The sequence below is a fragment of the Lentzea sp. NPDC036955 genome (assembly GCF_055608005.1).
Genome location: NZ_JBVJRC010000016.1, coordinates 57,488 through 170,185 on the forward strand (window position 1 = coordinate 57,488; position 112,698 = coordinate 170,185).

110 protein-coding genes (2 of these 110 only partly in view) are annotated in these 112,698 nt (G+C 69.9%); 62 read left to right on the forward strand and 48 right to left on the reverse strand.

Annotated elements, in window-relative coordinates:
- Both ACZ7CF_RS39185 and ACZ7CF_RS39190 read right to left on the reverse strand, forming a co-directional pair.
- A protein-coding gene (locus tag ACZ7CF_RS39185) for a DUF4142 domain-containing protein (RefSeq protein WP_470372213.1) crosses the window boundary here: on the reverse strand, positions 1-460 show its 5' portion. The gene continues 251 nt to the left of window position 1, outside the view; 460 of the gene's 711 nt are visible here — the first part of the coding sequence; its start codon is at positions 458-460; the stop codon falls past the left edge of the window.
- Between the two features lie 59 nt (positions 461-519).
- Positions 520-969, reverse strand: a complete 450-nt coding sequence (locus tag ACZ7CF_RS39190; RefSeq protein ID WP_470372214.1) for a DUF4142 domain-containing protein — start codon at positions 967-969, stop codon at positions 520-522.
- 257 nt (positions 970-1,226) lie between these two features.
- Here ACZ7CF_RS39190 and ACZ7CF_RS39195 point away from each other — a divergent pair, with 257 nt between their 5' ends.
- Both ACZ7CF_RS39195 and ACZ7CF_RS39200 read left to right on the forward strand, forming a co-directional pair.
- Positions 1,227-2,009 carry a hypothetical protein gene (locus ACZ7CF_RS39195; protein ID WP_470372215.1) on the forward strand — a complete coding sequence of 261 codons (783 nt, stop codon included), beginning with the start codon at positions 1,227-1,229 and terminating at the stop codon, positions 2,007-2,009.
- A complete protein-coding gene (locus ACZ7CF_RS39200; RefSeq protein ID WP_470372216.1) occupies positions 1,979-2,179 on the forward strand; it encodes a helix-turn-helix domain-containing protein in 201 nt (66 codons plus the stop codon). The genes ACZ7CF_RS39195 and ACZ7CF_RS39200 overlap by 31 nt, the downstream gene beginning before the upstream one ends.
- A 48-nt stretch (positions 2,180-2,227) precedes the next feature.
- Here the strand turns inward: ACZ7CF_RS39200 and eda are convergent, their stop codons facing one another.
- Together eda and edd are read right to left on the reverse strand one after the other, a co-directional pair.
- Positions 2,228-2,875, reverse strand: coding sequence for a bifunctional 4-hydroxy-2-oxoglutarate aldolase/2-dehydro-3-deoxy-phosphogluconate aldolase (gene eda / locus ACZ7CF_RS39205; protein ID WP_470372217.1), 648 nt, complete (start codon positions 2,873-2,875; stop codon positions 2,228-2,230).
- Positions 2,876-3,208: 333 nt separating this feature from the next.
- The gene (gene edd, locus ACZ7CF_RS39210; protein ID WP_360398496.1) at positions 3,209-5,065 is read right to left on the reverse strand and encodes a phosphogluconate dehydratase; all 1,857 of its coding nucleotides are present in this window, start codon (positions 5,063-5,065) and stop codon (positions 3,209-3,211) included.
- 228 nt (positions 5,066-5,293) lie between these two features.
- Here edd and ACZ7CF_RS39215 point away from each other — a divergent pair, with 228 nt between their 5' ends.
- From ACZ7CF_RS39215 to ACZ7CF_RS39230, 4 genes are all read left to right on the forward strand, one after another.
- The gene (locus ACZ7CF_RS39215) at positions 5,294-5,584 is read left to right on the forward strand and encodes a hypothetical protein (protein WP_360398494.1); all 291 of its coding nucleotides are present in this window, start codon (positions 5,294-5,296) and stop codon (positions 5,582-5,584) included.
- 84 nt (positions 5,585-5,668) lie between these two features.
- The gene (locus ACZ7CF_RS39220) at positions 5,669-6,433 is read left to right on the forward strand and encodes a hypothetical protein (RefSeq protein ID WP_360398492.1); all 765 of its coding nucleotides are present in this window, start codon (positions 5,669-5,671) and stop codon (positions 6,431-6,433) included.
- 9 nt (positions 6,434-6,442) lie between these two features.
- On the forward strand, positions 6,443-8,311 hold the full coding sequence (locus ACZ7CF_RS39225) for a fumarate reductase/succinate dehydrogenase flavoprotein subunit (RefSeq protein WP_458433735.1): 1,869 nt from the start codon (positions 6,443-6,445) through the stop codon (positions 8,309-8,311).
- Entirely contained in the window at positions 8,308-9,057 is a 750-nt protein-coding gene (locus tag ACZ7CF_RS39230; RefSeq protein ID WP_470372218.1) for a succinate dehydrogenase/fumarate reductase iron-sulfur subunit, read from the forward strand. Before ACZ7CF_RS39225 ends, ACZ7CF_RS39230 begins: the two co-directional genes overlap by 4 nt.
- 90 nt (positions 9,058-9,147) lie before the next feature.
- Here ACZ7CF_RS39230 and ACZ7CF_RS39235 read toward each other — a convergent pair whose 3' ends face one another.
- The 4 genes from ACZ7CF_RS39235 to ACZ7CF_RS39250 all read right to left on the reverse strand — a co-directional run bounded on the left by ACZ7CF_RS39235 (position 9,148) and on the right by ACZ7CF_RS39250 (position 12,408).
- On the reverse strand, positions 9,148-10,017 hold the full coding sequence (locus ACZ7CF_RS39235) for an amino acid ABC transporter permease (RefSeq protein WP_360398486.1): 870 nt from the start codon (positions 10,015-10,017) through the stop codon (positions 9,148-9,150).
- A complete protein-coding gene (locus ACZ7CF_RS39240) occupies positions 10,014-10,661 on the reverse strand; it encodes an amino acid ABC transporter permease (protein WP_360398484.1) in 648 nt (215 codons plus the stop codon). The genes ACZ7CF_RS39235 and ACZ7CF_RS39240 overlap by 4 nt, the downstream gene beginning before the upstream one ends.
- Before the next feature lie 78 nt (positions 10,662-10,739).
- The gene (locus tag ACZ7CF_RS39245) at positions 10,740-11,639 is read right to left on the reverse strand and encodes a glutamate ABC transporter substrate-binding protein (protein ID WP_360398482.1); all 900 of its coding nucleotides are present in this window, start codon (positions 11,637-11,639) and stop codon (positions 10,740-10,742) included.
- 40 nt (positions 11,640-11,679) lie between these two features.
- Complete coding sequence (locus ACZ7CF_RS39250) at positions 11,680-12,408, reverse strand: amino acid ABC transporter ATP-binding protein (RefSeq protein WP_360398608.1); 729 nt, start codon at positions 12,406-12,408, stop codon at positions 11,680-11,682.
- Between the two features lie 159 nt (positions 12,409-12,567).
- Between ACZ7CF_RS39250 and ACZ7CF_RS39255 the strand changes: the two genes are divergently transcribed.
- Positions 12,568-13,245: a response regulator transcription factor gene (locus ACZ7CF_RS39255; RefSeq protein WP_065913426.1), complete on the forward strand. Its 678-nt coding sequence runs from the start codon at positions 12,568-12,570 to the stop codon at positions 13,243-13,245.
- A gap of 72 nt (positions 13,246-13,317) precedes the next feature.
- Positions 13,318-14,703, forward strand: a complete 1,386-nt coding sequence (locus tag ACZ7CF_RS39260; RefSeq protein ID WP_360398480.1) for a sensor histidine kinase — start codon at positions 13,318-13,320, stop codon at positions 14,701-14,703.
- Between the two features lie 84 nt (positions 14,704-14,787).
- On the opposite strand, the gene ACZ7CF_RS39265 is transcribed toward ACZ7CF_RS39260, so the two are convergent.
- Positions 14,788-15,705: a TAXI family TRAP transporter solute-binding subunit gene (locus tag ACZ7CF_RS39265; RefSeq protein WP_360398478.1), complete on the reverse strand. Its 918-nt coding sequence runs from the start codon at positions 15,703-15,705 to the stop codon at positions 14,788-14,790.
- Between the two features lie 169 nt (positions 15,706-15,874).
- Between ACZ7CF_RS39265 and miaB the strand changes: the two genes are divergently transcribed.
- Together miaB and ACZ7CF_RS39275 are read left to right on the forward strand one after the other, a co-directional pair.
- Positions 15,875-17,359 (forward strand): tRNA (N6-isopentenyl adenosine(37)-C2)-methylthiotransferase MiaB, encoded by a 1,485-nt coding sequence (gene miaB, locus ACZ7CF_RS39270; protein ID WP_470372219.1) that lies wholly within the window; start codon positions 15,875-15,877, stop codon positions 17,357-17,359.
- Entirely contained in the window at positions 17,356-17,823 is a 468-nt protein-coding gene (locus ACZ7CF_RS39275; protein ID WP_360398476.1) for an Rv2732c family membrane protein, read from the forward strand. The genes miaB and ACZ7CF_RS39275 overlap by 4 nt, the downstream gene beginning before the upstream one ends.
- Before the next feature lie 155 nt (positions 17,824-17,978).
- On the opposite strand, the gene ACZ7CF_RS39280 is transcribed toward ACZ7CF_RS39275, so the two are convergent.
- The gene (locus tag ACZ7CF_RS39280; protein WP_458433731.1) at positions 17,979-19,331 is read right to left on the reverse strand and encodes a DUF349 domain-containing protein; all 1,353 of its coding nucleotides are present in this window, start codon (positions 19,329-19,331) and stop codon (positions 17,979-17,981) included.
- A gap of 170 nt (positions 19,332-19,501) precedes the next feature.
- On the opposite strand from ACZ7CF_RS39280, the gene ACZ7CF_RS39285 reads away from it, so the two are divergent.
- From ACZ7CF_RS39285 to dapF, 3 genes are read left to right on the forward strand one after another with little or no spacing between them, the layout of a single operon-like run.
- Positions 19,502-20,182, forward strand: a complete 681-nt coding sequence (locus ACZ7CF_RS39285) for a class III extradiol dioxygenase subunit B-like domain-containing protein (protein ID WP_470372220.1) — start codon at positions 19,502-19,504, stop codon at positions 20,180-20,182.
- Entirely contained in the window at positions 20,179-21,087 is a 909-nt protein-coding gene (gene miaA, locus ACZ7CF_RS39290; RefSeq protein ID WP_470372221.1) for a tRNA (adenosine(37)-N6)-dimethylallyltransferase MiaA, read from the forward strand. Before ACZ7CF_RS39285 ends, miaA begins: the two co-directional genes overlap by 4 nt.
- A complete protein-coding gene (dapF, locus tag ACZ7CF_RS39295; RefSeq protein ID WP_458433728.1) occupies positions 21,075-21,890 on the forward strand; it encodes a diaminopimelate epimerase in 816 nt (271 codons plus the stop codon). The genes miaA and dapF overlap by 13 nt, the downstream gene beginning before the upstream one ends.
- 27 nt (positions 21,891-21,917) lie before the next feature.
- On the opposite strand, the gene ACZ7CF_RS39300 is transcribed toward dapF, so the two are convergent.
- Positions 21,918-22,799 (reverse strand): SMP-30/gluconolactonase/LRE family protein, encoded by an 882-nt coding sequence (locus tag ACZ7CF_RS39300; protein WP_360398466.1) that lies wholly within the window; start codon positions 22,797-22,799, stop codon positions 21,918-21,920.
- Positions 22,792-24,033: an MFS transporter gene (locus tag ACZ7CF_RS39305; protein WP_470372222.1), complete on the reverse strand. Its 1,242-nt coding sequence runs from the start codon at positions 24,031-24,033 to the stop codon at positions 22,792-22,794. Before ACZ7CF_RS39305 ends, ACZ7CF_RS39300 begins: the two co-directional genes overlap by 8 nt.
- Positions 24,034-24,087: 54 nt before the next feature.
- Here ACZ7CF_RS39305 and ACZ7CF_RS39310 point away from each other — a divergent pair, with 54 nt between their 5' ends.
- Genes ACZ7CF_RS39310 through ACZ7CF_RS39320 form a run of 3 tightly spaced genes read left to right on the forward strand, consistent with a single transcriptional unit; the run spans position 24,088 to position 27,033 of the window.
- Positions 24,088-24,588 (forward strand): ArsR/SmtB family transcription factor, encoded by a 501-nt coding sequence (locus ACZ7CF_RS39310; protein WP_360398462.1) that lies wholly within the window; start codon positions 24,088-24,090, stop codon positions 24,586-24,588.
- 25 nt (positions 24,589-24,613) lie between these two features.
- Positions 24,614-26,074: a GTPase HflX gene (gene hflX, locus ACZ7CF_RS39315; protein WP_360398460.1), complete on the forward strand. Its 1,461-nt coding sequence runs from the start codon at positions 24,614-24,616 to the stop codon at positions 26,072-26,074.
- Between the two features lie 38 nt (positions 26,075-26,112).
- Complete coding sequence (locus tag ACZ7CF_RS39320) at positions 26,113-27,033, forward strand: SdiA-regulated/phytase-like domain-containing protein (protein ID WP_360398458.1); 921 nt, start codon at positions 26,113-26,115, stop codon at positions 27,031-27,033.
- A gap of 19 nt (positions 27,034-27,052) precedes the next feature.
- Here the strand turns inward: ACZ7CF_RS39320 and ACZ7CF_RS39325 are convergent, their stop codons facing one another.
- A complete protein-coding gene (locus ACZ7CF_RS39325; RefSeq protein ID WP_470372223.1) occupies positions 27,053-28,180 on the reverse strand; it encodes a cytochrome P450 in 1,128 nt (375 codons plus the stop codon).
- A gap of 109 nt (positions 28,181-28,289) precedes the next feature.
- Between ACZ7CF_RS39325 and ACZ7CF_RS39330 the strand changes: the two genes are divergently transcribed.
- Complete coding sequence (locus tag ACZ7CF_RS39330) at positions 28,290-29,027, forward strand: GbsR/MarR family transcriptional regulator (RefSeq protein WP_470372224.1); 738 nt, start codon at positions 28,290-28,292, stop codon at positions 29,025-29,027.
- Here ACZ7CF_RS39330 and lexA read toward each other — a convergent pair.
- Positions 29,024-29,701, reverse strand: coding sequence for a transcriptional repressor LexA (lexA, locus tag ACZ7CF_RS39335; RefSeq protein ID WP_360398604.1), 678 nt, complete (start codon positions 29,699-29,701; stop codon positions 29,024-29,026). The genes ACZ7CF_RS39330 and lexA overlap by 4 nt on opposite strands.
- A gap of 234 nt (positions 29,702-29,935) precedes the next feature.
- Here lexA and ACZ7CF_RS39340 point away from each other — a divergent pair, with 234 nt between their 5' ends.
- The 3 genes from ACZ7CF_RS39340 to ACZ7CF_RS39350 all read left to right on the forward strand — a co-directional run bounded on the left by ACZ7CF_RS39340 (position 29,936) and on the right by ACZ7CF_RS39350 (position 33,849).
- Positions 29,936-30,208: a hypothetical protein gene (locus ACZ7CF_RS39340; RefSeq protein WP_458433722.1), complete on the forward strand. Its 273-nt coding sequence runs from the start codon at positions 29,936-29,938 to the stop codon at positions 30,206-30,208.
- A 272-nt stretch (positions 30,209-30,480) separates the two neighbouring features.
- Entirely contained in the window at positions 30,481-30,948 is a 468-nt protein-coding gene (nrdR, locus tag ACZ7CF_RS39345; RefSeq protein WP_065913411.1) for a transcriptional regulator NrdR, read from the forward strand.
- Between the two features lie 66 nt (positions 30,949-31,014).
- Positions 31,015-33,849 (forward strand): vitamin B12-dependent ribonucleotide reductase, encoded by a 2,835-nt coding sequence (locus ACZ7CF_RS39350; protein WP_470372225.1) that lies wholly within the window; start codon positions 31,015-31,017, stop codon positions 33,847-33,849.
- 16 nt (positions 33,850-33,865) lie between these two features.
- Here ACZ7CF_RS39350 and ACZ7CF_RS39355 read toward each other — a convergent pair whose 3' ends face one another.
- Complete coding sequence (locus tag ACZ7CF_RS39355; protein ID WP_360398448.1) at positions 33,866-34,378, reverse strand: HNH endonuclease; 513 nt, start codon at positions 34,376-34,378, stop codon at positions 33,866-33,868.
- 135 nt (positions 34,379-34,513) lie between these two features.
- On the opposite strand from ACZ7CF_RS39355, the gene ACZ7CF_RS39360 reads away from it, so the two are divergent.
- Entirely contained in the window at positions 34,514-35,065 is a 552-nt protein-coding gene (locus ACZ7CF_RS39360) for a hypothetical protein (protein ID WP_470372226.1), read from the forward strand.
- Positions 35,066-35,090: 25 nt separating this feature from the next.
- On the opposite strand, the gene ACZ7CF_RS39365 is transcribed toward ACZ7CF_RS39360, so the two are convergent.
- Positions 35,091-35,423, reverse strand: a complete 333-nt coding sequence (locus ACZ7CF_RS39365) for a CGNR zinc finger domain-containing protein (RefSeq protein WP_470372227.1) — start codon at positions 35,421-35,423, stop codon at positions 35,091-35,093.
- Here ACZ7CF_RS39365 and ACZ7CF_RS39370 point away from each other — a divergent pair.
- From ACZ7CF_RS39370 to ACZ7CF_RS39380, 3 genes are all read left to right on the forward strand, one after another.
- Positions 35,401-36,294: an alpha/beta fold hydrolase gene (locus ACZ7CF_RS39370; protein ID WP_470372228.1), complete on the forward strand. Its 894-nt coding sequence runs from the start codon at positions 35,401-35,403 to the stop codon at positions 36,292-36,294. The genes ACZ7CF_RS39365 and ACZ7CF_RS39370 overlap by 23 nt on opposite strands.
- 76 nt (positions 36,295-36,370) lie before the next feature.
- A complete protein-coding gene (locus ACZ7CF_RS39375; RefSeq protein ID WP_470372229.1) occupies positions 36,371-38,848 on the forward strand; it encodes a PEP/pyruvate-binding domain-containing protein in 2,478 nt (825 codons plus the stop codon).
- A gap of 70 nt (positions 38,849-38,918) precedes the next feature.
- The gene (locus ACZ7CF_RS39380; protein ID WP_360398438.1) at positions 38,919-39,584 is read left to right on the forward strand and encodes an EcsC family protein; all 666 of its coding nucleotides are present in this window, start codon (positions 38,919-38,921) and stop codon (positions 39,582-39,584) included.
- Between the two features lie 3 nt (positions 39,585-39,587).
- Here the strand turns inward: ACZ7CF_RS39380 and ACZ7CF_RS39385 are convergent, their stop codons facing one another.
- Positions 39,588-40,346 carry a bestrophin-like domain gene (locus ACZ7CF_RS39385; RefSeq protein ID WP_360398436.1) on the reverse strand — a complete coding sequence of 253 codons (759 nt, stop codon included), beginning with the start codon at positions 40,344-40,346 and terminating at the stop codon, positions 39,588-39,590.
- An 86-nt stretch (positions 40,347-40,432) separates the two neighbouring features.
- Between ACZ7CF_RS39385 and ACZ7CF_RS39390 the strand changes: the two genes are divergently transcribed.
- The 7 genes from ACZ7CF_RS39390 (at position 40,433) to ACZ7CF_RS39420 (ending at position 45,794) form a co-directional block, all read left to right on the forward strand.
- Positions 40,433-41,635, forward strand: coding sequence for a DUF6923 family protein (locus ACZ7CF_RS39390; RefSeq protein WP_470372230.1), 1,203 nt, complete (start codon positions 40,433-40,435; stop codon positions 41,633-41,635).
- 178 nt (positions 41,636-41,813) lie between these two features.
- Positions 41,814-41,972 (forward strand): hypothetical protein, encoded by a 159-nt coding sequence (locus tag ACZ7CF_RS39395; RefSeq protein WP_360398432.1) that lies wholly within the window; start codon positions 41,814-41,816, stop codon positions 41,970-41,972.
- Positions 41,973-42,114: 142 nt separating this feature from the next.
- Positions 42,115-42,543, forward strand: coding sequence for a CBS domain-containing protein (locus ACZ7CF_RS39400; RefSeq protein WP_470372231.1), 429 nt, complete (start codon positions 42,115-42,117; stop codon positions 42,541-42,543).
- A 35-nt stretch (positions 42,544-42,578) separates the two neighbouring features.
- The gene (locus ACZ7CF_RS39405; protein ID WP_470372232.1) at positions 42,579-43,508 is read left to right on the forward strand and encodes an MBL fold metallo-hydrolase; all 930 of its coding nucleotides are present in this window, start codon (positions 42,579-42,581) and stop codon (positions 43,506-43,508) included.
- Positions 43,509-43,873: 365 nt separating this feature from the next.
- The gene (locus tag ACZ7CF_RS39410) at positions 43,874-44,110 is read left to right on the forward strand and encodes a hypothetical protein (RefSeq protein WP_470372233.1); all 237 of its coding nucleotides are present in this window, start codon (positions 43,874-43,876) and stop codon (positions 44,108-44,110) included.
- A gap of 57 nt (positions 44,111-44,167) precedes the next feature.
- On the forward strand, positions 44,168-45,133 hold the full coding sequence (locus ACZ7CF_RS39415) for a DUF3500 domain-containing protein (RefSeq protein WP_470372234.1): 966 nt from the start codon (positions 44,168-44,170) through the stop codon (positions 45,131-45,133).
- The gene (locus ACZ7CF_RS39420; RefSeq protein ID WP_360398420.1) at positions 45,111-45,794 is read left to right on the forward strand and encodes an endonuclease V; all 684 of its coding nucleotides are present in this window, start codon (positions 45,111-45,113) and stop codon (positions 45,792-45,794) included. The genes ACZ7CF_RS39415 and ACZ7CF_RS39420 overlap by 23 nt, the downstream gene beginning before the upstream one ends.
- Here ACZ7CF_RS39420 and lspA read toward each other — a convergent pair.
- Positions 45,760-46,245 (reverse strand): signal peptidase II, encoded by a 486-nt coding sequence (gene lspA / locus ACZ7CF_RS39425; RefSeq protein ID WP_458433710.1) that lies wholly within the window; start codon positions 46,243-46,245, stop codon positions 45,760-45,762. The two genes, ACZ7CF_RS39420 and lspA, sit on opposite strands and share 35 nt — an antisense overlap.
- A gap of 55 nt (positions 46,246-46,300) precedes the next feature.
- Positions 46,301-47,602 (reverse strand): 6-phospho-beta-glucosidase, encoded by a 1,302-nt coding sequence (locus tag ACZ7CF_RS39430; protein WP_470372235.1) that lies wholly within the window; start codon positions 47,600-47,602, stop codon positions 46,301-46,303.
- A 255-nt stretch (positions 47,603-47,857) separates the two neighbouring features.
- Here ACZ7CF_RS39430 and ACZ7CF_RS39435 point away from each other — a divergent pair, with 255 nt between their 5' ends.
- Positions 47,858-49,882 (forward strand): ATP-binding domain-containing protein, encoded by a 2,025-nt coding sequence (locus tag ACZ7CF_RS39435; protein WP_470372236.1) that lies wholly within the window; start codon positions 47,858-47,860, stop codon positions 49,880-49,882.
- Here ACZ7CF_RS39435 and cutA read toward each other — a convergent pair.
- On the reverse strand, positions 49,865-50,176 hold the full coding sequence (gene cutA, locus ACZ7CF_RS39440; RefSeq protein ID WP_470372237.1) for a divalent-cation tolerance protein CutA: 312 nt from the start codon (positions 50,174-50,176) through the stop codon (positions 49,865-49,867). The genes ACZ7CF_RS39435 and cutA overlap by 18 nt on opposite strands.
- Positions 50,173-51,174, reverse strand: a complete 1,002-nt coding sequence (gene add, locus ACZ7CF_RS39445; protein WP_470372238.1) for an adenosine deaminase — start codon at positions 51,172-51,174, stop codon at positions 50,173-50,175. Before add ends, cutA begins: the two co-directional genes overlap by 4 nt.
- Before the next feature lie 107 nt (positions 51,175-51,281).
- On the opposite strand from add, the gene ACZ7CF_RS39450 reads away from it, so the two are divergent.
- Together ACZ7CF_RS39450 and ACZ7CF_RS39455 are read left to right on the forward strand one after the other, a co-directional pair.
- Positions 51,282-53,081: a Xaa-Pro dipeptidyl-peptidase gene (locus ACZ7CF_RS39450; protein ID WP_470372239.1), complete on the forward strand. Its 1,800-nt coding sequence runs from the start codon at positions 51,282-51,284 to the stop codon at positions 53,079-53,081.
- A 165-nt stretch (positions 53,082-53,246) separates the two neighbouring features.
- Positions 53,247-54,290 (forward strand): DUF4192 domain-containing protein, encoded by a 1,044-nt coding sequence (locus tag ACZ7CF_RS39455; RefSeq protein WP_470372240.1) that lies wholly within the window; start codon positions 53,247-53,249, stop codon positions 54,288-54,290.
- Here ACZ7CF_RS39455 and ACZ7CF_RS39460 read toward each other — a convergent pair.
- Genes ACZ7CF_RS39460 through ACZ7CF_RS39475 form a run of 4 tightly spaced genes read right to left on the reverse strand, consistent with a single transcriptional unit; the run spans position 54,260 to position 59,139 of the window.
- Entirely contained in the window at positions 54,260-56,263 is a 2,004-nt protein-coding gene (locus ACZ7CF_RS39460) for a S9 family peptidase (RefSeq protein WP_470372241.1), read from the reverse strand. The genes ACZ7CF_RS39455 and ACZ7CF_RS39460 overlap by 31 nt on opposite strands.
- A gap of 6 nt (positions 56,264-56,269) precedes the next feature.
- Complete coding sequence (gene galE / locus ACZ7CF_RS39465; protein ID WP_360398402.1) at positions 56,270-57,232, reverse strand: UDP-glucose 4-epimerase GalE; 963 nt, start codon at positions 57,230-57,232, stop codon at positions 56,270-56,272.
- A 36-nt stretch (positions 57,233-57,268) separates the two neighbouring features.
- Positions 57,269-58,447, reverse strand: coding sequence for a galactokinase (gene galK / locus ACZ7CF_RS39470; protein WP_470372242.1), 1,179 nt, complete (start codon positions 58,445-58,447; stop codon positions 57,269-57,271).
- Positions 58,444-59,139 (reverse strand): metal-dependent transcriptional regulator, encoded by a 696-nt coding sequence (locus ACZ7CF_RS39475; protein ID WP_360398398.1) that lies wholly within the window; start codon positions 59,137-59,139, stop codon positions 58,444-58,446. The genes galK and ACZ7CF_RS39475 overlap by 4 nt, the downstream gene beginning before the upstream one ends.
- A 77-nt stretch (positions 59,140-59,216) precedes the next feature.
- Between ACZ7CF_RS39475 and ACZ7CF_RS39480 the strand changes: the two genes are divergently transcribed.
- A complete protein-coding gene (locus ACZ7CF_RS39480) occupies positions 59,217-60,065 on the forward strand; it encodes a sulfurtransferase (RefSeq protein ID WP_470372243.1) in 849 nt (282 codons plus the stop codon).
- A gap of 31 nt (positions 60,066-60,096) precedes the next feature.
- Here ACZ7CF_RS39480 and ACZ7CF_RS39485 read toward each other — a convergent pair whose 3' ends face one another.
- The gene (locus ACZ7CF_RS39485; RefSeq protein ID WP_360398394.1) at positions 60,097-60,705 is read right to left on the reverse strand and encodes a DUF3558 domain-containing protein; all 609 of its coding nucleotides are present in this window, start codon (positions 60,703-60,705) and stop codon (positions 60,097-60,099) included.
- A 152-nt stretch (positions 60,706-60,857) separates the two neighbouring features.
- Here ACZ7CF_RS39485 and ACZ7CF_RS39490 point away from each other — a divergent pair, with 152 nt between their 5' ends.
- The 6 genes from ACZ7CF_RS39490 (at position 60,858) to ACZ7CF_RS39515 (ending at position 70,597) form a co-directional block, all read left to right on the forward strand.
- Positions 60,858-62,030, forward strand: a complete 1,173-nt coding sequence (locus tag ACZ7CF_RS39490) for an acetoin utilization protein AcuC (RefSeq protein ID WP_360398392.1) — start codon at positions 60,858-60,860, stop codon at positions 62,028-62,030.
- A 5-nt stretch (positions 62,031-62,035) separates the two neighbouring features.
- The gene (locus ACZ7CF_RS39495) at positions 62,036-64,678 is read left to right on the forward strand and encodes a bifunctional acetate--CoA ligase family protein/GNAT family N-acetyltransferase (RefSeq protein WP_458433697.1); all 2,643 of its coding nucleotides are present in this window, start codon (positions 62,036-62,038) and stop codon (positions 64,676-64,678) included.
- 195 nt (positions 64,679-64,873) lie between these two features.
- Entirely contained in the window at positions 64,874-65,659 is a 786-nt protein-coding gene (locus ACZ7CF_RS39500; RefSeq protein WP_360398388.1) for a glutamate ABC transporter substrate-binding protein, read from the forward strand.
- 31 nt (positions 65,660-65,690) lie between these two features.
- Positions 65,691-66,458, forward strand: coding sequence for a GntR family transcriptional regulator (locus tag ACZ7CF_RS39505; RefSeq protein ID WP_360398386.1), 768 nt, complete (start codon positions 65,691-65,693; stop codon positions 66,456-66,458).
- Between the two features lie 38 nt (positions 66,459-66,496).
- The gene (locus ACZ7CF_RS39510; protein ID WP_360398384.1) at positions 66,497-70,102 is read left to right on the forward strand and encodes an AAA family ATPase; all 3,606 of its coding nucleotides are present in this window, start codon (positions 66,497-66,499) and stop codon (positions 70,100-70,102) included.
- Between the two features lie 153 nt (positions 70,103-70,255).
- Positions 70,256-70,597 carry a hypothetical protein gene (locus ACZ7CF_RS39515; protein WP_360398382.1) on the forward strand — a complete coding sequence of 114 codons (342 nt, stop codon included), beginning with the start codon at positions 70,256-70,258 and terminating at the stop codon, positions 70,595-70,597.
- Between the two features lie 72 nt (positions 70,598-70,669).
- Here the strand turns inward: ACZ7CF_RS39515 and ACZ7CF_RS39520 are convergent, their stop codons facing one another.
- The 4 genes from ACZ7CF_RS39520 to ACZ7CF_RS39535 form a co-directional block, all read right to left on the reverse strand.
- On the reverse strand, positions 70,670-71,320 hold the full coding sequence (locus ACZ7CF_RS39520) for a hypothetical protein (RefSeq protein ID WP_470372244.1): 651 nt from the start codon (positions 71,318-71,320) through the stop codon (positions 70,670-70,672).
- Positions 71,313-71,891 carry a hypothetical protein gene (locus tag ACZ7CF_RS39525; RefSeq protein WP_360398378.1) on the reverse strand — a complete coding sequence of 193 codons (579 nt, stop codon included), beginning with the start codon at positions 71,889-71,891 and terminating at the stop codon, positions 71,313-71,315. Before ACZ7CF_RS39525 ends, ACZ7CF_RS39520 begins: the two co-directional genes overlap by 8 nt.
- 70 nt (positions 71,892-71,961) lie before the next feature.
- The gene (locus ACZ7CF_RS39530) at positions 71,962-73,140 is read right to left on the reverse strand and encodes an RtcB family protein (RefSeq protein WP_360398376.1); all 1,179 of its coding nucleotides are present in this window, start codon (positions 73,138-73,140) and stop codon (positions 71,962-71,964) included.
- A 10-nt stretch (positions 73,141-73,150) separates the two neighbouring features.
- Positions 73,151-73,825 carry a hypothetical protein gene (locus ACZ7CF_RS39535; RefSeq protein ID WP_470372245.1) on the reverse strand — a complete coding sequence of 225 codons (675 nt, stop codon included), beginning with the start codon at positions 73,823-73,825 and terminating at the stop codon, positions 73,151-73,153.
- 101 nt (positions 73,826-73,926) lie between these two features.
- On the opposite strand from ACZ7CF_RS39535, the gene ACZ7CF_RS39540 reads away from it, so the two are divergent.
- The gene (locus tag ACZ7CF_RS39540; protein ID WP_458433692.1) at positions 73,927-75,243 is read left to right on the forward strand and encodes an NAD(P)-binding domain-containing protein; all 1,317 of its coding nucleotides are present in this window, start codon (positions 73,927-73,929) and stop codon (positions 75,241-75,243) included.
- Positions 75,244-75,448: 205 nt separating this feature from the next.
- Positions 75,449-75,991, forward strand: coding sequence for a chloramphenicol phosphotransferase CPT (gene cpt, locus ACZ7CF_RS39545; protein WP_458433691.1), 543 nt, complete (start codon positions 75,449-75,451; stop codon positions 75,989-75,991).
- A gap of 94 nt (positions 75,992-76,085) precedes the next feature.
- Here cpt and ACZ7CF_RS39550 read toward each other — a convergent pair whose 3' ends face one another.
- From ACZ7CF_RS39550 to ACZ7CF_RS39565, 4 genes are all read right to left on the reverse strand, one after another.
- Complete coding sequence (locus ACZ7CF_RS39550) at positions 76,086-76,457, reverse strand: heavy metal-responsive transcriptional regulator (RefSeq protein ID WP_360398368.1); 372 nt, start codon at positions 76,455-76,457, stop codon at positions 76,086-76,088.
- Positions 76,458-76,551: 94 nt separating this feature from the next.
- On the reverse strand, positions 76,552-78,054 hold the full coding sequence (locus ACZ7CF_RS39555) for an aldehyde dehydrogenase (NADP(+)) (protein ID WP_470372246.1): 1,503 nt from the start codon (positions 78,052-78,054) through the stop codon (positions 76,552-76,554).
- Positions 78,051-78,878: an NAD-dependent epimerase/dehydratase family protein gene (locus tag ACZ7CF_RS39560; RefSeq protein WP_470372247.1), complete on the reverse strand. Its 828-nt coding sequence runs from the start codon at positions 78,876-78,878 to the stop codon at positions 78,051-78,053. Before ACZ7CF_RS39560 ends, ACZ7CF_RS39555 begins: the two co-directional genes overlap by 4 nt.
- A 46-nt stretch (positions 78,879-78,924) precedes the next feature.
- Complete coding sequence (locus ACZ7CF_RS39565; protein WP_360398362.1) at positions 78,925-79,713, reverse strand: IclR family transcriptional regulator; 789 nt, start codon at positions 79,711-79,713, stop codon at positions 78,925-78,927.
- A gap of 123 nt (positions 79,714-79,836) precedes the next feature.
- On the opposite strand from ACZ7CF_RS39565, the gene ACZ7CF_RS39570 reads away from it, so the two are divergent.
- The 9 genes from ACZ7CF_RS39570 (at position 79,837) to ACZ7CF_RS39610 (ending at position 87,846) form a co-directional block, all read left to right on the forward strand.
- Positions 79,837-81,153 carry an ABC transporter substrate-binding protein gene (locus ACZ7CF_RS39570; RefSeq protein WP_470372248.1) on the forward strand — a complete coding sequence of 439 codons (1,317 nt, stop codon included), beginning with the start codon at positions 79,837-79,839 and terminating at the stop codon, positions 81,151-81,153.
- A gap of 128 nt (positions 81,154-81,281) precedes the next feature.
- Positions 81,282-82,121: a carbohydrate ABC transporter permease gene (locus ACZ7CF_RS39575; protein ID WP_470372249.1), complete on the forward strand. Its 840-nt coding sequence runs from the start codon at positions 81,282-81,284 to the stop codon at positions 82,119-82,121.
- Positions 82,118-82,999 carry a carbohydrate ABC transporter permease gene (locus tag ACZ7CF_RS39580; protein WP_360398356.1) on the forward strand — a complete coding sequence of 294 codons (882 nt, stop codon included), beginning with the start codon at positions 82,118-82,120 and terminating at the stop codon, positions 82,997-82,999. Before ACZ7CF_RS39575 ends, ACZ7CF_RS39580 begins: the two co-directional genes overlap by 4 nt.
- A gap of 8 nt (positions 83,000-83,007) precedes the next feature.
- On the forward strand, positions 83,008-83,910 hold the full coding sequence (locus ACZ7CF_RS39585; RefSeq protein ID WP_470372250.1) for a 5-dehydro-4-deoxyglucarate dehydratase: 903 nt from the start codon (positions 83,008-83,010) through the stop codon (positions 83,908-83,910).
- Positions 83,911-83,923: 13 nt separating this feature from the next.
- The gene (locus ACZ7CF_RS39590; RefSeq protein ID WP_470372251.1) at positions 83,924-85,183 is read left to right on the forward strand and encodes a glucarate dehydratase family protein; all 1,260 of its coding nucleotides are present in this window, start codon (positions 83,924-83,926) and stop codon (positions 85,181-85,183) included.
- The gene (locus tag ACZ7CF_RS39595; protein WP_470372252.1) at positions 85,180-86,307 is read left to right on the forward strand and encodes a hypothetical protein; all 1,128 of its coding nucleotides are present in this window, start codon (positions 85,180-85,182) and stop codon (positions 86,305-86,307) included. Before ACZ7CF_RS39590 ends, ACZ7CF_RS39595 begins: the two co-directional genes overlap by 4 nt.
- Before the next feature lie 158 nt (positions 86,308-86,465).
- The gene (locus ACZ7CF_RS39600; RefSeq protein ID WP_360398349.1) at positions 86,466-86,834 is read left to right on the forward strand and encodes a hypothetical protein; all 369 of its coding nucleotides are present in this window, start codon (positions 86,466-86,468) and stop codon (positions 86,832-86,834) included.
- Positions 86,835-86,919: 85 nt separating this feature from the next.
- Positions 86,920-87,444: a hypothetical protein gene (locus ACZ7CF_RS39605; RefSeq protein WP_470372253.1), complete on the forward strand. Its 525-nt coding sequence runs from the start codon at positions 86,920-86,922 to the stop codon at positions 87,442-87,444.
- An 18-nt stretch (positions 87,445-87,462) separates the two neighbouring features.
- A complete protein-coding gene (locus ACZ7CF_RS39610; RefSeq protein ID WP_470372254.1) occupies positions 87,463-87,846 on the forward strand; it encodes an alpha/beta fold hydrolase in 384 nt (127 codons plus the stop codon).
- A gap of 551 nt (positions 87,847-88,397) precedes the next feature.
- Here the strand turns inward: ACZ7CF_RS39610 and ACZ7CF_RS39615 are convergent.
- The 5 genes from ACZ7CF_RS39615 to ACZ7CF_RS39635 form a co-directional block, all read right to left on the reverse strand.
- Complete coding sequence (locus ACZ7CF_RS39615) at positions 88,398-90,062, reverse strand: fumarate hydratase (RefSeq protein WP_458433682.1); 1,665 nt, start codon at positions 90,060-90,062, stop codon at positions 88,398-88,400.
- 271 nt (positions 90,063-90,333) lie between these two features.
- The gene (locus ACZ7CF_RS39620) at positions 90,334-91,320 is read right to left on the reverse strand and encodes a sigma-70 family RNA polymerase sigma factor (protein WP_360398341.1); all 987 of its coding nucleotides are present in this window, start codon (positions 91,318-91,320) and stop codon (positions 90,334-90,336) included.
- Between the two features lie 238 nt (positions 91,321-91,558).
- Positions 91,559-91,984, reverse strand: coding sequence for a D-aminoacyl-tRNA deacylase (gene dtd / locus ACZ7CF_RS39625; RefSeq protein ID WP_470372255.1), 426 nt, complete (start codon positions 91,982-91,984; stop codon positions 91,559-91,561).
- Positions 91,981-93,435, reverse strand: coding sequence for a DUF7782 domain-containing protein (locus ACZ7CF_RS39630; protein ID WP_470372256.1), 1,455 nt, complete (start codon positions 93,433-93,435; stop codon positions 91,981-91,983). The genes dtd and ACZ7CF_RS39630 overlap by 4 nt, the downstream gene beginning before the upstream one ends.
- A 28-nt stretch (positions 93,436-93,463) precedes the next feature.
- Positions 93,464-94,963, reverse strand: a complete 1,500-nt coding sequence (locus tag ACZ7CF_RS39635) for a PucR family transcriptional regulator (protein WP_470372257.1) — start codon at positions 94,961-94,963, stop codon at positions 93,464-93,466.
- 54 nt (positions 94,964-95,017) lie between these two features.
- Here ACZ7CF_RS39635 and ACZ7CF_RS39640 point away from each other — a divergent pair, with 54 nt between their 5' ends.
- Entirely contained in the window at positions 95,018-95,353 is a 336-nt protein-coding gene (locus ACZ7CF_RS39640; RefSeq protein ID WP_360398333.1) for a DUF3099 domain-containing protein, read from the forward strand.
- Here ACZ7CF_RS39640 and ACZ7CF_RS39645 read toward each other — a convergent pair.
- Both ACZ7CF_RS39645 and ACZ7CF_RS39650 read right to left on the reverse strand, forming a co-directional pair.
- Entirely contained in the window at positions 95,350-96,228 is an 879-nt protein-coding gene (locus ACZ7CF_RS39645) for a carbohydrate kinase family protein (protein WP_360398331.1), read from the reverse strand. The two genes, ACZ7CF_RS39640 and ACZ7CF_RS39645, sit on opposite strands and share 4 nt — an antisense overlap.
- Complete coding sequence (locus ACZ7CF_RS39650; protein WP_360398329.1) at positions 96,225-97,112, reverse strand: pseudouridine-5'-phosphate glycosidase; 888 nt, start codon at positions 97,110-97,112, stop codon at positions 96,225-96,227. The genes ACZ7CF_RS39645 and ACZ7CF_RS39650 overlap by 4 nt, the downstream gene beginning before the upstream one ends.
- A gap of 31 nt (positions 97,113-97,143) precedes the next feature.
- Between ACZ7CF_RS39650 and ACZ7CF_RS39655 the strand changes: the two genes are divergently transcribed.
- On the forward strand, positions 97,144-97,395 hold the full coding sequence (locus ACZ7CF_RS39655) for a DUF3039 domain-containing protein (RefSeq protein ID WP_360398327.1): 252 nt from the start codon (positions 97,144-97,146) through the stop codon (positions 97,393-97,395).
- A gap of 72 nt (positions 97,396-97,467) precedes the next feature.
- On the opposite strand, the gene ACZ7CF_RS39660 is transcribed toward ACZ7CF_RS39655, so the two are convergent.
- On the reverse strand, positions 97,468-98,556 hold the full coding sequence (locus tag ACZ7CF_RS39660; RefSeq protein ID WP_458433676.1) for a YihY/virulence factor BrkB family protein: 1,089 nt from the start codon (positions 98,554-98,556) through the stop codon (positions 97,468-97,470).
- Positions 98,557-98,735: 179 nt separating this feature from the next.
- Between ACZ7CF_RS39660 and ACZ7CF_RS39665 the strand changes: the two genes are divergently transcribed.
- Positions 98,736-100,421 (forward strand): DEAD/DEAH box helicase, encoded by a 1,686-nt coding sequence (locus ACZ7CF_RS39665; RefSeq protein ID WP_470372258.1) that lies wholly within the window; start codon positions 98,736-98,738, stop codon positions 100,419-100,421.
- A gap of 90 nt (positions 100,422-100,511) precedes the next feature.
- On the opposite strand, the gene ACZ7CF_RS39670 is transcribed toward ACZ7CF_RS39665, so the two are convergent.
- Positions 100,512-101,309 (reverse strand): class I SAM-dependent methyltransferase, encoded by a 798-nt coding sequence (locus tag ACZ7CF_RS39670; protein WP_470372259.1) that lies wholly within the window; start codon positions 101,307-101,309, stop codon positions 100,512-100,514.
- Positions 101,310-101,672: 363 nt separating this feature from the next.
- On the opposite strand from ACZ7CF_RS39670, the gene ACZ7CF_RS39675 reads away from it, so the two are divergent.
- The 5 genes from ACZ7CF_RS39675 (at position 101,673) to ACZ7CF_RS39695 (ending at position 107,043) form a co-directional block, all read left to right on the forward strand.
- Complete coding sequence (locus ACZ7CF_RS39675) at positions 101,673-102,266, forward strand: TetR/AcrR family transcriptional regulator (RefSeq protein ID WP_470372268.1); 594 nt, start codon at positions 101,673-101,675, stop codon at positions 102,264-102,266.
- A 192-nt stretch (positions 102,267-102,458) separates the two neighbouring features.
- Positions 102,459-103,583, forward strand: a complete 1,125-nt coding sequence (locus tag ACZ7CF_RS39680) for a sugar ABC transporter substrate-binding protein (protein WP_360398319.1) — start codon at positions 102,459-102,461, stop codon at positions 103,581-103,583.
- Positions 103,584-103,659: 76 nt separating this feature from the next.
- Positions 103,660-104,433 carry an ATP-binding cassette domain-containing protein gene (locus ACZ7CF_RS39685; RefSeq protein WP_053738513.1) on the forward strand — a complete coding sequence of 258 codons (774 nt, stop codon included), beginning with the start codon at positions 103,660-103,662 and terminating at the stop codon, positions 104,431-104,433.
- A gap of 20 nt (positions 104,434-104,453) precedes the next feature.
- Positions 104,454-105,884, forward strand: coding sequence for a sugar ABC transporter permease (locus ACZ7CF_RS39690; protein WP_360398318.1), 1,431 nt, complete (start codon positions 104,454-104,456; stop codon positions 105,882-105,884).
- A 4-nt stretch (positions 105,885-105,888) separates the two neighbouring features.
- Positions 105,889-107,043, forward strand: coding sequence for an ROK family protein (locus ACZ7CF_RS39695; RefSeq protein WP_360398316.1), 1,155 nt, complete (start codon positions 105,889-105,891; stop codon positions 107,041-107,043).
- A gap of 82 nt (positions 107,044-107,125) precedes the next feature.
- Here the strand turns inward: ACZ7CF_RS39695 and ACZ7CF_RS39700 are convergent, their stop codons facing one another.
- The 3 genes from ACZ7CF_RS39700 to ppgK form a co-directional block, all read right to left on the reverse strand.
- Positions 107,126-107,305, reverse strand: a complete 180-nt coding sequence (locus tag ACZ7CF_RS39700; protein ID WP_231642793.1) for a DUF7455 domain-containing protein — start codon at positions 107,303-107,305, stop codon at positions 107,126-107,128.
- A 474-nt stretch (positions 107,306-107,779) separates the two neighbouring features.
- On the reverse strand, positions 107,780-109,117 hold the full coding sequence (locus ACZ7CF_RS39705) for an RNA polymerase sigma factor (RefSeq protein ID WP_360398314.1): 1,338 nt from the start codon (positions 109,115-109,117) through the stop codon (positions 107,780-107,782).
- A gap of 227 nt (positions 109,118-109,344) precedes the next feature.
- A complete protein-coding gene (gene ppgK, locus ACZ7CF_RS39710; protein WP_360398312.1) occupies positions 109,345-110,106 on the reverse strand; it encodes a polyphosphate--glucose phosphotransferase in 762 nt (253 codons plus the stop codon).
- A gap of 100 nt (positions 110,107-110,206) precedes the next feature.
- On the opposite strand from ppgK, the gene ACZ7CF_RS39715 reads away from it, so the two are divergent.
- On the forward strand, positions 110,207-111,001 hold the full coding sequence (locus tag ACZ7CF_RS39715) for an inositol monophosphatase family protein (protein WP_470372260.1): 795 nt from the start codon (positions 110,207-110,209) through the stop codon (positions 110,999-111,001).
- A 133-nt stretch (positions 111,002-111,134) separates the two neighbouring features.
- Here the strand turns inward: ACZ7CF_RS39715 and cei are convergent, their stop codons facing one another.
- A complete protein-coding gene (gene cei / locus ACZ7CF_RS39720) occupies positions 111,135-111,830 on the reverse strand; it encodes an envelope integrity protein Cei (RefSeq protein ID WP_360398308.1) in 696 nt (231 codons plus the stop codon).
- 441 nt (positions 111,831-112,271) lie between these two features.
- Here cei and ACZ7CF_RS39725 point away from each other — a divergent pair, with 441 nt between their 5' ends.
- A complete protein-coding gene (locus ACZ7CF_RS39725) occupies positions 112,272-112,571 on the forward strand; it encodes a DUF4193 domain-containing protein (protein ID WP_086667480.1) in 300 nt (99 codons plus the stop codon).
- Positions 112,572-112,675: 104 nt separating this feature from the next.
- Here the strand turns inward: ACZ7CF_RS39725 and ACZ7CF_RS39730 are convergent, their stop codons facing one another.
- Positions 112,676-112,698, reverse strand: the end of a protein-coding gene (locus tag ACZ7CF_RS39730) for a DUF3093 domain-containing protein (protein WP_470372261.1). It continues 439 nt past the right edge of the window; only the last 23 of its 462 coding nucleotides appear in the window; its start codon lies beyond the right edge, outside the window — the gene reads right to left on this strand; the stop codon is at positions 112,676-112,678.

Below are 112,698 nucleotides of genomic sequence, written 5' to 3' on the forward strand. Positions count from 1 at the left end.
CGGTGCGGGCGGGGGCACTCCTGGTCGTTGCGCGAGCTTGGGCGACCTCGACGATGAGCGAGCCGTCCGCGGCGCGCGCCAGGTTCGCGAACATGCGGTCGAGCTCATCGCCCGAGCTGGACGAGACGGCGTTCGCCCACGACTTCTGCTCGGCCGTCGGCTCCGCCGGCAGAGCCACGCCGAGCTGCGCGGCGGCGTCGGTCACCGCCCGGGACAGCTGGGTGTGCTCGGCGGCGAGCTGACCCGCCACCTTGCGGACCTGGGCGTCCCTGCCCCGGTCGGAGACCTCCCGGCTGGTCGGCTTCTGCCACAGCGAATGCCGGGCGAGCAGCACCAGTACCTCGCGGTCCGGCGGTTCCACGTTCTGGCCGATCGCCCGCACCGAGTTCACCTGCGCCTTGGCGGTCACCAACTCGAAGGCGGACGGGTCGGCCAAGCCGGTGTTCTCCAATGTCGTCATGGTGCGGACGAGGGTTTGCACGGTCTGGTGGGTGAGCGTGCGAATTTCGGTGTTCTGCGTCAGTGCTCGCGTTTTCTGGCTGTCACCAAAAGGCCGCCTTGGACCTGTCGCACGATCGTCGCATAAGCGCGGTCGTGGTTGTCCCCGGTGCGTTCGGCCATCTCCCGGATGAGTGACAGGTGTTCACTTCTCACATCGTTCGGCAGGACGGTGCCAAGTTCCGAAGCGGCTTTCAGCAGGTCGACGTCGAGTCGTGAGTGTCCCTCGAAAACTTCCCTCGCGGCGTTGCTCAGTCCGGTGTTCGTAGTGCGCGCCGGAGCGTCTTTGCTCACCGGAACTAACCACGAGTCGGCTTGGCGGAGCGACACCATGAACTGGCGGTCTGAATCCTGCAGATCCGCCGACTGGCCGTGTGCTGGAACCGTTCCGAGAAATCCCCAGGAAAGTGCTGCAGACAGCAAGGTGAAAAGCGCTGCCTTCTTGCTCGGCGTACCCGGCCGGTGACCCATAGTGCCCGTTCCTCGCCGTGATCGAGCTGCCTTCGAAGGTGATACGGGCTGGTGGGGTGGTAGTTCACGGCAGGTGCGCACTCTCTATGTGACATGTATCACAGAAGCTTTCGCGAACCATTCGACACTGATTTACGTATCCAAGGGATTTTCGTGTTCACGGGGTAGTATCGATGCGATTCCGCTCGGCCACCGAGTCGCTAGGCCAGCCGCCCCCAGCGAACACGTCGCCGATATTCGGGGAGGACGCAACCTTCATGGTTGACCAGGGCAAGGTCGCACAAGCCCATCAGGACGAAGAATTGCTCACGCTGCTCTACGGGCAGTTCCAGCGGATGCTGTACTCGCAGGTCTTGTGCCTGACCGACTACGACCGCCAGTGGACAGAGGACGTTGTTCAGGAGACGTTGATCAGGGCCTGGCAGAACTCGGCGCACCTCGTCGGTACGTTTCGTAAACAGCCGAGCGGTGCTCATCACTCAATTGGCGCACGACATCGGGTCACTGCGAACGGGGAACTGTTGCAGCACATCAACGTCCTCTACGCGCGGGGCCGGCTCAAGCTCGCGTCGTGCCACGCGGAGGGCGCGCTAGAGGACCTGCTGGAAGCCGGTCGCCGCCTGGCCGCGCGGGAGATGCCGAACCCGGCGCTGATGGCGTGGCGGCACCACGCCGTGCGCGCGCACCTGGTGGTGGGCAACCGGGATGACGCCGCGCGGCTCGCGCACGAGGAGTTCGACCTGGCCAAGCGGTGGGGGTCGCCGCGGGTGGTCGGGACGGCGTTGATGAGCGTCGGCATCAGCACCGACGACGCCGACGTCCTCGCCGAGGCCGAACAGGTGCTCGCCGGGACACCGCACCGGCTGCTGCACGCGCAGTCGCTGTACTGGCTGGGCACCACCTGCGCCGCAAGGGCCGCACCGACGCCGCGGCCCCGCACCTGCGCCGTGCGTTCGACCTGGCCCGCCGGCTCAGCGCGCACCCGCTGGCCAAGCTCGCGGGTGACGAGGTGCGCGACGGCGACCAAGTGCAGTGCCTGACCAGGCAGGAGAACCGGGTCGCGCGGATGGCGGCGCAGGGGCAGACGAACCGGCAGATCGCCGAGGCCCTGCACCTCACCCGCCGCACGGTCGAGCTGCACCTATCGAGCGCCTACCGCAAGCTCGGCATCACGGGACGGGCCGAGCTCGTCGCAGCTCTGTGGTCCTGAACCGATGAGCACGGCGCCTTTCGACGCCGTGCTCGTGGCGGTGTCGGGCTAGCCGAGCTGGCTCGCCTCGCGGGCGAGGGTTTCGACGCGGTCCCAGTCGCCTGCCTGCAGGGCGTCCTTGGGAGCGAGCCAGGAGCCGCCGACGCAGCCCACGTTGGGCAGCTTCAGGTAGTTCGGCGCCGTCTGCGGGGTGATGCCGCCGGTGGGGCAGAACCGGACGTGCGGGATCGGGCCGCCGATCGACTTCAGGTAGTCGACGCCGCCCGCGGCCTCGGCCGGGAAGAACTTGAGCGCGTCGAGCCCGCGTTCCACCAACCGCATCACCTCGGACACGGTCGCGGCACCGGGCAGGTACGGCAGCCCGGTCGCGTCGGCGGCGTCGAGGACCCGGTCGGTCGTGCCGGGCGTGACGAGGAACGCCGCCCCCGCCTTCGCCGCCTGCTCGGCGTGCTCGGGCGCGGTGACGGTGCCCGCGCCGATCACGATCTCCGGCACCTCGCGGGCGACGTTCTCGATCGCGGCAAGCGCGGCCGGCGTGCGCAGCGTGAGCTCGATGACGCGGACGCCCCCGCGCAGCAGTGCCTGCGCGAGCGGCACGGCGTGGTCGGCGTCGTCGACCACGACGACGGGGATGACGGGCGACAACGCGAGCAGGTCCGCCCCGGTGGTCGCCCTCGAAATGTCACCGCTGGTCACTGGTGCTCTCCTTGATCGAAAACCGATATATCGCGTGCTGCGTGCTGTGCCGCCCACCCTGCTGCAGCGGTCTCGCGGATGCAAAGCCGAACTCGTTGTCGTGCCGAGTTCACCGACCCCGGATGCAAAAAACGTTTGCGGACGTCCGCAAAAGACTGGTTGCAAAGCTCGTTGAGCTGGGCGGCCGGTGAGCGGGCGGAGCTAGTGAGCGGGTAGCTCGACGCCGCCGTCCCGAGCTTCGACGCGCCTTAGCAATGACTCGTTTGCGGTCGACCGCAAACGAGTCATTGCTAAGGCGCAGGTCAGCGAGCAGGGGAGGCGGCAATATATGGGCTAGTGGTGGGTGACCGGGGCGAAGTGGTCGGCGGTGATGGGGCCGAACACGGTGGCTCCGCGATCGGCCGGGCCGACGCTCCGGCGCAGTGCCGCGAAGAGCTCGCGGCCCGTGCCGACCCATTCGCGGCCGGTCGGCGGGAAGTCGACGAGCGGGCGTTCGGCGAGCTCGTCGGCGGAGACCTGGACCTCGAGGGTTCCGGCGGTGGCGTCGAGGCGGACGACGTCACCGTCGCGGACCCGGCCGAGCGGGCCACCGATGGCGGCTTCCGGGGTGAGCTGGATGGCGGCCGGGATCTTGCCAGAAGCGCCGGACATGCGGCCGTCGGTCACGAGCGCGACCCGGTAGCCGCGGTCCATCAGCACGCCCAGCGGCGGGGTCAGCTTGTGCAGCTCGGGCATGCCGTTGGCCTGCGGGCCCTGCTGGCGGACGACGACGACCACGTCCCGGTCGAGCTCGCCGGCCTTGAACGCCTCCTGGAACGCCTCCTGCGTGGTGAACACGCGGGCGGGGGCCTCGACGACGTGGTTCTCCTCCGCCACCGCCGACACCTTGATGACGGAACGGCCGAGGTTGCCCGACAGCATCCGCAGGCCACCGTCGGCGGCGAACGGGGCCGAGGCGGGGCGCAGGACGTTCTCGTCGAGGCTGTGACCGGGGCCGTCGAGCCACACCAGCTCGCCGTCCACCAGCGCCGGCTCCTGGCGGTAGCGGTCCAGGCCGAAGCCCGCCACGGTGTTCACGTCACCGTGCAGCAGGCCCGCGTCGAGCAGCGTGCCCACCACGAACTGCACGCCGCCCGCGGCCTGGAAGTGGTTGATGTCGGCGCTGCCGTTCGGGTAGACCCGCGCGATCAGCGGCACGACCGACGACAGGTCGGAGAAGTCGTCCCAGCTCAGCTCGATGCCAGCCGCCGCGGCCACCGCCACGAGGTGCATCGTGTGGTTCGTCGAGCCGCCGGTCGCCAGCAGCGCCACCACGCCGTTGACGACGGCCTTCTCGTCGACGATGTGCGCGATCGGCGTGTACGACTCGCCCTTGGCCATCTCGACGGCACGGCGGCCCGCGTGCTCGGTCAGCGCGCGGCGCAACGGCGTGCCCGGCGGCACGAACGACGCGCCCGGCAGGTGCAGGCCCATGACCTCGACGACCATCTGGTTCGAGTTCGCGGTGCCGTAGAACGTGCAGGTGCCGGGGGAGTGGTACGACGCGGCCTCGGCGTCGAGCAGCTCCTCGCGGGTCGCCTTGCCCTCCGCGTACAGCTGCCGGACGCGGGCCTTCTCCTTGTTCGACAGACCCGACTCCATCGGTCCTGCGGGCACTAGGATCGACGGCAGGTGGCCGAACGACAGGGCGCCGATCAGCAGGCCCGGCACGATCTTGTCGCACACGCCGAGCAGCACGGCGGCGTCGAACATCTCGTGCGACAGCGCGACACCGGTGGACATGGCGATGACGTCGCGGCTGAACAGCGACAGCTCCATGCCCTCACGGCCCTGCGTGATGCCGTCGCACATCGCGGGCACACCGCCCGCGAACTGGGACACCCCGCCGGCGGCGCGGACCGAGTCCTTGATCCAGGAGGGGTACTCCTGGAACGGCTGGTGGGCCGACAGCATGTCGTTGTAGGAGGACACGATCGCGATGTTCGACTTGCGCAGCGCGCGCAGCGCGGCCTTGTCGCCACCGGTGATCCCGGCGAAGCCGTGCGCGAGGTTGCTGCACGCGAAGCCGGACCGGGACGTGCCGTCCTGCGCGGCCGCGGTCACTCGTTCGAGGTAGACGCGGCGGGAGTCCGCGCTGCGGGCGGCAATCCTGCGTGTCACCTCGGTCAGTACGGGATGCACAGCGCTCATGGGGATCTCCGGGTCATCACGGGCCGTGGTGGGGCCCTTACGAGACGACAACGGTGGCGTCCCACAGACGGGCGTGACGCCACACACAGTAAGTCATGGCTGGTCGCCGACACAAAAACGATTCAGTAAGTGGGAGGCGGCCAGTGTCGAATGTTGGCGTGTGGTGCTTGTCACATGGCTTGAGATTGGGCAGAGTGCGGGGCACGACCTTGGAACGGAGGTGTCCCCATGACGTCCACGGAGATCGTCGAACTGCGCCGGGTCATCGGTCAGATGCGGCACTGCGTCAGCTCGCTGCGAGCCAGGTACGGCGATGTGGCGGCCGTGCAGCGGCTCGCCAACGACGTTGAACGCATGGACATCGACGCCACCGAGCTCGTCGACCTGAGCACCCCGAGGCAGCGTGAAGCGCCTCTGGTGGAACGCGAGGTCGTGGTCGTGCCAGACACGCCCTACGACGAGTCGTTGTGGAAGGACGCGGACGACGAAGGACTCGGTGGCTACCGGCACCGGACCTGATCCGAGCTGATCACACGGCCCCCGCCTGACGCGGGGGCCGCTGTCGTTCCTCCACAACGGCGTGGACCCCCAGAAAGGTGAGCAATGGCGAGGGCAGAGATCGCCGCCAGGACTCTGCGCACGGACCGATGGTGGTTGCCGCCGCTGACGACATTCGTCGGGCTGCTGCTCATCTCGATCTACGCGGCGTTCCGCACGTTCCAGGGGGACTACTACTGGGTCGACCAGTACCACTACCTCACACCGATGTACTCCCCGTGCCTCACCGAGGAGTGCATCCCGGCAGCCTCGCACTTCGGCCAGTGGTTCCCCGCACTGCCCGGCTTCCTGACCCCGCCGCTGCTGATCATCCCGTTCCTGCTGGGCTTCCGGATCACCTGCTACTACTACCGCAAGGCCTACTACCGCGCGGCCTGGGCGTCACCGCCCGCCTGCGCCGTGGCCGAGCCGCACTCGAAGTACACCGGCGAGACCCGGTTCCCGCTGATCGCGCAGAACCTGCACCGCTACTTCTTCTACGCGGCCTCGCTCCTGCTGCTGATCAACATCTACGACGCGGTGCTCGCGTTCGGCACCGGCCTGGGCCTCGGCAACATCATCCTGCTCGTCAACGTCAGCCTCCTTGCCGCGTACACGCTGTCGTGCCACTCGTGCCGCCACATCGCCGGCGGCCGGCTCAAGCACTTCTCCAAGCACCCGGTCCGGTACTGGATGTGGACGCAGATCTCGAAGCTCAACAACCGGCACATGCAGCTCGCGTGGGCCTCGCTGATCTTCGTCTGCCTCACCGACCTCTACGTCGCGCTGGTCGCCTCGGGAACGATCTCCGACCTCCGCTTCATCAACTAAGGAGTGGTTTTGCCCGAGCTGGAAAGGCATTCGTTCGACGTCCTCGTGATCGGCGCGGGTGGTGCCGGTCTGCGCGCCGCGATCGAGGCCCGTGAGCACGGCATGCGCACCGCTGTCCTCTGCAAGTCGTTGTTCGGCAAGGCCCACACGGTCATGGCCGAGGGCGGCATCGCCGCCGCCATGGGCAACGCGAACGAGAACGACAACTGGCAGGTGCACTTCCGCGACACCATGCGCGGCGGCAAGTTCCTCAACAACTGGCGCATGGCCGAGCTGCACGCGCAGGAGGCACCGCAACGGGTCTGGGAGCTGGAGACCTACGGCGCGCTGTTCGACCGCACCAAGGACGGCCGCATCTCGCAGCGCAACTTCGGCGGCCACGAGTACCCGCGGCTCGCGCACGTCGGTGACCGCACCGGCCTGGAGCTGATCCGCACGCTGCAGCAGAAGATCGTGTCGTTGCAGCAGGACGACTTCAAGGAGTCCGGCGACTACGAGGAACGCCTGCGGGTCTTCCAGGAGTTCACCGTCACCGACCTGGTGAAGGACGGCGACCGGATCGCCGGCGTGTTCGGCTACTGGCGCGAGTCCGGCCGGTTCGTGCTGTTCGAGGCACCGGCGGTGATCCTCGCGACCGGCGGCATCGGCAAGTCGTTCAAGGTCACCTCGAACTCCTGGGAGTACACCGGCGACGGCCACGCGCTGGCCCTGCGCGCGGGCGCCTCGCTGATCAACATGGAGTTCATCCAGTTCCACCCCACCGGGATGGTCTGGCCGCCGTCGGTCAAGGGCATCCTCGTCACCGAGTCCGTCCGCGGTGACGGCGGCGTGCTGCGCAACTCCGACGGCAAGCGGTTCATGTTCGACTACATCCCCGACGTCTTCAAGGACAAATACGCCGACAACGAGGAGGAAGCCGACCGCTGGTACACCGACCAGGCGAACAACCGGCGCCCACCGGAGCTGCTGCCGCGCGACGAGGTGGCGCGCGCGATCAACTCCGAGGTCAAGGCCGGGCGCGGGTCACCCCACGGCGGTGTCTTCCTCGACGTGTCGACCCGGTTGCCCGCCGAGGAGATCCGCCGCCGGCTGCCGTCGATGCACCACCAGTTCAAGGAGCTGGCCGACGTCGACATCACCGCGCAACCCATGGAGGTCGGCCCGACCTGCCACTACGTGATGGGCGGCGTCGAGGTCGACCCGGACACCGGGTCGTCCGCCGTGCCGGGGCTCTTCGCCGCCGGTGAGGTCTCCGGCGGCATGCACGGCTCGAACCGCCTGGGCGGCAACTCGTTGTCGGACCTGCTGGTCTTCGGACGGCGGGCAGGTGCGGGTGCCTCCGAGTACGTGCGCTCGATGGGCGAACGGCCTGCCGTCGCCGAGGAGGCGGTCACCGAAGCGCGTGCGACCGCGTTGAAGCCCTTCCAGCAGGAGGGCGGGGAGAACCCGTACACGCTGCACATGGAGCTGCAGCAGTCGATGAACGACCTCGTCGGCATCATCCGGCGCGCGGGCGAGATGGAAGAAGCCCTGCAACGGCTGGAGAAGCTCAAGGAACGGGCCCGCTCGCTCAGCGTCGAGGGCCACCAGCAGTTCAACCCGGGCTGGCACCTCGCGCTCGACCTGAGGAACATGTTGCTGGTGTCGGAGTGCGTCGCGAAGGCCGCGCTGCTGCGGACCGAGTCCCGCGGCGGGCACACCCGCGACGACCACCCGTCGATGGACGCGCAGTGGCGGCGCAAGCTGCTGGTGTGCACCGCGTCCGGTGACGGGGCGGAGGTCGCGGAGAAACCGCAGATCCCGATCCGGTCCGACCTGCTCGACCTGTTCGACCGCACCGAGCTGGAGAAGTACCTCACCGCCGAGGAGCTGTCATGAGCTACCAGGGGAAGTTCCGGGTGTGGCGCGGCGACGACACCGGCGGCGGGCTGGAGGACTTCACCGTCGAGGTCAACGAGGGCGAGGTCGTCCTCGACATCATCCACCGCCTGCAGGCCACCCAGGCACCGGACCTCGCGGTGCGGTGGAACTGCAAGGCCGGCAAGTGCGGGTCGTGCTCCGCGGAGATCAACGGCAGGCCGCGGCTGCTGTGCATGACGCGCATGTCGGTGTTCTCCGAGACCGAGACGATCACGGTCACGCCGATGCGGACGTTCCCGATCATCCGCGACCTCGTGACCGACGTGTCCTTCAACTACACCAAGGCCCGCGAGGTCCCGTCGTTCCAGCCGCCGAAGGACCTCGCACCGGGCGCGTACCGGATGCAGCAGGTGGACGTCGAGCGCTCGCAGGAGTTCCGCAAGTGCATCGAGTGCTTCCTGTGCCAGAACACCTGCCACGTGGTGCGTGACCACGAGGAGAACAAGGAGGCGTTCTCCGGGCCGAGGTTCCTGATGCGCGTGGCCGAGCTGGAGATGCACCCGCTCGACACCGCGGACCGCGTGGACCAGGCGCAGGACGAGCACGGCCTCGGGTACTGCAACATCACCAAGTGCTGCAGCGAGGTGTGCCCCGAGCACATCCACATCACCGACAACGCGCTCATCCCGATGAAGGAACGCGTCGCCGACCGCAAGTACGACCCGGTCGTGTGGCTCGGCAACAAGCTGTTCCGGCGGTCCTAGCGACGAGCCGCGGCCTGACCAGCCCCGGCTCGCGGAGACGCGAACGGGGCGCGTCCGAAGTGGACACGCCCCGTTCCGGTCAGCCCGGCGTCAAGCCTGGTGGTCGTTCCCGATGACCACCAGCTCCGCCTTGTCGTTCTCCAGCGCGATGACCTTCTTGTTGCGGCGGTTGCGCTTCTCCAGGTAGTTCGCGAACCACGTCAGCAACAGGCACAGTCCGATGTAGGTGGCCGCGACCACGATCATCGTCGGGATCAGCGGACGGCCGAACTGCAGCTGACCACCGATCTGGCGGCCCCAGTACAGCAGCTCCTCGAATGTGATGAGGAAGCCGAGCGCGGTGTCCTTCAGCAGCACGACGAGCTGGCTGATGATGGTCGGCATCATCGCCCGCAACGCCTGCGGCAGCAGCACGAACACCATCACCTGCGTCTTGCGCATGCCCAGCGCGTACGCGGCCTCCGCCTGCCCCTTGGGCAGCGAGTTGATGCCCGCGCGGAACACCTCGGCGAGCACCGAGCCGTTGTACAGCATGAGGCTCAGCACCACGGACGTGAAGGCGGTGAGCTTCACGCCCGTCGCCGGCAGGCCGTAGTAGAAGAAGAACATCATGATGACGAGCGGGATCGCCCGGAACAGCTCGACGACCACGGCGGCGGGAGCGCTGACCCACCGGTGGTCCGACAGCCGGGCCGCGGCGAAGACCGCACCGAACACGAGCGCGAGCGCCGCGCCGACCGCGAACGCGCTGAGCGTGCGGCCGAGTGCCTCGACCAGCGAGATCTGGATCTGCTTGTACTCGATCCAGCTCCACTTGCGGCCCTCGAACTGGCCGGTGTCGATGAAGCGCCAGATCACGTAGCCGAGGAACGCGACGATCGCGGCGATGCCGACGACCGCGAGCAGCCGGTGCCGGACCCTGGCCCGCGGGCCGGGGACGTCGAAGAGGACGGTGGTCATCGGGCCACGCTCCAGCGCTTTTCGAGAACCCGCTGCAGGAACGTCAGCGGCAGGACCAGCAGGACGAAGATGCCGGCGACCCACAGCATGCCGACCAGCGTGCTCTCACCGGCCTCCGACAGCGCGTCGCGGATGGCACCCGCCTCCCGGACCGAGAAGCCCGCCGCGACGGTGGTGTTCTTCAACAGGGCGATGAACGTGCTCACCATCGGCGGGACGACCGACCGCATGGCCTGCGGCAGCACGATGCTGCCGAGCATCTGGGTGAACGTGAGCCCCAGCGCCCTGGACGCCTCAGCCTGGCCGACCGGCACCGTGTTGATGCCCGACCGGACCACCTCGCAGACGAACGCCGAGGTGTAGATCGACAGCGCCACGACAGCGGCGGTGAAGAACTCGAACTTGATGATCTCCAGGTACGGGTACGCGAACACGAAGAACACGAACACCAGGGTCAGCGGGGTGTTGCGCACCACCGTGACGTACAGCGTGCCGACCCCGCGGAACACCGGGACGGGGCTGACGCGCAGCATGGCCAGGAAGACACCGGCCAGCAGTGAGATCACCGCGGAGAACGCGAACAGCCGCAGCGTTTCCCCGAAGTGAGCCACGAAGAGGTCGAGATTGCGGGTGAGGACGCCCATCGATTTCCTTGCCGTCGTCCGTCGTCAATGGAACGGCCGGTGAACCCGCCGTGCGAGTCCACCGGCCACAGAGGAACGTCAGTACTTCTCGAGGGTCGGGTGCTTGCCCTCAGAGCCCGACTTGCCCAGCGTGTTCTTGTAGATGTCGTCCCACTTGCCGTCGGACAGCGACTTCTCGAGGATCTCGTTGACCTTGTCGCGCAGCGCCTTGTCGTCCTTCGGCAGGCCGATGCCGTACTTCTCCGTGGAGAACGTCTTGCCGACGACCTTCAGCTTGTCCGGCTCGGCGGCCGCGTAGCCCTTGAGGATCGCGTCGTCGGTGCTGACCGCGTCGATCTCACCGTCGAGCAGCTTCGTGACGCACAGCGAGTAGCTCTGCAGCTCGACCACGTTGGTGTCGGGCTGGACCAGCTTGTCCTCGCGCAGCTTCTTGGCCGGCGTCGCGCCCGTGACCGAGCAGACCTTCTTGTCCTTGATGGTGTCCGGACCGGTGATGGCGGAGTTGTCCTTCTTCACCAGCAGGTCCTGGCCCGCGATGTAGTACGGGCCGGCGAAGGACACCTTCTCCTTGCGGGCGGCGGTGATCGAGTACGTGCCGACGTAGTAGTCGATGTCCCCGTTGATGATCGCCTGCTCGCGGGCGGCCGACTGGATCGTCTTGAACTCGACCTTCGACGCGGGGTCGAAGCCCAGCTGCGCTGCGATCAGCTTCGCCATGTCGATGTCGAAGCCGGTGTACTTGTTGGTCGTCGGGTCCTTGAAGCCCAGACCCGGCTGGTCCTCCTTGACGCCGACCACCAGCGAACCACGCGACTTGATCTTGTCGAACGTCGGCGAGCCCTCGACCTTGACGTCCTTGGCCACCTCGAAGACGCCGGCGGGTGCCGCCGCCGTGTCGGTGCCGGTGCCTTCCTTGCCACACGCGGTCAGGGCGAGGCCACCCGCCAGCAGTACCGCCGTAAGGGCGCGAACCCTCATCGTCCTTCTCCTGCCATTCGTTCGAAAAGTGAGCTGACTACTAGTGAGTCAGGATCTTGCCAAGGAAGTCCTTCGCGCGGTTGGACTTCGGGGCCGAGAAGAACTCTTCCGGGGTGGAATCCTCGACGACTTCACCGTCGGACATGAAGATCACCCGGTCTGCGGCCTTGCGGGCGAAGCCCATCTCGTGGGTGACCACGAGCATCGTCATGCCGTCCTTCGCGAGGCCGGTCATGACGTCGAGCACCTCCTGGACCATCTCGGGGTCCAAAGCGGAGGTCGGCTCGTCGAACAGCATCACCTTCGGCTTCATCGCGAGCGCACGGGCGATCGCCGCGCGCTGCTGCTGACCACCGGAGAGCTGAGCCGGGAACTTGTCGGCCTGGTTCGCGATGCCGACGCGCTCGAGCAGTTCCATCGCGGTCCTGCGGGCCTCCGCGGCCGGGGTCTTGCGCACCTTGACCGGCGCGAGCATCACGTTCTCGACGATGGTCTTGTGCGCGAAGAGGTTGAAGGACTGGAACACCATGCCCACGTCGGCACGCAGGCGAGCCAGTTCCTTGCCCTCCGCGGGAAGCGGCTGGCCGTCCACCTCGATGACACCGGAGTCGATCGGTTCGAGGCGGTTGATGGTCCTGCACAGGGTCGACTTGCCGGAACCCGACGGCCCGAGCACGACCACGACCTGCCCCTTCGGCACCTCCAGCTGCACGTTCTTGAGCACGTGCAGCGGGCCGAAGAACTTGTCCACACCCGCCACACGGATCATCGGCGGGGTAGAGGCGGCAGTCATCCAGTCCTCCATGAGGGGTCGTCGGCGTTGGCGGAAACCTAGGTGTCCGCCACCACAGCAGTCCAGGGCATTGAGCAAGACTTAGGGTCTCAACTCTGTCACAGGCAGACATCGGTTGCCCGGGAGGTAGCGAAAGTGCGCGTGCTGCTGGTCGAAGACGACGACCGGGTCGCGGAGGCGCTGGTACCGGCCCTGACCAGACGGGGTTTCCACGTGGACCGGCAGGCCACCGGCCGCGGCACCCTCGACCGTCTCGCGGGCGTCGACGTGGTGCTGCTCGACCTGGGCCTGCCCGACATGGACGGCGTGACGCTGTGCCGTGCCATCAGAGCGGCCTCGGACGTGGCGATCATCGTGGTGTCCGCCCGCGGGGAGATCGACGACCGCATCCTCGGCCTGCACGCGGGGGCCGACGACTACCTGGTCAAGCCCTACGACGTGGGGGAGCTGGTCGCGCGGGTGCACGCGGTGCGGCGCCGCCGCGGTGCCGACCCGGTCGCGCCCGGCTCGTCGTCGACGGAGGTGTTCGAGACCGGCGACGTCCGCGTCGACCTGGGCCGCCACGAGGTCACCGTGGCGGGTGAATCCGTGGCTCTTTCGCGCAAGGAGTTCCAGGTGCTCGCGCTCGTCATGGCGGCCGGCGGGGCGGTGTGCACGCGGGAGCGGATCCTCGCCGAGGTGTGGGGGCGGACGTGGTCGGGTGCGAACAGGACACTGGACGTGCACGTCGCGACGTTGCGCACCAAGCTGGGCCGGCCCGCGCTGCTCGAGACCGTGCGCGGGGTCGGGTACCGGCTGGGTCAGGTGTCGTGAGCGCGTGAGTTGGTGTGATCTGGGTCGCCGCGTCTTTCGCGGGTGCGTCCCGTCGCGGTTGGGTGACCCACCGTGAGGTCTCGACTGCTGGGCGTGGTGCTCGCCCTGATCGTGCTGGTGCTCGTCGGTCTCGGCGTGCCGCTGGGCCGTGGCGTGGCGACCGCGGAGCAGCAGGAGATGTTCCTCGACCGGCTGACCGACACCAGCCGGTTCGCCTCGCTCGCGCAGGGACCGCTGATCGACGACCGGCCGCACCTGATGCTGCCCGAGCTCCAGCGCTACGACGACATCTACGGCATCGGCGTCGCGGTCGTCGCCCGTGACGCGCCGACGGTGCCGTTGGTGGCCTCGCGCAACGACCTCGCGCTGGGCGACCCGGCGGTGCAGGAGCTGATCGGCAAGGCGCTGGCGGGCCGGTTGCCGGTGGCGCCGCCGTTCTTCATGCCGTGGAGCGACACCCAGGTGGTGCTCGCCGAGCCGGTGCTGGTCGACGGCGAGGTGCGCGGGGCGGTGATCACGTTCTCGCCGACGTCGAAGACCCGCTTCGAGATCCTGGCCTGGTGGGCGTTGCTGCTCGCGGCGAGCCTGCTGGTGCTGGCGCTCGCGGTGCTGCTGGCGCTGCCCGTGGTCCGCTGGACGCTGCGCCCGGTGCAGGCCCTCGACGACGCCACCGGCAAGCTCCTCGCCGCCGTCGTGGCCGGCCGCCCGGTGCCGCCGGTGGGGGCCGAGAGCGGTCCGCCGGAGCTGCGCCAGCTCAGCCGGTCGTTCGACCAGATGGCCGCGAACGTCAGCGATGTGCTCGCCGCGCAACGCGCCTTCGTCGCCGACGCCTCGCACCAGCTGCGCAACCCGTTGACCGCGCTGAAGCTGCGACTGTCCAACCTGGAGGGACACGTCGACGCCGAGGCCGAGGTGCACCAGGTCGAGGCGCTGAGCGAGACCGACCGGCTCAACCGCATCCTCGACGAGCTGCTCGCCATGGCCCGCACCGAGTCGAGCTCGGTGGACCCGGTGCCGGTCGACGTCGACAGGTCCGTGGCCGCCCGGCTGTCCGCGTGGCAGGCCGCCGCGGCCGCGAAGGAGGTCCACCTCGTGCTCGACGGCCAGCCCGTCGGCATGGCCCTCGCCCCGCCGCGCGGCGTCGAGACGGTGCTCGACGCGCTGCTCGACAACGCCCTCAAGTTCACCCCGGAGGGCACGCTCGTCATCGTCGACGTCCGCAAGGAAGGCGACGTCGTCCGCCTGTCGGTGGCCGACCACGGCCCCGGGTTGCAGCCCGACGAGCTGGACCGGGCGACCGACCGGTTCTGGCGCAGCCCCGCCCACCAGAACGTCCCCGGCTCCGGTCTGGGGCTGTCGATCGTCCGGCTGGTGGTCGAACGCGTGAACGGCACCGTCCGCCTGGAGTCGCCAGAGGACGGCGGCTTGAAGGTCGTGATCGAGCTACCGGCCATCTGATATCCAATATACGGGCAGCTGATATCCGATATCCAATATTTAGAACATCGGATATTGGATATCGCGGAGCTGCGTTGCTGCTGCTCAGACCTTGAAGTCGCGGTAGTACCGGACCGCACCGGGGTGCAGCTGCACCGGCGACGTCTCGATCGCCGACCGCTGCTCTATCGTGCGCGCCGCCGAATGCGCCTTCACCAGGTCCGGCTGCGCCTCGAACAACTGCCGGACCAGCGCCTCGGCCACGTCGTCGGGCATGGACTCGGTGACGAGCAGGAAGTTGCGCACCACGAGCGTGATGACCGGGCCGGACGGCAGGTTGTAGATGGACGCGGGCAGCGTCGCCGAGCCGTAGGCGGGGTACTGCTCGCGGAACGACGACAGCACGTCCTTCAGGTCGAGCATCCGCACCTGGAGGTCCCTGGTGAGCCGCGTGATGCTCCCGGTCGGCAGGCCGCCGGACCAGAAGAACGCGTCGAGCCTGCCCTCCCGCATCGCGTCCGCCGAGGCGTCCAGGCCGAGGTTCAGCTGCTGCTGCGGCTTCACGTTCGTCGCCTTCAGCAGGCTGTTCGCGATGATCTCGACGCCCGACTCCCTGGCGCCGATCGACACCCGCAGCCCGGCCAGGTCGGCGAACCGCGTCACCGGCAGGTCGGCCCGCACGATCACCTGCAGGTAGTCGTCGTGCATCCGGGCCAGCGCCCGCAGCTTCGACCCGCCCGGCACGTCCTCGATGGCGTCTGCCTGTGAGAACCCGACCTGCGCCTGGTTGTTGACCAGGCGCAGCACGTTGTCCTTCGAGCCGTTCGTCACCACGACCTGCGGCCGCGCGATGCCCAGCCGCCCGCTCCAGGCGTCGGCCAGGCCGTTGCCCAGCGAGTAGTAGACGCCGCCCTGCGGGCCGGTCGCCATCGTGATCTTGACGTCCTCGAGCGTGCTGCTGCAGCCCGTCAGGACCGTTGCGGCGGCCAGCAGGCTCACGGCGGCATGCACTCGTCCCAGCACCAGCGCATCGTGCCACGCGGACGTTCGCCGCCTGCACCCGACGAAAGGTTGGTAGCCGTCTCACCAGCTCACCGGTGGTCAACGGGTAACCCCTGGTCAGGGCGGACGTGGGCGCCCGCGCGCCCGGTCCGCCGGAGAGGGGCTGCTGACCAGGCGTTATCGTGTCGGTGTGAGCACGGTGCAGGTTCAGAAGACCTTCCAGATCCGCACGTTCGGGTGTCAGATGAACGTGCACGACTCCGAGCGGCTCGCCGGTCTGCTGGAGGACGCCGGGTACGAGCGGGCCGCTGAGGACCAGCAGGCCGACGTCGTCGTCTTCAACACCTGCGCGGTGCGCGAGAACGCCGACAACAAGCTCTACGGCACCCTCGGGCACCTGGCCCCGCAGAAGGCGGCCAAGCCCGGCATGCAGATCGCCGTCGGCGGCTGCCTGGCGCAGAAGGACCGCAGCGAGATCGTGCGGCGCGCCCCGTGGGTGGACGTCGTGTTCGGCACGCACAACATCGGCTCGCTGCCGGTGCTGCTCGAACGCGCCCGCCACAACTCGGAGGCGCAGGTCGAGATCCTCGACGCGCTGGAGACGTTCCCGTCGGCGCTGCCGGCCGCCCGCGACTCCGCCTACTCGGGCTGGGTGTCGATCTCGGTGGGCTGCAACAACACCTGCACGTTCTGCATCGTGCCGTCGTTGCGCGGCAAGGAGAAGGACCGCCGTCCCGGCGACGTGCTCGCCGAAGTGCAGACGCTGGTCGACGAAGGCGTGCTGGAGGTGACGCTGCTGGGGCAGAACGTCAACTCCTACGGCGTCGAGTTCGGCGACCGGTTCGCGTTCGGCAAGCTGCTGCGCGCCTGCGGCGAGATCGACGGCCTCGAACGGGTGCGCTTCACCTCGCCGCACCCCAAGGACTTCACCGACGACGTCATCGCCGCCATGGCCGAGACGCCGAACGTGTGCCACCAGCTGCACATGCCGCTGCAGTCCGGTTCGGACCGGGTGCTGAAGGCGATGCGCCGCTCGTACCGCACCGAGAAGTACCTCGGCATCATCGAGAAGGTCCGCGCCGCCATGCCGGACGCCGCGATCACCACGGACATCATCGTGGGCTTCCCCGGCGAGACCGAGGAGGACTTCCAGGGCACCCTCGACGTGGTGCGCCGGGCCAGGTTCTCCTCCGCGTTCACGTTCCAGTACTCGAAGCGCCCCGGCACCCCGGCCGCCGACCTGCCCGACCAGCTGCCGAAGGCCGTCGTGCAGGAACGCTTCGACCGCCTCGTCGCGGTGCAGAACGAGATGACCCACTCGCTCAACACCGAGCAGCTCGGCCGCACCGTCGAGGTCCTGGTCGCCACCGGTGAGGGCAAGCGCGACGCCGAGACCCACCGCATGAGCGGGCGCGCCCGCGACGGCCGGCTCGTGCACTTCACGCCCGGCACCACCGCCCCGCGCCCCGGTGACGTCGTCGAGACCGTCGTCACCTATGCCGCCCCGCACTACCTGGTCGCCGACGGCGAACCGCTGTCGTGGCGCCGCACCAGGGCGGGTGACCGGTCGGAGGCGGGCCTCAAGCCCAAGACCCAGGGCGTCGGCCTGGGCCTGCCGTCGTTCGGCAAGCCGGCCCCGCTGCCCGTCGCCGTGTCGGGATGTGCTGCCCAGTGAGCGACGAGGAGTACCTGCGCAGGGAGATCGACGAGGTGGAACGCACCGCCGCCCGCCGCATCGACCCCGGCACCGGAGCGCTGACGATCTCCATCGCGGTGCTCGCCCTGCTCGTCTCGCTGATCCTGCCGTGGGTCGGCGAGCACACCGGCCTGCAGGTCGTGCTGGGCGAGTCCGAGACGTTCCTGCCGCGCCTGTTCGCGTTCCTCGCCCTCGGCGTCGGCGTGGTCGGCTCCGGCCTCACGCTCGCCGTGCGCCGCTGGACGCTCGCGTGGGTGTGCTCGCTGGGCCTGTTCGCGGCGTCGGTCACCGGTGTGCTGTCGATCTGGACCCAGCAGACCACCACCAGCAACAAGACGATCGGCCCCGGTCCGGGCCTCGGCCTGACCATCGCCGTCGTCGCCGTGCTGGTGCTGCTGGTGAAGTGGCTGCGGATGGCCGCGTCCCGCCCGCCGCAGCTCTGAGCGGGTGCACAGTCCCGGCTTCCTCTTGCCTCGAAGGTGAACGCGGAGGCCGGGAGAGTGCCTCGACGACGTGAGCCAACGCTGGCGAATTGCCCGCTGAACGCACCGAGGGGCCCCTCCCGCATGGGAGGGGCCCCTCGGTGCGTCAAACCTGACTAGCGGGTCGCCAGCGCCTGCTCAGCGGCGGCCAGCCACTCACGCCACTGCGCGGCCTGCGCCTCTGCCTGCTCGGTGCGGCGCTTGTCGCCCGCGGCACGGGCCTTGGCGGCCTGCGCCTCGAACTGCTCCACGCGCTCGCGGAACTGCGCCACGCGGGCCTCGGCCTCGGGGTCGGAGCGACGCCACTGGGCGTCGACCGCGCCGCGCACCCTCTCCTCGATCGAGCGCAGCTTGCCCTCGAGCTCGCGGATCCGCTCGCGCGGCACCTTGCCGATGGCGTCCCAGCGCTCCTGGATCTTGTACAGGTGTGCCCTGGCCGCCTCGAGGTCGCCCGACGGGTCGATCGTCTCGGCCTCGGCGAGCAGCTCCTCCTTCAGCTTCGCGTTGGCCGTGAACTCGGCGTCCCGCTCGCTGAAGGCCTCGGAGCGCTTCTGGAAGAACGCGTCCTGCGCGGCGCGGAAGCGCTGCCACAGCGCGTCGTCGGCCTCCTTGGGCGCACGCCCGGCGGCCTTCCACTCGACCATGAGCTCCTTGTAGCGACCGGCCGTGGCACCCCAGTCGTCGGAGTCGACGAGCTTCTCCGCCTCCTCGACGAGGGACTGCTTGGAGGACTTCGCCACCGAACGCTGCCGGTCGAGGTCCGCGAAGTGCGAGCCGCGACGGCGGTTGAACGCGTCACGGGCCTTCGAGAACCGGCGCCACAGCTGCTCGTCGGTCTTGCGGTCGACGCCGCGGATGGTCTTCCACTCGTCGAGGATCTGGCGCAGCCGGTCGCCGGCGACCTTCCACTGGGTCGACTCGTTCGCGATCGACTCGGCCTCGTCGACCAGCGCCTGCTTGCGCGCGACGGACTGGGCGCGGGCGGCCTCCTTGGCCTCCTTCGCCTTCTCCATGCCCGCCTCGGCCCGCTCCAGCACGTGCTCGACGCGGGCGGCCAGCGCCTTCAGGTCGCCGACCACCGCGGCTTCGGCGAGCTGCTCCTTGACGTGCTTCGCGCTGGTCAGGGCGTGCTTCGGGTCGCCGGCACCGGACGCGAGCCGCGTCACCAGCAGCTCGACCTCGGTGCGCAGGTCGTCGAACCGGCGCGCGAAGTGCGCGAGGCCCTCGACCGGCTCGCCCGCCTGCCACGACCCGACGACGCGCTCGCCGTCCTCGGTCTTCACGTAAACGGTGCCGTCGGCGTCCACGCGCCCCCAGCGGTCAGGGTGGTCCGACGCCACGGGGACGGCCGGAGGCGTTGCCGCCGCGGTCTCCTTCGGCGTTTCCTCGACTCCACCCTCGACCTCGGTGACGGTCTCGACCTCGGTCGCGACCGCGACGGTCTCCGGTGTGCTGTCCTGCTCCGACATCGCCGGTTCCTCCCATCTGACGCCCGTGCCAGCCACGAGCGCCCCGCCAGCGGCGGGGCCGATGCAATACGGGCGCTGGAGGGTCTCCCGTCCCCAGTTCCCCGCGCGCATTCAAACAGGTCAGGGCTCGACTCGGTACTGGGAGTCCACGATAGGTAGCCTGGTTCGTCGTGATCACCCGTGCCGCGGTGGTGCCGCACCCGCCGCTTCTGGTGCCAGAACTGGTCGCCGGAGCCGCCGCAGAAACCGCCCCCGTGCGAGCCGCAACCGTTGCCGCGGCAGGGAAGTTGCTTGGCCCGTGGATCGCCGTGGCGGTCGACGCCGGTGGCCGGGCGACGTACCGGCCGCCGTTGTCGGGAACTTTTCTCGGCTACGGGGTCGACGTGCCGGTGACCCTCGGGGGTGATGCTCCCGCCGACCCCCGGCTGCCGCTGCCGGTGCTGGTCACCGGGTGGCTGAGGGAACGCTGCGCGGTCGAGGTGTCACGCGTCGAGCTCGTCCCGCCCGGCTGGTCCGCGGCCGACTGCGTCTCGTTCGGACGGCAGCTCGCGGACGAGGAGTGCGGTCTGCTCGTCCTCGGCGACGGCTCCACCCGTCACGGCCCGCGCTCACCCGGTTCGGACGACGGGCGTTCGGGACCGTTCGACGAGCACGTCCACCGCCTGCTGGCCGCCGCGGACACCGCCGGCCTGCTCGCACTCGATCCCGGCCTCGCCCGCGAGCTGGGCGCGCAGGGCCGCGCGGCGTGGCAGGTCCTCGCCGGCGTGCCCGGTCCGTGGCGCTGCGCGAGCGCCGAGTTCTTCGCACCGTTCGGCGTGGGCTACCACGTCGCAGTCTGGGAGCGCCCGTGATCAGTCCGATCGCCGTCGTCGGCCCCACCGCTACCGGCAAGTCCGACCTGGCCGTCGCCCTCGCCGAGCGGTTCGGGGGAGAGGTCGTCAACGCCGACGCCCTGCAGCTCTACCGCGGCATGGACATCGGCACGGCCAAGATGCCCCTCGCCGACCGCCGCGGCGTCCCGCACCACCTGCTCGACGTGCTCGACGTGACCGAGACCGCCTCCGTCGCCGCCTACCAGCGCGAGACCCGCGCCGTGGTCGAACGCCTCCTGGCCGCCGGACGCCCGCCGGTCCTCGTCGGCGGCTCGGGGCTGTACGTGCAGGCCGTGCTCGACGACCTGAAGTTCCCCGGCACCGACGACGCCGTGCGCGAGCGGTTCGAGGCCGAGCTCGCCTCGGCCGGCCCCGAGGTGCTGCACCGGCGCCTGCGGGAGCTCGACCCGGTCGCCGCGATCGCGATCCTGCCGTCGAACGGCCGCCGCATCGTGCGCGCGCTGGAGGTCATCGAGCTGACCGGCCAGCCGTTCTCGGCGAACCTGCCCAAGCCCGGTCCCGCCCGCTACGGCACCGTCCAGATCGGCATTGACCGCGAGGTGTCCGAACTGGACGCGCGTGTGGACCGGCGGGTGGACCTGATGTTCGAGGCGGGCCTGGAGGACGAGGTCCGCGCGCTGGTGAAGCTCGGCCTGCGCGACGGCAGGACCGCCTCGCGGGCGCTGGGCTACCAGCAGGTGCTGTCCGCGATGGACGGAGCATGCACGATCGACTTCGCCGCCGAGGAGACCAAGCGCGCCACCCGCCGGTTCGTGCGCAGGCAGCGGTCCTGGTTCCGGCGCGACCAGCGCATCACCTGGTTGGACGGTGCGCGCCCCGACCTGGTGGCGGCCGCCGGTAACCTGGTGCCGTGGAGTTCCTGAAGGGGCACGGTACGGAGAACGACTTCGTCGTCCTGCCCGACCTCGACGACCGGCTGGACCTGACGGTGGCGCGCGTGCAGGCGCTGTGCGACCGGCAGCGCGGCCTCGGCGCGGACGGCGTGCTGCGCGTCGTTCGGACCGACGGCCAGTGGTTCATGGACTACCGCAACGCCGACGGCTCCATCGCCGAGATGTGCGGCAACGGCCTGCGCGTCTTCGCCCGCTACCTGGTCGACGCGGGCCACCAGCCGCAGGGCACGTTCGTCGTCGCCACGCGGGCGGGGGACCGGACCGTGACCACGCACCCGGACGGCTCGGTCACCAACGACATGGGCCCGGCGCGCGTCACCGGCACCTCCATCGCCGCGGTCGACGGCCACGGCATCGGCGGCTTCGCGGTCGACGTCGGCAACCCGCACCTCGCCTGCGTCACCGACGTCCCGGTCGACGGCTTCGACCTCACCGTCCCGCCCGGCCACGACCCGGTGATGTTCCCGCACGGCGTCAACGTCGAGCTGGTCAACGTCCTCGACGCCGGCTCCGGCGGCACCACCCGCGGTGCGCTGAAGATGCGCGTCCACGAACGCGGCGTCGGCGAGACCCGCTCCTGCGGCACCGGCACCGTCGCGGCCGTCGCGTCGTGGCTCGCCGGTCAGGGCAGGACGACCGGCTCGGCCACCGTCGACGTCCTCGGCGGCCAGGTCACCGTCACGATCGAGCCGACGACGTCGACGCTCACCGGTCCCGCGGTGTTCGTGGCACGCGGTGAGCTCGACAAGTCGTGGTGGGACGCCCTCGCCTAGGGCGATATCCGATATATCAGTTCCGGTTCACCTCAGGTCGCAGACCTCGACCCGGCCGAGCCGTTCCGCCCTGACCACGTTCGGGTGCGAGTCGGGTGCGGTGAGGCAGACGAGCTTGTCGCCGACGACGGCGACGGCGAAGCAGTTCTGCGTCGTCTCCACCCGGTGCGTGACCGTGCCGCCCTCGGTCACCCGGAACACCGCCGGTTGCACCGACGGCGCCACCCACACGCCGTCCCCGTCGCCGGCGATGCCGTCGGGCGCGATGCCGAGCTCCGCCACCTCCGCCCACGTCCCGCGGTTGTGCAACGATCCGTTGCGGTCGACCGCGAACGAAGTGAGCTTGAACGCAACGGTCTCCGCGACGACGAGGATGTTGCCGCTCTCCGACTCACCGGTCGGGTCGGGCAGCAGCGCCATGCCGTTCGGGAACTTGAGGTCCTCGGCGGCGGCGGAGACCGACCCGTCGGGCCGCACCAGCGCGAGCGCCGCGCCCTGCGGGACGAAGTCCGGTTCGAGCAACCGCGGCAGGCCGACCTCGTCGATCAGCCCGTGCAGGTCGAAGCCGAAGTTGCCCACGTAGGCGCGGCCCTCGTCGTCGACGAGCATGTCGTTGGCGTGGTAGCTCGCGATATCCGATATATCGGCGTGCAGGACGAGGTCGTCGCCTTCCAGCCGCCGCACGGTGCGGTCGAGCATCGACACGACGAGCAGCCGGCCGTCGGGCAGCCAGCCGAGCCCGGACGGCTGGCCGTCGAAGGCGACGACGACCTCGTCCGCACCGGACGCGAGGTCGAGCGCGTGCACCTCGCCCGCGTAGAAGTCCGAGTAGTACAGGCGACCGTCGGGGCCGCGCCGCGGTCCCTCGCCGAAGTGCAGACCGTCCCGCAGCACCGTCGTGTCAGCCATGGGCGTCGACGCTAGTAGCGGCCGGCAGGTCCCGCATAGACCGCAGCGGCGACACCAGCAGCCACACCATCCCGAGCACCGCGCCGACCAAGGAGACCCACAGCGTCGGCACCACGCCGATCCACGACCCGAGCGCACCACCGGTGAGTGCGCCCAGCGGCGTCGCACCCCACACCACCCAGCGGATCGAGGCGTTCATCCGGCCCAGCAGGTGGTCGGGGCAGATCGCCTGCCGGTAGCTCACCTGGCCCACGTTGTAGACGACGACGCCGAACACCGAGATCGCGAGCCCCACCATCGGCAGCACGAGCCCCCAGCCGCCGGAGACGAACGGCAGCGCCAAGGTGAACGGCCAGGTCAGCACGGGCACGAGCCAGATCATCCTGGCCTGCCCGAACACCGTGCCCAGCCGGAACGCCACCGCCGCGCCGGCCACGCCGCCGACGCCGCCCGCGCTCAGCACCAGCCCCGCGGTGCCCTCGCTGAGCCCGGCGACGTTCAGCAGGAAGAGGACCAGCACGGCGTTCTGGACGCCGTGGAAGAAGTTCGACGTGCCGGTGCAGGCCACGATCGCGCGCAGGTTCACGTTGCCGAAGACGAACCGCAACCCCTCCATGACCTCGCGGCGCAGGTCCGGCGTGGCGTGCCGGTGCGGCACCGGCTCCACCGCGGAGATCCGGAACAGGAAGAACGCCGAGCTCAGGTAGCCCACGCCGGTCGCGAGCACGCCGTTGGCGGCGCCGAGGAACTGCGCGACGTACCCGCCGATCGCGGGCCCCGAGACCTCCGCGACCGACATGCTGGCCTGCAGCTTCGAGTTGCCCTCGACGAGCTGGTCGCGCCCCACCAGCGACGGCAGGTACGACTGGTAGGCCACGTCGAAGAACACCGTGCACACGCCCACCGCCAGGCTCACGACGACCAGCTGCGGCAGGTCGAGCACGCCCAGCCACCACGCCACCGGCACGCTGAGCATGAGCACGGCGCGGGCGATGTCCATCGCGATCATCAACGGCTTGCGGCGCACCCGGTCGACCCACACGCCCGCGGGCAGCCCGATCAGCAGGAACGCCATCGTGCCCGCCGCCGCCAGCAGGCCCATCTCGAACGGAGTCGCGTTCAGCACCCCCGCCGCGAGCAGCGGGATCACCGTCAGGCCGATCGTCGACCCGAACTGGCTGATCGTGTCGCCGGCCCACAGCCTGCGGAAGTCCCGATGCCCCCAAAGCGTCATGGCGGCGAGTCTGCGCCCAGTGATTGGAAACTGTCAATCACTTAGACTGCGCCTGTGCCCCTCTACAAGGACCGGCGTCCCGCGACGAGCGAGGAGGCCGCCGCGCTCAGCTCCGACCTGCGGCTGCGGATGATCCGCATGACGTTCGAACGCCCCCTCACCAACAAGGAGCTGGCGCAACGCCTCGGCAAGGACCCCGCCACGACGCTGCACCACGTGCGCAAGCTCGTCGCCGCCGGGTTCATGGAGGCGATGCCCCCGCGCGCGGGCAACCGGGGCGCGAAGGAGATCCCCTACCGGTCGACCGGATTGTCACGGGAGCTCGACAACAGCGAAAACATGGTGGCCGTCGGCGAGGCGATGTTGCACGCTTTCCTCGGCGAGGTTGCCGACATCGGGCTCAGTGACGTGGATCAGAGCCGTCTGGTCGTCACCGTCGACCCCGAGGAACTAAAGCAGCGGCTCGCAGCGTTGATGGATGAGCTGGCCGCGCAACCGGTCAGACCGGACGTTCCCCGTGTGGCGATCTACCTCGCGGTGTATCCGGGGGACTGACGGTCCATGGGACGATGAAGGGCAAATGACGGAAAACATCCAGAGCACAGAGTTCGACCCGGAGTTCGACTCGACGTGGGAAGAGGAGAACCTCTCCACGGGCGACTTCGAACGCGCCGAACGCGCCGCGCTGCGCCGTGTCGCGGGGTTGTCCACCGAACTCGAGGACATCACCGAGGTCGAGTACCGGCAGCTCCGCCTGGAGCGGGTCGTGCTCGTCGGGGTGTGGACCGAGGGCACGGCCGCCGACTCCGACGCCTCGATGGCCGAGCTCGCGCGCCTCGCCGAGACCGCGGGTTCCGAGGTCCTCGAAGGCGTCGTGCAACGGCGTGACAAACCGGACGCGGCGACGTACATCGGCTCCGGCAAGGTCTCCGAGCTGCGCGACGTGGTGCAGGCGACCGGCGCGGACACGGTGATCTGCGACGGTGAGCTCTCGCCCGGCCAGCTGCGGCAGCTGGAGGAGAAGCTCAAGGTCAAGGTCATCGACCGCACCGCGCTCATCCTGGACATCTTCGCGCAGCACGCGCAGTCCAAGGAGGGCAAGGCGCAGGTCGAGCTGGCCCAGCTGCAGTACCTGATGCCGCGGCTGCGCGGCTGGGGTGAGTCGCTGTCCCGGCAGGCCGGTGGTCGTGCCGGCGGCGGCAACGGCGGCGTGGGTCTGCGCGGTCCCGGTGAGACCAAGATCGAGACCGACCGCCGCCGGATCCGCGCGCGCATCTCGAAGCTGCGCCGCGAGATCGCCGCGATCGGCGTCATCCGCGAGACCAAGCGGGGCCGCCGCACCGCGAACGAGATCCCGAGCGTCGCCATCGCCGGGTACACGAACGCGGGCAAGTCGTCGCTGCTCAACGCGCTGACGGGCGCCGGTGTCCTGGTGGAGGACGCGCTGTTCGCCACCCTCGACCCGACGACGCGCCGCGCGCTGACGCCCGAGGGCCTGCCGTACACGCTGACCGACACGGTCGGCTTCGTCCGGCACCTGCCGCACCAGCTGGTCGAGGCGTTCCGCTCCACGCTGGAGGAGGTCGGCCAGGCCGACCTGCTCGTGCACGTGGTCGACGGCTCCGACGCCATGCCGGAGAGCCAGGTCAAGGCGGTGCGCGAGGTGCTCGCCGAGATCAACGAGCGCAACGACGTGCCCATGCCGCGCGAGCTGCTGGTCGTCAACAAGATCGACGCGGTGGGCGACCTGGGCCTGGCCCGGCTGCGGCACCTGTTCCCGGACGCGTCGTTCGTGTCGGCGCACTCGGGCGTGGGCATCGAGGAGCTGAAGGTCCGCGTCGCCGAGCTGATGCCGCGGCCCGAGGTCGTGGTCGAGGCGCACGTGCCGTACGCGCGCGGCGAGGTCGTCGCCCGCGTGCACCGTGACGGCGAGGTGCTGTCCGAGAAGCACACCGAGTCGGGCACGTTGCTCAGCGCTCGCGTGCGCCCGGACCTCGCGGGTGTGCTTGAGGAGTTCGCGACGAACGGGTCACCTGCTTGATCCTCCCGCCTCCACCGGTGGACGTGTGCCCGGTAGCCATGCAGGAGCTCTCCGGGCTCACGTCCGACGGCAAGCAGTTCTACGCCGTCAGCGACAGCGACAACGGGACGCTGCGCATCCAGGTCATGGGCCGCGACTGCGTCGTGAAGCGCACGATCACCGCGGCCGTCGACCCCTACGACGTCGAGGACCTGGCGATGGCGCCGGACGGCACCCTGTGGGCGTCCGACACCGGCGACAACGGCAAGACCCGCTCCACGGTCGCCCTGCACAAGGTCTCACCGACAGGTGCCGTGGAGCGGTTCCGCCTCACGTACCCGGACGGCAAGCACGACGCCGAGGCGTTGCTCCTCGACAGGTCCGGCACGCCGTACATCATCACCAAGGAACCGCTCGGCTCCGCGCTCGTCTACCGCCCGGCAGCAGCACTGCGCACTGATATATCGGTGCCGTTGGAGCAGGTGGCGCGCGTGTCGCTGTCGACCACCGACACGCCGGGCGGCCCGCTGGAGGGCACCCTCGACTCGCGCCTGGTGACGGGTGCCGCGTCGACGGCCGACGGTTCCGTCATCGCCCTGCGCACCTACACCGACGCCTACCTCTACCCGGTCCCCGACGGAGACCTGGTGAAGGCGCTGTCCGGCGACCCGGTCCGCGTGCCGCTGCCGAACGAGCCGCAGGGCGAGGCCATCGCCTTCGACCCCGACGGCACCCTGCTCTCCGCCTCGGAAGGCGCCGGCACGCCGATCCGCGCGGTCGCGGGTGCCGCCGCTCTGGCGAAATCAGCTCCGCCGCCGACGACGACGGCCCCGGCACCCGCCGCGGACCAGCCGCAGGCGTCGCCGGCGGAGACCGCGACGAGCTCGTCGTGGCAGAACTGGCCGCTCGCGCTGGGCCTCGGCGGCATCGTGCTCGTCGTCGCCCTCGTCGTCGGCCTGCGCCTGCGCCGCCGAGCCTGAGAACCGGTGTATCAGCTGCTCAGTCCCAGGCGACGGGCAGGCGCTCCAAGCCGCCGATCACCAAGCTCGCGCGGTGCGGCAGCTCCTCCTCCGCGACGGCGAGCCGCAGCTTCGGGAACCGCGTGAACAACGCGGGGAACGCGATCCTCAGCTCGACCCGCGCCAGGTGCTGCCCGATGCACTGGTGGATGCCGTGCCCGAACGCGACATGTCCCGCCGAGCCGCGAGCCAGGTCGAGGACGTCGGGATCGGCGTAGCGCGCCGGGTCGCGGTTCGCGGAGCCCAGCTCGACCTTGACGGTGTCGCCCTTGCGCACGAGCACGCCGTCGAGCTCGACGTCCTCCAACGCCGTGCGCACGGTCACCGGCGTCAGACTGATATATCGCAGCAGCTCCTCTACTGCGGCGTCGGGACCGGCGAGCATCGCGTCGACCCGTGCCCGGTCGCGCAGCAGCTCCAGCGTGCCGAGCGACAGCATGTTCGTCGTCGTGTCGAGTCCACCTCCGAGCAACGCCATGCCCATCGTGGCCATCTCGTCGTCGGAGAGCGGGTCGGCAGCTCCGCCGTCGGCCTCGGAGTTGACCAGGTCGCTGAGCACGTCGTCGGTCGGCGCGGCCCGCTTCGCCGCGACCATCTTCAGCATGAACCGCTGCAACCGCTCGAACGCCGCGAACATCGCCTCGGCCTCACCGGCCTCCGCGCCGCTGGCACCGGTCAGCAGCACCGCGTCCTGCTGGAACTCGGCGCGCCGCTCGTAGGGCACGCCCAGCAGCTCGCAGATCATCAGCCCCGGCACCGGCGACGCAACGTGCTCGACGAGGTCCGCCGGCGACCCCGCACCCGCGAGCTCGTCGAGCTGCGCCGCGGTGATCTCCTCCAGCCGCTGCGCGAGCAACCGCATCCGCCGCACGGTGAACTGCCCGGTCAGCCGGCCGCGGTAGCGGGTGTGCTCTGGCGGGTCGTGGTCGGTGAACGCACCGGGCGGCGACGGCGGCGCGTCACCGGGACTGCCCGGCCCGAGCGGGTTGTGCATCAGGTCCGGCCGGATGCTGAACCGGTGGTCCGCGAGCACGGCACGCACGCTCGCGTGGTCGTGCGCGCGCCAGCCGACGTGCCCGTCCGGGTACGTCATCGGACTGAGCGGCATTGCTCCCCCTTGCACCGAGTCCGTTTCCCTCCCCTTCAAGCTAAAAACGTTTGCGGACGTCGTCAAAAGACTCGTTGCAATGGCTTGAAGGGCAAGGCACGATGAGGTCGTGCCTGGTAAACGGCTGGATGAAGAGGAACGGCAGCTCATCGCCCAATGGCTGTGGGACGGGCTGGGGTACTCCGAGATCGGCAGGCGGTTGCAAAGGCCGGCCTCGACGATCCAGCGCGAGGTGCTGCGCAACGGCGGCCACAACAACTACCTGCCGGGCGCCGCGCACCGCGCCGCGAGCGAACGGGCCATGCGCCGGATGCCGGCGGTGGACGACCTGGACGTCGACGACGAGGCCTACTCGTTCGACCGCAGCCCCGGCGAGGTGCAGGAGTTCCACCTGCGGCTGGTCGCGGTGTTCCGGCAGACCGGGCTGACGCGCACGGCGGCGCGGATCCTCGCCGAGGTCTTCATGTGCGACAGGGGCAGCCTGACCGCGACGGAGCTGGTGCTGCGGCTGTCGGTCAGCCCGGGCACGATCTCACGCTCCACCGCTCACCTGCAGGAGCTCGACCTGCTGCGCGCCGAGCGCGACGGCAAGCGCATGCGCTACTACCTCGACGACGACATCTGGTACCGGGCGTGGCTGTCGAGCGCCCAGCGCAACTCCACCTGGGCGCACACCGCACTGGACGGTGCCGAGATCTTCGGTCTCGGCACGCCAGTGGGTGCACGCCTCAAGGACATGGGGCAGTTCTTCAGCTTCGTCGTCGTGGACATGGAGGCCACGCGGCAGAAATGGCTCGACTTCTTCGAGAAGAAGAAGCGCGCCCGCGGAGACAGCCCGAGCAGCTAGGGAAGCCGCCGCAGCACGGTGACGACCTTGCCGAGGATGGTGGCCTCGTCGCCGTTGATCGGCTGGTAGGCCGGGTTGTGCGGCATCAGCCACACGTGGCCGTCCTTGCGCTTGAACGTCTTCACCGTGGCCTCGCCGTCGATCATGGCGGCCACGATCTCGCCCTGGTCGGCCGTCGGCTGCTTGCGGATCACGACCCAGTCGCCGTCGGTGATCGCGGCGTCGATCATCGAGTCGCCGACGACGCGCAGCAGGAACAGCTCGCCCTCACCGACGATCTCGCGCGGCAGCGGGAACACGTCCTCGATCGACTCCTCGGCCAGGATCGGGCCACCTGCCGCGATCCGGCCGACCATCGGCACGTACGCGGGCGTCGGCTTGGACATCGGGTCGAGACCGGCGTCGATCTCGGTGGGCAGCATCCCCACCGCGCGCGGGCGGTTCGGGTCGCGGCGCAGGAAGCCCTTCCGCTCCAGCGCGCGCAGCTGGTAGGCCACCGACGAGGTCGAGGTCAGGCCGACGGCCTCACCGATCTCCCGCACGCTCGGCGGGTAGCCGAAGCGGTCGACCCAGTCGCGGATCACGTCGAGCACCTTGCGCTGCCGCAGGGTCAGACCGGCGTTGCCCGCGATCTCACTCACCGCCGGCTCGACAAGAGCGGGGTCTGGGTCGATCGTCTTGCCTGCCACGGTCGCTGTCCTCCTCGCCGCCCCCAGTTCGAATGGGATTCCGGCCTCCGTCGATCTTCCTGCCCGACGGTAGTCGTGTTTGCTGCGCAGATCAAACACCTGTTCGAGGTATTTGACGGCGTGTTGTGGCGTCCCGAGAGGCGGTCTGGTAGAAATTCGCACGGACGTTCGATAGAACGCATGTTCGATCAAGGTGCTTGACCTGCGATGGAGGGCGTCATGGCGGTTCTGGTCGAGAAGCGGTTGCGCGTTGTCGAAGACGCGGACGTCGCAGCGGGCCGCCCACTCCGTTCGGGTCCCCGCGTCATGCCCAGGCGCCCCGCCACCAAGCCACACCCGGTCGTCGTCCCGGCCGCGCGCGAGTCGAGCTCGTGCGACGTCCGGTCGAAGCGCGAGTCCACCCTGGAGCTCATCGCCGTCGGCGTGCTGAGCGCGCTGACCGTCGTCGCCCTTGGGGTGCTCTACCTCCAGCAGATGGGTGTCACGCCGTAAGGCGCCCCCACATCTTGTGTCCGACACGCCCGCAGTGACGCCAACGCAGCGTCATGTGCGGGCGTCTTTGCGTAATCGTCGCTGATCATTCGCGGTTCCGCCAACCGGGTGATGGCCGACGCGTCGTGTCGACTTGCATCCCCGCAGGCGTCGATCTAGGTTCTACCCCTACATCTAGTGGTTGCACCGTTGTAAGTAGTCCACAGGTTGTGGGTAACCCGACCAGTGTGGTTACTGCGACGAATGCTGCGCGGGGGAAGGGGTGAGGTGGCGTGCGGTGTCCGTTCTGCCGCCATTCGGACTCGCGGGTGGTCGACTCCCGTGAGGTGGACGAGGGTCAGGTGATCCGTCGTCGCCGCTCCTGCAACAGCTGCAGCCGCAGGTTCACCACGGTCGAGGAAGCGGTTCTCGCCGTGGTCAAGCGCTCCGGGGTGACGGAGCCCTTCAGCCGCGACAAGGTGGTCGTCGGCGTGCGCAGGGCGTGCCAGGGCCGCCCGGTCGACGAGGACGCGTTCCAGGTGCTCGCACAGCGGGTGGAAGAGTCGATCCGGTCGACGGGATGTGCGGAAATCCCGAGCCACGAGGTGGGGCTGGCCATTCTGGGGCCCCTGCGCGAGCTCGACGAGGTCGCTTATCTGCGCTTCGCGAGCGTCTACAGGTCCTTCTCGTCCGTCGAGGACTTCGAGAAGGAAATCCTCGATCTTCGCACTGCCCGGGCCGAAGCGGCCCAGGAGCAGTGATTCGCGCGCATTGAGAGCGCGCGACAACACCATCTTTCTGAAGCACCAGCACGAGGGAGATCCACCGTGACCGAGACCGTCGGCGGCTCAGCCAAGAAGACAGCCGCACGGGCGGCTGCCAAGCCTGCTGCCGCGCTGAAGGTCCAGCGCGTCTACACCACCGAGGGCCGCCACCCCTATGACGAGGTCACGTGGGAGCGCCGCGACGTCGTCATGACGAACTGGCGTGACGGCTCGGTGAACTTCGAGCAGCGCGGTGTCGAGTTCCCCGAGTTCTGGTCGGTGAACGCCACGAACATCGTCACCAGCAAGTACTTCCGCGGTGCCGTCGGCAGCGAGAAGCGCGAGCAGTCGCTGCGCCAGCTCATCGACCGCGTGGTGAAGACCTACGTGGGCGCCGGCAAGGAGCACGGGTACTTCGCGGGCGAGCAGGACGCGGAGATCTTCGAGCACGAGCTGACGTACATGCTGCTGCACCAGGTGTTCAGCTTCAACTCGCCGGTGTGGTTCAACGTCGGCACGTCGTCGCCGCAGCAGGTCAGCGCCTGCTTCATCCTCGCGGTCGACGACACCATGGAGTCGATCCTGAACTGGTACCGCGAGGAGGGCCTGATCTTCAAGGGCGGCTCCGGTGCCGGCCTGAACCTCTCGCGCATCCGCTCCTCCAAGGAGCTGCTGTCCTCCGGCGGCACCGCGTCCGGCCCGGTGTCGTTCATGCGCGGCGCCGACGCGTCCGCGGGCACCATCAAGTCCGGTGGCGCCACCCGCCGTGCCGCGAAGATGGTCGTCCTCGACGTCGACCACCCCGACGTGGTCGAGTTCATCGAGACCAAGTCGCGCGAGGAGGACAAGATCCGCGCGCTGCGCGACGCCGGGTTCGACATGGACCTCGGTGGCGCGGACATCGTGTCGGTGCAGTACCAGAACGCGAACAACTCGATCCGCGTGTCGGACGAGTTCATGCACGCCTACGAGAGCGGAGGCGACTTCGGCCTGCGCGCCCGCCAGACCGGCGAGGTCATCGAGCGCATCGACGCCAAGGAGCTGTTCGGCAAGCTCGCCAAGGCCGCGTGGGAGTGCGCCGACCCCGGCATCCAGTACGACGACACGATCAACGACTGGCACACCTGCCCCGAGTCGGGCCGCATCACCGCGTCCAACCCGTGCTCGGAGTACATGCACCTGGACAACTCCAGCTGCAACCTCGCCTCGCTGAACCTGATGAAGTTCCTCGGCGCCGACGGCAAGTTCGACGCCGTCACGTTCGCCAAGGCCGTCGAGCTGATCATCACCGCGATGGACATCTCGATCTGCTTCGCGGACTTCCCGACCGAGCCGATCGCGGACACCACCCGCAGGTTCCGCCAGCTCGGCATCGGCTACGCCAACCTCGGCGCGCTGCTGATGGCCACCGGCCACGCGTACGACTCCGAGGGCGGCCGCGCGCTCGCCGCGACCATCACCTCGCTGATGACCGGTGTGTCCTACCGCCGTTCCGCGGAGCTCGCGGGCATCGTCGGCGCGTACGACGGCTACAAGCGCAACGCCACCGCGCACCAGCGCGTCATGCGCAAGCACGCCGCGGCGAACGACCTGATCCGCACCTACCACGCGAACGACTCGGCGGTGCACAAGGTCGCGACCGAGGCGTGGCAGCAGGCCCTGGAGGTCGGCGCGAAGAACGGCTGGCGCAACGCCCAGGCGTCCGTGCTGGCCCCCACCGGCACCATCGGCCTGATGATGGACTGCGACACCACCGGCATCGAGCCCGACCTGGCGCTGGTCAAGTTCAAGAAGCTCGTCGGCGGCGGCTCGATGCAGATCGTCAACCAGACGGTCCCGCGCGCGCTGAAGGCACTGGGCTACCAGGACGAGCAGATCGAGGCGATCGTCGAGTTCATCGGCGAGCACGGCCACGTCGTGGACGCGCCGGGCCTGCGCCGCGAGCACTACGAGGTCTTCGACTGCGCCATGGGCGAGCGTTCCATCGCGCCCATGGGCCACGTGCGGATGATGGCGGCCACGCAGCCGTTCCTGTCCGGCGCGATCTCCAAGACGGTCAACATGCCGGAGACGGCGACCGTCGAGGACGTCGAGGGGATCTACTACCAGGGCTGGAAGCTCGGTCTGAAGGCGCTCGCGATCTACCGCGACAACTGCAAGGTCGGCCAGCCGCTGTCGGCGGGCAAGGGCGCGAAGGCGACCGAGGAGAAGAAGGCCGCGACGGAGACGGTCGTCGAGTACCGCCCGGTCCGCAAGCGCCTGCCGAAGAAGCGCCCGTCGCAGACCGTGTCGTTCACCGTCGGTGGCGCCGAGGGCTACCTGACCGCCGGCTCCTACCCGGACAACGGTCTCGGCGAGGTGTTCGTCAAGCTCGGCAAGCAGGGCTCCACGCTGGCCGGTGTGATGGACGCGTTCTCGATGTCGATCTCGGTGGGCCTGCAGTACGGCATCCCGCTGGAGTTCTACGTCTCGAAGTTCCAGAACCTGCGCTTCGAGCCGGCGGGCATGACCGACGACCCGGACGTGCGCATCGCGACCTCGGTGCTGGACTACCTGTTCCGCCGCCTGGCGCTCGACTACCTGCCGTACGACAAGCGCGCGCAGCTCGGCATCTTCACCGCCGACGAGCGTTCGGCGCAGGTCGCCGGCGAGTACGGCGCCCCGGTGACGTCCGATGTGGACCTCGAGGGCCTGCGTGGTTCCGTCGAGGCGGCGCCGACCCAGGTCGACGCGCCCGCGGAGGCGCCGAAGCAGGTCGGCAGCTCGACCGAGCTGCTGGAGCTGCACCTGGGCAAGGCGGCGGACGCGCCGTTGTGCATGACCTGTGGCACGAAGATGCGTCCGGCCGGCTCGTGCTACCTGTGCGAGGGCTGCGGCAGCACCTCCGGCTGCAGCTGATGCGGTGAGCGGACCGTCACGGCAGCTCGATGCCGTGGCGGTCCGCCAGCTTCCTCTCGATCTCCGCGATCACGCACGCGATCGTCGACGGGTTGAGCCTGCCCTCCCCGAACTGCACGACGGTCTTCGCGAACTCGTCAGCCGCCAGCTCGCGGCACTCCGCGTTCAACGTCCCGTGGTCGACCGCGGCTTCTTTGAAGCACTCCAACGGTTTGCGGCCGAAGATGACCTCGAACTCCGCCCACCCGCGGATGGTCCAGTAAGTGTCGTGCGAGGACACTGACGTCGCACGCAGCCATCGCCACAGGTAGCGCGGATCGGTGTGCGTCGGGGCCTCGCGGTGGCAGCGGCCGCACAGCAGCACGAGGTTCGACACCACATCGGTGCCACCCAGCGACGTCGGCACGATGTGGCACTGTTCCAGCGAGGCCCGGTATCCGCAGCGCCAGCACCGTTCGCAGGCTTCGCTCCAGTCGACGGCAACCCGCTCCAGCGGCGCCCAGTGCCCGACGATCTGCTCGGCGTCCATCTGCCCTCCCCGGTTGTTGACCATCCTGTCGTCGGTGGAGCCATTTGCGTTTCGCATGTGGGCCGTCTGATAGAACAACGGCAAAGGGGCGGCCATCTCCCGGCCGTCCCTTTCCGTGTTGTCGCAGGGGGATGGATGCGTTCGTTCGACGACTTGCGCGATTACCTGTCCGAGCAGCTCAACGCCGCGATCAGGCGGCCGGGTATGCACGGCGGCGAGCCGGTGATCCTGACGTTGTTCGACGCCTTGGCGTTCGCCGACAGCCGCACGGACCGGTGGCAGGCCGAGCTGGAGGCACTGGTGACGCGCGGTGCGGCGAACGCGGCGATGGTGACCGGTGCCGTGCACGAGGTGCTCGGGTACCGCAGCGAGGACGTGATGGCGTCGGTGTACGCCGACCTCGCGCACCGGCAGGGCTGGCTGACGCTCGACACCGACAGCCGGATCCCCGGTGTGCTCGGGGAGGGCGACTGCGTGCTGACCGAGGTGGTAGAGGAGTTCGGGGCGCCACCGCTGTGGTTCGGCGGCACGAACCCGGCGTTCCCGAAAACGCTCGGCTACCCGGACCGGTCGGGTGCCCTGGTGTTCTTCCACTTCATGCCGGAGCTGCGGCTGATGGCGACGAGGCGGGGTGACGGCGACTTCCGCGACAGCTTCCTGTTCACCCCCGCCGGGCGGTCCCGGTGAACCGCTTCACGCCCAGGGCGGCGCGCTAGTCCTTGTGCCGCTGGTAGTACCGCGCCACCCGCACCCGGTTCCCGCACGTCGCGGGGTCGCACCACCGGCGTCGCGGGTGCGCGGGCACGAACAGCAGCCGGCAGCCCGGCCCCTCGCACGTCTTCACCTTCCGCACGACCGGTGACGCCAGCAGCTCCGCCGCCGCGCCCGCGAGCAGGCCGAGCGCCCGCGCGACCTCGTTCCCGGCGCGTTCGCGGGACACCACGACGCCGTCGGACCACGACAGCACCTCGAACGCCGGAGCGCCGCGCAACGCCGCGTTCAACGGCGCCAGGTCCGGTTCGGTGCCGTCACGGGCGGCGAGCACCGCCGCCTCCACCTGCCCCCGCAGCTCCACCACGGCCTCCGACCAGGGCAGACCCTGCTCGGCCAGCCCCTGCGGCAGCCGGATCACCGTCTTCTACCGGGAGGCGGGCGATCCCGCGGCGTCCAAACTCCTGCTGCTGCACGGCTTCCCGTCCGCGTCGCACCAGTACGCGCGGCTCATCGAGGAGCTGAAGGACGACTTCCACGTCGTGGCGCCCGACCACCCCGGCTCCGGCCACATCGTGGTGCCGGGGGAGCGGCACCACACGTTCGACCTCCTCGCCGACACCGTCGAGAAGTTCTTGCAGGCGCTGAACTCCACCGGTTTCACCATGTACGTCTTCGACTTCGGCGCACCGGTCGGCTTCCGCGTCGCGACCCGCCACCCGGAGTGGGTGAAGGGGCTCGTCGTCCAGAACGGCAACGCCTACGAGGACGGCCTTTCCGACCTCGCCAAGGGCTTCATCGGCAATAGTGACCCGCAGGCCGCGCGCGCCCTGCTCGCGCCGGAGCACACGAGGTTCGGCTACCTGGAGGGTGCCCGCGACCCCGAGTCGATCTCGCCGGACACCTGGACGCTGGACCAGCACCACCTCGACCTGCGCCCGCAGCCCCAGGTGGACCTGTTCCTCGACTACCACACCAACGTCGCCCGGTACCCGCAGTGGCAGGCGTACTTCCGCGAGCACCAGCCGCCCACGCTGATCGTGTGGGGCCAGGGCGACCCGTTCTTCCTCGAACCCGGCGCCAGGGCCTACCTGCGCGACCTGCCCGACGCGCAGCGGCGCCTGTTCGACACCGGCCACTTCGCGCTGGAGGAGGAGCTGACCGAGATCGCCGCGCTGATCAGGGAGTTCGCCGCGAAGAGGTGATTTATTCATCAGGTGTTGAGTTTTTGGTCGCGTGCTCGTAGCGTCATCCCCTGGGCCAGACCGCGGAGGGGTTGCGATGGCGTTCGTCAGGGACTTCGAGGAGATCGACGGCACGATGGCGGCCGTCGTGGGCGGCAAGGCGGCGAACCTCGGCGAGCTCACCCGAGCGGGCCTGCCGGTGCCGCAGGGCTTTTGCGTCACCACGGACGCGTACCGCGCGGTCGCGGGAGCCGGCGCGCCGGCGGGCACCACACCGGAGAACGCGCGCCGCACCGTGCTGGAAACCCCGGTGCCGCAGGAGATCAGGGACGCGGTCGTCGCCGCGTACCGGGGCCTCGGCGACGACGTCCCGGTCGCGGTGCGTTCCAGTGCCACGGCCGAGGACCTGCCGTTCGCGAGCTTCGCGGGCCAGCAGGACACGTTCCTCAACGTCGTCGGTGAGGACGCCGTGGTCGACGCGGTGCGCCGGTGCTGGGCCTCGCTGTGGACCGGCCGCGCCGTCAGCTACCGCGAGACGAACGGCATCGACCACCGCACGACCTACCTCGCCGTCGTGGTGCAGCGGATGGTGCAGTCCGCGGTGTCCGGCGTGCTGTTCACCGCGAACCCGGTCACCGGCACGCGCGACCAGGTCGTCATCGACGCGAGCCCCGGCCTGGGCGAGGCGGTCGTGTCCGGGGCGGTGAACCCGGACCACTTCGTCGTCGACGGCACCGAGATCGTGCAGAGGCGCCCGGGGGACAAGCGGTTCCTCATCAGGTCGCTGCCCGGCGGCGGCACCGAGCACGTCGAGGTCGACGCCGACGCCGGGCCGTGCCTGACCGACGACCAGGTCCACGCGCTCGCCGAGCTGGGCCGCAGGACGCAGGCGCACTACGGCAGCCCGCAGGACGTCGAGTGGGCGATCGACGCCGCCGGTGCGCTCCACCTCACCCAGGCGCGGCCGATCACGACGCTGTTCCCGTTGCCGGAGAACAACAAAGCCGATCACGCCTACTTCTGCTTCAGCCTCGCCCAAGGGCTGGAACGGCCGGTCACGCCGATGGGCCGCGCGGTGTTCCGGGAGATCGCCGGGTCGGCGTTCGAGATCGTCATCGGTGACCCGGCCAGTCAGTCCTATGTGGAGGCCGGTGAGCGCATCTTCTTCGACGTTACCAAGGTGCTGCGCAGCCGGGTGGGCCGCGAGTTCGTCACCCGGCTGCTCGGGGTCATGGAGGCGCGGTCGGCGGAGGTGCTGCGCGGGCTGTTCGACAACCCGCGGTTCGCCGTCACGAGCTCCTCGCCGATGCCGGCGCTCCGGCGCGTTCTCCGGCTCGCCCGCCGCTTCCACGCGCCGCAGACCGTGCTGAGGGCGCTCGCCGACCCGGAGAAGGCCGCACGCGGCGCTCGTGCGCTGGAACGCGAGGTCCTGGAGAAGGCCGCCGGTCTGACGGTCGAGCAGGCGTTGCGGCAGTGCGTCGTCCCGGTGCTGCCGCGGCTCGCACCGACCGCTCTCGCCGGGTTCGCGCTGCTCGGGCTCGTCGGCAAGGTCGCCGACGTCAGGCCAGGGGAGCTGCAGGCGGTGCTGCGCGGCCTGCCGAACAACGTCACCACCGAGATGGACCTGGCGATGTGGGACCTCGCGCGGGAGATCCGCCGAGACCCGGCCGCCCTGCGGCAGTTCCGCAACGGTGAACGCCCGGCGGCGCTGGACGCGTTCCTGGCGAAGTGGGGTCACCGGGCGGTCGCCGAGATCGACCTGGGACTGCCGCGCTGGTCGGACGACCCGGCGCACGTCATCGGCGTGGTGCGCAACCTCCTGCTGCTGGAGGACGCGGACGCCGCTCCCGACGCGGTGTTCGCCCGCGGTGCCGCCGAGGCCGAGGCGATGATCGAGACGCTGGCGCGGCGCTCGTGGGGCCGCGGCTGGTTCGTGCGCTTCGCGTTGCGCCGCACGAGGGTGCTCGCCGGTCTGCGGGAGCACCCGAAGTACCTGGTGATCACCCTGTTCGGTGTGCTGCGCGAGCGGATCACCCGAGCCGGGGAGGACCTGGTGGCGCAGGGCCGGCTCCGGGCCGCCGACGACGTGTTCTTCCTGAACTTCGAGGAACTGCGTTCCACGCAGGGTGATCTGCGCGAGGTCGTGGCACGCCGGCGCGAGGTGTACGACCGTGAGATGCGGCGCCGGCACATCCCGCGCGTGCTGCTCTCCGACGGCACCGACGCCGAAGCCGTGCACCACGGCACCGCGGTGGAAGGTGACCTCGTCGGCACACCGGCGTCGGCGGGCACCGTCACCGGAGTCGCGCGCGTCGTGATGGACCCCGTCGGCGCACACCTCGAACCCGGCGAGATCCTCGTGGCGCCGTCGACGGACCCCGGCTGGACACCGTTGTTCCTCACCGCAGGCGGGCTCGTGATGGAGATGGGCGGCGCGAACTCGCACGGCGCCGTCGTGGCCCGCGAGTACGGCATCCCCGCCGTGGTCGGTGTGCGCGAGGCCGTGACGCGGATCAGGACCGGTGACCGCATCACGGTCGACGGCAGCACCGGCGCGGTGACCACGCCAGGCTGAGGGCGACGAACAACGCTGCTACCGGCCGTTGACACGTCGCCGCGGCGCCCGGACGCGTAATCTCGGGGTCGTGGCCGACTCCAAGGGTGAGCTGAGCAAGGCTCAGCAGGGCATCGCCGACTACCTGCTGCGCGCCGGTGTGGACGGGTTCGGCCCGTTCAAGAGCGCTCGCGAAGCCGCGACCGACGCCCTGGCGAAGAAGGGCGACGAGACCGCCGCGGTCCGGCACCTGATCCGCACGCACGTGGCGCTGGCCGGTGCGCAGGGGTTCATCACGAACCTCGGCGGTCTGATCACGTTGCCGATCTCGCTGCCGTCCAACGTCGCGGCCGCGTACGTGATCCAGACGCACCTCATCGCGTCGATCGCGTCTTTGCGCGGCCACGACGTGGACAGCGAGGAAGTGCAGACGGCCATCCTGCTGTGCCTGCTCGGCAATGCCGGAACCGAACTGTTCAAAAAGGTCGGCATCAAGCAGTTCACGAAGAAGGCCGCCTCGGCGCTCATCACGAAATACGGTACAAAAAAGCTCGGTTCGGTCGTCGTGAAGGGCGTTCCGGTCCTGGGCGGCGTCATCGGCGGTGGCGTCGACGCCGCTTCCACCAGGGCGGTCGGCGCGTTCGCGAACCGCTATTTCACCCAGACGGACCGCGAGCACCCGTTGCCGAGCGTCATCGACGGTGAGGTGCTGTCCGTGGAGATCGAGGAAGCGGGCGGAACGGCCGAGTCGCGGTAGTCGTCAGCTGAGCCGGTCGAGTGTCGAGGTGAACGCGTCCGGTGAGATCTGCACACCGCCGCTGAACGGGTTCTGCAACTGATGTATCGCGAACAGCAGCAGCACCAGCGTCGAGCTCAGCGTGACCGTGATGAGCAGCTGTGACACCAGGTTCGGGCCACCGAACAGGTACGGGAACAGCAGCGACAGGCCGGTGCCGATGAGCAGCGCGAGCCAGACGACGGGGTTGACGCCGCCGTCGGCCGCGTCGACGCGCTCCTGGCGGGCCTGGTAGACCTCCCACAGCTGGTTCGCGGCCTCGGTCTTGCGGTCCTCCTGCCAGCCGCCGTCCGGCGCGGTCGCCGCGATGGTGTCCCGCAGCTGGTTGAGGGTGTTCCAGCCCTTGCCGTCGACGTTCTCGCCCTCGCGCATCTTCGGCCACTCCTCGTCGACGACGGTCTGCACGTAGCTGCGGACCAGCTGGTCGACGCGGGACTTCGCCGGCTCGGGCAGCGAGCCGGTCGACCAGGTGACGGCGACCAGCGCGTTGGCCTCCTTCTGCACCTGCTCCTCGGCGGCGTTGGCCGCGTCGAACAGGGAGATGAGGATGAACGCGGTCAGCACCGCGTGCAGGCCGGCGACGATGCTGAACACCGAGCCGCCGACAGCGAGGTTCTTCTCGCCGACCTCCTCCGAGTTGAACCGGCGCGTGAAGACGACGATGACGGACGAGACCACGGCCGCGCCGAGAACCCAGAGCAGACCGGACACGTAAATACTCAATTCGGCCCCTTTCTGGTGTGGGATTAGACCACGGTCTACTGTGGCCGGTACAGCGCGGTCCGGTCACGAGCAATGGTCAGGTGGGAATGCGCGGCAACAGCAGAATTACCCGGTTGTCGTATCAAGCTGCTCCATTCCGGTGGAGCAGGAATGCGTTCGCCCTGGGTGGCGTCACCGCTCTTCTCGCGCTTTCCACCCCGCTCACCAGCGCTGTTGCCCAAGCCGCACCGGTGGCGTGCGACGCGTTCCAGGTCCGCGCGGTTCACCGTGGTGGGTGGTCGACGCTCACGCGGCTCGACGTGTCATCCGGTGGGGTGACCCCGGTAGCGCGAATCGACTACTCGGTGAATGCGTTGGGTTATTCCTCCGTGCTGGGCCGCTTGGTCGGTCTCACCTCGAAGGGCCACCACACCTGGATGCATCCCACGCACGTCGTGCTCATCGACACCAAAGGCGTGGTCAACGATCTCGGACCGGTCGTGGCGCCGTGGTTCCGCACCGACGACGTGTCCGCGGGCGCGGTCGTGGGGACGACGTTCTACGTGCGCGACAACGCCCGGTTGCACGCGATCGACATCGACCCGGCGAGCGCGTCCTACCTGCGGATCGTGCGGTCGGTGGCGCTGGACTGGCCGGCGCTCGCGCTGGACGACTTCACCCCCGAACCCGGCGGCGGGCTGACCGGGGTCTCGGCGGCGGGCCACGGACCGGGCGAGGTCGTGACGTTCGACCCGGTGTCGGGGCGGTCGGTGCGGCGGGCCGAGGTGGCGGGGCTGCCCGGCAAGTCGACCTACGGTGCCGTCGCGATCGACTCGGCGGGCACGATCTACGCGGTGAACAACGGCTACAAAGGTCGCAGCCGCGTCTACCGGATCGCGGACGGCGCCGCCGTGGAGCTGTCCACCGACCAGCCGTTCGGCCTGATCGACGGCGCCGGGTGCCTGCCCGCGCCGATGCCACCGCGGGTGGTGCCGCCCACGCCGAAGCCGGACGTCCCACCGGCGCCCGCACCTGTTCCCGTTGTGCCGCCCCGGGTGTCGACGCCCGCCCCGGTTCCGGCCGCACCGGTCGCCCCCGCCGTCCCGCCCACCGCGGTGGTGCCATCCGCACCTGCACCCTCGCCGCAGCCGGTCCCGGTACGCGCGGCGCGGCGGGAACCGCAATCCCGTGCGGAGCTCCCGCTCGACCCGAAGACCACGCCGATGACCAAGTCCCGCAAGTGGGCGATCGTCACGGTTGTCCTGGTGATGTTGGGGGCCGGAGCGGCCGCCGCACGCGCCCGCGGATAAATCGGTTGGCGGCGCCGGTCGGCGCCGCTACCGTTGCCGTCATGCTCATCATCTGAGAAGCCCCGCAGCGCTTCCGCCGCTGCCGCGTGTGCTCTTGGTGACCCTTCTCGCGGGTCCTTTCCACGGCTGTCGTTTCCGCCGTGCCCTTGCACGCCCTCGTCACAGAGGAGGCTTTCGCATGCCTGCTGCCACCCCGCCCTCGAACCGAGCCGCTCGCCGCGCCCAGAAGCGCGGCCAGCAGCCGGCCGAGCAGAACACCCGGTTCGCGTTGCCCCAGCAACGGGTTCCGGTGGTCCCGCCGCGCCAGTTCGCCGCCCGTCGCCGCGGATCCGCGTAGCCGACGCCCGAACCGGTGCGGCCACGGCAGGGGGACGCGCGTTGCTCGTGTCCCCCTGCTCCCTTCGTGGGACGATCTCCCGTTCTGTCCGGATCCGCTCTAGCCTGAGGTGCTACCGGACCGACAGGATCGGAGGCGCCTCATGAGGATCGCTGACGTGTTGCGGACCAAGGGCTCGGCGGTCGCGACCATCGCCCCGGACGCATCGGTGTCCGATCTCCTCAGAACACTCGCGGAGCACAACGTCGGCGCCATCGTGGTCGTCGGCCCGTCCGGTGTCGTGGGCATCGTGTCGGAACGCGACGTCGTGCGCCGGCTGCACGAAACCGGTGCCGGGCTGCTGACCTCACCGGTGTCGTCGATCATGACCGCCGAGGTCTTCACGTGCACGCCTTCGGACACAGTGGACAGTCTGACCGTCGTGATGACCGAACGGCGGTTCCGCCACGTTCCCGTTGTGGCAGAAGGGGAACTGGTCGGCATCGTGTCCATCGGCGACGTCGTGAAGAGCCGCATCGGACAGCTGGAACAGAGCCAGGACCAGCTCCAGGCCTACATCGCCCAGGGCTGACCTCACCGGGCTCGGCCCTCACTAGGCTCAGCCGGGTGAAGCCTTCTCCCGGCAAGCCCGAACTGGTCGAGGTCGCGCCGTCCGTCCACGCCTACGTCCAGCCCGACGGGTCCTGGATGATCAACAACACCGGTGTCGTCGTCGGCTCCGACGGCACGCTGCTGCTCGTCGACACCACGTCCACCGAGGCCCGCAACCGCGCGTTGCTCGCCTCGGTGGCTACGGTGTCCGACGCCGCACCCAGCTACGTCGTGAACACCCACCACCACGGCGACCACACGTTCGGCAACTGGCTGGTCCCTTCGTCGACGGTGATCGTCGCCCACGACGCCTGCCGCGAAGAGGTGCTCTCCGCTGGCCTGCTCGCAGCGCAGGTGCTGACCGGCCCGGACTACGGCCACCTCGAAGTGCGCCCGCCGTCGCTCACCTACACCGCGTCCCTGACGCTGCACCTCGGCGACCGCGTCGTCGAGCTGCACCACCCCGGTCCCGCCCACACCCGCGGCGACACCGTCGTGTGGCTGCCCGCCGAGCGCGTGCTGTTCACCGGTGACCTGGTGTTCGCGGGCGGCCAGCCGTTCCTCGCGGAGGGCAGCATCAGCGGCTACCTGTCGGCCCTGGAGTTTCTGCGCGCGTTCGACGCCGAGGTCATCGTGCCCGGCCACGGCCCGCTGCTGCGCGGCGCCGACATCACCCGCGTCCTCGACGACCTCGTCGCCTACACGACGTACCTGTCCGAGCTCGCCGCCACCGGTCACGCCGCCGGCCGCGCCCCTCTGCAGGTCGTCCAAGACGCGGGCCCGTCCCGCTTCTCGTCGTGGCAGGAATCCGAACGACTCGTCGGCAACCTCCACCGCGCCTACCACGAGCTCGACGGCAAACCGCTCTCCGAACGCCTCGAACTGCTCCGCGTCTGGCAGGACATGACCATCCTCCACGGCGGCCCCATCACCTGCCACGCTTAGCTCGCGACCGATATATCACCTTCACCACCCCGCCCTCACCTGCTGCTTAGCAATGAGTCTTTGGACGACGACGTCCAAAGACTCATTGCAAAAGCGGTTTTCACGTTTGCGCGGTCTCAACGAGCTGCTTGAGCACGCGAGGATGCTGTTCCAAGTCGCGTCGACCTTGTCGAGCCGCTCGGCGCTCTCCGGCCAGCCGGAGCTGCGCAACGTGACGCGCGGTACCGCCGGCGCCCTCAGGTGATTGCCCCGCTGCCGGCCCCCGGCTCCACGAGCACGCCGAGGATCGCTTCCAGCACCCAACCGCGCCGTTCAACGAACACCTGCTGCGCGACTTCGGCTCACTGAACCTCGCGTTGTGCGTGATGCTGGTGTTCGCGGCGGTGACACCCGAACGCGCGCTGACCCAGGCCGTCCTGGTCGGTTACCTGGTGTTCGCGGTGCCGCACATGACCTTCCACCTGCTTCACCTCGGGCACATGCCGTTGGCTGACCAGATCGGCAACGTCGTCTCGCTGGCCGCCGCCGTCCTGGTCCCGCTGGTGCTGCTACCGCTGACCCGCCGGATCGAACGAAAGCAGGCCCCGGTGCTCACCCGGTGACACGAACTCCGACGTCATCGGAAGCGCAACGAGCTGCGCGGCCTATAAGTTCGAGTGATGCTGCACGACGTCGCTGACGCCACGCGCCAATACATTGGTTTGCTCGCCGACGACCAGCGCGACCGAGCTGTCCGCGCGATCACCGACGACGACCTCAGGCACCGCTGGGCCTACACCCCCGGCGACCGCCCCGGCCTCGTGTTCGGCGGGCTACGACGTGATCAGCGCAAAGCCGTTCACGGCATGCTCGCGACCGTGCTGAGCCCACACGCCTACGCACAAGTCGCGGCGGTGATGGCTTTGGAAGACGTGCTCGACCACCGCGAGGGCGGCCACCGCGACCGGCACAGCGGCGACTACTGGACGGTGCTCTTCGGCACGCCCGGCGGCGACGAACCGTGGGGGTGGCGAGTCGAGGGGCACCACCTGTCCGTGAACGTCATCGTCGCCGACGGCCGCGTCTCGGCGACCCCGTTCTTCCTCGGCGCGAACCCGTCCCGCGTCACCTACCGAGGCCGCGTCGTCAGCCAGCCGCTGCGGCTGGAGGAGGAACTGGCCCGCGAGCTGCTCGACCGGATGGGCCCGACCGCCCGCGGCCTGGCCGTCGTCTCGGACACCGCCCCGCACGACATCCGCACCGGCAACGCCCCGCGCATCACGCCGTCCGACCCCGTCGGCGTGACACCCGCACAGCTCGGCAAACAGGCGGGCGAGCTGCTCGTCGACATCGTCCGCCTCTACCTGGACCGGCTCGCGTTCGAGCTCGCCGACGACGAGTTCGCCGCCCTCGACCCCGACCGCCTGCACTTCTCGTGGGAAGGCTCGCTACGCCGCGGCGAAGGCCACTACTACCGCGTCCAAGGTCCCGAGCTGCTCATCGAATACGACAACACGGCCAACGAGGCCAACCACATCCACACCGTGTGGCGCCGCCACTCCGGTGACTTCGGCGCCGACCTCCTCGCCGCCCACTACGACACGTCACGGCACACTGTCGCCCGTGGAATGGCCCAGAACGGTTGACGACGCCATCGCGCTGCAAGAACACCTGCGCAACCAGGTGATCACCACCAGCGCCCCCGACCTGCACATCGACACCGTCGCCGGCCTCGACGTCGGCTACCGCGACACCGGCCTTTGCAACGACTCGGTTGTCGGCGTCTGCGTGGTGTTCGATGCAAAGACGCTGGCCGTCCTCGATGAGGTCGTCGTCGAGGACACCACAGACTTCCCGTACATCCCCGGGCTCTTCGCGTTCCGCGAGATGCCGGTGCTGCTACGCGCCCTCGACCAGCTCACCGTCACCCCCGACCTGCTGGTCGCGGACGGCCAGGGCGTCGCCCACCCGCGCCGGTTCGGTCTCGCCTGCCACCTCGGCGTGCACACCGGCATCCCGAGCATCGGCGTGGCCAAGAACCCGATGGGCAGGTTCGACCCACCCGGCGACAAGCGCGGCTCGACGAGCGACCTCGTCATGGACGGCGCCGACGGCGACGAGGTCGTCGGCCGCGCACTGCGCACGCAGGACGGTGTGAAGCCGGTGTTCGTGTCGGTCGGTCACAAGATCGACCTGGACCGCGCGTGCGCCGAGGTGCTCCGCCTGGCCCCGCGCTACCGGCTGCCTGAGACGACCCGCCGCGCCGACGCACTCACTCGGCAGGCTGCTTCTGCGGCTGGAAGCTGAGCAGCACGAGCAGGATCGCACCGCAGACAAGCGCGATGTCCGCGACGTTGCCGACGAACCAGCCGTTGTAGTCGATGAAGTCGACGACGTGCCCGCGCGCGAAACCCGGCGGCCGGAACAACCGGTCGAGCAGGTGCGTCGTCGCGCCGCCCAGCATCAACGCCAGTGCGACCGCCCGCAGCCGGGTCTGCGGCTGCAGCCCGTACCGCGTCAGGAACACGACGGCCACGGCGGCGACGATGGTGAAGACCCACGTCGACCCCGCGCCGATCGAGAACGCGGCACCGGGGTTGTAGAGAAGCCTGAGCTGCAGGAACTCCCCGAGCACCGGGATGGGCGCGCGCCCGGTCAGCGCGTTCTCGGCCCAGAACTTCGTGGCCTGGTCCAGCAGCAGCACGAGCACGGCGATGCCCATCACGAGCGGCACGCGGCGAGAAGTGGTGGTGTCCATTTGCCGACGAGCGTAGTTAAGCCGCCGGCACCGTGCGGCAACGGCCACCGGTACATCAGTCGCCGCGTACTCCGAACGCCCCGGACAGCAACGGGTGGGCGTCCACAATCCGCCGAGCAACGTTGACGGAATCAACCAGCGGATGCAGCGCCAGCGCCTTCACGGCATGCGCGCGCTCCCCGGTAATAGCCGCCTTGATCGTCGCGCGCTCGACGACCTTGAGCGCGGTGACGAGCCCGACGCCCTCGTCCGGCAGCTGGCTGACCGCCACAGGCCGCGCGCCGTTGGCGTCGACCAAGCTCGGAACCTCGACGATCGCATCGGCGTCCAGGCACGACAGCGTCGTCCTGTTCGGCACGTTGAGGATCAACGTCGTCCGCTTGTCCGCCGCGATGGCGTGCATCAACGCGAGCGCGACCTGCTCGTACCCGCCACCGTCGAGGTCCTTGCTGTCCCGCTCCTCGTCACGAGTCTCCGCCATGTACGTCTGCTCACGCTCCAGACGCGTCCGGTCCCAGCTCGCCAACGACGGCGCCGCATAGAACTGCTTCTGCTGCTCCAGCAGGAACGCCCCACGCGACGCACCGGACTCCACCGCCTCGCGGGTGAAGTAGTAGTAGTGCAGGTATTCGTTCGGAATCGCGCCCAGCGTCCGCAGCCACTCCGCCCCGAAGAGCTTGCCTTCCTCGAACGACTCCAGCTGCTCAGTGTCGGCCAGCAGATCCGGCAGCACGTCCCGCCCGCGCACGTGCACACCCCGCAGCCAGCCGAGGTGGTTGAGCCCGGCGTAGTCGAGCCACGCGTCGTCGAGGTCCGCGCCGACCGCGCGGGCGACCCGCCGGCCGAGCCCGACGGGGGAGTCGCAGATGCCGATGACCCGGTGGCCGAGATGGGTGGCCATCGCTTCGGTGACCATGCCGGCGGGGTTGGTGAAGTTGATGACCCACGCGTCCGGCGCGTGCACCGAGATACGACGTGCGATGTCGAGCGCGACCGGCACAGTGCGCAACCCGTACGCCACACCGCCGGCCCCGACCGTCTCCTGCCCGAGCACCCCGCGCCCGGCCGCGACGCTCTCGTCGGCCGCGCGTCCGTCGAGCCCGCCCACGCGGATCGCCGAGAACACGAAGTCCGCCCCACGCACCGCCTCGTCGAGATCCGTCGACGTCGTCACCACGGGAGCATCCGGCACATCGGCGGCGAGCTCGGCGAGAACGCCGCTGATCGCCACGAGCCTGGAGGCGTCGACGTCGTGCAGCACGACCTCGGTGACGCGGCCGGGGGACCGGTCGGCGAGCAAAGCGCGATATACGAGCGGCACGCGGAACCCACCGCCACCGAGAACAACCAGCTTCATGCCCACCACTCCGCACCGGCGACATTTCTCCCGCAGTACGCACCGTACAACCAACGCTGCACAGGCATCAGCAAGATCCTTGGGCCGCTTACGACGACGGCGGCAGTTACCGCAGCTTGGACCGCCCACGCATGGCGTTGAAAGTAAGTCCCGAAGGGGTTCCCGCGCACGCCAAATCTGTGCTACAAAGAATGGCTTTGGGGTTTCGGAATGAATATTCCGGAAAGATAGATTTATTGTATCACAGGGGGCAAGGTGTTGGCGAGCGAACAGGCACGGATCACCTCTCTGTATGAAAAGCTCGACCAGGAACGGAACAAAGCGGCCGCCGATCTCGCGGCCGCCCTGCGGGACACCCACACCGGACGGCTGGACCGTGAAGCCAGCGTCCAGGTGCTGACCAGGCAGATTGGCAAGTACCGCGCAGCGGAGGACGGTCTGTGCTTCGGCCGGATCGACTCAGAGAACGGCGAAAGCACCTACATCGGGCGCGTCGGCCTGTTCGACGACGAGTTCCAGCCGCTATTGCTGGACTGGCGCGCGCCGGCGGCACGGCCATTCTACACCGCGACCGCCGCGAATCCGGAAGGCCTCGTGTTGCGCCGCCACTTCCGCGTCCGCGACCGGGAGCTGCGCGATTTCCACGACGACGAGCTGCTGGCCGACGCGACCGCATTGCTCGACGCCCTCAACGCGCCGCGGACCGCGACGATGCGCGACATCGTCTCGACCATCCAGGCCGAGCAGGACGAGATCATCCGTTACTCCGGCCCCGGCGTGCTGGTGATCGAAGGCGGCCCCGGCACGGGCAAGACCGCGGTCGCGCTGCACCGCGTCGCGTACCTGCTGTACACGCGCCGCGAGCGCCTTTCCCGTCACGGCGTCCTGATAGTCGGACCGAACACCGGTTTCCTGCACTACGTCAGCGACGTGCTGCCATCGCTGGGGGAGACCGACGTCGTGTTCGCAACACCCGGCGAGCTCTACCCCGGAGTGGTCACCGACGTCGAGGACACCCCGTTGTTGCAACGCCTCAAAGGCCACATATCAGTGCTGGACCTGCTGGCCGTCGCCGTGGCCGACCGGCAGGAGCTTCCCGACGAGCCCATCGAAATCGAGCTCGAAGACGTCGTCGTCCCCCTCGACGCGCACGTCGCCGCCGTCGCACGCGAGAAGACGCGGTACTACGAGCTACCGCACAACGCGGCGCGCAAGTACTTCTTCCTCGCTCTCGCCGAAGAGCTCGTCGCCCCGGCGATGAAGCTGATCGGCGTCGACTGGCCCGAGATCGAGGAGGACGTGCGGCACGAGCTGCGCCACAGCACGGCATTGCGCGACGCCGTCGACCGGTTGTGGCCGGAGCTCACACCCGAGCAGCTGCTCGCCGACCTGTACGCGGGCCGGTGCTACCGGATCGGCGCACCTGAGCTGTACCGCGAAGCCGCCGACGCGTGGACGGTGTCCGATGTGCCGCTGCTCGACGAGCTCGCCGATCTGCTCGGCTCGGACGGCTCAGCCGAACGCCAGGCGCGGCGGGAGGAAGAGGAAGGACTTGCCTACGCCCGCGGTGTCATGGACGTGCTGTCGATCGATGAACGCGCCGACGACGACGAGTACATCGTCACCGACTTCGTCAACGCCGAGACGCTCGCGTACCGGCACGAGGCACGCGACCACCGCACTCTCGCCGAACGAGCTGCCGACGACCGCACCTGGACCTACGGCCACGTCGTCGTCGACGAGGCACAGGAGCTGTCCGCAATGGACTGGCGCGTCCTGCTCCGCCGTTGCCCCAACAGGTCGATGACCGTCGTCGGCGACCTGGCGCAACGCCAAGCCGCAGGCGGCGCCCGCAGCTGGGGCTCGGTGTTCGACCGCTTCACCTACCGCAGGCTGGAGGTCAACTACCGCACTCCCGGCGAGATCATGGCCGTCGCCACCCCGGTGCTGAAGCTCGTCGACCCCGACGCCGCCGCACCGACGTCAGTGCGCAGCACCGGCGTCCGCCCCTGGGCCCGCCGCGTCACCGACATCTCGGCGGCGGTCCGCGACGAGCTCGACGCACACGCCGAAGCTCTGCCCGGCCGCACGATCGCCGTCATCGGCGACGGCTGGATGTCGCCGAGATCGTCCAAGGGGCTGGAGTTCGACGTCGTCATCGTCGTCGAACCGCAGCTCATGACCCCGAGCGAGCTGTACGTGGCGTTGACGAGGGCGACGCAACGACTCGGCGTCCTGCACACCGAGCCGCTCCCGCGTCACCTACGAGGTCTCCTCTGAGACCCAGCGGAGGTAATCGTCGTTGCCCCCGACGACGGGGGTGACGACGACCTCCGGCACGTCATAGCTGTGCTGGTCCTTGATGTGCGCGACCAGCTCGTCGACGCGAGCGGCAGACGTCTTCACGACGCACTGCCACTCGTCGTCTACGCGCACCTCACCGTCCCACCGGTAGACGCTGCGGATCGGCACGATCTGCACACACGCGCCCAGCCGTGCCTCGACGACCCCTCTCGCCAACGACTCCGCCGCCTCAGCGGAGTCCACGGTCGTCACCACGTTCACGGCGTTCATACGGCGTCGATCTCCTTCAACAGCTGTTTCTTCAACGCATCCGGCGCGAACGACGCCCGAACTCCCGCTCGCGCCAGCTCCGCGAGCTCATCGCGCCCGAACCCGAACCGCTCGTGGCACACCAGGTACTCGCGGTCGAGGTCGGTGTGGAACATGCCGGGGTCGTCGGTGCTGACCGTCACCGGCACCCCGGCCTCCACCAGCCGCGGCAACGGGTGCTCGTCCAGCGACGCGACTGCGCCGGTCCGGATGTTCGACGTCGGGCACACCTCCAACACGACGCCCTCGCCGGCGAGGTACCGCAGCAGCTCCGGGTCCTGCACCGCGCTGACGCCGTGCCCGATCCGCTCGGCACGCAGGTCCCGCACCGCGGCCCAGATCTCGCTGGGCGGCATCGTCTCGCCGGCATGCGGCATCATGTGCAGCCCGGCATCACGCGCCATCGCGAACGCCTCGCGGAACCTCGTCCGCGGCGAGTCCGCCTCGAACCCGCCGAGCCCGAACCCGACCAGCCCCTCCGGCCGGTGCTCGGTGGCGAACCGCGCACTCGTCATGCCCCAGTCCCGATCCCAGATGCCGGGCACGTCGAAGATCCACTGCAATGTCACGCCGTGCAGCTCCAACGCCTCAGCCCGTCCTGCGGCCAACGCTTCGACGAGTTCGTCGGGCGCGATGCCGGCCCGCAGGTGACTTGTCGCACTCACGGTGACTTCCGCGTACCGGACGTTGGTCCGCGCAGCGTCACGTGCGTACCCGACGACCAGTGTGCGAACGTCCTCACCGGTCGTGACGAGGTCGTTGACGATGCCGTACACGGTGATGAAGTGCCGGAAGTCCGTGAACTCGTAGAACTTCCGCAGCTCGGCCTCGTCGGTCGGAACCGGACCGCCCGGGTAGTTGCGGGCGAGCGCGAGGACGGTGTCGACGGAAGCCGCGCCCACGAGGTGGACGTGCAGCTCGGCCTTCGGCAACGCGTGGACGAAGTCGGAAATGGGCACGGTCCATGCTCTCAGGTCAAGAGCCGTTCGACGGGTGACATGTCTTGCAGTCACGGGGAAGGGTGCAGGGCGAATCCCTGTCCCCGGCTTCGCATTGGGGGTGCCTCGTGAGGGGCGCACGAAGAGTCGCACTGCTGACCGCGGTGCTAGTTCTGCCGTTCCTGCCCGCCACGGCCACCGCTGCCGAGGGGCCGGTGTTCAAGGACGGCGAGGCGCAACCCGTCTTCGACCCGAAGGACGTGGTCAAGGAGAGCCTCTGGGTCCGAGCACCGGTCGACAGCGACCGCGACGGCAAGGACGACGAGGTCTACACCGAGGTAGTCCGGCCGCGCGCCACCGAACGAGGGCTCAAGGTCCCCGTCGTCTACATGGTCAGCCCGTACTTCTCCGGCGGCAACGACGTTCCCAACCACAACGTCGACGTCGAGCTGTACGTCCCCGACAAGCGCAATGGCCGGCTACTCAAGGCCTCCTCCGACGAACGCGTCACCGCAGCCCTCGGCCCTAACCCGATCACGTCGGGCCGTTACGAGTCCTACTTCATCTCACGCGGCTACGCCGTCGTGTATGCCGAGTCGCTCGGCACCGGCAAGTCCACGGGGTGCCCGACGACGGGCGATGTCAACGAGACGATCGGCGCGCGTGTCGTCGTCGACTGGCTCAACGGCCGTGCGTCCGCACGCACCGCCACGGGCGAGGCGATCAAGGCGACGTGGTCGACCGGTAAAACCGGCATGATGGGCGTTTCCTACAACGGAACGCTGCCCAACGCCGTCGCCTCCACCGGCGTCCGCGGCCTCGAAGCGATCGTGCCGATCGCCGCGATCTCCAGCTGGTACGACTACTACCGCGCGGACGGCGCCGTCGTCGCCCCCGGCACGTTCCAGGGCGAGGACGCCGACGTGCTCGCGGACTACGTCTACACCCGCGCGGACCGCGAGATCTGCAAGCCGATCATCGCCGAGATCGCCAAGGACCAGGACCGCATCACCGGCGACTACAGCCGGTTCTGGGACAAGCGCAACTACCTCAACGACGTCCACAAGGTGCGTGCGGCCGTCCTCGCCGTCCACGGGCTCAACGACTGGAACGTCAAGATGACGCACGTCGAGCAGTGGTACTCGGCGCTGAAGAAGGTCGGTGTGCCGCACAAGATCTGGCTGCACCAGTCCGGCCACACCGATGCCGACACGCTCCGCTCGGTCGAGTGGCGCCGCACCCTCAACCGCTGGTTCACCCAGTACCTGTGGGGCCACCGCAACGGCATCGACAAGGAGCCGCGCGCGACGATCCAGCGCGAGGACAAGACGTGGGTCGACGAGAAGGACTGGCCGGCACCCGGCACGTCCGACGTGCGGCTGCGGCTGTCCGCGGGCGGACCGGCCAAGGGCGGCCTCGGCCTGCGACCCGGCCACGGCGTGGAGAACCTGACCGACGACGCGACGAAGACGGCCGAGTCGTTGATCGACCAGGCCACCTCGCCGAACCGCCTGTCCTACGCGACCGAGCCGACGCAGAAGCCGTTGCGCTTGTCCGGCAAGTCGACCGCGCACCTGCGGGTCGCGTTCGACCGTCCCGCCGCCAACGTCACGACGCTGCTCGTCGACCGCGCTCCGGACGGCAGGTCGCACGTCATCACTCGCGGCTGGACCGACCCGCAGAACCGCGAACGCCCCGACAAGACCTCGCCGGTCAAACCGGGCAAGTTCTACGACGTCGATGTGCCGATCGTGCCGGACGACTACGTCCTGCAGGCCGGGCACCGGCTCGAGTTCGTGCTGATCTCCAGCGACTACGACTACACGCTGCGCCCGAAGCCGGGGGCCGGCCTCTCGCTGGACCTCGCCAGGACCTCGGTCGAACTGCCGGTTGTCGGCGGCTGGCGCGCGTTGTTCCAGACGTTCTGAGCTGTGGTGCCGCGCTTCGGTCTCGTGAGGGCTGAAGCGCGGCACGATAGCACTCACTCCCGAACCCGAGCGCCCCAAGATCTCAACCTGTCCACAACTCACGAGTAATCCACAGCTTCCACATCAGCGAAGGCCCACAGCCCAGCCACCCGTCACAGTGGCACCATGCCCACAACCCTCCCCAAACCGATCCGCCTCCGCGCCCCCGGCGACCTCTACGCGGCCATCCCGCACCTGATGGGTTTCCACCCGACGGAGTCGCTCGTCGTGCTGGTCCTGAGGGACGGCGCGGTCTCCATGACCATGCGCGTCGACCTGCCCCGCCCGCGACATAGAGGGCTTCTGGTGGCCCAGCTGGAAATGCCGCTCCTGGAGCAAGGCGCGGAGGGCGTGATCCTCGCGGTCATCAGTGCACCCTCTGAGCACATGCCGGAGGAGCTTCCGCACGAGCCGCTGATCACCGCACTTGCGAACAGCCTCGGCGGGCACGGCATCGATGTCCTCGAAGCCGTGTGGCTGCACGCGTGCGAGAAGGACGCACCGTGGTACTGCTACTTCGACCTCGACTGCCACGGGCGGTTGCCGGACCCGCAGGTGTCCGCGGTGGCCGCGGCGTGCGCGAGCGACGGCAACGTGACGTTCGAGTCGCGCGCCGCGCTGGCAGCGGTGGTCACGCTCGACTCGGTGGAGGCCCGCGAACGCAGGTCCGTGCTGCTCGACGAGCTCATGAACACCGAGGAACCGCCTGAGCCGGCAGCGGAACTCCGTCGCGTGCGTGCCGCGATCGACGCCTCGAACCAGCGCAAGGGACCGTTGCCCGATGTGGAGATCGTCGCGTTGAGCAGAGCCCTGGCGCACCCGGAGGTGCGTGACGCCTGCCTGTCGTACGCGGTGCAGAACAACGCCAGGGCGGCCGAACGGCTGTGGCTCGACCTCACGAGGTCCTGCCCGTCACCGGAACGCGCGGAACCCGCGTGTCTCCTGGCGTTCTTCGCCTACCACCGCGGCGACGGCGGACTCGCGTCGGTCGCGCTCGACGTGGCCGAAGAAGCCTGCTTCGGCCACGCGCTGGCGCGGCTGTTGCGCGGCGCACTGAGCGCCGCGCTGCCTCCCGAAGAGCTCAAAACACTGGCGGACAAGGCCGTCCTGAACGCCCGCAAGCTGCTCTCCGCGGGAACTCAGAGCAGCTCCGGCCGCTCCCACTCCTGATCGAGGACGTGCTCGGCCAGGAACGCCCACACCGTCTCGTACCAGACCCGAGAGTTCCCGGGGGTGAGAATCCAGTGGTTTTCCGTAGGAAAGTAAAGGTACTTCGCGGTGACGCCGTGCCGGACCAGGTCGAAGTACAGCCGCTGCCCCTCGCCGATGGGGACCCGGTAGTCCTTGTCCCCGTGGATGACGAGCATCGGCGTCTTGATGTCGGCGACCCGCAGGTGCGGGGAGTTGGCGAGGACCCGCTCGGGCCGGGTGATGGGGTCGCCCATCTCCCGCATCCAGAAGTACGAGTCGTCGGTGGCGCCGGAGAACGCGTCGAGGTGCCACAGCGAGGCGTGGGTGACGATCGCGCGGAACCGGTCGGTCTGGGTGGCGATCCAGTTGGCCATGTAACCGCCGAAGGACCCGCCCATGGCGGCGGTGCGCGAGCCGTCGATCTCGGGCCGCTCGACGGTCACGTCGGTGATGGCCATGAGGTCGGTGTAGGGCTCGGCGCCCCAGCGACCCCAGCCGGCCGCGATGAAGTCGGGCCCGTACCCCGTGGACAGCGCGGGATCGGGCAGCAGGACGGCGTAGCCGCGGGCGGCCATGAGCCACGGGTTCCAGCGCCACGTCCAGCCGTTCCAGCTCATCACAGGTCCACCGTGGACCCAGAGCAGCAGCGGGGCGGGGGAGTCGGCGGAGGCACCGTCGGGCAGCACCAGCCAGGCGCGGACGGTCCTGCCGTCGGCCACGACGGTGGAGACCTCGGTGAGCCTGCCGGGCACCGAGGTCAGGGCACCGGGGGCGGGCAGCCGCACCGGGTCCTGGTCAGCTCCGGTGCTGGCGAACCGCACGGGCTGTGGCGGGTGGTCGACCGAGTTGCGCAGTGCGTACAGCGTCTCGCCGTCCGGGCTCACGACCACGTCGCTGTAGTAACCCGAGAGCGTCAGCTTCGTGACCTCGCCCGTGGCGAGGTCGAGCCGCCACACCGGCTGGTGCCCGAGGTGGCTCGCGACGAAGAAGACGGCCGAGGAGTCGGGGCTCACCACCGGGTGCGCCGGTTCTTCCTGGAAGTCCGGCGCCAGTGGCGTGATCGAGTCGTCGGCCAGGTCGATGCGCACCAGGCTGCTGCGGTACGGCGCGTCCGCGGTGGACTCGCGGAACCGGATGGCGATCACGGCCGAGGAGTCGTGGGTGAACGCGGCGTCGAAGAACGAGAAGCCTTCTTCGGAGGCGATGACCCGCGAGGAGCTGCCGTCGGTGGCGACGAGCCGCAGCTCGGTCCGGCGGCCGTAGGCGGCGCTGACGTCGACGGCGTACCCGTGGACGGCCCACCTGCCGTCGGGGCTGAGCGCGATGTCCTCATCGCTCAGCCTGCTCTCGGAGTCGTCGCTGAGGGCGGTGACGTGCTCGGCAGCCGGGCTGTCCAGCGGGACCGAGAACAGTCGCGGGTAGCTGGGGCCGAGGTCGGAGTCCCAGTACCGGATCGGGTAGGACTCGTGCAGGATCGCCGTCACGCCGGCGTCCTCGCGGGCCTTGCGCTTGGCGTCGTCTTCGCCGCCGAACTCCGCGAGGCGGTGCGCGTACGACGTCAGCAGCAGCGTCTCGCCCGCGACACGCACCTGGCCGACCCCGCCGCCGGGCCGCAGCACCTCGGCGGCCTCACCGCGGACCGGCAACCGCCACAGCGCCGTCTTGTCCTTGGCCTCGTCCGGCTTCGTGAGCGGGTCCGGGCGCTTCGACAGGAACAGCAGCGAACCATCCGGCGCGAAGACCGGCGCGGCGTCGCTCTTCGTGGAGTAGGTGAGGCGGGTGGCGTCCCGCTCGCCGGTGGGGTCGACCTCCCAGAGGGCGCCCTGCCAGGTCTTGCCGTCCGGCGCGAGCGAGGAGACGACGGTGACGAGCCGCGTGCCGTCCGGGGACAGCGCGAGCGACGCGAGCCGCGGGGTGGAGTTGTAGCTCTCGAAAGAGGCGAAATCGGTCATCGTGGCTCAGGCTCCGTGTCGGGCGCGGGTGAACTCCCACGCGTCGCGGACGATGCCGGCGAGGTCGGCGCGCTCGGGCTTCCACCCGAGCTCGGTGCGGGCCCGCTCGGCGGAGGCGACGAGAACAGCAGGGTCCCCCGCACGCCGCGGCGCGACGACCGCGGGGATCGGGTGGCCGGTGACCTCGCGACACGTGTCGATGACCTGCTTCACCGAGAAGCCCGTGCCATTGCCGAGGTTGTAGATCCGGTGCTCGCCGGCAGTAGCGTGGTCGAGCGCCAGGAGGTGGGCGTCGGCGAGGTCCGTGACGTGGATGTAGTCGCGGACGCAGGTGCCGTCCTCGGTCGGCCAGTCCTCGCCGTAGATCGAGATGTGCTCCCGCTGACCGAGCGCGACCTGCAGCACGAGCGGGATCAGGTGGGTCTCGGTCGCGTGCCGCTCGCCGATGCTGCCGTAGGCGCCGGCGACGTTGAAGTACCGCAGGCTCGTCGCGGCCAGCCCGTGGGCGGCGGCGTACGACGTGATCGCGTGGTCGATGGCCAGCTTGGTGGCGCCGTAGGTGTTGGTGGGCTGCGTGGGCGCGGTCTCGGGGATCGGCACCTCCCGCGGCTCGCCGTACGTCGCGGCAGTCGAGGAGAAGACGAGCTTCGGCGTGCCATGCTCCTTCATCGCGGTGAGCAGGCGAACCGCGGTGAGGACGTTGCCCGTCCAGTACTTCCCGGGGTCCTGCATGGACTCACCGACGAGGGACTTCGCGGCGAAGTGCAGCACACCGTCGAAGCCCTCGGCGAGGACGTCGCCGATCACCTCGGCGATGTCACCCCGCACGAAGCGCGCACCCGCGGGAACGGCGTCCTCGTGGCCGGTGGAGAGGTCGTCGAGCACGACCACCTCGTGCCCAGCTTCGAGCAGGCGCGCAGCGCAGACGCTGCCGACGTAGCCGGCCCCGCCCGTCACGAGCAGCTTCACCACAGTCCTCGCAATCCTCGTCAAGATCGGTTTCCGCTACCTGTCCTGGCCCGCGCCCGCGGAGGGAACCGCCGTGAAAAGTCGCGGCCGCACGAGCGAGCGCGCGGCGAAGGCGACGAGCACGGCCCGCTCGACCGCGTTGTGCCGTTCGACGGGCACGAGGGCGATCGCGGAGCCGCCGAAGCCGCCGCCGGTCATCCGGGCGCCGAGCGCCCCGGCCGCCCTCGACGCCTCGACCGCGACGTCGAGTTCGAGGCAGGAGACTCGGTAGTCTTCGTCAAGGCTCACGTGCGACGCCGAAAGAAGAGGGCCGATCTCGGCGAGCCGGCCCGCGCGCAGCAGGTCGACGGTCCGCAGGACGCGATCGTTCTCGGTCACCACGTGCCGCACCAGCGGACGCAGCTCTTCGGGCAGCCGGACGAGCGCGTCGTCGAGCTCGGTGATGTCCACGTCGCGCAGCGCGGGAACGCCGAGGATGCCGGCGGCCCGCTCGCAGCCCGCCCGCCGGGCGCCGTAGCCGCCGTCGACGTGGGAGTGGCTGGCGCGGGTGTCGATGACCAGCACCTCAAGGCCGCTGGCGGCGGCGTCGAACGCGACCTGCTCCGACTTGCCGGAGCGTACGTCGTAAAACAGTGCGTGCGCTTCGATGCAGGACAGCGATGCCGTCTGGTCCAGGATGCCGGTCGGCGCGCCCACGAAGTCGTTCTCGGACCGCTGCACCCAGCGCGCGATGTCCGGCCGTTCGGCGGTCACGTCCGCCAGGCCCAGCAGCGCGAGCGCGACTGCGCATTCAAGGGCGTGCGAGGACGACAGGCCCGCGCCGGCGGGCACGTCGCCCGCGATCACGAGGTCCGCTCCTGCGGTCACCGGGAGGCCCTGTTCGCGCAGGGCCCAGGCGACGCCGCCGGGGTACGCGGCCCACCCGCGGATGGTGCGAGGCGCTAGGTCGGCGACCGCGACCGGCGCCGCGTGTTGCACCCCGCCGTCGTCGCCCAGCGTGCTGACAGCAAGCACACCGTCGGCACGGGGCGATGCCGCGACCGCGGTGCGGTGGGGCAGGGCGAACGGCAGCACGTAGCCGTCGTTGTAGTCGGTGTGCTCGCCGATGAGGTTGACGCGGCCGGGTGCCGACCAGACCCCGTGAGGTGCACGTCCGTGCAGGCGGTGGAACGTCTCCGCCGCCTTGGCGGCCGGAGTCGTCGTCGCCTGGGTCACCGGGCGAGCACCAGCACGGCGTGGGCGACCGCCGGGTCGAGTTCGGCCAGGTTGCCGTTCGGGCCGCGCACCTGGATGACCTTGGCGTTGCCGAGCGACTCCACCTGGACGGTGCCGCCGGGGATGACGCCGGCCTCCTTCAGCTCGGCCATCAGGTCCGGGTCGAGCTGGACGTGCTCGGCGATGCGGCGCACCTCGACGGGGCCACCGCCGCGGCGGGCCACCTCGTCAATGCGCACGAGGTCCGCCTCGGCGGGCGGGGCGGGCTCGCCGTCGCCCAGCTTGTCGAGGCCCGGGATGGGGTTGCCGTAAGGGGAGGTGGTGGGGTTGCCGAGGAGTTTGATGAGTTTGCGTTCGACCGCTTCGCTCATGACGTGTTCCCAGCGGCAGGCCTCGCTGTGGACGTGCTCCCACTCGAGCCCGATGATGTCCACGAGGAGGCGCTCGGCGAGCCGGTGCTTGCGCATGACGGCGATCGCCAGGTTGCGGCCCTGGTCGGTGAGTTCGAGGTGACGGTCTTCCGCCACGACGACCAGGCCGTCGCGCTCCATGCGGCCGACGGTCTGGCTCACGGTCGGTCCACTTTGGCCGAGGCGCTCGGCGATGCGGGCGCGCAGGGGCACCACGCCTTCTTCTTCGAGCTCGTAGATCGTGCGGAGATACATCTCCGTGGTGTCGATGAGGTCGTTCACACCCGCTCCCCTTCGTGTGGTGTCAATGGTAGTCGTGCCGGGGGACACAGGTGTCCGCGCGGTGCAGGATGTGACCCGTGCATGCCTTGATCACTCCTGAAGCCCTCGCTGACGCGCTGAGTGCGCGGCCGGCGGCCGTTGTGCTGGATGTCCGGTGGCGGCTCGGTGGGCCGCCCGGACGCCAAGACTACGAGGTCAGCCACGTGCCCGGCGCGGTGTACGTGGACCTGGACACCGAGTTGTCCGCCCCGCCGGGGGTGGGCGGCAGGCATCCGCTGCCCGATCCGGAGCGGCTGCAGGAGGTGCTGCGGCGTGCCGGGGTGCGTGAGGGTGGCCGGGTCGTGGCCTATGACGCGGGTGACGGTTCGGTGGCGGCGCGGGTGTGGTGGCTCCTGCGGTGGGCCGGGTTCAGGGACGTCGCGGTGCTGGACGGCGGGTTCGCCGCCTGGGAGGCGGCGGGGTTGCCGGTGAGCGCCGAGGAGGTCATGCCGGAGGAGGGGGACGTCGTGGTGCGGGCCGGGCAGATGCCGGTGCTGGACGCGGACGGTGCGGCGGCGCTGGCGCGGGACGGGGTGCTGCTGGACGCGCGGGCGCCGCAGCGGTACCGCGGGGAGACCGAGCCCGTGGACCCGAAGGCGGGGCACGTTCCCGGGGCGCTCAACGCGCCGTCGGCCGGGCATGTCGGGGCCGACGGGCGGTGGCTCGGTGCGGAGGAACTGGCGGAGCGGTTCGCCGGGATCGGGGTGCCGGCGGAGGCGGGCGGTGCGGTGGCCGTCGGCGCGTACTGCGGGTCGGGCGTGACCGCGTCGTCCGTGGTGCTCGCGTTGGAGGTGGCGGGGATCACGTCGGCGGAGGAGCCGGCGGCGTTGTACGCCGGGTCGTGGTCGAACTGGTGTGCGTTGGACAGGGAGGTGGCGACGGGCTGACGGGTGACCAGCCGGGATGGCTGGTCCGGGGTCAGGCGTTCGGGATGCGGTCGAAGCCGGCGGTGGCGAGTTTCAGGGCGGCGCCGCAGGTGTCCAGTTCGTCGAGGGCGAGAACGCTCACCGAGAAGGCGGTGGTGATGGCGGTGGGGTCGTCGGTCAGCATGACGGTGACCTGGCAGTCCTCTTTGGAGGTGGCGACCTGCCAGGCGGTGTTGCCGCCGATCTCGATCTGCTTCTTCTCGCCCTCCTCGTCGACCACCTCGGGGACGGTGACCATCTGGGTCACCACCACGGAGGGGTTGGAGAGGGTGTGGATGCAGCCGCCGTCCGCCGCGGACTTGCCGCCGGTCGCGGCCTCGACGTCGGCGGCCTTGAGGACGCCGCAGGTTTCGAGGCCGGCGGTCTTCTTCTTGGTGGCGATCTTGATGTCGCCCGGTTTCGTCGGGGCGCTGCTGGTGGAGGGGGTCTTCTGCGTGGTGCTGGTGGACGGCTTCTTCGAGGTGGAGGCCGGGGCCTCCGGTTCGGGGGCCGCGTTGGTGTCGGCGACGGCCGAGCCCTTGACCTGCTCCGCGCAGCCCGTGGCGGCGGTGAGGACGAGGCCCAGTGCGAGGAGGAGGGCTGCTGCTGGTCGCGGGTGCATGTCGCCTCTGACCCCTGTTCGGTGGGTTCGGTTCCGGGGCCGTGGGGGGTTCACGCCCGGCGAGGGGACTGTAGGCGCCGGGCGGGGCACGGGCGCACGGGGCGACCATGTTGTGATCACGGGTTGGGCCGATCGGTGGGTAGGTTGCAGGCATGGGTAAGCCAGCCGCTGTTGTCTGGGACAGGTCCTTCCTCGGGTACGACCTCGGTGGCGACCACCCGCTGAACCCCGTGCGGCTCGACCTCACGGTGCGGCTCGCGACGGCGCTCGGGGTGCTGCGGGACGTGGAGCTGCTCGTCCCGGAGCCGGCCGGCGACGAGGAGATCGAGCTGGTGCACCGGCCGGGGTACCTGAGCGCGGTGCAGGCGGCGCCCACCGCCGGGTGGGACGTGGGACACGGGCTGGGGACGCCGGACAACCCGGTGTTCGAGCGGATGCACGAGGCGTCGGCGCTGGTGGTGGGCGGGTCGCTGAGGGCGGCGCGGGCCATCGCGAGCGGGGAGGCCGACCGGGCGGTCAACATCGCCGGTGGGCTGCACCACGCCATGCCCGACAGCGCGGCGGGGTTCTGCGTCTACAACGACTGCGCGGTGGCGATCGAGTGGCTGTTGCGCAACGGGGTCGAGCGCATCGCGTACGTGGACGTCGACGTGCACCACGGGGACGGGGTGCAGACGGCGTTCTGGGACGACCCGCGGGTGCTGACGGTGTCGTTGCACCAGCACCCGATGAGCCTGTGGCCGGGCACCGGGTGGGCCGGTGAGGTCGGCGGCGCGGGGGCCGAGGGGAGTGCGGTCAACGTGGCGTTGCCGGCCGGTACGAAGGACGGGGCGTGGTTGCGGGCGTTCCACGCGACGGTGCCGGCGCTGCTGACGGCGTTCCGGCCGCAGGTGCTGGTCACGCAGTGCGGTGTCGACACGCACAAGGAGGACCCGCTGGCGGACCTCGAGCTGAGCGTGGACGGGCACCGGGCCATCTACCAGGCGTTCCGCGAGCTGGTGACCGAGCACGGGTTCAAGTGGCTGGCGCTCGGCGGCGGCGGGTACGAGCTGCTGCGGGTGGTGCCGCGGTCGTGGACGCACCTGCTCGCGACGGTGCTGGACCGCGATGTGGACGTGCACCGGCCGTTGCCCGCGGAGTGGGTGGCGCACGCGACGCGCATCGCGCCCGGCTGGCCGCTGCCTGCGTCGATGACCGATGAGTGCGACCCTGGACACCAGCCGTGGGGCGGGGACGCGGAGGAGCCGGTGGACCGGGCGATCCGCGAGACGCGTCGTGCGGTGTTCCCCCTGCACGGACTCGACCCGGACGACCCGAGGGACTGACACCAGTGGCCGACGACACGAACGGGCACAGGGATCCGTTCGACTTCCCGCGGCACTGGGAGGCCGACGTCGTCCTCAGCGACGGCGGCACCGTGCACCTGCGGCCGATCACGCCGGACGACGCCGAGCAGCTCAGGGAGTTCCACGGCAGGCTGTCCGAGCGGACGCGGTACTTCCGCTACTTCGGGCCCTACCCGCGGATCCCGCAGCGCGACCTCGAGCGGTTCAGCACGGTCGACCACCACGACCGGGTGGCGCTCATCGCGGTGCTCGGCGACGACATCGTCGCGGTCGGCCGGTTCGACCGGCTGCACCGCGGGGAGTCGGCGGAGGTCGCGTTCGTCGTCGAGGACGCGCACCAGGGGCGCGGGCTCGGCAGCATCCTGCTGGAGCACCTCGCGGCCGCGGCCAGGGAGGTCGGGCTCGCCCGGTTCGAGGCCGAGGTGCTGGCCGAGAACGGGCAGATGGTCCGGGTGTTCCGCGACGCCGGCTACCAGGTCAGCAGGGCGTTCGAGGAGGGCGTGCTGCACCTGGAGTTCGCGATCGACCCGACCGACGAGTCCGTCGCCGTCGCCAGAGCGCGCGAGCAGGCCGCCGAGGCGCGCAGCGTGCACAACCTGCTGCACCCGCGCAGCGTCGCGGTCATCGGGGCGTCCACCGACCCGACGAAGATCGGGCACGCGGTGCTCAAGAACCTGCTCGAAGCCGACTTCAACGGGCCCGTCTACCCGGTCAACGCCGAGCACCGCGCGGTGCGGGGCGTGCGGGCGTACCCGACCGTGCTCGACATCCCCGACGACGTCGACCTCGCCGTCGTCGCCGTACCGGCGGCCAGTGTCGACGAGGTCATGGACGGGTGCCTCGCGAAGGGTGTGAAGGCGCTGGTCGTCGTGTCGAGCGGCTACGGCGAGACGGGGCCCGACGGGCTGTCCGCCGAACGCCGGCTCGCGGCCGAGGCCAGGGCACACGGCATGCGGGTCGTGGGGCCCAACGCCCTCGGCGTGCTCAACCTCGACCCCAGGGTCCGCCTGAACGCGAGCCTCGCGCCGAAGCTGCCGGAGAAGGGCCGCGCGGGGTTCTTCTGCCAGTCCGGCGCGCTCGGCACGGCCATCCTCGCCAACGCCGCCGGCTGGGGCCTGGGGCTGTCGACGTTCGTGTCGGCGGGCAACCGGGCCGACGTCTCCGGCAACGACCTGCTGCAGTACTGGGAGACCGACCCCGCCACCGACGTCGTGCTGCTCTACCTGGAGTCCTTCGGCAACCCGCGCAAGTTCGCCCGGCTCGCTCGCAGGCTCGGCCGCACCAAGCCGATCGTCGCCGTGAAGTCCGGCCGGCACGCCGTCACGCCCGGCCTGGCCGCGACCGGCGTCAAGGTCGACGAGGCGAGCGTCCAGGCGTTGTTCGAGCAGGCCGGCGTGATCAGGGTCGACTCGCTGGCCCAGCTCTTCGACACCGCCCTGCTGCTGGCCCACCAGCCGCTGCCGAAGGGCAAGCGGGTCGCCGTCGTCGGCAACTCCACCGCCATCGGCCTGCTCGCCGCGGACACGCTGCTCGCCCAGGACCTCGCGCTCGCGGGCGACCCGGTCGACGTCGGCGCCCAGGCCACGCCGGAGGAGTTCGCGAAGGCCGTGCGGGAAGCCCTCGAACGGCCCGAGACCGACGCGCTGGTGGTCGTGTTCGTGCCGCCGGTGGCGGTTCCGGGCACCGCCTATGCCCGCGCGTTGAAAGAGGCCGCGCACCGCACGAAACCGATCGTGTCGACGTTCCTCGCGGTCGAAGGAATTCCCGAGGAGCTGAAGGTTCCCGGGAAAGGCTCCATTCCCAGTTACGCGAGCCCGGAACGCGCGGTTCTCGCATTGGCGCGAGCGGTTCGTTATGCACGATGGCGCGCCGCGCCCCAGGGCCACTTCATGCGGCCGGAAGGCATCGACGCGGCCGCGGCCAGATCCATTGTGGACGAGAGGATCGAGGCGACCGACCGCGCGATCGACGACCGCACGGCCGTCGAGCTGCTGAGGTGCTACGGCATCGACGTCGTCCCGTTCCGCATCGCCCACAGCGCGGAAGAGGCTGCTCAGGCCGCGGCCGGGCTCGGCTACCCGGTCGCGATGAAGGCCACCAGCGAACGGCTGCGCCACCGCACGGACCTGGTCGGCGTGCGGCTCGACATCGCCCAGGTGGAATCGGTCAAGGCCGCCTACCGGGACCTCGCGGCGCTGTCCGGCAAACCGGACGTGTACGTGCAACGCATGGCGCCCAAGGGAGTCAGCTGCGTCCTGGGCCTGCAGGACGACCCGAGCTTCGGCACGCTGGTCTCGTTCGGACTGTCCGGCGTCGTCAGCGACCTGCTCGGCGACCGGGCCTACCGGGCGGTACCGCTGACCGACACCGACGCGGCGGAGCTCGTCGCGGCACCGAAGGCGGCACCGTTGCTGACGGGCTACCGCGGCGACGAACCCGCTGACCTGAAAGCCCTCCAGGACCTGGTACTCCGTTTGGCGGCATTGGCGGAGGACCTGCCGGAGGTGCGTTCGCTGAAGCTCGAACCAGTTCTTGCTTCTGCCGCAGGCGCTTTCGTCAGCAGTGCCCGAATAGTGCTCGGACCTCCTCCTTCGTTGCACGACGCGGGTCCGCGGCGGCTGCGCTGACCCCGGTTACGGCAACGATTCCGCAGGTTTCATCCACGCTGAGGTATGGACATGCGTCCACGGGCCGCCTAGGTTTCCGACATCGCCGAGCGCACACCGGAAGTTGCATCGGCGCATGCCCGTGGAATCCAGCTGTAAGAGGGACGAATGACGCCGAGAGCGCTCCTCCGCCTGGTAGCGACGACATGTGCGGCCGTGCTGCTCCTGGCCTCGTGCGCGGGCAGTGACGAGTCCACGATGGTGGGCCGGGTCAGCAAGAACGAACGCATCGTCATCGCCGTGTCCTACGACCAGCCGGGCATGGCGGTGCGCCGGCTCGACGGCACCTACCGCGGGTTCGACGTCGACGTCGCGAAGTTCATCGCGAAGGAGATCGGCATCGACGAGCAGAACATCACCTGGAAGGAGGCGCAGCCCGGCAACCGGGAGACGCTGCTGACCACCGGTGAGGCCGACATGGTCGTCTCGACCTACTCGATCACGGAGAAGCGCAAGCAGGTCATCGACTTCGTCGGCCCGTACTTCGTCGCAGGCCAGGACCTCCTGGTGCGCCTGAACGAGAACCGCATCACCGGCCCGAAGTCGCTCAACGCGACCCTGCGGCTGTGCTCCACTGCCGGCTCCACGTCGGCGGCCTACGTGAAGGAGCAGTTCGCGAAGGACGTGAAGCTGGAGGAGTACGCCAAGTTCAGCGACTGCGTGACCGCCCTGCTGGCCAACAACGTCGACGCCGTCACGACCGACGACGTCCTGCTGGCGGGATACGCGGCGCAGAACCCGGAGCTGCTGCGGGTCGTCGGCGAGCCGTTCAGCAAGGAGGAGTACGGCGTCGGCCTGCGCCGCGACGACCCCGAGAGCAAGGCGAAGGTCCAGGCCGCGCTGCAGAAGATGATCGACACGGGAGCCTGGCGCAAGTCGCTGGAGGCCAACATCGGATCTTCCGGCTACAAGATCCCCGACCCGCCGAAGCTCGCGGCCTGATCACACGGGGCGTGACGTAGGCTCACGCCACGTGAACCGCGTCCCGCCGCACCGCGCTGATCGACCTGTTCGCGCGGGCATCCCAGAACACGGCCGAGTTCCGCGCTACTACGCGGTCAAGGCCGAGCTGTTCGACCTCGTCGAGACCCTCGGCGAAGGTACCGTGCTGCCGTCCGAACGCGAGCTCGCCGAACGGTTCTCCGTCTCGCGCGTCACGCTGCGCCAGGCCGTCAGCGAGCTCGTGCTCGAAGGCAAGCTCCTCCGCCGCCAGGGCAGTGGCACCTTCGTCGCCCCGCCCAAGCTCGTGCAACCGTTGTCGCTGGTCAGCTACACCGAGGGCATGCGAAGGCAGGGGGTGGAGCCCACCCGCACGGTGATCACGCTGGAGGAGCTCAGCGCCGACGAGGGCCTCGCCCGCGACCTGGTGCTCGAACCGGGCGAGAAGGTCGTCCACCTCGAACGCGTGCTGCTCGCCGACGACGAGCGCATCGGCCTGGAGTCGACCTACCTGAGCAGCCGCCGCTTCCCCGACCTGCTCGACAAGCTCGACCCGGGCGGCTCGCTCTACGCGTGCCTCACCGAACGCCTCGGCGTGCGCTTCGCCGAGGCAGAGGAACGCGTCGAGACGGTCCTCGCCACCCCGCGCGAGGCACTGCTGATCGGCACGAACCCCGCTTTGCCGATGCTGTTGCTGCACCGCGTCTCCTACGACGTGGAAGGCCATCCGATCGAACGCGCGCGCTCGCTGTACCGGGGTGATCGATTCAGCTTCGTCGCACGCCTGCACGCAGACCGTTAGGAACGGAACAAATACATCTCCGCGAGCGTCTAGGGACCATGGCGCTGGAACCGGAGATCGGGCTCGTCGGCAGAGACGAGCTGACCAGACTGGTCGAGTCGCTGGTCGAACGTCGTGGCAACCACCCCCTGCCGGTGGTCGTCGCGTACGGTCCCGGCGGCAGCGGCAAGACCTCGCTGCTCGACCACGTCCGCAGGCGCTACCGCGAGGCCCCGGTCGCCCACGTCGACCTGGACAAGGCCGGCTCCCGCTCCTGCAAGGACATCCTCGACGTCGCCGCCGAGCAGCTGCGCTCCTACCGGCACGCCGACTTCGGCCGGATGCGGCTGCCGCGCTACGACCTCGCCCGCCTCGCGTTCCACGGCGAACCGGCCGACGACCCGCACCACCGCGCCCGCGAGCTCGCCGCCAAGCAGATGACCCGGCTGGTCGCGGTCGCCGACGCCGCGGAGGTCGTCGAGGTGCTGCCCCCGGCCCAGGGCCTCGGCAAGGTGCTGCGGCCGTTGCTGCTGTGGCTCATCGGTCTCGCGGTCGTCGCACCGCAGCCGCTGCGGTGGCTGCTCGGCGGCCCGCGGGTCGCGCGCGCTCTGAGGTGGTTCGAGAACCACACCGGCAAGGAGCTCAAGGGCGGGCACCGGCCCAAGTTCGACGCGGCGCTCGTGCACCTGTGGGGCCTGCACCGCTCCGGGGAGACGCTGGAGCTCGACCGGGTGCTGGTCGCCGCGTTCCTGGCGGACGTCCAGGCCGCGTACCGGTTCCGCCGCTACCGCAGGATGAACTCCCTGCTGCTGCTCGACGGCGCCGACCTGCTCGACGGCATCGACTCCTACCTGCCGCCGAAACGCCCGCGGCCCGCCGCGCGTCCCACCGACTTCCTGCACCTGCTCGCGGAACGCCGGCTCGTGCAACCGGACGTGCCGCTGCTCGTCATCGCGACGAAGCAGGCCGCCCCGCCGTTGCCCGAGGCCGAGCTCGACCACACGGCCTGGCTGGAACGGTGCGAGAACGAGCGGACCGCCCAGTCGATGTTCCTGCCGGTGCAGCTCAAGCCGTTCACACCGGAGCAGACGCGGCAGTTCCTCGCCGAGTGGAACCGCGCCCGCAACAGCACCGTGGAGTCCGAGGCGCTCGTCGAGGAGCTGCACGAGGTCACGCACGGGCACCCGCTCGCGGTCCGCCTGGCCATCCAGCTCGTCCAGTACATGTTCGCGCGCGACCAGGTGCTGCCGTCGGTGCGCGCGGTCTTCGACGAACGCCTGCCCGTCGACGAGACCACGACGTTCCAGGACGCCACGGTCGGCGACTACCTGCTGCTGCGGTTCTTCCAGCGGATTCCCGGTGCGGAGGAGATGCCGGAACGCCAGGCCGCCCGCGAGATCTTCGCCCGCCTGGCCGCGCCGCGCGTGCTGGACCGGCACGTGGTCCACGCGCTGCTGCCGCGGGAGTGGGACCGCGACAACATGCGCGCTCTGCTGGCACAGCTCAGTTTCGCGTCCCGCCACGGCGACGACTTCGTGCTGCACCCGCTGCTGCGCGACCTGCTCGCCCGGCGGCTGCGGGAGGCACCGGACGGCGAGTTCTCGCACGTGGGCGTGCACCGGCTGCTGAAGGAGCGCTTCGACAGCCTCGGCCGCCGTGAGGACGCGCTCTACCACGCGCTCGCGCTCGGCGAGGTCCACTTCGTCGCACAACGGCTGCGGCCGCACGTCGACGAACGCGGTGACGGCTGGATCGCCGAGCTCGCCACCATCGCCGAGGCCCCGATGCCGCCGGGTGAGGGAGAGGAGCCACGTGAGGAGGAATCACGCGCGTGGTGGCAGCGGTTGCGCGGCACCAGCGCCCGCCGCACCCTGCACCGCCACGTCGACCGCGTCGTGCGCCCGGAGACCGCGCTGCTCGAAGACGCCGTCCTCGCGACGTGGGACCTGCGTTCCCGCAGCCGCACCGCGCGGCCGACCGTCGAGATGTACGACCGGGTGCTGCGCTCGCACCAGGAGCTCCACGGTCCCGAGGAACGCCTGACCTCCTACCGCGCGACGAAGAGGGCGCTTGAGCACAACACGCCCGCCTCACCGCCCGCGCCGCTGCCGCGCCAGTCCACCGTCGGCGTCCACCCGTACCCGCGGCACTGGCCCGGCCGCAACGGCGTGCGCCGCGTCGTCGTCTACCTCGTCGCGGTGCTGCTCGTGGGGTACGGCGCGGCGTTCTACCTCCAGAACAGCACGCACTGCCTGCGTTACGGCATCTACGAACCCGGTGAGCTCGTCGCCGACCTGTCCGGCCACCGCACCCGTCTGTCCAAAGTAGATGACGTGCAGTGCGTCGGGATGAGCGAGCGACCCGGCCGGTTCGCCCACGGCGACCCGACCCTGCAGAACAGCGACGACGCCGAGGTCGGCGAGCTGGCCCAGCTGATCGCCGACGAGAACGCCAGGGTCGCGAAGGCCAAGGACCGCCCCAGCGTCACGATCGTCGTCGCCACCATGCTCAGCTCCACGGAGCGGGTGAAGCGCGACCTGTCGGCCGGCGTGAACGAGCTGCGCGGCGCCTACCTCGCCCAGCACGAGTGGAACCAGCTCGACGGCATCGCCCGCAACCCGTTGGTGCGCCTGGTGCTCGCGAACTTCGGCGGCGAGTCGGCGCACGCGAGGGTGGTCGCCGAGCAGATCAAGGCCTACGCCGAACGCGACCGCACCGTCGTCGCGGTGACCGGGCTCGGGCAGAGCCGCGTCTCCACCGCCGCGGCGCTGCAGGCGCTGGCACCCACGAAGGACCGCCAGGTCGGCGTCCCGATGGTCGGGTCGGCGCTGTCGTCGACGACCTACAGCCAGAAGCCGTACTTCTTCCGCATCGCGCCGTCCAACGACCGGCAGGCGGAGGTCGTCGCGCGGATCATCGAACGCACCGAGGCGTTGCGCGGCCGCCCGCTGCACCTCGTGCACAGCCCGGGAGACGAGTACAGCGCCGATCTGGCGCAGCTCTTCGAACGCCGGCTGCGTCCCAGGATGCACGGCTACGACGAGAGCACAACCGTGGCCGCGCAGCTCGCGCACGTCGTCATGGACATCTGCGGCAAGTCCCGCAACCCGCTCATCCTCTACACCGGCCGCACCGCGGAGATCGGCGGGCTGCTGACCGAGCTCAGCGGCAACGGCAACTGCCAGGACCCCGTCGTCTTCGGCGGTGACGACCTCACCCAACTGGAGACGACGAACTTCGCGGACCTGGAGGGCGTCAAACAATTCGCCGACGGGAGGTTGTACTTCTCCACGTTCGCGTGGACGCCGGACATGGCGCAAGTTCCGCAAACGACGCAACAGTTCTTCCGGCTTTACGAAACAGCGCAGAACCGGCACGTGCGGCGCGCATTTCTTTCGGGCCCCAACGGACACATCCTCCTCGCCTATGACGCGGTGAAGGTCGTCGCGCGCGCCGCTGAACACGGTGAGGCCCGGCAGGCTGTTTTCCAGTACCTGCGCACTTTGCGTGACTTCGACGGCGCGTCCGGGAGGCTGACGTTCGCCCGGGACGACGCGAGCGGCACGTCCGGCTGCGACCCGGTCGACAAGCTGGTCGTCGCGCAGGTCGTCAAGCTGGACAACGGAGTTCTCGTGTCCCGGCACGTTGCGCACGAGGGCACGTGAACGGCAGGAGAAGTGACTGAAGGTCACCGGAATCCCGCCTGGGCCCGGGAAGATACCGCCCGTTCGCACTCGTTTCCGGGAAAGGCTGCGGAGGTACTGTTGACGGCACGAACTCAAGACGTCCGCAGCGGTGCGGAGGAGCGGGGGTGTGCCGTGTCCTTCAAGGCGGAGTTCCTCGCTGAGCTGGAGGACTGCCTGCGCGGTTATGGCGCGGTTCCGGTGAGCAACCCCGACGCGCTGGCGTTGTTCGTGGAGTTCGTCCGCTCACTTCCGGAGACCGACCAGCGGCTGCGGTGCCTCGAAGGCGTCGACCAGGGGTCCGGGTCGTTCTGGAACAACCCGGCGGTGTGGTGGGAGCAGGTGCCGCGCTTCGGGACGGGACTGGCCCGGTGCGGGTCGGCGGAGTGCCGCAAGCTGCTCGACGACATGCTCGACGAGGCCATCAGCGACGAGATCGACGTGCTGGAGATGGAGATCCGCGAGCTGCCCAGCTGACCGCCGGCGAGCTGGTGCGGACATGCCTGCCGGCGCCGCAACCTGTTACGGCCGCGGCGCCGGGGCGTTGGATCACCTGGTCGCTACGAGCGACCTGAACAGTTCCCGATAGCGGTGGAGCGCGAGTCGCAGCTCCTCGGTCTCGTGCTTGCCCTCGCCCTTCCACTGCTGGGAGAGCGTGCGGTGGCGCGAGGTCAGCTCCTCGATCGCCTTCTGCACGAGGTCGTCCGCCTTGCGCACCGCGGCGTGCGGGTCGTCGACGAACTCGAACTGCACCGCCTGCCACTCGTCCTCGAGCCGGCCCGGCAACCGCTCGGCCTGGGGGCGCTCGGCCTGCGCCGTGTGCGCGGTCTGGCGTCCGGACTCCTGCGCCCGGCCGTCGTGACGCACGGCGTCCTGGCGGTGGGTCTCGTGGCGCTGCGTTTCCTGGCGCTGGGCCTGCTGCGGCACGACGTCGCGCTGGTGGATTTCCCGTTGCGCGGCCAGGTTCTCGTGCTGACCACCCTCGCGTTGCACGCCTTCACGCTGCGTACCCTCGCGCTGGGCGTCGACCCGCTGAGCGTCGACCCGCTGGGCCTCGGTGCGCTGGGCGTCGGCGCGCTGCATGTCCTCGCGCTGGGCGTGCGCGGCGCGTTCCTCACGCCGCTCCTCGCGCACCGTCTGGTCCTTTTGCTCCTGCTGTGCCTGCGCTGCCGCGGCCCGTGAGTGGACGGCCTCAGACATCGCTCTTCTCCTTCCGGGGAACGTCCTTGCGGGAACCCGCGCCGCGTTCGAGCAGGTCGTCGAACAGCTCGCGGTAGTGCACCATCGCGGTGCGCAGGTCCTCGGTGCTCGCCTCGCCGATCTCCTGGCGTTCGGAGATGTCGTGGGCCTTGCGGTAGTGCTCCAGCGTCCGCGCGTGCTCGACGGACAGCACGCTCAGCTGCGCCTCGTACCCCTCGGTGGGGTACCCGCGCTCGGCCATCAGGTCGGTCACCAGTCGGTCGGCGTCCGCGATCGCCGTGTTCGGCGAGTCGACGAACTTGGCCTGCACGGTGGCCCAGTGCCGGCGGTAACTCTCCTGCGCCGCAGGGGAAAGCGGCTTCAGGTCGAACTCGCTGTGGCGGTGCTCCCGCTCGGCGAGCTCCTTCTCCGCGGCCGTCCTGTCGTCACTTTCCGCGACCGCGCGGTCGTACTCGGGGCCGAAGCGGTCGCGCAGCTTCTTGCGCTGCATGGCGGGCCTCAGCACGAACGCGAGGACCACCAGCACCACGAGAACCGCGACCACCAGACCGATGATGGCGCCCGTTGACATGGAAAAACCTCCAAGACAGGCAGGAACTCTGCTGTCCGGAGGCTTTCCAATGCGCGCGCCGGGGAAACATTCAACCCTTGATACAAACCACCTGCTTGAGCTTGGCGACCACCTCGACCAGGTCGGACTGGTTCGCCATCACGGTGTCGATGTCCTTGTAGGCGCCCGGGATCTCGTCCACCACACCGGAGTCCTTGCGGCACTCCACCCCACTTGTCTGGTCGGCGAGATCCTGCGTCGTGAACGTCTTGCGGGCCTTGTTGCGCGACATCCGCCGGCCCGCGCCGTGCGACGCCGACTGGAACGAGTCGGGGTTGCCGAGCCCGCGCACGATGTACGAACCGGTGCCCATCGAACCGGGGATGATGCCCAGCTCACCGCGGCCGGCGCGGATCGCGCCCTTGCGGGTCACCAGCACGTCCTCGCCGAAGTGCGTCTCCTCCGCGACGTAGTTGTGATGACAGGAGATCGGCTCCTCGAACGCGATGTGCGGGAACTCCGCGCGCAGCACGTCGGACACCAGGCGCAGCATGACCGAACGGTTGCGCCGCGCGTAGTCCTGCGCCCAGTACAGGTCGTGCCGGTAGGACGCCATCTCCGGCGTGCCCGCGAGGAACACCGCCAGGTCCGGGTCCGGCAGCTCGGCGTTGTGCGCGAGCGTGCGCGCCACCGCGATGTGGTGCTGCGCCAGCTCGTTGCCGATCCCGCGCGACCCGGAGTGCAGCATCACCCACACCCGCTGGTCGCCGTCGAGGCAGACCTCCAGGAAGTGGTTGCCGCCGCCGAGCGTGCCCATCTGGTGCATCGCCTTGTCGGCACGCGCCTTCACGGCCGGCGTCAGGTCGTCGAACCGCCGCCAGAACGATCCCCAGTCGGACGCGTCCCTCTCGGTGAACGCCGTCGCCCTGTGCTGGCCGAACCCGACGGGCACGACCGACTCCATGCGCGACCTGAGACCACGCAACGTCTCCGGCAGATCGCTCGCCGTGAGCGACGTGCGCACGGCGGTCATGCCGCAGCCGATGTCCACGCCGACGGCCGCGGGGGAGACGGCGTCGCGCAACGCGATCACCGATCCCACCGTGGCCCCCTTGCCGTAGTGCACGTCCGGCATCACGGCGATGTGCTTGACGGCCCACGGCAGCGCGGAGATGTTCTGGAGCTGTCGCATGGCGAACTCCTCGACCTCGTCGGGCCGGGTCCACATGCGGATGTCCACGTTCTGGCCGCGGACGACGGTTGCTGCCATGGGAACGAGGTTAGGCCGCGTTCTCGTTGATCCACAAAGGAGTTTCCGCGGCCGACACGAACTCCCAGGTGCCCTTGCGCACCTTCGCCCTGCTCATGTCGCCGCCCAGGGACGTGACGAACGCGCGCACGACCGGCAGGTCTCCGACGCCGGCGATGAGGATCGCCCGGTTCTGGAGCGTGACGCTGCCACCACCGAGCGTCTCGCGCGCCACGGCGTCGTTGAGCAGGCCTTCCCGCAGCTGCTGCGCGGTGATGCCGTCGACCTCGACCTGCACGGCGTCGACCTGCGGCGAGTTCGCGGGCAGGAAGCGGAACGTCAGCACCGACTCCTGCCGGAACCGCTTGCCGATCGTGGCGGCGGCGTGCCGCAGGCCCTCTTCGCCGAGGGTGACGTCGAACTTGCGGGAGCGCTCGAACGTCGTCCGCTGCTGCTCGCTCGACCAGAACACGCCGTCGAGCAGCGTGGAGCGGGTGGTGACGCCGCCGTGGGCGAAGACGATGCCGCGGACCTCGCGGTCGAAGCCGGTCAGCCGGTCCCGCAGGCGGGAGTCGGCGGGGTCGGTGATGATCGCGGTGTTGTTCGTCGCGAAGATCTCCGGCAACGGCAACGGGGTGCCCGCCGCCGTTCCGGTGGTGACCGAGAACGCCAGCACCGACGTGACTGCAACGAGTAGTTTTCGCATGCGCGTCAAGGTATTGGCCCGAGCCGGTCGGCGTGCGGAATCCCAGCAGGCGGGCTGGCCCGATCATTGACAGCCGCACAGAACGTGAGAATCCTTCAGCCATGGATCGCGTGTGCGTCATCGGAGCGGGTTCGTCCGGCATCGCCGCTTGTCAGGTGCTGAGCGCCCGTGGCGTCGACTACGACTGCTACGAGGCCGGCTCCGACATCGGCGGGAACTGGCGCTACCTCAACGACAACGGCATGTCGTCCGCCTACCGCTCGCTCCACATCAACACCTCGCGGCAGATGATGGAGTTCAGGTCCTTCCCGATGCCGGCACACCTGCCGGCGTACCCGTCGCACTTCCAGATCGCCGAGTACTTCGACGACTTCGTGAAGCACCACGGCTTCCGCGACCGCATCCGGTTCCGCACCGAGGTCACGTCCGTGGTGCCCACCGCCGGTGGCTACGCGGTCACCTCGCGCGACCGGGACACGGGGGAGCCGGTCACGACCTCGTACGGCTCGGTCGTCGTCGCGAACGGGCACCACTGGTCGCCGCGCTGGCCGGAGCCGGCGTTCGAGGGCACGTTCGACGGCGAGCAGATGCACGCGCACTTCTACAAGACGCCGGAGCGGTTCGCCGGCAAGAAGGTCCTGGTGCTCGGCATCGGCAACTCGGCCTGCGACATCGCCGTCGAGTCGTCGCGGGTGTCCGCGCGGACGTTCCTGGCGATGCGCCGCGGCGCGCACATCATGCCGAAGTTCCTGTTCGGCATGCCGACCGACCACCTGACGACCTCACCGCTCGCCCGGTTCGCGCCGTCGTGGCTGCAGGCGCTGTCACTGCGGCTCATGCTGCGGATCTCGCGCGGCAAGCTCACCGACTACGGCCTGCCGCAGCCCGCGCACGGCATCCTCGCCGCGCACCCGACGGTGTCCGACGACCTGCTCACCCGGCTCGGGCACGGCGACATCACGGTGAAGCCGAACGTCGCCCGGCTCGACGGGACCGGTGTCGTCTTCACCGACGGCAGCCGCGAGGACGTCGACGTCATCGTCTACTGCACCGGGTACAAGGTCGAGTTCCCGTTCCTGGAGGCGTCCGCGTTCCCCTCGGTGTCGTCGGCCGACAACGAGGTGTCGCTCTACAAGCGGGTCGTCGACCCCGAGCACCCCGGGCTCTACTTCCTCGGGCTGATCCAGCCGCTCGGGGCGGTCATGCCGCTCGCGGAGGCGCAGGCCGAGTGGGTCGCCGACCTGCTCACCGGACGGGCGGTGCTGCCGCCGGTGCCGGACATGAAAGCGGAGGTCCTCGCGTACCGGCAGGGGCTGCGCAGCCGGTACGTCGCGTCGAAGCGGCACACCCTGGAGGTCGACTTCCTCGGGTACCAGCGGGAGCTGCTGGCGGAACGGCGCCGCACGCCGGCTCACTGATATATCGGCTGATTCGTAGCTCGCGATACCCTGCTGACCTGCACCTTAGCAATGAGTCTCTGGACGACGACCGCAAAAGAATCGTTGCAAAGGAGCAGGGCAGCAGCCGGCTGGAGGTGAGCTGACGGTGGTGAGCTCACGGGTGGTGAGCTACGGGAAGGCTGGGGCAGGCGTGACGGGGGAGCGGGCTGGGTACGGTCCAGGTGTGGCTCAGGTGATCGTGCTCAACGGCGGGTCCAGCGCGGGCAAGTCCGGGATCGCGCGGTGCCTGCAGGCGGTGTTCCCGGAGCCGTGGCTGGCGTTCGGGGTGGACACGCTGATCGACGCGATGCCGGCGCGGTTGCGGCTCGGCGAGGAGGGCATCGGGTTCGCCGACGACGGTGAGGTGACCGTCGGCGGGGAGTTCCGCGAGCTGGAGGACGCGTGGATCGGCGGTGTCGCCGCGATGGCACGGGCCGGGGCGCGCGTGATCGTGGACGAGGTGTTCCTCGGCGGCACGGAGTCGCGGGCGCGGTGGGAGAAAGCGCTGCACGGGCTCGACGTGGTCTGGGTCGGGGTGCGGTGCGACGCGACCGTCGCCACCGGGCGTGAGCTAGCCCGCGGGGACCGGGTGAGCGGCATGGCGGAAGCGCAGGCGGACCTGGTGCACCGGGACATGACCTACGACGTCGAGGTCGACACCACGCACACCGAGTCGCTCGACTGCGCGAAAGCGATTGCGGGTTTCCTGAGCAGCAAGAACGGCTGAGCCAGGGGGGTTCGGTGGGCGCCACACCGAACCGGTGAACGGGACTCAGGTCAGCAGCACTCGCAGCACGTGCAGCACTCGTCCGTCATCGGGATCACCTCCCCTCCGGTGGGCACCACGGGGGACAGTCGGTGCTCTCGACCATCTCCGCCAGCTCGGTGCGGAGCCGGGCCAGCCGCGTCATCTCGGCGTCGATGTCCGCGATGTGCCGCCGCAGCAGCTCCGAGGCGGGTTCGCACGGGCACTCGCCGGTGTCGCGGACGGCCAGCAGCGAGGCGATCTCGCGCAATGTGAGCCCGAACCGCTGGCAGTCGCGGATGAACCGGATCCGCTCGGCGGCCGCCTCCGGGTACTGCCGGTAGCCCGACGACGTGCGCGGCGGGGGAGCGAGCAACCCCGCCCGCTCGTAGTACCGCACCGTGTCCGGCGCGACCCCCACCTCCCGTGCGAGCTCCGCAACTCTCATGCCGCCCACGCTAAACCTGGGAGTGCACTCCAGGGTCAAGCACGACGAAGGGGGCGGCCGGCGTGATGCCGGCCGCCCCCTTCGGGCGAACGGGTCAGTGCACGCCGAGCACGCCGTCGACGCGGCGCGGGATGCCCAGCGGGTTCGCGTCCTGCAGCTCGGCCGGCAGCAGGGCGTCCGGCCACGACTGGTAGGTCACCGGTGCGATCCAGCGGCGGATCGACGTCGCGCCCACCGAGGTGTGCAGCGGGTTCGTCGTCGACGGCCACGGGCCACCGTGGTGCTGGCCCCACGCCACGGCGACACCGGTCGGCCAGGCGTTGAAGATGATGCGGCCCGCGACGTGCCGCAGGACCTCGGCGACCGCACCGGCCTCGGCGTGGTCCGACTCGGCCGCGTGCACGGTGCCGGTCAGCGTTCCCGGCAGCTTCGCGAGCACGGGGTGCAGCTCCGCGGGCGACGAGTACGTCACGACCAGCGCCGCCGGGCCGAAGTGCTCCTCGGTCAGCTTCTCCAGGTTCTGCTCGAACACCGAGATCGGCACGCTGAACAGCCGCGGCGACACCGCCCACGCCTCGTCCGGCCGGCTGCCGGTCGACACGACGGTCACCAGGTCCGACGCGGCCAGCGCGTCCGTCGAGGCGGTGTAGGAGTCGCACATCCGCTCGTTGAGCATCGCGCCACCGGCCGTCGCCGCCACCGCCTCGCCCAGCGCGGGCACCAGCTCCGCGGGCGCGAACACCAGGCCGGGGTTCGTGCAGAACTGGCCGACGCCCATCGTCAGCGACTGCGCGAAACCGGCGGCGACGTCCGGGGTCGCCGCACCCGGCAGGATCACCGTCGGGTTCACGCTGCCCAGCTCGCCGTAGAACGGGATCGGGTCCGGCCGGCCCTGCGCCAGGTCGAACAACGCCCGCCCGCCACCGGTCGACCCGGTGAAGCCGACGGCCCGCACGACCGGGTGCTGCACCAGGGCCACACCGGCCTGGGTGCCGTAGACGATCCCGAACACGCCCTCGGGCGCACCGGCCGCGCGCAGCGCGTCCACGACCACGCGGGCGGTCTCCCGCGAGGTCGACGGGTGCGCCGAGTGTGCCTTCACCACGACGGAACAGCCGGACGCGAGCGCGGACGCCGTGTCACCGCCGGCCACCGAGAACGCGAACGGGAAGTTCGACGCGGAGAACACCGCGACCGTCCCCAGTGGACGCAGCACGCGGCGCAGCACCGGGCGCGGCGGGATGATGTCCGGGTTCGCCGAGTCCAGCGTCGCCTCGACGTAGCTGCCCTCGCGCAGCACCTCCGCGAACAGCCGCAGCTGGTTCGTCGTGCGCTTGAGCTCGGTGGTCAGCCGCGGCACGCCCAGCGCCGTCTCGCTGTCCGCCGTGGAGACCAGCAGCTCCGACTCCGCGTCGAGCGCGTCGGCGACCGCCTCCAGCACCACCGCGCGGTCGGCGGCCGGCGCGAGCGACCACGCCGGGAACGCGACGGCGGCAGCCGAGGCGATCCGGTCCACCTCGCTGTCCGGGGTCTTGGCGACCGGTTCGCCGAACGGCTCACCGGTGCGCGGGTTGTATCCCTGAACGACGTGGCTCAACGCCCTGCCTCCTTGACTGCCGTGTCGAAATCGGGGCCGCACCAGGCCCCGCCCACGTACTTGCCCGCATACGACGACGGGTCGAGCTCACCGCCGTGCGCGGCCAGCACCTCTTCCGCGAACACCTCGGAGTCGTCCTGCGGTTCGTAGCCCAGCGCGCGGGCCTCGTCGAGCGAGAACCAGCCGCGCGTGTTGGCCGAGACGCCCCACACGATCCGGAACCCCGGTGAGGCGACCGACAGCGCCGCCTCGAACAGCCGGGCGCCGTCGTCGGGTGACATCCACGTCGACAGCATCCGCACGTCGCGCGGCTTCGGGAAGCACGAGCCGATGCGCAGTGCGATCACGTCCATCCCGTAGCGGTCGGCGTACAACGACCCCAGCGCCTCCAGCGCCACCTTCGACACACCGTAGTAGGTGTCCGGGCGCGGGAAGAGGTAGTCACCGGCCTCGCCGTCGGCGCGTTCGACGTACCCGACGGCGTGGTTGGAGCTCGCCAGCACCACCCGCTGCACACCGCAGCGGCGCGCGGCCTCCAGGACCGTGTGCGTGCCGTCGATGTTGACCCGCAGGATCTTCTCCCACGACTCCTCCAGGCTGTGCCCGCCGAGGTGGATCACGGCGTCCACGTCCCGCATCGCCGCCTCCATCGCGGCCATGTCGGTCACCGACGCCTGGACGAGCTCGACGTCCTCGCCGTCCGCCGCGGCGGGCAGCTCGGCGATGTCCAGCAGCCGCAGGACACGGCCCTGTGCGGCGAGCCGGGGACGCATGAGCGTTCCCACCACGCCGGCCGCGCCGGTGATCAGGATGCGTGCGGTCACGGGTTCGACCCCTCCGTCGTGTGCGTGTGTCTGGTGGAGCTCGGGTTCAGCGGCCGAACTGGCGGAGGAGCTCGGTGATCGTCCTGGCGGCGTCCAGCAGGGCGGCGATGACCTGCCGCTCGTGTTCCGGGGTCAGCCGGCCCAGCGGGACCGAGCAGCTCATCGCGTCCAGCACGGGGTTGCGGTAGGGCAGGGCGACGGCGAAGCACCCGAGCCCCGGCGTGTTCTCCTCGCGCTCGTGGGCGTACCCGGCGTTGCGGAACCCGGCGAGCTGCTCGTGCAGGGCCGCCCGGTCGGTCACCGTGTTCGGCGTCAGCGGCGCCAGCCCGTCGGGAAGGATCAGGTCGACCTCCTCCGGCGTCCGCGTGGACAGCACGGCCTTGCCCAGCGACGTGGAGTGCGCGGGCAGCCGGCGGCCGACGCGCGAGACGACGCGCAGGTGGTGCTCGGACTCGCGGCTCGCCAGGTAGACGACGTCGGCACCGTCCAAACGGGCGAGGTGCACGGTCTCGTTGATCTCCTGGCGCACCTGCTCCATCACCCGGATGGCCGCCCGCACGACGGGGTCGTGGTCCAGGTAGGACGTACCGACGAGCAGCGCGCGAACGCCGATGCCGTAGGTGCCCCTGTCCGAGTCGACCTCCACCCAGCCGCGCGCGACGAGCGTCTGCAGCAGCATGTAGAGGCTGGACTTGGGGTAGCTGAGCTCGCGGTGCAGCTCCGTGAGCGTCAGCCTGCGGTCTGACGCGGACAGCACCTCGAGCAGCTCCACCGTGCGGTCGGCGGACTTCACCGCACCCGGACGAGCCGTGCCCTTGTCGATCGGCGACGCCACTTGGCCTCCTCGAAACAGGAAAGCAACTTGCCCTTGACACGTTGCTGTCCTGATTCTTACAGTCCTGCACCAGGTTCACAAGTACGACCCAGGTTCACATACCTGAACTCGAAGGGCCTGACGATGCGCCGTAGAACAGCCACCACCGTCGCCACGCTCAGCGTGGCCGCCCTGCTCGCGGGGTGTGGCAGCGGCAGCACGGCCTCGTCGGCCAAGGACCCGGACAAGCCCCTCGAGGTGTGGACCCGCTCGACCGAGGCGACGGCGAAGGTCTACGAGAAGATCTTCAAGTCCTTCACCGAGAAGACCGGTGTGCAGGTCGACTACAAGCCGATCTTCAACGACTTCGACAAGCAGGTGCAGCAGCGCGCCGCGTCGAAAGACCTCCCCGACGTCGTCATCACCGACACCGGCTCGCTCGGCAACTTCGTCAAGCAGGGCTGGACGACCGAGGTGAACCGCGGAGACGTCGGGGGTGGCTCCGACGTCGTCGACCGCGCGTGGAACAACGCCAAGGGCGCGGACGGCAAGTTCTACGCCATCCCCTACTCCACCCAGGCGATGGTCACGCTGATCCGCAAGGACTGGCGCGAGAAGCTCGGCAAGCCGATCCCCACGACGTGGGAGGAGCTCGACGACCTCGCGAGGGCCTTCACCCGCGACGACCCCGACGGCAACGGGCAGAACGACACCTACGGCATGCTCGTCCCCGGCACCACCGACCGCGGCTACCTCGCCTGGTGGGCGTCGAGCTACATCTGGCAGGGCGGCGGCGACATCCTGGAGGAGCAGGGCGACGGCAAGTTCCGCGTCGGCATCGACTCCCCGGAGTCGGTCAAGGCCGTCGAACGGCTGCGCAAGCTCTTCTGCGAGGACAAGGTCGTGCAGCCCGGCTCGCTGACGCTGGGCACCAACGACGCGCACCCGCTGTTCGAGGCCGGCAAGAGCGGCATCTACCTCACCGGCCCCTACATGATCGGCCGCTTCGACAAGTCGGTCGGCAAGGACAGGTACGAGGTCATCGCGTCCCCGCGCGGCCCGGCCGGTGCCACCGTGCTCGGTGAGGGCGAGAACATCTACCGGATGGCCGGCTCCGCGAAGACCGCCGACCAGGAGAAGCTCGCCGAGTACCTCATCACGCCCGAGGCGCAGCAGGCCGGCATGAAGGGCGACCCGCAGCCCGTGGTCCGCCTGCCCGTCAACAAGAACGTCGACGTCAACGCGACCTACGACGACCCGCGCTGGGCAACCGTGGCGGGCGTGTACTCCAGCGAGGCGCGGCCGTTCCCGAGCGTCCCGAACTTCGCGCCGTTCCGGCAGAAGACCTCGGAGACCCTGAACTCCATCCTCGCGAAGTGCCCCGCCGACTCCTCGTCCGAGCTGAGGTCGCTCGCGGAGGCGCTCAAGAAGGAGCTCGACAACCAGAAGGCGTCGAAGTGACGGCAGTGCGGTCACCCGGCGACACCCAAGACGTGGGCTTGACGGCTAGTGGCGGCGGTGCCGTCGAGACCCACCCCGTGAGGCGGCGCCGCCGGCGCCGCCTCACGGGAGCCACCTTCGTCCCCTGGGTGTTCCTGCTCCCCGCCGCGCTGATCTTCCTGGTCTTCAAGTTCATCCCGATGGCAGAGGGCATCCGGCTCTCGCTGTACCAGGTGCGGCCGTTCCTCGGTGACATCTTCGTCGGGTTCGAGAACTACGCCACGATCCTGCGGGACGAGAAGTTCCTGACCGCCGGCTGGCACACCCTCGTGCTGGCCGGCGGTCAGACGGCCGGTGCGATGGTGATCGGCTTCTTCCTCGCGTTGTTGCTGGAAGGCCACACCAAGACGCTGTGGTTCGTGCGGTCCGCGGTGTTCCTGCCCGTCGTGGCGGCCACCGCGGTCATCGGTGAGATCTGGCGGCTCTTCTTCTACCCGGCACCGGAAGGCTTCCTCAACGAGCTCATCTCGTGGGTCGGGCTCGGGCCGTGGGAGTACATCCACGACCCCGGCACGTCGCTGGTGTCGGTGATGTTCGTCGGCATCTGGAAGCACGCGCCGTACGACATGGTGCTGATCCTCGCCGGTCTGGCCGGCATCGACCGCCGGCAGTACGAGGCGGCCGCGATCGACGGTGCCTCGACGCCCCAGCGGATCTGGAACGTGACGCTGCCCGCATTGCGGCCCGTCATCACGATCCTGCTGACGCTGGCGGCGATCCGCGGCCTGCGCGTGTTCACCGAGGTGTACGTGCTGACCGGCGGCGGACCGGCCGGGTCGACCGACGTCTGGATGACCCGCGTCTACACCACCGCGTTCGAGCAGTCCGAAGCCGGGCTCGCCTCCGCTGGCTCCGTGCTGTTGTTCCTGGTCACCTTGGTTTTGACGGTCAGCGTGCAGTGGTACCGCCGCCGGAGGGAGGCGCGATGAGCAGCGTCAACTCAAGCCGTTTCGACAGCGCCCTCGGCTGGTCCACCCACACCGGCGCGTGGTTCAGCCGGGGCCTCCGCTTCGTCCTGAGCGCCCTCGCGGTGGTCCTCTTCTGCGGGCCGCTGCTGGTCATCTTCTCGGGCGCCTTCGACCACAACCCGGACCCGACGAAGCTGTCGGTGGTACCGGACGACCCGTCGCTGATCAACTTCCGGGTCGCGGCGGAGAACAGGATCTGGCACTACCTGGCCAACTCGCTGATCATCGCCGGCGGCGCCTTGCTGCTGCAGCTCGCGGTCAGCGTGTTCGCCGCCTACGCGCTGGCGCGCAAGAAGTTCCGCGGACAGGCCATCGCGCTGCTGGTCATCCTCGCCACGATGATGCTGCCGGAGGAGGTCATCGCGATCCCGCTGTCCCTGGTGATCGGCGACCTCCCGCTGCTGCACGTGAGCCTCAGGGGCACCCTGCTCGGCGTCATCCTCCCGTTGGGGGCGTGGGGTTTCTCCATCTTCGTCATGACGGAGTTCATGAGGGAGATCCCCGCGGAGCTGGAGGAGGCGGCCAAAGTGGACGGTGCGGGGGAGCTGCGGCTCTTCGCGCAGATCATCCTCCCGCTGTGCAGGCCGGCGCTGGGCGTCATCGCCGTGTTCGGCTTCAACATGATCTGGGAGCAGTACCTGCTCCCCCTGATCGTCGCCGCCGACCCCTCCGACTACACGCTCACGGTCGCACTGCTCGCGCTCCGCTCCGACGACATGGTCGGGACGGGGATCGTGCTGGCCGGTGCGTTGCTGGCGCTGGTACCGAGCCTGGTCGTGTACCTGTCGCTGCAGAAGTCCTTCCTGCGTGGGATCACCACGGGAGCGATCAAGGGATGAGTGCTGGTATGCAACTCGATGGTGTGCTGTTCTTTCCGGTGACCCCGTTCGACACCGAGGGAAACATCGCCTGCGACGTGCTCGCCGAGCACGTCAAGCACGGTGTGTCGGCCGGTCCGGGCGCGGTGTTCGTCGCCTGCGGCACCGGCGAGTTCCACGCGTTGGAGCTGGCGGAGTTCGAACGCGCGGTGGCGGTCGCGGTGGAGGCGACCGGCGGGCGGGTGCCGGTGTTCGCCGGTGCCGGCGGCTCGGTGGCGTTCACCAAGCAGTTCGTGCGGGCCGCCGAACGCGCCGGTGCCGACGGCATCCTGCTGCTGCCGCCGTACCTCGTGACGAACCCGGCCGCCGGCCTCGTGCGGTACGTGGCCGAGGTCGCGGGCGCCACGGAGCTGCCGATCATCGTGTACCAGCGCAACAACGCGCGGTTCACGCCGGACACCGCCGTCGAGGTCGCGTCGATCCCGAACGTCATCGGCCTCAAGGACGGCCTGGGCGACCTCGACCAGATGCAGCGCATCGTGCTCTCGGTGCGCGCCGGCGTCGACAAGCCGTTCCAGTTCTTCAACGGCCTGCCGACCGCGGAGATGACCCAGCTCGCCTACCGGGCCATCGGCGTCGAGCTGTACTCGTCGGCGGTGTTCTGCTTCGCGCCGGAGATCTCCCTCGGCTTCTACCAGGCCGTGCAGTCGGGGAACACCGAGCTGGTCAACCGGTTCCTGCACGAGTTCTACAAGCCGCTGGTCGAGCTGCGCGACCAGGTCCCCGGCTACGCCGTCGCCCTGGTGAAGGCGGCCGTGCGCGCGAACGGCCTCGACGTCGGCGGCGTGCGCGCGCCGCTGGTCGACCCGTCCGACGAGCACCTCGCCGCGCTGGACAAGATCATCGCCGCGGGCAAGGCCCTGCTGGCCTGAGGGGACGGTCGCCGTGAAGATCACCGAGATTGTTCTGACACCGATCGCGTTCCGTGACCCGCCGCTGCTGAACTCGGCCGGTGTGCACGAGCCGTGGGCGCTGCGCACGATCGTCGAGGTGCACACCGACGAGGGCATCTCCGGGCTGGGGGAGACCTACGGCGACCTCGGGCACCTGGAGCGCTCGCGGTCCGTCGTCGGCTCGCTCGTCGGCCTGGACGTGTTCGCGCTCAACGAGATGCACGCGCGCGTCTCCGCCGTGCTCGGCGGCACCGTCGGGCTCGACAAGCACGGCCTGACCGGTCAGATCACCGCGGAGAGCACCGTCGACCGGGTGTTCTCGCCGTTCGAGGTCGCGTGCCTGGACATCCAGGGCAAGGCGCTGGGCCGCCCGGTGCACGACCTGCTGGGCGGCGCCGTCCGCCCGGCGGTGCCGTACTCCGCCTACCTGTTCTACAAGTGGGACGGGCACCCCGGTGCCGAACCCGACGAGTGGGGCGCGGCGGTCGACCCCGCGGGCATCGTGGCGCAGGCGCAGAAGATGATCGGGCAGTACGGCTTCGGGTCGATCAAGCTCAAGGGCGGCGTCTTCCCGCCGGAGCAGGAGGTCGAGGCGATCCGCGCGCTGCGCGAGGCGTTCCCCAGCCACCCGCTGCGGCTCGACCCGAACGCGGCCTGGTCCCCGGCGACGTCGCTGCGGGTCGCGGCCGAGCTGGACGGCGTCCTGGAGTACCTGGAGGACCCGACCGCGCAGATCGCCGGCATGGCCGAGGTGGCCGCGCAGGCGCCGATGCCGTTGGCCACCAACATGTGCGTGGTCGCGTTCGAGCACCTGCGGCCGTCGGTCGAGCAGGGTGCCGTGCAGGTGATCCTGTCCGACCACCACTACTGGGGCGGGCTGCAGCGGTCGCGGCAGCTGGGCATGATCTGCCAGACGTTCGGCATCGGCCTGTCGATGCACTCGAACTCGCACCTGGGCATCTCGCTGGCCGCTATGACGCACCTGGCCGCCGCGACGCCGAACCTGAACTACGCCTGCGACACGCACTACCCGTGGAACGCGGCCGACGAGGTCGTCGAACCCGGCGTGCTGTCCTTCGTGGACGGTGCGGTGCCGGTGCCCACCGGTCCGGGCCTGGGCGTGTCGCTCGACCGGGACGCGCTGGCCCGGCTGGCGGAGAACTACGAGCGGTGCGGCATCATGGCCCGTGACGACACGGGGTACATGCAGAAGTTCGACCCGAGCTACGAGAGGAAGCGCCCCCGGTGGTGAAGTCGGTTGTCCACGCCTACCCGTGGGACCTGATCGGTGATCCTGACGCTGTTGCGCGGTACCGGGACCTCGGTGTCGACGCGGTCGCCCTGGCCGCCTCGTACCACACGGTGCGGGCGGCGACCCCCTTGCACCCGGAGCACCGTCTGGTCGACGCGCGGCACGCGGCGCTCTACCTGCCCGTGCGTCCGGAGAAGTACGGGCGGCTCGTGCCGGCGGAACCGTCCTGGGTGGACGGTCCCGACTCGTTCGGCGAGGCGGCCGCCCTGGTCCGTGCGGCCGGGCTGCCGGTGTACGCGTGGACCGTGCTGACGCACAGCTCGCGGCTGGGCGACCTGCACCCGGACGTCACCGTGGTGAACGCGTTCGGCGACCGGTACCCGTACGCGCTGTGCACGGCGCAGCCCGACGTCGTGGAGTACACGTCGGCGCTGGTGTCGGAGGTGCTGGAGCTCGGTGCGCCGGACGGGGTCGTCCTGGAGGCCTGCGGGCCGCTGGGGTTCGTCCACGGCGGGCACCACGAGAAGACCGACGGCACCGACTGGAACGCGGTGCAGCAGAAGCTGTTGTCGCTCTGCTTCTGCTCGGCCTGCACCGCCCTGTACGCCGACCCGGACGCCGTGCGCGCAGCGGTGCGGGCCGGGGTCGACCGCGGCGCACCCGGCGTCGAGGAAGCGCTGGGTGCGCTCGCGGACGACGTCCGCGCGGTGCGCACGGGTGTGGTGCGGTCGTTGCGGCAACGCGTCGTCGGTGAGATCCGTGCCGCCGAGCCTTCCGTCCGGATCGGCATGCACGTGACGGCGGACCCGTGGGGCACCGGGCCGTTCGCGACCGTCGCCGGCGGGCTGGACGCGGACGTCGACGTGCTCACCACCATGTGCTGGCCGGGCCCGGAGGTCGCGGTGCCGGGCATCGAGGCGTTGCGCGCGGCCGCCCCGGACACGCGGATCGCCGCGTACGTGCTGGGACTGCCGCCGAAACCGGCCGACGGAGCGGCGCTGTCGAAGGAGTGGCTGGCGTACGCGGACGCGGGGGTTGAGGAGTTCCACCTCTACCATGGCGGCCTGGCGTCGGCGGCCCGGCTGGAGGCGCTGCGCGAGGCGGTCGCGGCCGTTTCCCGGTAACTGTGAAGCGAACTCGCTGCAACCCGTTGTGAGCGCGGTTCCGTCCTTGGTGCATGAGGCACATCGGAACCGTAGTTGGCACTGGCGCCCTGCTGCTGGTGATGACCGCCTGTGGCAGTGCGCAGAACACCGGCACTGGAGCAGGTGGCGGTCCAACCTTGCCGACCGCCACCTCGTCCTCCTCGGAGGTGCCGCCGGGCATCGCGCCCGGTGAGGTGCCGCCCGACGGCACACCGGTGACGAAGCTGGACACCAACGCCCTGGCGTCGGACTACCCGCGCACCGCGTGGACCCAGGGCGACGGCAAGACCGTCACCGTCGTGGCCCAGGAGGCCGGGTGCGGCAAGGCCAGCGCGTCGGTGCTGGAGCAGTCGGCGTCGGTGGTGAAGATCGAGCTGCTGGAGACGCTGCCGCTCACCAAGCAGATGTGCACGATGGACATCCGCTTCCCCCCGCTGAAGGTGCAGCTGGACGAGCCCCTGGGTGAGCGCACGGTCGTGCTGACGTCGCGGCAGGAACAGAAGTAGACCTCCCTCCCCCGGTGCCCGGCCGGCACCTGCCCCGTCGGCCGGGCACCACCCGCGCTCAGCTCCGTTTGCAAGGATGGTGCGCATGAGAAACGTCGTCGCTGCCGTTGCTCTCGCTGTCGTGGTCGCCGGGTGCTCGTCCGGTGGCACGTCGAGCGCGCCGGGTTCGAGCTCCTCCGCCGGTGCCGCGCCGACCGGGACGTCCGCGCCCGGCGCGTCGACGCCGGGGTCGAGCTCGCCCTCCGCCCCGGTGCAGCCGCCGGTGTCGATCTCGCAGGAGAAGCCGGTCGTGCCGCCGGACGTCACGCCGGTGCCTCAGGAGAAGGTCGACTCGACATCGTTGTCAGAGACCTTCCGCACCGAGGCGTACGTGTTCGGCGACGGTCGCGACGTCGAGGTCTTCGGCGTCGGCGGTGGCTGCAAGGAGGCCCGCGCCGAGGTGACCGCGCAGTCCGCCGAGGTCGTGCAGGTGACGCTGGTGACGATCACCAAGCAGCCGCCGGGCACGGTCTGCACGCAGGAGGTCCGCGAGGTCCCGCTGACCGTCCGCCTCGACGCGCCGCTGGGCGACCGCAGGCTCGTGCTGGAGTCCCGCGAGGAGTCCGGCTGACGGCTGGGCCACTGATGTATGGATCTTCGCCTGGGGAACCGCGAGCTGCACGTGCACGACGTCGGGGAGGGCGTGCCGGTCTTCTGGCACCACGGCACGCCCAACCTCGGCCTCCCGCCAGAGCCGTTGTTCCGGCCGGGCGTCCGCTGGATCTCGTACGACCGGCCCGGCTACGGCAGGTCGACCCCGCTGCCCGGTCGTTCGGTGGCGTCGGCCGCGACTGACATATCGCACATCGCCGACGAGCTCGGCCTGTCGGCGTTCGCGGTCGTCAGCTATTCCGGTGGAGGCCCGCACGCCTTGGCCGTGCCGCTCTGCTCGGTGACCGCGTCACCGCCGTCGTCGCCGCCGCGTGCCTGGCGCCGTTCGACGCCGCGGGCCTCGACCACTTCGCCGGCATGATCCCCTCCGGCTCGGCCTCGCTGCGTGCTGCGGCTGCGGGCCGTGCGGCGAAGGAGCAGCACGAGTCCTCCGGCGCCGAGTACGATCCGGAGTTCATCGAGGCCGACCTCGCCGTGCTGCGCGGTGACTGGTCGTGGTTCGAGCAGGTCGTCGGTCCCGCCCTCGCCAACGGCCCTGGTCCGCTCATCGACGACGACCTCGCCCACGTGACCCCGTGGGGCTTCGACCCGTCGGCCATCACCGCACCGACCGTGCTGCTGCACGGCGAACGCGACGGCATCGCCCCCGTCGCACACGCCCGCTGGCTGACCGGCCGCATCCCCGGCGCCGAGCTCCGCCTGTTCGCCGACGACGGCCGCATCTCCGTGCTCACCCACGTGCCCGCCGTCCTCGACCAGCTCCTACCTGCCCCTTTGCAACGACTCTTTGGACGACGACCGCAAAAGAATCGTTGCAAAGGGGTGGGCCAAGCAACGGCCGGGTCAACCGATATATCAGTTGGCCCGGCCGTTGAGGTGTTGCGGCAGCTCGGCTGGAAGCCGCTGTGCGAGCTAGCGGCGGAAGCTGATCTGCAGGGTCGGGGCGGAGGTCTCGGCGAAGAAGTCGTTGCCCTTGTCGTCGACGACGACGAACGCCGGGAAGTCTTCGACCTCGATCTTCCAGACCGCCTCCATGCCGAGCTCGGGGTACTCCAGCACCTCGACCTTGCGGATGCAGTCCTGCGCCAGGCGTGCCGCCGGGCCGCCGATCGAACCGAGGTAGAAGCCACCGTGCGTGGCGCACGCGGACGTCACCTGCTTGGAGCGGTTGCCCTTCGCGAGCATCACCAGCGAGCCGCCCGCGGCCTGGAACTGCTCGACGTAGGAGTCCATGCGGCCGGCGGTCGTCGGGCCGAACGACCCGGAGGCGTACCCCTCCGGCGTCTTGGCCGGGCCCGCGTAGTAGACCGGGTGGTCCTTCAGGTACTGCGGCATCTCTTCGCCGGCGTCGAGGCGTTCCTTGATCTTGGCGTGTGCGATGTCGCGAGCCACGACCAGCGGACCGGTCAGCGACACGCGGGTCTTCACCGGCAGCTGGGTGAGGACCTCGCGGATCTCGGCCATCGGGCGGGTGAGGTCGATGCGGACGACCTCGTCGGACAGGTCCTCGCCCTCGACCTCGGGCAGGAACTGGGCCGGGTCGCGTTCGAGCTGTTCCAGGAACACGCCCTCGGCGGTGATGCGGGCCTTGGCCTGGCGGTCCGCCGAGCACGACACCGCGATGCCGACCGGCAGGGACGCGCCGTGGCGGGGCAGGCGGATGACGCGCACGTCGTGGCAGAAGTACTTGCCGCCGAACTGGGCGCCGATGCCGAAGTTGCGGGTCAGCTCCAGGACCTGCTGCTCCAGGTCGCGGTCGCGGAACGCGTGGCCCGACGCCGAACCCTCCGACGGCAGGTTGTCGAGGTAGCGGGCCGACGCCAGCTTCGCGACCTTCAGGTTCTGCTCCGCGGACAGGCCACCGACCACCACCGCGAGGTGGTACGGCGGGCAGGCGGCGGTGCCGAGCGAGCGCAGCTTCTCGTCGAGGAACGACGCGAGGCGCTTCGGGTTCAGCACCGCCTTCGTCTCCTGGTACAGGAACGTCTTGTTCGCGCTGCCGCCGCCCTTGGCCATGAACAGGAACTCGTACACCGGGTCCTGGCCGGGCTTGTGGAACACCTCGATCTGCGCGGGCAGGTTGGTGCCGGTGTTCTTCTCGTCCCAGAACGTCAGCGGCGCCATCTGCGAGTAGCGCAGGTTGAGCTCCTGATAGGCCTCGTAGACGCCGCGGGCCAGTGCCTGCTCGTCGTCGCCGCCGGTCAGGACCGTCTCCGTGCGCTTGCCCATGATGATCGCCGTGCCGGTGTCCTGGCACATCGGCAGCACGCCGCCGGAGGAGATGGCCGCGTTGCGCAGCAGGTCCATCGCGACGAAGCGGTCGTTGCCGGACGCCTCGGGGTCGTCGATGATCTTGCGCAGCTGGGCGAGGTGCGACGGGCGCAGCAGGTGCTGGATGTCGCGGACGGCTTCCTTCGCGAGCAGCGTCAGGGTCTCCGGCGCGATCTCCAGGAACCTGCGGTCGCCGGCCTCGATCAGCTTCACCCCGTCGGAGGTGACGAGGCGGTACTCGGTCTCGGTGTCCTTCGCGAGCGGGAGGACGTCGGTGTACTCGAAAGTGGTGGGCACGGCGTACACAACTCCAACGGTGTGCAGTTCGGATCAGAAAACCGTACCGCCACCAAAGGGACGTACCACGCCCCGTCCACCGTGTTCTTCGCTACGGCCGCCCGAAACGCGGAAGGCCGGGGCAGCCCCCGGCTGCCCCGACCTTCCTCCGTGTGCGACGCCCGGCTCTCGGCGGGCGTCGCGTGGCTTGGTAACGCCCGACCGTGCCGTGCGTTGAGTCACAAGTCAATGCTCGCGGTCGCCTGAGATCCGACCGTGACACCACCTGGCCCAACGGGTCTCAGGAGGCGTACGCCCGCAGCTTCGCGGCCCTCTCGCCCTGGCGCAGCTTCGACATGACCTCGCGCTCGATCTGGCGCACCCGCTCGCGGGACAGGCCGAACCGCTTGCCGATCTGGTCGAGGGTGCGCGGCTGACCGTCTTCGAGGCCGTAACGCAGCCGGATCACGGCCTGCTCGCGCGGCTCCAGCGTGGCGAGCACGCGGCGCAGGTCGTCCTGCAGCAGGCCGGAGATGACGGCGCTCTCGGCGTCGGTCGCGTCCGAGTCCTCGATGAAGTCACCGAGGGGAGCGTCCTCCTCCGTGCCGACCGGCATGTCGAGCGATACCGGGTCACGGGCGTGGTCGAGCAGGTCGGAGACCTTGTCCACGGAGATGCCCGACTCCTTGGCGAGCTCCTCGTGCGTGGCCTCGCGGCCCAGCGACTGGTGCAGGTCGCGCTTGATCCGCGCGAGCTTGTTCACCTGCTCGACCAGGTGGACGGGGAGGCGGATGGTGCGGCCCTGGTCGGCCATGCCGCGGGTGATGGCCTGGCGGATCCACCACGTCGCGTACGTCGAGAACTTGAAGCCCTTGGTGTAGTCGAACTTCTCCACCGCGCGGATCAGGCCCAGGTTGCCCTCCTGGATCAGGTCCAGCAGCGGCATGCCGCGGCCCGTGTAGCGCTTCGCGAGCGACACGACGAGGCGCAGGTTGGCCTTGAGCAGGTGGTCCTTGGCACGGCGGCCGTCGCGAACGAGCTCCCCCAGCTCTTCGCGACGGGTGGGAGTCAGGCGCTTGGCCGTCTCCAGGACGTGGTGGGCGAACACGCCCGCCTCGATGCGCTTCGCGAGGTCGACTTCCTCCTCGGCGGTGAGCAGCGCTGTCTTGCCGATTCCGTTCAGGTAGACTCGAACGAGGTCGGCCGCTGGCCCCTGAGCGTCGAGGTCGGCTGCTTCGACGGCGGTGTTGTCTCCGACTTCACGGTCGAAGATCCTGGTGACGGTCATGGATCTCCCTCCCCCTGTTGCGGGCGACGCGGTCGCGGGCACGGTGGTCAAGGCGGCGCGGCGCTGCGCCCTGGTGCCGGTTCGCGGCGGGCCCGCTCTGTGGATCCCATCGCTTGCTGGCTCTCATCCGGGGTAACGAACCGGATTCCGAATTCGTTCCCGACTTCCTGACCTGAAGACGTCGCCGCTGTCACAACGGTTGCGCGAGTAATCTGAGGATTGGCTGAGAAGCCTTTCCTCAGACCTCCACGAGCACCGTGAACGGACCGTCGTTCACGCTCCGCACCTTCATCTCCGCCCGGAAACGTCCCGTTTCGACCCGTGCGCCCATTTGGCGCAGCTCCGCCACGACGGCGTTCACCAACGGTTCCGCGTGCTCGGGTCGCGCGGCCGCCGTCCAGGACGGGCGGCGGCCCTTGCGCGTGTCTCCGTAGAGGGTGAACTGGCTGACGACCAGCAGGGGAGCGCCGGTCGACTCGCACGACTGCTCGTCATCGAGGATCCGCAGCCCGTGCAACTTGCGCGCCATTTTGGCGGCGTGGGCCGCGGTGTCGTCGTGGTGGACGCCGAGCAGGACCAGCAATCCGAGCTCGGTGATCGCCCCGACGACCTCCCCTTCGACTTCTACACTCGCCTCTGTGACGCGCGCCACAACGGCTTTCACGCGGGAATCAACATTCCGTGCCGGATGAGATCACGAACGATCGGCAACGCGGCTTCCGAATCGATTTCTCCATACGCGAACTCCAGCAACGCGAGCAGGTCCGCCAACGGCAGCGCACCCGTGCACCCGGCGACGAGCTTGGCCGTCGCCTCGTCCACCTCGTGCTGCCAGCCGGGCCCGTCGGTGCGGTGCAGCCGGGCCACGACCTTGCGCCAGCCCTCCTCGCCCGCCTCGGACACCTCCTCCAGCAGCACGGTGTCCGCGACCCGGAACGTCCGGTCGAGCAGGTCGGGGTTCGCGCGCAGCCACGCCACGTTGTCGAGCCACCGCGCCGCCTCCGGGCCCAGCGGGTCGTCGAACGCGTGCCGCAGGTCCTCGCACACGACCTCGGAGTGCAGCTCGTCGGTGCGCCGCAGCGTCACGTACCCGAAGCCGACCCCCTGGACGTCGTTCTCCTCGAACCAGTCGAGCCACGCGGCGGCCTTCGCCCGCCCCTCCGGACTGCGCGGGTCGACGCCCGCGTCCTTGAGCCACGTGCCGACGTACAGCGCCGGCTCCGCGATGTCGCGCTGCACGAACCACGCGTCCACACCGCCGCGGGGGAGCCAGCCGGAGACGCGCTCCTCCCAGTCCTCGCCCTTGCGGTGCACCCAGGACGCGAGCAGCTGCCCCACACCACCCTCGTTGAGGAACGCGGGCAGCTGCCGGATCACCAGCGCCGACGCGTCGTCACCGCCGAGACCGGAGTCGCGGTAGACGTAGTCGACCCGCGGCGGACCGACGACGAACGGCGGGTTGCACACGACCTGGTCGAACCGCCGGTGGCGCACCGGGCCGAACCACTCGCCCTGCAACGTCTCCACGTCGAGGCCGTTGATGCGGAACGTGCCCTGTGCGAGCCGTAGCGCGCGCTCGGACAGATCGGTGGCCGTGATGCGTTCGGCGTGCTTGCTGGCGTGCAACGCCTGGACGCCGCAGCCGGTGCCGAGGTCGAGCAGCGAGCCGACCGGGGTGCGCCGGGTGGCGCGGGCGAGGCTGATCGAGGCGTGGCCGACGCCCAGGACGTGGTCCTCGGGCACGGAACCGCCGCGCAGGTCGGAGTCGAGGTCGGCGATGACCCACCAGTTGTCCTCGTAGGGCCGCACGTCCAGCCCGGCGGTCAGCTCGCTCGTCAGCACCTCGTTCGCGACGAGGTCGTCGATGTCGGTCCCGGCCAGCGCCCTGCGGACGTCCTGCTCGGGTTCGGTGTCGCCGAGCAGGAACAGGCGGATCAGCGTGCCGAGGGTCCCGGCGTCCCTGCTGGCGCGGCGGGCGGGCTCCGGCTCGCCCCTGCCGAGGGCGGCGTGGGCCTGCGGGCCGAGCGCGTCGACGACGCCGTCCGCGGTGTAGCCGGCGTTCTCGAAGGCCTCGCGCAGGCGGGCGCACAGGTCGGCGGAAAGATCAGGGTGCACGGCTGCACATGTTTTCACGGCACCGGGATCAGCGCGTGGCCGACAGCCTCATCACCGACAGCGCGATCGCCATCGCCAGCCGCTGGTCCGGGTCGTCGAGCGGAAGCGGTGTCACCTCCGCCATCTTCTGCATGCGGTACCGCAGCGTGTTCGGGTGCACGTTGAGCTCCCGCGCGGCGGCTCGCACGTCACCCTGGGCTGCGAGCCACGCCTTCAGCGTCGGCGCGTAGTTCGTCCCGAACTCCTCGTCATGTCGCAATATGTTGGATATCGGTCCACGGGTCGGCAGCCGTCCGGCGTCGGCGACGGCCGCGAGCCGGTGCAGCAGCACCCGTGCCCACGCGTCGTCGTACACGACCGGCTCACCCGTCGACAGCGCCAGGCACTCGTCGGCCTCCTGGCGCGAGGTCGGCAGCTGCGTCGCCTCGGCCGGCCCGCCGACACCGGCCAGCACCGTCGCCTCCGCCGGCAGCTCCCGCACCAGCGAGCGCACCCAGTCGACGGCGTCGTCGGCGGCGGGGATCACCGTGTAGAGGACGTTGCCGAACAACGCGCTGCGCCCCGGCCGCGACCAGCCGAAGCCCGCGGTCGCCCGCTGGAACGCCAGCACCGCCGCCCCGTGCTCGCCCTCGCCCGCGTGCGCCTGCACCGCGATCACCCGCAGGTCCGCCGACGGCAGGCCGAGCCGGGCGACGTCCGCGGACTCCGGGTGTTCGAGCAGCCGGATGACCAGGTCGGCCTCCGCCTGGCGTTCGAGGTCGGTCGAGGCACGCGAGCGCAGCAGGTGCAACGCGGCTGTGCGCGCGCCGTCCACCAACGCCGCCGTGCGGGCCGCGTCGACCGGGCCGGTCACCTCCACCCACACCGAACCGAGCAGCTCGCGTCCGGCGCGCACGGCGGCCACCAGGCGGTTGCCCAGCTGCGGGGTCAGCTTGGGCACGAAGATCGGTTCGTCGGACGAGGCGAGGTGCGTGAAGACGCCGTACTCGTCGAGCGCGCGCCGGGCCTCCTCCGGCACCCGGCGGCCCAGGATGGTCTGCACCCGCACCGGGTCGACGTCCTGCTGGCGGTAGGAGTAGGCGAGCACGCGGGACTGCTGGTCCTCGATCGTCACCGGCCCGCCGACCACGCCCGCGATGACGTCGGCCAGCCCGAACAGGTCACCGGTGCGCGTGCCGCCGTTGACCAGTGTCTGCGTCACGTTCGCGAGCTGGCTCCACGGCACCGAGGGGTCCACGAGCAGCACGGCCGCGCCGGACTTCTTCGCGGCGACCACGACCCGTTCGTCCAGCGGCGGCCTGCCGTGCAGCACCACCGCGGAGGCCGCGGTCGACGACACCAGCCTGGCCGCCGCGGCGACCGACGGCGTGCCCAGGCCCAGCAGCACGTCCCCCGCGGCGGCGGGCGTGTTCTCGGCCGGGTCGTGCAGGGCGACCCCGCGCAGCTCGGCGGCACGGCCCCTCGGCGCGCACGCCAGGTGCGTGCCCAGGCTGCCGAGCACGTCCACGAGGCGATCAAGGGCGACCACCCGCGGATGTTAACCGCCGACCGGCCGTCCCGGTCGTCACCCGGACGTGCGACCATGGATGCCGGAGGTGGTGTCGTGAGCAGTCCAGACCGGAACGACACCCCGGTGTTGATCACCGAGGCGGCCCCGTCCTACGAGGAACAGCACGCCGCCCGGCGCCGCAAGTACGCGATCATGATGAGCCTGCGCTTCCCGTGCCTCATCCTCGCGGCGCTGTTCGCGCACACGTGGTGGCTCGCGCTGTTCTTCATCGTGCTGTCCGTGCCGTTGCCGTGGATGGCCGTGCTGATCGCGAACGACCGGCCGCCGCGCAAGTCCGAGAAGGTGAACCGGCACCAGGTCGAACGCCGCGCGATCGCACCGAAGAGCACGACCGTCATCGACGGTTAACGGGGCGGCTGGGCGCCGACGACGGCGACCGCCCGCGAACCCGCGCGCACGCCACCGAGCAGCGCGTCGCGCTTGGACGCACCCGAGAGCCACGCCGCGAGGAACCCCGCGTCGAACGCGTCACCGGCACCGGTCGAGTCGACGCACTCGGCGCGCTCGGCCGGAACCGACACGATCTCGTCGGCGTCGACCCACGAGGCACCGTCCGGGCCGGAGGTGACCACGACGGTCCCGACGTGCGAGAGCAGCTGCTTGGCCGCGGCCGGGTCGGGTGAGCCCGCCAGCGCCGCCAGCTCGTCGGCGTTGGGCATCAGCACGTCGACGCCCCGCACGTCCTCCAGGAACCACGGCGTGGCCTCGATCAGCACCGCGGCCTGCGGGTCCACCGACGTGGTCCAGCCGGCCGCCCGCGCCGCCGCCAGCGCCGCCAGCCCGGCGGGCCGCGAGGTGGCGTCGAGCAGCACGTAACCGGACAGGTGCAGGTGGCCGTCCGCGCCCGCGAGCAGGCCGGGGTCGAGGTCGGCGGGGGAGAACCGGGCGTTCGCTCCGCGGTCGGGCAGCATCGAGCGCTGGCCGTTCTCGTCGACCAGCACGACCACGCAGCACGTCGCGAGGTCCGGGTCGACCGCGAACGCGCACCGCACGCCCGCCGCGGTCAGCTCGGCGTGCACCTGCCGTCCCGCCGAGTCGGCGCCCACGCGCGCGACCAGCACCGGCGACGCACCGCACGCGGCCAGCCACACGGCCGTGTTCGCGCCCGCGCCGCCGGGTTCGATCGTCACCTTCGCGCGCACGTCACCGCCGTGCGCGATGGGGCCGGAGTGGCGGGCGACGACGTCCAGGCCGGCATCGCCGACCACGACGACCGGCCTCACCGGCACAGCTCCACCGCGACCTCGGCCGCGACCTGGACGTTGCTGACGACGAGCTCCTCGTTCGCGTCGAGGCTCACGCCCCCGCTCGCGGTGTGGAAGTGCTCCAGCAGCACCGGCGTGACGTCCTTGCCGCGCACGTCGCCGTCGACGAGCTTCCGCAGGCCCTCGGCGAGCAGCCGGTCGTGCAGCCCGGCGTCCATCTCGAACGCCTCCGGGATCGGGTTGACCAGCAGCATGCCGCGCTCGCCCGCCGCGAACACCGCGGCCGCCTGCTTCGCGTCCTCGACCCGCCACGGCACGCCGAACTCCGACTCGCGCCGGTAGAACGCGGGGAAGCGGTCGGTCCGGTAGCCGACGACCGGCACGGACCGGGTCTCCAGCACCTCCAGCGTCGCGCCCATGTCGAGGATCGACTTCACCCCGGAGGACACCACGAGCACCGGCGTCGTCGCGACCACGTCGAGGTCGGCCGAGACGTCCCACGTCTCGTGCGCGCCGCGGTGCACACCGCCGAGGCCGCCGGTGCCGAACACGCGGATGCCGGCCCGGTGGGCGAGCGCGGTCGTGGACGCCACGGTCGTGGCACCGCTGCGGCCGAGCGCGCAGGCGGCGCCCAGGTCGCGCAGGGACAGCTTCAGCAGCTCCTCGGAGCAGACCCGCTCCAGCTCGGCGGTGGTGAGGCCGATGTGCGGCACGCCGTCGAGCACGGCGATCGTGGCCGGGACGGCACCGGCCTCCCGCACCACGCGCTCCAGGCGTGCGGCGACGGTCAGGTTGCGCGGGGCGGGCAGCCCGTGGGACAGGATCGTGCTCTCAAGTGCGACGACCGGCCGGTTCTCGGCCAGTGCGGCGGCAACTTCCTCAGCGATGTGCAGCGTAGTCACGAGAGGGCATCTTCCCAGGTACTCTGGGCGGGTGAGCACCCAGACTCTCCCCGAGGTCGACGTACGGCCGGATGAGACCGACCAGTCCTCGGACGACGCCCCGAAGATGTTCCACTACGTGCGCAAGGCGAAGATCGCCGAGAGCGCCGTGATGGGCACCCACGTGGTCGCACTGTGCGGCGAGGTCTTCCCGGTCACGCGGTCGCCGAAGCCCGGTTCGCCGGTGTGCCCGGACTGCAAGAAGATCTACGAGAACCTGCCCGAGGGCGGCGGCGAGGAGTAGCCCTCCTGTCCTGCGACGCGAGCCCCGGCGCCTGCTGCTCAGGCGCCGGGGCTCGCGTGCGTCGCGGACCTGTCAGGGGCCGCTGGTGCGTTCGCGTTCCTGCTTGACGGCCTGGACCGGTAACGGTGTCGTGAGCTGCGTGTCGGCGGGAGAGGGCGCGGTGTGGGCGGTCTGCTCCGGCCTGGCCGGCCGGGGCCGCGCGGCCTCCTCGCGGATGCGCGACGCGGCGCGTTCCAGCTCCAGGCGGCGCCACCGGCGGCGCTGGCGGCGGGTCATCTTCGCGGGCCACATGTCCTGGATGGCGCTGTTGAAGTACGCGCCGATCGTGATCGCCAGGCCGATGAAGAACACGAACAGCAGGAACGCGATCGGCGTCGCCAGCGCGCCGTAGGTGTAGCCGGTGGTGGTGATCCACTGGATGTACAGGCGCAGGCCGATCGACGACAGGATGAACACCGCCATCGCGAGGACCGCGCCGGGCAGCACCCGGTGCCACGGCAGCTTCCGCGGCAGGGCGAGCTTGTAGAGCATCGACAGCGACAGCACGAGCAGCAGCCCCACACCGGGGTAGTAGAAGCGGCTCACCCACGTCTCGACGTAGGGCTGCCACGACGCCGGGAACAGCTGCGGCAGGATCTCCGGGCCCAGCGCCAGCACCGGCAGGCCGACCACCAGCGCGACCAGCGACACCATGTACAGCAGCAGGGCGAACAGGCGCTGCCACAGTTCATTGCGCACGCCGTACTGGCCGTGCGCGACCGTGATCGCGTCCACGAACGACGACATCGCCGAAGACCCCGCCCACAGCGAGATCAGGAAGCCGATGGAGACGATCTCGCCCTTGCCGGTGCTCAGGATCTCGGTGACCGTCGGCTGGATCACCCCGTTCACCACGTCCCCGCTGAAGATCGTCCGGGTGAACCCGATGATCCTGTCCTGGACGGCGCTCACGACCGCGGAGCCGAACCAGTCGCCGAGGTAACCCATGGCGCCCAGCACTCCGAGCAGCAGCGGGGGGAACGAGAGCGTCTGCCAGAACGCGGCCTCGGCGGCTTCTGAGAAGATGTTTCCCTGCCACGCCTTCGACAGCGTGCGCGCCAGTAGACGCAGCGGCGTCTTGCGGCCGGACCTGCGTGCGTCGTTGTCGGTAGGCGAACCCATCGCAAGGTCAAGCATGGTGCATGTGGCCACGTTTCGCGGCATCGGCGTCCGGAACAGGTAGGGTCGGGGTGCCCTCGGCGACGGCCTGCCTGAGGGCAGTTTTGTGTCGAAACCACGTTCGACCTGCGCAAACGAGGAGAAACACGTCTGTGACAGCGACAGCGACAGCGACAGCAGCAATGCGACCGCTGCGGGCATGGCAACGCCGCGCGCTGACCAAGTACCTGGCGGCGAAGCCCCAGGACTTCCTCGCCGTCGCCACGCCCGGTGCGGGGAAGACGACCTTCGGCCTCCGGGTGGCGGCCGAGCTGCTCGCCGACCGCACGATCGAGGCCGTCACGATCGTCACGCCCACCGAGCACCTCAAGCACCAGTGGGCGAAGTCCGCGGCCGAGCAGGGCATCGCGATCGACTCGAACTTCCGCAACACCAACGCGATCACCTCCCGCGACTACCACGGTGTCGCGGTCACGTACGCCCAGGTCGCCGCGCACCCGTCGCTGCACCGGGTGCGCACGGAGAACCGCAAGACGCTCGTGCTGCTCGACGAGATCCACCACGGCGGTGACGCGAAGTCGTGGGGTGACGCGATCCGCGAGGCGTTCACGCCCGCCGTGCGCCGGCTGTGCCTGACCGGCACGCCGTTCCGCTCCGACGACTCGCCGATCCCGTTCGTGCAGTACGAGGAGGGCGCGGGCGGGTTCAAGACCTCGAAGGCCGACCACACCTACGGCTACTCCGACGCGCTGCGCGACGGCGTCGTCCGGCCCGTGCTCTTCATGGCGTACTCGGGTGAGGCGTCGTGGCGGACCAGCGCGGGCGAGGAGTTCACGGCACGGCTGGGCGAACCGCTCACCCAGGAGCAGACCGCGCGGGCCTGGCGCACCGCGCTGGACCCGGCCGGCGACTGGATGGCCTCCGTGCTGCGCGCCGCCGACCAGCGGCTCACGCAGAAGCGCGAGAACGGCATCCCCGACGCCGCCGGCCTGGTGATCGCGACCGACCAGGAGACGGCGAAGGCCTACGCGCAGGTGCTCCTGCGCGTGACCGGCCACACCGCGACCGTCGTCCTCTCCGACGACCCGAAGGCCTCCGGCAAGATCGCCGAGTTCGCCGCGACGAACGAACGCTGGATGATCGCCGTCCGCATGGTGTCCGAGGGCGTCGACGTCCCGCGGCTCGCGGTCGGCGTGTACGCCACGTCGTCGTCGACCCCGCTGTTCTTCGCGCAGGCCGTCGGACGCTTCGTGCGCGCCCGCAAGCCCGGCGAGACCGCGTCGGTGTTCCTGCCCTCGGTGCCGATCCTGCTGCAGCTCGCGGCCGAGCTGGAGGCCCAGCGCGACCACGTCCTGGGCAAGCCGCACCGGGAGAAGGACGGCTGGGACGACGAGCTGCTCGCCGACGCGAACCAGACCAAGGACGAACCCGGCGAGGAGGAACGCGCCTTCACCGCGCTGGGCACCACCGCCGAGCTCGACCAGGTCATCTACGACGGTTCGTCGTTCGGCACGGCGGCGTTCGCGGGCTCGCAGGAGGAGCAGGAGTACCTCGGCCTGCCGGGGCTGCTGGAGCCCGACCAGGTGCGCACGCTCCTGCTGCAACGCCAGGAGGAGCAACTCGCGTCAGCGGCCAAGCGCCCCAAGGCGGAAGCCCCGGTGCGGGAGGTGCGGACGGCCAGCGTCCAGGAACGGCTCGCCTCACTGCGCAAGGAGCTCAACACCCTCGTCGCCATGCACCACCACCGCACGAAGAAGCCGCACGGCAAGATCCACAACCAGCTGCGCGAGTACTGCGGTGGCCCGGTGACGGCGATGGCGAGCATCGAGCAGCTCGAAGAGCGGATCGCGACGCTCCGCTCCTGGTGAGCGCCGATATATCGGATATGGCACATCGCTGATCAGGCGATATGCCATATCCGGTATCCAGTATGCGATATCCCGTATGCGATATATCGCTCAAGCTCGGACGACGGCGACCGCGAGCGTGCTGTAGCTCGCGGTGAAGCCACCACCCATGGCGTCGATCGCGTTGCTGACGGCGTCGACGACGACATCGACCTTGTCGCGGGCGAGCGGCGTGAGCGAGCCCGTGGTGAGCATGAGGTCGAGGTAGCTGCCGGTCGTGTAGCTGTGCTCCCAGTCGGCACGCCACTGCTCGGCACCGCTGAACTCGCCGGTGGCCAGGAACGCGTCGGCGGTCCGGGCACAGCCAGTCGCGTAGCTCTGCAGCGCCTGCTCGGCCGTCGTGCTGAGCTGGAACGGTGCGTCGGGCACGACGCGCCGGTACGCATCGGCGAAGGCCTGAGCAACCGGGTCCGGCGGCGTGAACACGTGCCACAGCGCGACGAACAACCCACCGGACCGCAGCACCCGCGCGACCTGAGCGGGGCCGACAGCGGGATCGACCCAGTGCCACGACTGGGCCGCGACGACGGCGTCGACCGTGCGGCCGGCCGGGTCCCAGCTCTCGAACGCCGCCGTCTCGACGATCACACCGGTGCCGCGGGCGAACTCGGCCATCCGCTCGTCGGGCTCGACGCCGAGCACGGTGCAGCCCGCGCCCCGCAGCTGCCGGGCGGCGATGCCCGTGCCGCAGCCGACGTCGAGCACGCGCGGACCGGTGCTGAGGCCTGGGTCGGAGCCGGTGTCGGGGCCATGGCCAAAGCCCATGTCGGGATTCGCGCCGGAGCCAGTGGCGTAGCCCAGGCCGGAGTCTGTGTTGGGCCCGCGTTCGGAGGTTGCGCCGGAGCCCATGTCGAGACTGTGGCCGGAGCCCGTGTCGGAACCCCGGCCGGAACTCGCGTCGGGAACCCGGCTGGAGCCCATGGCGGAACTGCGGCCGGAACTCGTGTCGGGAATCCGGCCCAAGCCTGCGTCGAGACCCTGGCCCGAGCCCGTGTCGGAACTCGCGCTGGGGCTCCGGCCCGAGCCCGTGTCAGGACCGCGTCCGATGCGGGCGATCCGGTCGACCATCTCGGCGGGGTAGGGCGGGCGAGCGCGGTCGTAGCGGTCGGCGTCCGAGCCGAAGCTCTGCGACCACCCGGCTAGAGTGGGCATGTGCCCACCATAGTGGGCATGCGCCCACTTGTGAACCGAGCGAGGGTGGAGGCGCGAGCCGTGCCGACCGGGGTGCATCTGCGTGACGTGCGGGAACAGCTATTCGGTGCGGCCGAGCAAGTGCTGCGCGAGGGCGGGCCCAGCGCGTTGACCAGCCGCGCGGTCACGGAGACCGCGGGCGTCGCCAAAGGTGTGTTGCACCGGCACTTCGCGGACTTCGACGCGTTCCTCGCCGCGTTCGTCGTGGACCGCGCGACCAGGACGGAACGACGGCTCGCGGAGCTGACCGCGGGTGAGGGGACGGTCGTCGGCAACCTGGCCGAGGCCGTCGAGGCGGTCTTCACGTCCGTCGCCGTGTCGGTGGTCGCGCTGATCACCTTCCGCGACGAGCTGCGCGCCCGGCTGCGCGACACCTGGCCCGCGGGGGTGCCGGTGCTGACCGAGGCGGTCGAACTGATCGCGACCTACCTCGCCGCGGAGCAGCGGCTCGGCCGGGTCGAGGCCGGCGTCGAGGTGGACGGGCTGGCGCCGATGCTCATCGGCAGCGCCCACCTGTTGTTCGCCGACCGGCAGGCGCGGCCGGACGCGGAGAGCGTTCGACAGCTGGTTCGACGGGTCGTTCGACCGGCCATCGATTCACCTGCCGACAACTGATATCCGATATATCAGTACTGGTTGCAGTAGTGCCTTGGTAACGCTCTCACAACGCTCGGTAGCTAAATTGCGGCAGAGTTACCGCATCGTGACGACTTAATCGATGCAGTGTGGTTCCGGTCACGCGTATGTCGGGCATACGTTGTGCGCCACAACATTCTCTGTGACACAGCGCAGTGAAAGGGATGGCGGATGCGCAGCAAGACTCTCGCTTCCATCGCCGTTACCGCGGGCCTCGCCCTGGCGGTTTCGGCGTGCGGCGCCAACACGTCCTCCGGCACCGGGGGAAGCACCGAAACGAACTCTGGCAGCGGCAGTGGCGCGAAGGTCGGCGTGATCCTTCCTGAGACCGCCTCCTCCGCACGCTGGGAGGGCTTCGACAAGCCGCTCCTCAAGGCCGCTCTGGAGAAGGAGGGGCTCGTCCCCGACATCCAGAACGCCCAGGGCGACGTCCAGAAGTTCAGCACCCTCGCCGACGGCATGATCAACGCCGGCGTCAAGGTCCTGATCATCGCCACGCCCAACAGCGAGGTCGGCGCCTCCGTCGCCAAGAAGGCGCAGGCCCAGGGCATCCAGGTCATCGACTACGACCGCCTGAACACCGGTGGCTCCTCGTCCTACTACGTGTCGTTCGACAACGTGAAGGTCGGCGAGCTGCAGGGCCAGGGCCTCGCGGACGCGCTGAAGGCCGCGCCGCAGGGCGCGAACGTCATCGAGGTCGAGGGCGCGCCGACGGACAACAACGCGACCCTGTTCCACGAGGGGCAGCAGAAGGTCCTCAAGCCGCTCTACGAGTCCGGCAAGCTCAAGCTCGTGCAGTCCCAGCCGATCGACAACTGGGACAACCAGAAGGGTGGCCAGGTCTTCGAGCAGATCCTGACCTCCAACGGCGGCAAGGTGGACGGCGTCGTCGCCGCGAACGACGGCCTCGCCGGCGCGGTGATCACGGTCCTCAAGAAGGTCGGCCTGAACGGCAAGGTCCCGGTCACCGGTCAGGACGCCACCCCGGACGGTCTGCAGGCCGTGCTCCGCGGTGACCAGTACATGACCGTCTTCAAGCCGATCAAGGACGAGGCCGAGGCCGCCGCCAAGCTGGCCGCCGCCCTCGCCAAGGGCGACACGGCCGCCGCCGACGCCCTCGCGACCGGCACGACGAAGGACGGCAAGGCCAACCGCGACGTCAAGTCCGTGCTGCTCACCGCTCAGCTGATCACCAAGGACAAGGTCAAGTCCGTGGTCGACGCGGGCTTCGTCAAGGCCTCGGAGATCTGCGTGGCCGACACCCAGGCCGCCTGCACCGAGCTCGGCATCAAGTAGTAGGACCGCTTGCGTCCAGGCGGGGTGCGGACTGCGCACCCCGCCTCGGCGCGTGGTAACTCCGGAGGAACCCCCAGTGAGCGAGCCGATTCTCGAGCTGCGCGGCATCAACAAGAGCTTCGGTCCCGTGCACGTCCTGCACGACATCGACCTCGTCGTGAACCCCGGCGAGGTCACCGCCCTCGTCGGCGACAACGGCGCGGGCAAGTCGACGCTGGTCAAGTGCATTGCGGGCATCCACCCGACGGACTCGGGTGAGGTCCTTTTCAACGGCGAACCGGTGCACATCAAGGGCCCGCGCGACGCCGCAGAGCTCGGAATCGAGGTCGTCTACCAGGACCTCGCGCTGGCCGACAACCTCGACATCGTCCAGAACATGTTCCTCGGCCGCGAGCGCACCAAGGGCGGTCTGCTCGACGAGACCGACATGGAGCAGGCGGCGCGCAAGACGCTGGCGTCGCTGTCGGTGCGCACGGTGAAGTCGGTGCGCACGCAGGTCTCGTCGCTGTCCGGTGGTCAGCGCCAGACAGTGGCGATCGCCAAGGCCGTGCTGTGGAACAGCAAGGTCGTGCTGCTCGACGAGCCCACCGCCGCACTCGGCGTCGCGCAGACGCGCCAGGTGCTCGACCTGGTCCGCCGGCTCGCCGAGCAGGGCCTGGGCGTCGTCCTGATCAGCCACAACATGAACGACGTCTTCGAGGTCGCCGACCGCATCGCGTGCCTGTACCTGGGCCGCATGGCCGCCGTCGTGGGGTCCAAGGACGTCACGCACGGCCAGGTGGTCGAGCTGATCACCGCCGGACGTTCCGGTGACCTGGGCATCGCCCGCCCCGAGGCGGCGACGATCTGATGAGTTCCGAAGAGGCCAGCATGACCGACACCACCGAAACGCACGAGGCGGAGACCGCCCAGCAGGGCGCGATCTCCGACTTCGGCATCGACACGACCTCCATGTCCACCGGCGAAGCGGTGCGCGACTACTGGGCCAGGGTCCGCGGCGGCGAGCTCGGCTCGCTCCCCGCGCTCCTCGGGCTCGTGGTGCTGCTCATCGTGTTCAGCTCGCTGTCCGACACGTTCTTCACCCTGGGCAACCTCGCCAACCTGCTCCAGCAGGGCGCCAGCATCACCATCATCGCGATGGGCCTGGTGTTCGTGCTGCTGCTCGGCGAGATCGACCTGTCGGCCGGTACCGCGTCCGGTGTGACCGCCGCGGTGATGGCGCTGCACCTGATCCACAACGGCAACCTGCTCGGCGGCATGGGCGACACGGTGTTCTACGTGTTCTGCGGCCTGCTGGTGCTGGCGATCGTGCTCGCCGTGGTGATGAAGATCTGGGCGGGCGCCGCGCTGTCGGCCATCGCACTGGTGATCGCCGCCGTCGGCGTTCCCGCGAACGCCTGGCTGGAGATGCTGCTCGCCGTCTGCGTCGGCGCGGCCATCGGCTGCATCACCGGCTTCCTGGTCGCGAAGGTCGGCATCCCGTCGTTCGTCGTGACCCTGGCGCTGTTCCTCGTGTGGGGCGGTGTCGTGCTGCAGCTCATCGGCCAGGGCGGCACGCTCGGCCTGCGGGACGACACGATCTTCAACGTCGCCAACGGCAACCTCAACTTCGTCGGCTCGTGGGTGCTGTTCGTCGTCGCCGTCGGCGGCTACGCGGCGGTCGTGCTCACCCGGCACTTCTCCCGCCTGCGCCGGGGCCTCGTGGCCCAGCCGACCACGCTGGTGCTGGCCAAGATCGGTGCCCTCGCGGTGCTGGCCGCCGTCATCACCTACGCGCTCTCGCTCAACCGCGCGCCGAGCAACCTCGTCGTCATCGAGGGTGTGCCGTACGTGGTGCCGCTGGTGCTCGTGCTGCTGGTGATCGGCACCTTCGTGCTCGACCGCACCTCCTACGGCCGCCACGTCTACGCAGTGGGTGGCAACAAGGAAGCCGCGCGCCGGGCCGGCATCAACGTCGAGCGGATCCGGATGAGCGTCTTCGTGATCGCCTCCTCCGCCGCCGCGATCGGCGCGATCGTGTACTCGTCGAAGGTCGGCTCGGTCGACCCGAACGCCGGTGGCGGCAACACGCTGCTGCTGTCGGTCGGTGCGGCCGTCATCGGTGGCACGTCGCTGTTCGGTGGCAAGGGCCGTCTGCGCGACGCCGTCATCGGTGGCGCCGTGCTCGCGATCATCCAGAACGGCATGGGCCTGCTCAAGCAGCCCGCCGCGGTCGTGTTCATCGTGACCGGTCTGGTCCTGCTGCTCGCCGCGAGCGTCGACGCCCTGTCCCGACGCCGAGCGGCGAACTCGGCTCGCTGACGCGGTGACTGGACCCACGTCCGGCACCCGTCCCGACGAGATCCGCAGGCACAACAGGACGGCGCTGCTGCGCCGCCTGCACGTCGACGGACCGTCCACCAGGGCGTCGCTCGCGGCCGAGCTCGGGCTCAACCGCAGCACGATCAAGGCACTGGTGGACGGTCTCGCCGAAGCCGGCGTGGTCGCCGAACGCGTGCCCGCTCTGCGCAGCGGAGCGGGCCGCCCGTCCCTGCTCGTCCTGCCCCAGCCGCACGCGGCGGTCGTGATCGCGATCGACGTGCGCGTGGAGCACGTGGCGATGGGGTTCGTCGGCCTCGGTGGGGAGATCCTCGGGCGGGACAGCTGGAACCTGCACCGGACGCGTGATCCGGGTGAGGTCATCACGCACATCGTCGACTCGGCGCGCCTCATGGCCGACGACCTCGACGCCACCGCCGTCGGAGTGGGCGTCTCGGTGCCCGGAGTCGTGCGGCGTGCCGACGGGCACGTGCACGAGGCACCGAACCTGCACTGGACGGACGTGGCCCTCGGCACACGCCTGGAGGCGGTGCTGAAGGTGCCCGTCCAGGTCGGCAACGACGCGGAGCTCGGCGCGCTCGCGGAGCACGTGCGCGGCGCGGCGCAGCAGTCCTCGGACATGGTCTACATCTCCGCCGACGTGGGCGTCGGCGGCGGCGTGATCCTGTCGGGGCAGCCGTTGCGCGGCACCGGCGGCTACGTCGGCGAGCTGGGGCACATGGTGGTCAACCCGCGCGGGCGGCAGTGCTACTGCGGCTGCACCGGCTGCTGGGAGACCGAGGTCGGGGAACCGGCGCTGTGCCGGGCACTCGGCCTGCCCGACGACGCCCCGCGCGGCGCTGTCGTCGCGGCGCTGCGGGCACTCGACGACCCGTCCGTGCTCGACGAGTTCGCCGACTGGCTCGCACTGGGGCTCGCGAACATCGTCAACGTCCTCGGCCCGGAGATGGTCGTGCTGGGCGACCTCTACACGGCGCTGCCGGCGTCGGTGGTCGACGGGGTCAGCGCGGCCGTGCAGCGGCGCAGCCTCGTCTCCAGGGCCGTCGGCGGCACCCAGGTCGTCACGTCCCCGCTGGGCAGGGACGCGAAGCTCGTCGGCGCAGCGGAGCTGGCCTTCGAACCGGTGCTCGACACCATCTGACCGCTGGGGGAGACCACCCGCGGAAGCGAAGGGGCCGGAGATCCAGTGGATCTCCGGCCCGAGCGGCTAGGTGGGGTGGAAGTCAGCCCTGCTGAATCTCAGCAGCGAGTTCGCGCAACTTCTCACTGTGCGCGCGAGCGTGGTGCCCGCAGAACAGCAGCTCGCCCCCGGACGGGAGCAAGGCGCGAACCTGGGCAGCAGCCCCGCAGCGGTCGCAGCGGTCGGCAGCGGTCAACTCGGGGCGGGTGAGTGCTGCAGTCATGATGAATCTCCCTCCGTCCCAGCAACGAAACGTTGTGTTCCGGTGCCCTCTTACCAAGCTGCGACCACAGCGCCCCTGGCTTGGTGCGCGTGCTCGCTGGCTCCACTCTGACAGACGTTTTGGCGATAGTCAGTGTTCCCGTGTGCGTGGCGACTCGCGTCACTCCGGGATTTACCCGCTTGACGCAGGCTCACACCTGGGTTTGCCACCGGTTCACCGGCTTGACAGGTACCCACAGCAACCGAAAACGTGCTGGTGGAGCAGCCCTTCAGGGCCGTTCGGTCGGTTGCGTGCAACCGGGAGTGTGATATCGGTTGCTCTTGTCCGCCCGCAGCGAACAGGTCACGAACGTCCCACGATTCGGACGCGGAACCGTGATCAAAACGCCCTCGCAAGCACCTGACTTGGAAGCACGACGGCCCCGCACCGAACCGGTGCGGGGCCGTCGTGCGTATGTCCTTGTAAGACGCTGTCCTAGTCGAGGTAGTCGCGCAGGACCTGCGACCGCGACGGGTGCCGCAGCTTCGACATCGTCTTCGACTCGATCTGCCGGATGCGTTCCCGCGTGACGCCGTAGACCTGGCCGATCTCGTCGAGCGTGCGCGGCTGGCCGTCGGTGAGGCCGAAGCGCAGCCGGACGACGCCCGCCTCGCGCTCGGACAGCGTCGCGAGCACGGACTGCAGCTGGTCCTGCAGCAACGTGAACGAGACGGCGTCCACGGCGACGACGGCTTCCGAGTCCTCGATGAAGTCACCGAGCTGGCTGTCGCCCTCGTCACCGATCGTCTGGTCCAGCGAGATGGGCTCACGCGCGTACTGCTGGATCTCCAGCACCTTCTCCGGCGTGATGTCCATTTCCTTGGCGAGCTCTTCCGGAGTGGGCTCGCGGCCCAGGTCCTGCAGCAGCTCGCGCTGGATGCGACCCAGCTTGTTGATGACCTCGACCATGTGCACCGGGATGCGGATGGTGCGGGCCTGGTCGGCCATCGCGCGGGTGATCGCCTGGCGGATCCACCACGTGGCGTACGTGGAGAACTTGTAGCCCTTGGTGTAGTCGAACTTCTCGACCGCGCGGATCAGGCCCAGGTTGCCCTCCTGGATCAGGTCCAGGAACGCCATGCCGCGGCCGGTGTAGCGCTTGGCCAGCGACACGACGAGGCGGAGGTTCGCCTCGAGCAGGTGGTTCTTGGCGCGCTCGCCGTCGCGGACGATCCAGCGCAGGTCGCGGCGCAGCTGCGGCGTGAGCTTCTCGGCCTCCTCCTCGGAGCGGCGCACGCGTTCGGCGGCGTAGAGACCGGCCTCGATGCGCTTGGCCAGCTCGACCTCCTCCTCGGCGTTGAGGAGGGCGACCTTGCCGATCTGCTTGAGGTAGGCGCGGACCGAGTCGGCCGAGGCGGTGAGCTCCGCGTCCTTGCGCGCCTGGCGCAGGGCCTCGGACTCCTCCTCGTCCCAGACGAAGTCGCCCTCGCTCTTGGGGTCCTCGGCTTCTTCCGGCTCGTCGGCGATCGGCTCGTCGACCAGCTCGACGTCCTCCAGGTCGCCTTCGCCGGGAGCGCCTTCCACGTCCTCCGGCTCGTCGCCCTCGCCGGCCTTCTTCGGCCCGCCCTTGGCGGCGGCGTCCTTGGCCCCTGCCTTGCGCGGAGCGCGGGTGGTCTTGGCGCCGGCGGCCTTGGCTGCGGGCTTCTTGGCTGCCGCAGCGGTCGTCTTGCGCTTCGTCGTCTCCTCGGCCTCGCCGGCCGCGGTCGACTTGGTGGTCTTGGCGGCGCTCGCGGCGGAGCTGGAGCGTCGGGTTGCGGTTTCTGCGGCTGCCACGTACGCCCTTTCGCGACGGTCGTTCAAGGCTGACCAGAGGGCGCGAAACCTCGGTCGCCAGAGTTCAGGGGATCTCCCCGCCGATCTTGACTGGCGGGTGTGCGTTCCATTGTAACGACGTCCGTGACGCGGTGTTGCGCCCCGAGGCTGTTCGAGGCGCTCCCACCTGCGTTCTCGCAGCTAGATCCAGTCGAGAGGAACGGACACGTTTCGGTGTCGGTTACCCGCTACGGCCGGGCGCCGTGCGCCGCGGCCCACGCGACACCGACGATGCCCGCGTCGTTCTTCAGCGCGGCCGCGACGACCTCCGTGCGCACCTTGAGCAACGGCAGCCACTTGTGCGCCTTCTTGCTCACGCCGCCGCCCGCGATGACGAGGTCCGGCCAGATGAGGTCCTCCAGCACGTTGACGTACCGGCTGACCCTGGGCGTCCACTCCTCCCAGGACAGCTCCTTCTCCTCCTTGACCGACGCCGCCGCGCGCTTCTCCGCGTCGTGCCCGTCGACCTGGAGGTGGCCGAACTCGGTGTTCGGGACGAGCTTGCCGTCCAGGAACACCGCGCTGCCGATGCCCGTGCCGAACGTCAGCAGCACCACGGTCCCGAGCCTGTCCACACCCGCGCCGTACGACATCTCCGCGATGCCGGCGGCGTCCGCGTCGTTCATCACGACGATGTCCTCGGGCTTGCGGCCCAGGCGTTCGGCGAACAACGACGCCGCGTCGCAGCCGATCCAGCCCTTGTCCACGTTCGCGGCGCTGTGCGCGACGCCGTGCTTGACGACGCACGGCAGCGTCACGCCGACCGGTCCGTCCCACTGGAACTTCTCGACGATCTCGGCGACGACGTCCGCCACCGCGTCGGGAGTCGAGGGCTGGGGCGTGGGGATCCGCATCCGTTCGCCGTCCAGTGAGCCGGTTTCGAGATCGACCAGCCCGCCCTTGATGCCGGAGCCGCCGATGTCCACACCGAACCCGCGGGTGATGCCCATCCCCGTGGTCCTTCCTACTCGATTCAGTAACCGTGGTGCGCAGACATTAGCCTGACGTTGTCCGATAGTCCCGTGCTAGTGACGCAGGAGGGAACCGGTCGTGCTTGATCCCCGGCCACTCGTCGACATCGCCGCAGCCATCGGACGGGAAGCAGGTGCTCTCGTCCAGCGCATGCGCGCGTCCGCGGTGGTGTCGTTCGACACGAAGAGCACCTCCACCGACGTGGTGACGGAAGCCGACCGCGCCTCGGAACAACTCGTTCGGACGCGTCTGTCCGAGGCCCGGCCCGGTGAGCCGGTGCTGGGCGAGGAGGAGGGCGGGTCCGTCGGCTCCGGCCTGACCTGGGTCGTCGACCCGATCGACGGCACCGTCAACTACCTCTACGGCATCCCCTGGTACTCGGTGTCGATCGCGGCGCAGCTCGACGGCGAGTCGGTCGCCGGCGCGGTCTTCGAGCCGGCGACCGGCCGGATGTGGACGGCGGCGCGCGGGCACGGCGCGTTCCTCGACGGCGAACCGGTGCGCGTGTCGGCGGCCACGGACCTGTCGCTGTCGCTGCTGGGCTACGGCTTCGAGTACCGCGCCGAACGCCGTCAGCGCCAGGCCGACACCTGGGCAGCGATGTCGACCCGCGTGCGGGACATGCGCCGTGCCGGTGCCGCCTCGCTCGACCTGTGCTCGGTGGCCGCCGGTCGCCTCGACGCCTACGCCGAGCACGGCCTGGGCCGCTGGGACTGGGCGGCGGGCGCGCTGGTCGCCGCCGAGGCGGGTGCGGTGGTGCGGCTGCCGGGGACGTCGCCGGAGCTGGGGGAGGACGCCACGTTCGCCGCCGCGCCCAGTGTCGCCGACGCCATGTACACGGCGTTGGTGGAGTCGGGCTTCGGCAAGGTCTGATTGACGCGGCTCGTGCACGTTGACCGGATCAACATGTGGATTGATCCGGTCAACTGATGACTGATCGCTGTCCAGTCAACCTGGACTCAGCTGGAGCCGTCTGGCTCACGGCCGGGTGGAGCGGGACGAGAGGTCAGCAGGTCACTTCACGGGCCGCGGCCACGTTGTCGGCGTTCAGCGTCGGCGGGTTCGGCTCGGCGACCTGACCGCCCTGCTGCTCCGGCTGCTGGTCCGCCCACTCCTTGAGCTGGTCGAGGACCTTGCGGGCGGCGCTGTTCGGCTTGACCTCGTCGAACTTCTTGCCCACCGACACGTCGACGGTCGCGTCCTGGCGGTCGTCGCGCACCAGCTCCAGGCACGGTTCGACGAGCGACAACGTCCGCGCCGCCTGGGCGCCGGGCGCACCGAAGCGGAGCTGGCCGCGGCAGTTCATGTCCCCCGCGGGGTAGACCGGGTCGTTGCCGGGTTCGGCCGCCTGCTTCATGCCGAGCTCGGTGAGCATCACCGCCACGGCCTTCGCGTGGTTGCGCTGCGTCGAGGCGTTCACCACGCGGAAGTTCACGTCACCCACCGGAACCGGGTTCGTGCGGTCCAGCGCGTCGTGCTCCAGCACCGTGCCCAGGGCGGGCGGCGGCGCGACCGGCGCTGCCGCCGGGTCGACCACGCTCGTCACGTTCGTGGTCGTGCCGCCGGGCGGGTTGCACCTGATGGCCGCGTCCACGTCACTGGCGCTGCCGAGCACCTCCACCCACACGAAGACGGAGCTGACCAGCAGCACCGTGAACAGGATGAGCGCGGGTACCGGCCGGCGCCGCTTGTACGGCGTCAAGCTTCCCGATGCGGGTCCCACGTCCGAAGCCCTCCCCGTGTTCCAACCCTCTGATCAGCCTAGGCCCTGCCCGGCCGGCGTGCGCCGCGGCGCACGTGACCCACCGCACCGGCCCGGTCGCTCTCAGTCAGGACGGTACCTGCCCGGAGCGAGGTTGCACGCCGAGCCGAAGGTGCTCCCGCACAGGGTATCGGTCCAGCGTAGAAAGGTTGTGTCACCCGTCCGGTCGGTAAGGGGTAACCCGATGTCGGGTCATTCGGGCAGTGAGCTACCCTCTGCGCGCTCCGCACACATGTCGATCAAGCCGACGGTCACGTCAAGGGGGTTGGCTTGCCACGGAGTGCGAGAGACCTACGTCACCTTGACGTGGGGCACAAAAGAGGGCGCTGGAGCGTTAACCAGCGACACGAACAGTCTCCGTAGACCGCAGGGGTGAAGAAGATGGCGACCGACTACGACGCGCCGCGTCGCAGCGAGGCGGACGAACTCGCTGAGGACTCCCTCGAGGAGTTGAAGGCCCGGCGGAACGAGACGCAGTCCGGCGTCGTCGACGTCGACGAGGACGCGAGCGCGGAGAACTTCGAGCTCCCCGGAGCCGACCTGTCCGGCGAGGAGCTCACGTTCAAGGTCCTGCCCAAGCAGGCCGACGAGTTCACGTGCTCCAAGTGCTTCCTGGTGCACCACCGCAGCAGGCTCGCCGAGGACAACGGCGGCGTGTACATCTGCCGCGACTGCGCCTGATCCGCAGGCCTCAACAGCACTGGGCGCTCACCCGCACGGGTGGCGCCCAGTTGTGTTTGACCGACCTCGACGGCACCGTCGAACTTCAGCCTTTCGGGGAAACCTCAGGCCTTCAGCGCGGCGGCGA

What these genes read in the sequence shown, in the direction of transcription:
- ACZ7CF_RS39190 (WP_470372214.1), bottom strand. Translation starts at nt 969, where the DNA reads ATGGGTCACCGGCCGGGTACGCCGAGCAAGAAGGCAGCGCTTTTCACC.
- ACZ7CF_RS39195 (WP_470372215.1), top strand. Translation starts at nt 1,227, where the DNA reads ATGGTTGACCAGGGCAAGGTCGCACAAGCCCATCAGGACGAAGAATTG.
- edd (WP_360398496.1), bottom strand. Translation starts at nt 5,065, where the DNA reads ATGAGCGCTGTGCATCCCGTACTGACCGAGGTGACACGCAGGATTGCC.
- ACZ7CF_RS39215 (WP_360398494.1), top strand. Translation starts at nt 5,294, where the DNA reads ATGACGTCCACGGAGATCGTCGAACTGCGCCGGGTCATCGGTCAGATG.
- ACZ7CF_RS39220 (WP_360398492.1), top strand. Translation starts at nt 5,669, where the DNA reads ATGGCGAGGGCAGAGATCGCCGCCAGGACTCTGCGCACGGACCGATGG.
- ACZ7CF_RS39230 (WP_470372218.1), top strand. Translation starts at nt 8,308, where the DNA reads ATGAGCTACCAGGGGAAGTTCCGGGTGTGGCGCGGCGACGACACCGGC.
- ACZ7CF_RS39235 (WP_360398486.1), bottom strand. Translation starts at nt 10,017, where the DNA reads ATGACCACCGTCCTCTTCGACGTCCCCGGCCCGCGGGCCAGGGTCCGG.
- ACZ7CF_RS39240 (WP_360398484.1), bottom strand. Translation starts at nt 10,661, where the DNA reads ATGGGCGTCCTCACCCGCAATCTCGACCTCTTCGTGGCTCACTTCGGG.
- ACZ7CF_RS39245 (WP_360398482.1), bottom strand. Translation starts at nt 11,639, where the DNA reads ATGAGGGTTCGCGCCCTTACGGCGGTACTGCTGGCGGGTGGCCTCGCC.
- ACZ7CF_RS39250 (WP_360398608.1), bottom strand. Translation starts at nt 12,408, where the DNA reads ATGATCCGTGTGGCGGGTGTGGACAAGTTCTTCGGCCCGCTGCACGTG.
- ACZ7CF_RS39280 (WP_458433731.1), bottom strand. Translation starts at nt 19,331, where the DNA reads ATGTCGGAGCAGGACAGCACACCGGAGACCGTCGCGGTCGCGACCGAG.
- ACZ7CF_RS39300 (WP_360398466.1), bottom strand. Translation starts at nt 22,799, where the DNA reads ATGGCTGACACGACGGTGCTGCGGGACGGTCTGCACTTCGGCGAGGGA.
- ACZ7CF_RS39305 (WP_470372222.1), bottom strand. Translation starts at nt 24,033, where the DNA reads ATGACGCTTTGGGGGCATCGGGACTTCCGCAGGCTGTGGGCCGGCGAC.
- hflX (WP_360398460.1), top strand. Translation starts at nt 24,614, where the DNA reads ATGACGGAAAACATCCAGAGCACAGAGTTCGACCCGGAGTTCGACTCG.
- ACZ7CF_RS39320 (WP_360398458.1), top strand. Translation starts at nt 26,113, where the DNA reads ATGCAGGAGCTCTCCGGGCTCACGTCCGACGGCAAGCAGTTCTACGCC.
- ACZ7CF_RS39325 (WP_470372223.1), bottom strand. Translation starts at nt 28,180, where the DNA reads ATGCCGCTCAGTCCGATGACGTACCCGGACGGGCACGTCGGCTGGCGC.
- ACZ7CF_RS39340 (WP_458433722.1), top strand. Translation starts at nt 29,936, where the DNA reads ATGGCGGTTCTGGTCGAGAAGCGGTTGCGCGTTGTCGAAGACGCGGAC.
- ACZ7CF_RS39355 (WP_360398448.1), bottom strand. Translation starts at nt 34,378, where the DNA reads ATGGACGCCGAGCAGATCGTCGGGCACTGGGCGCCGCTGGAGCGGGTT.
- ACZ7CF_RS39360 (WP_470372226.1), top strand. Translation starts at nt 34,514, where the DNA reads ATGCGTTCGTTCGACGACTTGCGCGATTACCTGTCCGAGCAGCTCAAC.
- ACZ7CF_RS39375 (WP_470372229.1), top strand. Translation starts at nt 36,371, where the DNA reads ATGGCGTTCGTCAGGGACTTCGAGGAGATCGACGGCACGATGGCGGCC.
- ACZ7CF_RS39390 (WP_470372230.1), top strand. Translation starts at nt 40,433, where the DNA reads ATGCGCGGCAACAGCAGAATTACCCGGTTGTCGTATCAAGCTGCTCCA.
- ACZ7CF_RS39395 (WP_360398432.1), top strand. Translation starts at nt 41,814, where the DNA reads ATGCCTGCTGCCACCCCGCCCTCGAACCGAGCCGCTCGCCGCGCCCAG.
- ACZ7CF_RS39400 (WP_470372231.1), top strand. Translation starts at nt 42,115, where the DNA reads ATGAGGATCGCTGACGTGTTGCGGACCAAGGGCTCGGCGGTCGCGACC.
- ACZ7CF_RS39410 (WP_470372233.1), top strand. Translation starts at nt 43,874, where the DNA reads ATGCTGGTGTTCGCGGCGGTGACACCCGAACGCGCGCTGACCCAGGCC.
- ACZ7CF_RS39415 (WP_470372234.1), top strand. Translation starts at nt 44,168, where the DNA reads ATGCTGCACGACGTCGCTGACGCCACGCGCCAATACATTGGTTTGCTC.
- lspA (WP_458433710.1), bottom strand. Translation starts at nt 46,245, where the DNA reads ATGGACACCACCACTTCTCGCCGCGTGCCGCTCGTGATGGGCATCGCC.
- ACZ7CF_RS39430 (WP_470372235.1), bottom strand. Translation starts at nt 47,602, where the DNA reads ATGAAGCTGGTTGTTCTCGGTGGCGGTGGGTTCCGCGTGCCGCTCGTA.
- cutA (WP_470372237.1), bottom strand. Translation starts at nt 50,176, where the DNA reads ATGAACGCCGTGAACGTGGTGACGACCGTGGACTCCGCTGAGGCGGCG.
- ACZ7CF_RS39455 (WP_470372240.1), top strand. Translation starts at nt 53,247, where the DNA reads ATGCCCACAACCCTCCCCAAACCGATCCGCCTCCGCGCCCCCGGCGAC.
- ACZ7CF_RS39460 (WP_470372241.1), bottom strand. Translation starts at nt 56,263, where the DNA reads ATGACCGATTTCGCCTCTTTCGAGAGCTACAACTCCACCCCGCGGCTC.
- ACZ7CF_RS39485 (WP_360398394.1), bottom strand. Translation starts at nt 60,705, where the DNA reads ATGCACCCGCGACCAGCAGCAGCCCTCCTCCTCGCACTGGGCCTCGTC.
- ACZ7CF_RS39490 (WP_360398392.1), top strand. Translation starts at nt 60,858, where the DNA reads ATGGGTAAGCCAGCCGCTGTTGTCTGGGACAGGTCCTTCCTCGGGTAC.
- ACZ7CF_RS39510 (WP_360398384.1), top strand. Translation starts at nt 66,497, where the DNA reads ATGGCGCTGGAACCGGAGATCGGGCTCGTCGGCAGAGACGAGCTGACC.
- ACZ7CF_RS39520 (WP_470372244.1), bottom strand. Translation starts at nt 71,320, where the DNA reads ATGTCTGAGGCCGTCCACTCACGGGCCGCGGCAGCGCAGGCACAGCAG.
- ACZ7CF_RS39525 (WP_360398378.1), bottom strand. Translation starts at nt 71,891, where the DNA reads ATGTCAACGGGCGCCATCATCGGTCTGGTGGTCGCGGTTCTCGTGGTG.
- ACZ7CF_RS39530 (WP_360398376.1), bottom strand. Translation starts at nt 73,140, where the DNA reads ATGGCAGCAACCGTCGTCCGCGGCCAGAACGTGGACATCCGCATGTGG.
- ACZ7CF_RS39535 (WP_470372245.1), bottom strand. Translation starts at nt 73,825, where the DNA reads ATGCGAAAACTACTCGTTGCAGTCACGTCGGTGCTGGCGTTCTCGGTC.
- ACZ7CF_RS39540 (WP_458433692.1), top strand. Translation starts at nt 73,927, where the DNA reads ATGGATCGCGTGTGCGTCATCGGAGCGGGTTCGTCCGGCATCGCCGCT.
- ACZ7CF_RS39550 (WP_360398368.1), bottom strand. Translation starts at nt 76,457, where the DNA reads ATGAGAGTTGCGGAGCTCGCACGGGAGGTGGGGGTCGCGCCGGACACG.
- ACZ7CF_RS39570 (WP_470372248.1), top strand. Translation starts at nt 79,837, where the DNA reads ATGCGCCGTAGAACAGCCACCACCGTCGCCACGCTCAGCGTGGCCGCC.
- ACZ7CF_RS39580 (WP_360398356.1), top strand. Translation starts at nt 82,118, where the DNA reads ATGAGCAGCGTCAACTCAAGCCGTTTCGACAGCGCCCTCGGCTGGTCC.
- ACZ7CF_RS39585 (WP_470372250.1), top strand. Translation starts at nt 83,008, where the DNA reads ATGCAACTCGATGGTGTGCTGTTCTTTCCGGTGACCCCGTTCGACACC.
- ACZ7CF_RS39605 (WP_470372253.1), top strand. Translation starts at nt 86,920, where the DNA reads ATGAGAAACGTCGTCGCTGCCGTTGCTCTCGCTGTCGTGGTCGCCGGG.
- ACZ7CF_RS39610 (WP_470372254.1), top strand. Translation starts at nt 87,463, where the DNA reads ATGGATCTTCGCCTGGGGAACCGCGAGCTGCACGTGCACGACGTCGGG.
- ACZ7CF_RS39620 (WP_360398341.1), bottom strand. Translation starts at nt 91,320, where the DNA reads ATGACCGTCACCAGGATCTTCGACCGTGAAGTCGGAGACAACACCGCC.
- ACZ7CF_RS39640 (WP_360398333.1), top strand. Translation starts at nt 95,018, where the DNA reads ATGGATGCCGGAGGTGGTGTCGTGAGCAGTCCAGACCGGAACGACACC.
- ACZ7CF_RS39660 (WP_458433676.1), bottom strand. Translation starts at nt 98,556, where the DNA reads ATGGGTTCGCCTACCGACAACGACGCACGCAGGTCCGGCCGCAAGACG.
- ACZ7CF_RS39665 (WP_470372258.1), top strand. Translation starts at nt 98,736, where the DNA reads ATGCGACCGCTGCGGGCATGGCAACGCCGCGCGCTGACCAAGTACCTG.
- ACZ7CF_RS39670 (WP_470372259.1), bottom strand. Translation starts at nt 101,309, where the DNA reads ATGGGCTCCGGCGCAACCTCCGAACGCGGGCCCAACACAGACTCCGGC.
- ACZ7CF_RS39680 (WP_360398319.1), top strand. Translation starts at nt 102,459, where the DNA reads ATGCGCAGCAAGACTCTCGCTTCCATCGCCGTTACCGCGGGCCTCGCC.
- ACZ7CF_RS39690 (WP_360398318.1), top strand. Translation starts at nt 104,454, where the DNA reads ATGACCGACACCACCGAAACGCACGAGGCGGAGACCGCCCAGCAGGGC.
- ACZ7CF_RS39700 (WP_231642793.1), bottom strand. Translation starts at nt 107,305, where the DNA reads ATGACTGCAGCACTCACCCGCCCCGAGTTGACCGCTGCCGACCGCTGC.
- ppgK (WP_360398312.1), bottom strand. Translation starts at nt 110,106, where the DNA reads ATGGGCATCACCCGCGGGTTCGGTGTGGACATCGGCGGCTCCGGCATC.
- ACZ7CF_RS39725 (WP_086667480.1), top strand. Translation starts at nt 112,272, where the DNA reads ATGGCGACCGACTACGACGCGCCGCGTCGCAGCGAGGCGGACGAACTC.